Source organism: Aureimonas flava (assembly GCF_003583935.1).
Classification (GTDB): domain Bacteria; phylum Pseudomonadota; class Alphaproteobacteria; order Rhizobiales; family Rhizobiaceae; genus Aureimonas; species Aureimonas flava.
The window spans coordinates 110583-223863 of record NZ_QYRN01000004.1 but is presented as its reverse complement, the minus strand read 5'-3'; the positions used below and the strand labels follow the sequence as shown (position 1 = coordinate 223863).

Genomic DNA, 113281 nt, shown 5'->3' with positions numbered 1-113281 from the left:
CAAATAGTTTGACCGACCGCGAGCAGTGGTTAGGCTCGATCCCGCAATGAACAGTGCGGTAGAAATCAGTGGATCTGAAAGTGCTGCCGAGCACCGGATAAGAAATTCCGCCCGCCGGATCCAGCGCTTAACGGCACGATCGCAGACGTTCGCCCGCGCAGCGACGCGAGCGACGGCGGATAGATGCGGCAAGTCTCTGCCAACACTTATCTCCAGATCCCGACACAGAGGTGAATGCTGATGGCCAGCAAGAACGCGACGAAGCAGACCGAGGTCACCTGGGGCGACGATCGCACCAACGCCAACGACTTCGACATGCACAACGCGACCACTCAGGACGCCAACAATTTGGAGCTTGCGCTCCTTCATCTCCAAGGCTCGGACCAGGCGAGCGACATCGTCGACGCTGTGAGCGGCACCGACGTCCACTTCGACCATAGCAGCGTGTGGGCGGACGAGGCGCTGGCGGACGGGTCCGGCGTGGTCTGGAACCCCGATGTCGGCTTGCAGCTCTCGGACGGCGACATCATCAGCCCCGCCGCCGCGCTGGGTTCGGAGTTCGCGCACGTGGCCTTGCCCGGCGGCCTCGACCAGAACGCGACAGACGACGCCTACTGGAGCAACTCGGCCGAAGCCATCGCCCATACGGCGGCCAACGAGTTCGGAGCGGATCTGGGGGAGCCATACCGTGACGGCTACGACGACGGCACGCCGATCGTCGTGGAAGGGGTGACATACTCGACGAACGGCGATCTCGGCGCCGACATCCCGTAGCTCTCTCGGGGCGGTCGTTCCGGTAATCACGAATGCCTGCCGTATAAGGCGACGACCCGGCTTCACGCGGCTCGCGCGGAACCGGGTCGTCAGGTTTTGGACGCGTGAAACCCGCCGTCCGTACGTCCCGAACCCGTCGGCGACCGGGTGCAGATCAGGGGCCTGTATGACGACGAATACGCGTTGGATGATCTGGGCGGCCTTCATGACCGCGTGCCTTCTCGTGATCTGGTATCTCTGACGGCCGGACCTGACGCTTTCCCAGGCGGCGACGGCCGGAGGCCCGCCCGAAGCCCGAAGCGCATTCGAGATGCAAGCCGCGCGCCCCGTCCCGTGGTCCGCCGTTCGCCCCAGGATGCGTCGAGCCGGACGATGCAGCCGGCGTCCGGCATCCTCGCCCGCCTAGGCCTATCGCGTGGCGTGCCGCACGAGGACTGGCAGGGTCGAAGCGCCGCGATACATGCGTCGGCCAGGAGAATCGTCGCGGCCGGGGTCGGAGTCCTCTCGTCCGGGAACGGACGGATGGCTTCGCGTTGCGGTCGGCAGGGCAGAGGGGTCGAAGATGGGGCATCGCGTTCGCGCGCGGGTGACGGGGTTTGCTATGCTGGCGGCGGCCTGCCTCGCGGGGTGCAACGGCGAGGGGAAGGACGGCGCCGCGCAGGGCTCCGCGTCGGCCGAACAGACGGAGGTCGCCAAGTCCAACGCCTACATCATCGCCGCCAACGAAAGCTCGGGACTGTTCGCCAAGGCTCTGGAGACTTACCGGAATACGGTCTCGCCGAAGCTGGCCGGCGACCGCCCCCTGGAGAACTACGCAGTGGTTCCGGTCGGGCAGGTCACCAAGATCCGCACCCGTCTGGAGGCCGCAGGCGCGATGGAGGGGTCGATCCCCGAGATCGAACCGGCGGCCCGCGACTACGCGACCGCGATCGCAGCCTTCGAGCCGGTCAACAACGGGCTGGCCAACTATGCCCAATCCAAGGGCTTCCTCACGGACGATGGCGCCAAGGCACGGGCGGAGGATGCCACCTTCGTGGCGTCGCTCGCCAAGGTCGCGGACGCGGAAGCGGTCTTCTTCGACAGGATCGCAGCACGCGACGAGCGCCTGATGCGCGAGACTTACGACAGGGCGCCGGAAGGCAGCGTGGAGCGCTACCGCGCCGGCATCGTGCTCAGCGGCAAGGCGGCGATGAAGGAGGTCGCGACCGTCTTCGGCGACCCGGCCGACGTCGCTGCGCGGGAGGCGTTCGCCGGGAATCTCGAGGAGATGGCGACCATGGTCGAGAACTGGGACCGTGCCGTGCGGGCCGAGAAGCCGGAGGGGTGCCCGGTGCTTCAGAGCCGATTCAACTCTGTGATCGCGGACGGGCGCAACGCGGTCCGAAACGCCGAGGAAGGCCAGTTCGACCCGGAATCCGGCATGGGCTCCGTCAGGCTCCAGTATGCGTTCAGCGGCCTCCAGAGCAACTTCTCCATGATGATCCTGCAACTCAACCAACCCTTCCCCTGCTGAGAGATCAGTGCCGAAGGACCGAAGTGGCGAACCCGGGGATCGCGGACGACGACGGATCGGATCGAGGCGTGACGTGACCGTTCGGCTTTCCCTTCCCACCCTTGCCGCGCTGCTGCTGGCCTTTGCCCATCCCGCAGGCGCCTCGAAGCCGCTGTCGGGAAGCTATGGCCCGCTGGCGCTCGCCGTGGGGGACGACGGGTCGGTTCACGGGGTCTTCGCCGAGCGCCGGGTCGGCAACGGCTCGGTGGACGCTCCCCAGTTCAGCTGCCTGTTCCTGCTGGAAGGCCGCCTGGAAGGTGACTCGGCGGATGTCGACACATGGGTCCCGGGCGAGGTCGATCGCATCGGCGGCGAGCTTCGCCTCGGCGCGGAGCCGACCCTGCGGCTGGAGGAAAACCACGGCGGCTGCCTGATGACGACCGGCGACATGCGGGACGCGCCCTACGACCTCCTTCTGGACGAGCCGCGCGCGGACTGGATCGGAGCGGGGCTCGTCACGGCCGAGCGGGCGATCCTCCGCCCTTCCCCTTCGGATGCGCCCGGCAGCAGGCGCCCCTATCTCGTCCGGTTCGACCCGGTCGCGGTGCTGGCGCGCCGCCCCGGCTGGATCCATGTCGAGTATCTCGAAGCCGCCGGCGGACGCGTGACCGGGTGGCTTCGGGAAGCCGACGTGACATTGAGTGCGGCTCGGCGTCGGTGACGGGTCACCGCCGGTGGATCCGGAGGCTAGCCCTCGCCCTGGCGGGCGGCGTGCCCCGTGCGGTGATCCTCGTGCCGGAGGGACGGCTGGCCCGTCGCAAGCCCCATCTCACCGAAGCGCAGCCCGATGGGGCTTGGAGCGTGACGATCTGTGGCCGCCCACAGCTGTTCGCCATGCCGGGCGGGGGATCGGACGCGCCCGGCTGGATCGTCCTGCGCGACGATCGCGGCGCCATCCGGGGCCTGTCCTCGCTCGCCATGCTGCAGCTCTACGGGACGATGGGCGGGGACACGTCTTGAACGCGGCGAAGCGTCTCGCGCCCCATGGTCTTCGAGCTCCCGCTCGATCCGGCGAGGAACCGCATCGAGCGATGGGGGGACGAGCGCATCTGGCGGCTACGGGCTTTGACGGGCCCGACGCCCAGCGACAAGGGGCTCAGCTGAAACGCACGATCCCATTCTTCTGCATCGCGACGGTCCTGGCTTGGCTGCCTCCGCCGACCGCGAGCGCGCAGGGCCTAGTGCCCGTCGAGATCGGCGGCGACGCCGAATTCGACGCTTGCCCGAGCCTCGGGCGGATCGTCGGGCTCGATCCGAACGGCGACAACTTCCTGTCGGTTCGCGAGGGACCCGCCGCGGGGCACCGGGAACGCGATCGCCTCGGTGCCAGCACCCTCGTCGCCATCTGCGACGAACGCGGTCCCTGGTTCGGCATCGTCTATCCCGCCGGGGGAACGGACACCGATTGCGGCGTGTCGTCCCCGCGCGAGACACGCATCCCCTATCGAGGTCTCTGCCGCTCGGGCTGGGTGCACGGCCGCTTCGTGCAGGTCGTCGCGGGATGAGACGGCGAGCGCCCGCCGCCCGGATCGCCCGAACCGCCTTGGCCTTCGCACTTCTGACCATCACTGTCTGGCTGAACGCCACGATCCTGATCGAAGCCTATGGCTCCGGGCCTCCCTACCACGGGCGCACGGCCAACATGGACAAGTGGACCCATCCCCTGCCCTCCCTCATCTCACTCGATGTCGTGGGAATCCTTGTGGTGCGCGCTCTTGTTTATCGTACGGCCTGCAGAGCCGACCCGTGATTGGCGTCCGAATTTGCACCTGAAGCGTGACCGTGCGGACGCCGATGGTCTCGAAGGGGGTCACAGGTGGTTCTTGAAGCGCCAGCTTTCGTCGCCGGTCTCGACGATGTCGCAGCGGTGCGTGTGGCGGTCGAGGAGCGCGGTGGTCGTCTTGGTGTCGCCGAACACCGAGGGCCATTTGTCGAAGGCGAGGTTCGTGGTCGCGATCACCGAGGTCTGCTCGTTGAGCCGGCTGACGCGGTGGAACAGGAGCTGGCCGCCGGACTGGCGGAACGGCGAATGTAAGGGCGGATCCGCCGGCGTGGCCCGCTCTTCGGCCTTGAAGCGCGGCGCCCGCGTCGCGCGAGGGCCGGCGCTCGCTGGCCGCCGTCGGCATGCCGCGCCGGCACTGTCGGGGACGGCCTCGGCCTTCCGCAATTGGGGAGTTGCGCCGATACGGGACTGGTCGCATCCTGGCGGCGGACACGAAGGCGATCCGGTTCCTTGCAGCATTTCGACCTCGATACCCTGGCGACGTTCATCGCGATCGTCGAGACCGGGAGCTTCACGAACGCGGGTGAACGCGTCGGGCGCAGCCAGGCGGCCGTGTCGACCTCCATCCTGCGGCTGGAGGAGCGGTTGGGCGTCCGGCTCCTCAACCGGACCTCGCGCACGATATCGCTGACGCCCGCCGGAGAACTGCTGTTCGCAAGGGCGATCAAGCTGATCGAGATCGAGCAGGAGACGCTCGAGGAACTCGGTGGCGTCGGAACGCAGAAGCGCGTCCGCCTGGGGATGCCCGACGACTACATCGGCCTCTTCGGAGTGTGCGTGATGGAGAAGTTCTCCTCGCGCTTCACCGACATCTCCATCGAGGTGGTCTGCGAGTTCTCCGAGGATCTCGAACCGCTGGTGGCGCGCGGCGACATCGATCTGGCCATCATCACCCGTCGCGCCGGCGACATGCAGGGCGAGCTCTTGAAGCTCGAGCGTCAGATCTGGTGCGCGTCGGCGACCTTCCAGCCCGACAAGGCGGCCGAACTTCCCCTCGCCCTGTTTCCCGAGAACTGCCGGGCGCGACCCCACATCCTGCGCGCGTTGCAGGATGCCGGGCTGCCCTGGAAGGTCGTCTGGGTGTCGTCGCACCTGCAATCGGTGCAGTCGGCGGTGATGATGGGTTTTGCGATCACGGCGCTGCCGCAGTCGGCGCTGACCTTCGAGCACCGCGTCCTGACCGAGGCCGACGGCCTGCCGCCCCTGCCGGACCTCGAGCTCGCGCTGGTCCGGGCCCCCGGCATCAACCTCGCGGGACGACGCCTGGCGTCCTTCCTTCTGTCCGAATTCACGCCTGCGGAAGCGACGCCACCGCCGCCGTGACGGCCTCCTCCATCGCCGCCACCACGGCGTCGGAATGGGCGAAGCTGAGATAGAAGCGTCCGAAGGCCTGCGGCATCGTCATCACCGACTGGCGACGCAGGGCCGTGTGCAGGGACAGGGTCCTCGCGGGGTTCGCGGCGGCGGCCGCGTCCTCGTAGGCCGCCGGCGGAGCTTGGCCGAACCAGAGCGTGAAGACCGGCCCGAAGCCCGACGTGCGGACCGCCACGCCGCGCCGCGCGAAAGCCTCGGCCAGCGTGCCCCGAACGCGCTGTCCGCGCGCTTCGAGCGCCGCATAGTCGCTCGCGCGGAGCTGCCCCAGCGAGGCGCTCACCGCAGCCGTGGCGACCGGATTACCGCTATAGGTGCCGGCCCGCACCGCGCGCCCGTCGGCCGCGGCGGCGAGGATGTCCGGCCGTCCGGCCACGGCCGCCACCGCGAAGCCGTTGCCGATCGCCTTGCCGAGTGTCGCGATGTCCGGCTCGAAGCCGAGCGCGTGGCTCGCCAGGCCGAAGCGCAGGCGGAAACCCGTCAGCACCTCGTCGGCGATGAGCAGCGCGCCGTTGCGGCGCGCCAGTTCCCCCAGCCGCGCCAGATAGCCGGGCGCCGCCTCGATGCAGCCGGCGTTGGCGAGCAGCGGCTCGACGATCACGGCGGCGATGTCGCTGCGCTCGGCGAACAGCCGCTCGGCATCGGCGAGGTCGTTGAAGCGCAGCAGCGCGACGTCGCTCCGCTCGGGGCGCGGGCCGTTTCCGATCAGCGCCTCCGGCGAGCCGGCATTGCCGAAGGCGACGGGATCGAACCAGCCGTCGAAGCCGGCCGCCATCTTGACGATCGTCCGACGCCCGGTGACGGCTCGCGCGATGCGGCACGCCATGTGCACCGCCTCGCTGCCCGAGTTGGTGAAGAGGACGCTCGACAAGGGGCCGCAGGCGGCGGCAATGGCGGCGGCCGCCTCCTCCTCGCCGTCGTGGGCGAAGGCGGGCATGGAGCCGCGCTCCACGACCTTGTGCACCGCCTCGTTCACCACCGGGTCGGCGTGGCCGAGAAGGATCGCGCCGAAGCCGAGCGCGGTGTCGATGTAGCGTCGCCCGTCCTTGCCCCAGATATGGGGACCGGACGCACGCTCCACGACGAAGGGCTGTCCATCGAGCGCAGGCAGCGCCCGTCCGGCACTCGAGATGCCGCCTACGAGATGTTGCATCGTCAGTTTCCTAGAAGGCCCGGCAGCCACTCGCTCAAGGCGGGGAACGCCGCCAGGAGCACGAGCACGACGAGGCTCGCGATCCAGAACGGCACGAGCTGGCGCGTCACGGCCCCGATCTCGACCCGCCCGACATTGCAGACCACGAAGAGATTGGTGCCGACGGGCGGCGTGTAGAGGCCGACGCCGAGGGCGACGGTGAAGAGGACGCCGATCTGGAAGGGCTGGAGGCCGGCCTGCGAGAGGACGGGTGCCAGGATCGGCGCGAGAATGATGAGCGCGGGCCCGAGGTCGAGCCAGGTGCCGACGAACAGGAGGATCAGGATCACCATCGCCACCGTGCCCACCGGCCCGGCGCCCGCCGTCTCGATCAGCCCGCTGACCGCATGCGGCAACTGTTCCACCGTGAGGATCCAGGCGAAGGGCGTGGCGATGGCGACGATCAGCATCACGGCGCCGGTTCCCGAGACGGTCTCGACCAGCGCGTGTCCGACCTCCTTCCACGTCAGCTCGCGATAGACCAGCCCGCCAGCGGCGAGCGCGTAGACCACGGAGAGCGCGGCGGCCTCCGTCGCGGTGGCGAGGCCCGACAGGATCGTGCCGATGATGAAGAAGGGCATAGCGAGGGCCGGCAGCGCATAGAGCACGTCCTGCAGGAACTGGCGGAAGGTCTTGTCTGAGGTCCGCCCGTGGTAGCCGTTGCGCTTGGCGATGATCCACGAGGTGACCAGGAAGGCCACGGCGATCACCGCGCCGGGGACGACGCCGGCCAGGAACAGGCCGCCGATCGAGGTGTTGGTGAGGACGCCGTAGAGGATGAAGATGACGCTCGGCGGCACGATGATCCCGAGCGTACCCGAAGCGGCGGTGATCGCGGCGGCGTAGGAGCGCGGGTATCCCTGGCTCTCCATCGCCGGGATCATCAGTTTCGCGACGGCGCTGGTGTCGGCGGTCGCCGAGCCGCTGATGCCGCCGTAGACGAACGCGGTGGCGACGTTGACGAAGCCGAGGCCGCCGGTGAAGCGCCCGAAGAGGTAGTCGGCCAGCGAGATCAGGCGCCGGGTCAGGCCGCCGCGATTCATCAGTTCGCCGCTGAACAGGAAGAGCGGGATCGCGGCGAGATAGATGGAATCCGCCCCGCGCAGGACCTGTTGCGACAGCCATGCTGCCGGCATCGACAGGTCGCCGAAGGCGAGCGCGGCGACCGTCGAGAAGCCCATGGCCCAGAGGATCGGCATGCCGATCCCGAGGCAGAGAAGGAATGCGGCGAAGAGGACGAACGTGGTCATCGCGCGTCTCCCGCCCGCAGGTCCTGGACGATGCGCGCGACGACGATCAGGGCGACGCCGGCGGCGAAGACGACCAGCGGCGCGATCTGGACGAGGCGCGGCAGCCGGAGCACGGCCGTCGGGGCCATGCCGCTGCGACCGGCGAAGGCGATGCCGCTTCGCAGCATCTCGACCGCCAGCCAGAGGGTCAGCGCGGAGCCGACGAGCGCCACGATCCGCCGGCCCCGACGCCCGAGGCCCTGGACGAGGACCGTGAAGGCGACGTTCTCGCGCCTCAGCTCGGCGACCACGACGCCGGCGAAGCTCGTCCACAGGAAGAGGATGCCGGACATCTCGAAGGTCCATTCCAGCCCGCGCACGCCGAGATAGCGGGCGGCGACGCCGAGCAGCGTGGCGGTGGTCATGCCGAGAAAGGCCGATACGGCGATCGAGGTCATCAACCAGCCGAACCAGCGCAGCGCGCGAGGATCGGCCGGATACGGCGGGTCGGTTTGAATGGTCATGGATCGTTTCCGAGAGCGGCACGAGCGGGCGTCCGTCCCGCAGGGACGTTCAGCCCCGCGAGGCGGACGGCGCGAGCCCTGCGATCAGTTCTTGGCGGCTTCGCGGACCTTGGCGACGAGATCCTCGCCCCATTCCCGGCCGAACTGGGAATAGACGTCGCCAACCATGTCCCGGAACGGCGCCTGGTCGACGGTATTGACCGCCACGCCGTCGGCTTCGAGCGTCTTCTGCACCTCGTCGTAGGTCTTGGTGAGCTCGCTGCGATACCAGGCCACGGTTTCCGTCACGGCCTGATCGACCGCGGCCTTGTCCTTGTCGTCGAGCGCGTCGTAGCGGTCCTTGTTCATGAACCAGTAGTTCGGCGTCCAGACGTAGTTCGCGATCGAGAGATACTTGGTGGTCTCGTACCATTTCTGGTCGAGGAAATCGCGCATCTCCGGCTCCGTGCCGTCCACGACGCCGGACTGGAGCGAGGTGTAGACCTCGCCGAACGGGATCGACTGCGGCAGCGCGCCGAGCGCCGTCATCGTGGCGAGGAGAACCGGATTGCCGGGCACGCGGATCTTCACGCCCTCGAGGTCGGCCGGCGCGTTCACCGGGCCCTTGGTCAGGGCGAACTGACGGAAACCGGAATCGAGCGCCCCGAGCATGTGATAGCCGTTGTCCGCACCGAGCGCGAACAGGTCCTTGCCGACCGGCCCGTCCAGGAAGGCGTGCACGGCGCCGAGGTCCTTGAACAGGAACGGGAGGGTCATGACGTTGAGCTTGGGGTCGATGGCGTCGGCCACGCCGCCGAGCCCGATGTCGATCGAACCGTTGCCCACGCCGTCGGCGATCGCCGCTTCGTCGCCGAGCTGTCCGTCCGGGAAGATCTGAACCTCGAGGTCGCCGCCCGAGTTGGCGCCGACCTTTTCCGCGAACATCGCGGCGGCCCTCTGGATCAGGCTGTTCGAGGAGGATTCATGGGCAAGCCGAAGCGTCTCGGCATTCGAGGTGCCGGCCGCCAGGACGGCGGACAGGACGACAAGCATGCGGGTGGCCGTGGTCTTCAACATCGCGTCGGGTCCTTGATCGCAGTTGCCACACCTTATGCAGCGCCCGCGAAAAGGCCATTGCGTAGTCACCTGCATTCCATGCAAACAATTTATGCAGTCATCGCCTTCGTGAATGGGCACGGCAGGGTGCTCCCGCGGACGCTCGTCCCGCACCGATGACGGATGCCCTACCGCCGGTTTTCGGCCGGCGTCCCGGTCTCGACCGTCGCGACCGGGCTTGCCGCTCCTCACAGCGAGCGGCGAGATAGGGACGTGGTGGCTCCCGCTCTGGCCTGCCGGTCCCGCCTGTCGTGCGACGGCTCCTGACGCGTGGGGGCCTTGCGCGGCGGTGCCCGGTTCCGCGCCGGCGTGCTCCTTGTCTCGCGCTGGCTTCCGAACTTGGCGCTCGTCTGAATCACCGGGACGTCAGCGGTGGCCAGGTCGGTGATCCGCCCCATGGGCTCCCACGCCTTGTAGCCCGCGCCTGCTCGACCTCGAACGGCCGCTGCCGCCGCGTTGCGCGGCCGCATCGATCCGCGCGGCGGTCCCGGTCTGCACCGACTGGACTCGACGACTTCGGTCGGCGCTTCGTGGTTCCGGCTGCGGCCTCCCCCTCGTCCCGCTGACGCGCCGATCCAACCGTTCGCCGCCTGCGCTACTGTTGGAGCTCGGGCGCGACCTGGCCGAAGTTGAAGCAGGCGACCAGCGCGACGCCGCCGACCATGTTCCCCAGCAGCGTCGGCAGGAAGAAGGTGAAGGCGTAGTCGCCGAACGACGCCGCGCCGCTCTGGACCAGGAACGACGCCTCCACCGAACCGGCGATGATGTGGGCGAAGCCGCCGAGGGCGACCACGTAGGTGACCACCACGATCACGAAGGGTTTGGAATCGCCCGACGCCGGCATCAGCCAGACCATCAGCGCGATCAGCCAGCCCGCGAAGACCGCCTTCAGGAACATCGCGCCAAAGGGCGATGCCATGGTGGATGCGGAGAAGGTGGCGATGGCCTGCCGGATCTCGGCATCGAAGACCGGCGTGTGGGCGAGCACCGCGGCGAACATCCAGGTCGCCGCGATGTTGGACACGAGCACGATCGACCACAGCCGCAACACCTGGAGGACGCGCCGCCGGCTCGGGTTGCGCAGGAGCGGCAGCACCGGCGTCAGGGTGTTCTCGGTGAAGAGCTGCTGCCGGCCGAGAACCACGATCAGAAATCCGACCGTGTAGCCGAGCGACGTCAGGAGATGCTTCCAGGGCGCTTCGGGCAGGGCCACCACGAGGATCGCCGGCACCACGACGGAGAAGCCGATGGAAAGGCCGGCGGCCAGCCCCGACATCATCAGGGCGAAGGCGCTGCGCTCCAGTTCGCGCTCGCCCTCGGCGCGAATGGTCTCGTGGATCAGCGCCGCGCTCGGGCGGCTCTGGTGATCCACCGCCCGCTGCTCGCCCTGCGTCAGATCGTCCATCGCGCTCGCGGGCGACAGGCGGTTCTCGTGCTCCTCGGTCATCTCGCGGGTTCGCCTGACGCGGACGGGGCCGCCGTTGGTGTGCGTTCGCGCGGGTAGATGCGCGTCGAGCCGCCGAAGTCGATGATCCGCGTCAGGCTATCGCGTCGCGGCCTCGACCGGATTTGCTTGGGTACACAAGAAGTCTTGAAGGTTGAATGGCTTGGAAGGATCGCCCGTGCCGCTAGCTGAGTGCCTTGTAGCGGTTCCAAACTGGAGCCGTCCTTGATCGAGCGGCCGATGAAGCTTCGACACCTGGGCGCGGGCCTCCTGGTTCTCGCCGCCATCGGCGGTGGCGCTTTCGCGGCGCTGGCCTGGAAGAGCGAGATCGCGCCGATCGACGCCGCGCAGCTGCCGGCCTTCGATCCCGAACTCGTGCGACAGGGCGAGGATCTCGCAGCCGTCGGCAACTGCGTCGTGTGCCACACGGCGCCGGGCGGCCGGCCCTTCGCCGGCGGTCGACCCCTGGAGACCCCGTTCGGCACGATCTACGCCACCAACATCACGCCCGACCGCGAAACCGGGATCGGACGCTGGAGCGAGCCGGCGTTCCAGCGCTCCATGCGCGAAGGCGTCGACCGCGAGGGCCGCCATCTCTATCCCGCCTTTCCCTACGATCACTTCACGCGGGTGACGGACGAGGACAACCGTGCGCTCTACGCCTATCTGATGACGCGCGAGCCGGTGGCCGCGCGGGCGCCGGAGAACGAACTCCCGTTCCCGCTGAACGTGCGGGCGATCCTGGCGGGCTGGAAGCTCCTGTTCCTGCGGGAAGGCCCGTTCCAGCCCGATCCCGCCAGGGATGCCGAGTGGAACCGAGGCGCCTATCTCGCCGAGGGGCTCGGGCATTGCGGCGCCTGCCACACGCCGCGCAACGTCCTCGGTGCGGCGAAGACCGGCTCGGCGCATTTCGGCGGCGGCGAATCCGACGGCTGGACCGCCTACGCCCTCAACGCCGATTCGCCCGCGCCGATCCCCTGGGACGTCGACAGCCTGACGCGCTATCTCCACACCGGCTGGGAGGCCAGCCACGGGGTCGCGCGCGGACCCATGGCGCCCGTCAACGCCAATCTCGGCACCCTGCCCGAATCCGAGTCGCGCGCCATCGCCACCTATGTCGCCTCGCTCATGGGCGAGCCGTCGGCCGAGAAACGCCGGCGCGCGGAGGCGCTGCTCGCGGAAGAGGGCACGCATGCGCCCGGCGCGGTGGTGGCCTCCGGCGGAAGCCAGACGGCGCCCGTGAGCCACGATCCGGCCGACCGGGGCGCGGCGATCTACGCCGCCGCATGCTCCACCTGCCACGACGCCGGCCGGCCCCTGCCCTACGGCGGTCTGCGCCTCGACCGTTCGACCGCGATCCACGGCCCCACCCCGGCCAATCCGATCAACGTCGTGCTGAACGGCATCCCGGCGCCCGAGGGCGGGCGAGGGCCGATCATGCCCGGCTATGCCGGCGCGTTCGACGACGGGCAGATCGCCGACCTCCTCGCCTACATGCGCCGCACCTTCAGCGACCAGCCGCCCTGGGACGACCCGTCGGACCTGATCGCCGAGGCGCGGGCGCGCGGCGCCGAGAACGGCCAGCAATCGCTGGACAGCGGCTCCGACGCGCCGGCCAACCCTTCCAAGCAGGAGACCTCATGGTAAGCCTGATCGTCAACGGCACGCCGCACGAGGTCGACGCCGAGCCCGACACGCCGCTCCTCTACGTGCTGCGGGACGAACTCGGGCTTCACGGCGCGAAATACGGGTGCGGTCTCGGCCAGTGCGGCGCCTGCACCGTGATGGTCGGGGACGAGGCGGTCTTGTCCTGCGTCACGCCGCTGCTGGTGATGGACGGCAAGGCCGTGACCACGGTCGAGGGCCTCGGAACGATCGAGGCTCCCGGCCCGATGCAGGAGGCCTTCATCGCCGAGCAGGCCGCCCAGTGCGGCTACTGCATCCCCGGGATGATGATGCGGGCGCAGGCGCTGCTGCAGCGCGATCCGGGCGTCTCGGACGAGACCATCCGCGCGCACATGGAGCCCAACCTCTGCCGCTGCGGCACGCATATGCGCATCCTCGCGGCGATCCGCCGGGCGGCCGACAGCATGCGCACGGCCGGCGCCGGCGCCACGGGTTCGAGGACAGGGTGATGAAGCGGCACGATCCCCACGCGCTGACCCGACGCAGCGTCCTTCTCGGCTCCGGCTCGCTGGTCCTCGCCTTCTCGATGCGCGACGCCTGGGCGCAAGGGGCCACCTCGCCCGGCAGCGAGACGCAGAACTTCCAGGCCGTGGAGGAGGCCGCGCCGGAGCTGCCGGGCAGCCTCAAGACCAATCCGAACCTCGAATCCTGGATCCGCATCGACGCCGCCGGCCGCGCCACGGTGTTCACCGGCAAGGCGGAACTCGGCCAGGGCATCCGAACCGCGCTCGTCCAGATCGCCGCCGAGGAGCTGGAGATGCCCTTCGACGGCATCGCGCTGGTCGGGCCGGACACGAGCGAGAGCCCGAACGAGGGCTTCACCGCGGGCAGCCACTCGATCCAGGACAGCGGCACGGCGATCCGGCACGTCGCGGCGCAGATCCGGGAGATCCTGATCGCCGAGGCCGGACGCCGCTGGAACCTCGCGGCGGCGGACCTGCGCGCCGAGGCGGGCGCCGTCGCGGCGGCCGACGGTCGCCGCGTGCCCTATGGGGAGCTTGTCTCGGGCGAACTGATCCGGGGCCGGGCGCGGCCGGGCGCTGCGCTGAAGCCGGCCGCCGCGTTCCGCGAGATGGGTCGCCCGCGGCAGCGCATCGACATTCCCGGCAAGGTCACCGGCGCCCCCGCCTACGTGCAGGACATGCGGCCGGACGGCATGGTGCATGGCCGCGTCCTTCGGCCGCCGAGCCCTCGCGCGCGCCTCGTCGCGCTCGAGGCTGCCGCGGTGGAGGCCATGCCGGGCGTCCTGTCGGTGGTGCGCGACGGCTCCTTCGTCGGCGTGCTCGCCGAGAAGGAGTGGCAGGCCATCAAGGCGCTGTGGACCCTGTCGATGCTTGCCCGCTGGGAGGAGCGCGAAGACCTCCCCGACGCCGGCGCGCTGGCCGAACACATCCTGTCGCGGCCGGTACAGGACGGTCAGGTCGCCCAGGAAGGCCAGCTCGGCACGGCGGGTCTCTCGGTGGTGGAGGCGCAGTTCACGCGGCCCTACCAGCTCCATGCCTCGATCGGCCCGTCCTGCGCCGTCGCGGTGCTGGAGGGCGGCGTGACCACCGTTTGGACGCATACGCAAGGGGTCTATCCCGATCAGGAGGCCATCGCCGAGATGCTGGGCGTCGACACCGGCGCCGTTCGCTGCATCCATGTCGAGGGGTCGGGCTGCTACGGCCACAACGGCGCCGACGACGCGGCGGCCGATGCCGCGCGTCTGGCGCAGGCCGCGCCCGGCCGTCCCGTGCGCCTGCAATGGATGCGGGAGCAGGAACACGCCTGGGAGCCCTTCTCGCCGGGCATGGTGACCCGCATCCGCGCTGGCACGGACGCGTCGGGAAGCGTGGTGGACTGGCGTCACGAGGTCTGGAGCAACTCGCACAGCACCCGCCCGGGGGGCGCCAACTCGCTGCTCGCCGCCCAGTATCTCGCCCAACCCTTCGCGCCGGCGAGCCCGAAACTGCGCATCACGCCCGAGGGAAACGGCGACCGCAACGCCAATCCGCTCTACGCCTTCCCCAACCGCGACGTGGTCTGGCACTTCGTGGAGGAGATGCCGCTGCGCGTTTCCGCCCTGCGCGGTCTCGGCGCCTACATGAACGTGTTCTCGATCGAGAACATGATGGACGATCTGGCGGAACGCGCCGGTGCCGACCCCGTGGAATACCGGCTGCGCCACCTTCGCGACGAGCGCGCCCGTGCGGTGGTCGAGCGCGCGGCGGCCATGTTCGGCTGGCAGGCCGGGGAGCGTCCGCCGGCCCACCACGGCCGCGGCTTCGCCTTCGCGCGCTACAAGAACCTCGCCGCCTACTGCGCGGTCGCCATGGAGGTGATGGTGGAACCCGACACCGGCCGGGTCCGCATGCTCCGCGCCAGCGCGGCGGTGGACGCCGGCGAAGTCGTCAACCCGGACGGGATCGCCAACCAGGTGCAGGGCGGCATCGTCCAGTCCGCGAGCTGGACGCTCTACGAGGCCGCCACCTTCGATCGGACCCGCGTCACCTCGGTGGACTGGTCGACCTATCCGATCCTGCGCTTCGGCGCGCTGCCGGCGACGATCGACGTCGAGATCCTGCCGCGCCCGGACGAGCCGTTCCTGGGCGCGGGCGAATGCAGCCAGGGACCGGGCGGCGCCGCCCTCGCCAACGCCGTGACGCACGCGATCGGCCGGCGCATCCACGATCTTCCGCTAACGCGGGAGCGGATCCGGGAGGCGATGCGCGCCTGAGCCTCGCGGCTCACCGGGGCAGGCGGATCGCGGCCTCGAAGCCCGGCCCGCCGTTGCGCAGCAGCACGTCGCCGCCATGCTGGCGCGCGATCGCGCGGGCGATGGACAGGCCGAGCCCGACGCCACCCGTCTCGGAATTGCGCGACGCCTCCAGGCGCACGAAGGGTGCGAACACGTCCTCGACGCGTTCCGGCGGGATGCCCGGCCCCCGGTCGCGCACCAGGATCTCCACGCCGTCGCCGGCCAGCGCCAGCGAGACGCGCGCCTCCCGGCCGTATCGCACCGCGTTCTCGATCAGGTTGCGCAGGGCGCGGCGCAGGCTGTCGGGCCGGCATCGGCAGGTGACCCGGCTCCCCGCCTCGAAGCGCACGTCGTTTCCCACCTCCGCGAGGTCGTCGCACAGGCTTTCCACCAGCGCCTCTAGGTCGACGGTGGAGGTCGGCTCGGCCTCGCTCTCCTGCCGAGCCAGCGCCAGGATCGCTTCCGTCATGGTGCGCATTTCGTCGATGGTGGCGAACATGCGCGCCTGGAGTTCCTCGTCCTCCACGAACTCGGCGCGCAGGCGCAGGGTTGTCAGCGGCGTGCGCAGGTCGTGGCCGATCGCGCCCAGCATCCGCGTCCTGTCCTGGACGAAGCGGTGGAGGCGCTCCTGCATCCGGTTGAAGGCCGCCGCCGTGTGGCGGATGTCGTCCGGCCCCGTCTCGGGCAGCGGCTGCACCGCTTCGCCGCGCCCCAGCGTCTCGGCCGCCTCGGTCAGCCGGGCGAGCGGTTCGGCGATGCGCCGGATCACCGCCATCGCCACGAGGGCCACGAGCGCGGCCGTTAGGACGAAGGTGAGCGGGACAGGCGTCGACAGGATCGATCCCGAGAAGTGGTTGTAGTAGGCGGCGTTGAAGCTCGTGCCGTCGCCGAGTGGGACCACGAAGCCGGATCCGAGCTCGTCCCCGAAGGAGACGGCGCGCGCCCCGTCCGGCAGGTCGGCCGGCCAGTCGGCGGGCGGCGATCGATCGTCGGCGATCGTGACGCCGGCCAACGCGCGGGCCGCCTCGCCCGGAGGAAGCGCCGGATCGTCGCCGGCGGCGGCCCCGGAGGCGTCCAGAAGCCGGGGCAGCGGTGCGGCGAACTGCTGGTGCATGTCCCCGAGCCAAGCGGACGGATCGGGCCCGGCGTCCGGCGCGATCCAGAAGCGGCTGTACTCCGTGGCGCTGGCGCGCGCGACGCGCGGGCGCGCCTCGGCCGGCAGCGAGGTCGCGAGCCTGGCCAGCGACTGGACGCGGCTGACGAACTCCGCCTGCCCGCTGGTTTCCAGCACCTGCTTGCGCTCCTGCCAGACGAACAGGAACAGCACCACTTGCGACAGGAGCAGCGCGCCGATCAGCGCGGCCACGAGCTGACCCGCCAGCGTCTTGTGCCACAGGCGCGTCATGCCGGCAGCACCTCGGCCGCGAGACGGTAGCCGCCGCCCCAATGCGTCTGGATGAGCGACGGGTTCCTCGGGTCGGCTTCGACCTTCTTGCGCAAGCGGCTGACCTGGTTGTCGATCGAGCGGTCGAAGGCGTCTCCCTCGCGCCCCGTGGTCAGGTCGAGGAGCTGGTCGCGGGTGAGCACGAGGCCGGGATGTTCCACGAAGACCTTGAGAAGACGGAACTCGGCCGTGGACAGCGAGACCGTCACGCCGTCCGGCCCCTGGAGCTCTCGGCGCCCGAGATCGAGGAGCCAGTCGGCGAAACGCACGCGCCGGTTCGCGGGCAGCTCGCGGTGCGGCGGCACGGCGTTGACCCGCCGCAGCACGGCCTTGATGCGCGCGAGCAGCTCGCGGGCCGAGAACGGCTTGGTCAGGTAGTCGTCCGCGCCGAGCTCCAGGCCGACGATGCGGTCGGTCTCGTCGGCGACGGCGGTCAGGAAGATGATCGGCACGCTGTTCGAGGCGCGCAGTTCGCGGCAGATCGTCAGGCCGTCCTCGTCGGGCATCATGATGTCGAGGACGATCAGGTCGGGACGCTCGGTCTGGAGCAGTCGGCGCAGCGCCCGTCCGCCCTCGGCCACGCTGACGCGATAGCCCTGCTGCACGAGATACTTGCGCACGAGGTCCCGGATCTCGCGATGGTCGTCGACCACGACGATGTGCGGAGCGGCGGACATGTGGGTTCCCGATCGTTCGCGAATGACGTGTCCCGGCGATACACCGGTTGTGCCGGGCGATGGCGGAAAGTTTGTATCCGAATGTGCCGGGAGGGCCCAGGAGCGCCGTCCCGATACAATTTGCGACAAACCGCCAAGGCGGCGACACACCTTCCCGCGCCGCGCGGCGATATGACGGAACGCAAGATGGCGGGGCTCACCCTCGCGCGCTCAGATAGGTTTCCATGTCGCCCACGATCCACCCCCTCGTCCGCCGCGCCACCGGGCTCGTTGTCGCCCTGGCCGCCGTCGCCGCCCTCTCGGCCTGCACCGAGCCCGAGGCCGCCGCCCCCGCGCGCGCCGCGGCCGCGCCGGCGGAGGTCGGGTTCGTGACGCTGCATCCGCAGAAGGTGACGCTCCACAGCGACATGGCGGGCCGCGTGGTCGCCTTCCGCACGGCCGAGATCCGGCCGCAGGTCGGAGGCATCGTGGTGGAGCGCGTGTTCGAGCCGGGCAGCGCGGTGAAGGCGGGCGACATCCTGTTCCGCCTCGACCCCAAGCCCTTCCAGGCGCAGCTCGCCTCCGCACAGGCGACCCTGGCCAAGGCGCAGGCCGCGCTGCCCAGCGTCCAGGCCAAGGCCGAGCGATATGCCAACCTCTCGGCCAGCACCGTGGTCAGCCAGCAGGACCGGGAGGACGCCCAGTCGCTGTACCTCCAGACCAAGGCCGACATCGCCGTGGCGCAGGCCGCCGTGGAGACCGCGCAGATCGAGCTCGGCTATTCGGAGATCCGCGCCCCGATCGACGGCATCATCGGCACCACGAACGTGGATGCCGGCACGCTGCTCACCGCCGGCCAGTCGGACGCGCTCGCCACCATCCGCCAGCTCGACCCGGTCTATGTCGATCTCACCGAGTCCTCCGGCAACCTCATCCGCCACCGCGCCGCGCTGGAGACCGGTGCCTTCCACTCCGCCTTCGGCGACAAGTCGTCCCCGCCGCAGATCCGCCTGAGCCTGCCCGACGGCACGCCTTATCCCGAGACGGGCAAGCTGGAGGCGCGCGAACGGTTCGTCTCCGAGACGACCAGCAGCTTCACCGTCCGGGCGCAGTTTGCGAACCCCGACGCGATGCTTCTGCCGGGCCAGTACGTGCGCGCCTCGCTCGACGTCGGCATCGACGACAAGGGTTTCCTGGTGCCCCAGCGCGCCGTGTCGCGCAACAACAAGGGCCAGCCCACCGCGAGCTTCCTGACGGCCGACGACAAGGTCGAGACGCGGGTGCTGCAGATCTCCACCGACATCGGCGCGAACTGGGTCGTCACCAGCGGCGTCGCCGACGGCGACCGCCTCGTCGTGGACGGCCTCCAGAAGTTGCAGCCGGGCAAGACGGTTTCGCCGGTCGAGGTGACGCTGGACGCCGACGGCGTGGCGCATCCTGTCGACGGCGCTCCGACGGCGAACGACGGCCGGGTGGCGCAGGGCGCCGCCGCCGGCGCGAAGTCGGAGGACTGAGCCATGGCGCAGTTCTTCATCCGCCGCCCCGTCTTCGCCTGGGTCGTCGCGATCGTCATCATGCTCGGCGGTCTGCTCGGCCTGTCGCAGCTCTCCATCTCGCGCTATCCCGACATCGCCCCGCCCAACGTGCGCATCTCGGCGACCTATCCCGGCGCCAGCGCGCAGACGCTCGAGAACTCGGTGACGAAGATCATCGAGCAGAACATGACCGGCCTCGACGGCCTCCTCTACATGTCGTCGAGCTCGACCTCCGCCGGGTCCGCCTCGATCACGCTGACCTTCCAGAACGGCACCGATGCCGACATCGCCCAGGTGCAGACGCAGAACAAGCTGGCGCAGGTCACCTCCCAGCTCCCGGAGGCCGTGCAGCGCCAGGGACTGACCGTGTCGAAGTCCTCCTCGGGCATCCTGATGGTGGCGGCGCTCACCTCGTCGAACCCGTCCTATTCCTCGATCGACCTCGCCGACCTCGTCTCCACCAACCTGGAGGACGCGATCCGTCGCGTTCCCGGCGTCGGAGACCTCAACCTCTTCGGCTCGGGCTATGCCATGCGGATCTGGCTCGACCCGGCGAAGCTGGCGCAGTTCCAGCTCACGCCGGGCGACGTGACCTCGGCCGTCACCGCCCAGAACAGTCAGGTCTCCGTGGGCCAGCTCGGCGCCGCGCCCGCCGCCGCCGGCGCCCAGATGAACTTCACCATCACCTCGCAGAGCCAGCTTCAGACGCCCGACCAGTTCCGCTCGATCATCCTCAAGAACGCCACGGACGGCTCGCTGGTGACGATCGGCGACGTGGCGCGCGTCGAGATCGGCGCTGAAAGCTACGCGACCAGCGCCCGCTACAACGGCCAGCCGGCCGCCGGCTTCGGCGTGAACCTCTCCGCCGGCGCCAATGCCATCGACACGGCGGAAGGCGTCCACGCCGCGTTGGACCGGCTCAAGGGCTCGCTTCCGAGCGACGTCGAGGTCGTGTATCCCAACGACACCACGCCCTTCGTGAAGCTGTCGATCGAGAAGGTCGTCCACACGCTGATCGAGGCGGTGGTCCTCGTCTTCGTGGTCATGCTCCTGTTCCTCCAGAACTGGCGCGCCACCCTGATCCCGACGATCGCCGTGCCCGTGGTGCTGCTCGGCACGCTCGGCGTCCTCGCCGTGGCCGGCTATTCGATCAACACGCTGACGATGTTCGCGATGGTGCTCGCGATCGGCCTCCTTGTGGACGACGCGATCGTGGTGGTCGAGAATGTCGAGCGCGTCATGGAGGAGGACGGGCTGGGACCGCGCGAGGCGACCGAGAAGTCGATGCGCGAGATCACCGGGGCGCTGGTCGGCATCGCGCTGGTGCTGTCGGCCGTGTTCCTTCCCATGGCCTTCTTCGGCGGCTCGGTCGGCATCATCTACCAGCAGTTCTCGATCACCATCGTGACCGCGATGCTGCTGTCGGTGGTGGTCGCCCTGGTGCTGACGCCGGCGCTCTGCGCGACGCTGCTGAAGGCGAACCACGGCGCGCCCAAGAACCGGTTCTTCCGCGGCTTCAATCGCGGCTTCGACGCCGTGACGCGCGGCTACGAGCGCGTGACGGGGGGGATCGTGACCCGCCCCTTGCGCGTGCTTCTCGTGTTCGGCCTCATCTGCGGCGGCACGGCCCTCCTGTTCGCGCGGCTCCCGTCGTCCTTCCTGCCGGCGGAGGACCAGGGCGTCCTGATGACGCAGATCGAACTGCCGGTGGGCGCCACGCAGGCCAGGACGCTCGAGGTCCTCCGCCAGGTCGAACAGTTCTACCTCACGAAGGAGAAGGCCGACGTCGACGCGGTGTTCGCAACGCAAGGCTTCTCCTTCGGCGGCTCGGGCCAGAACCTCGCCATGGCCTTCGTCAAGCTGAAGCCCTTCGACGAGCGCACCGGCACGGGCCAGGATGCCGCCTCGATCGCCGGTCGGGCGATGCAGGCCTTCGCCGGCATCCGGGACGCGCGCGTCGTGGCGCTCTCGCCGCCGGCCCTTCCGGGCATGGGCCAGTCGGGCGGTTTCGAGATGTATCTCCAGGACGCCGGCGGCCAGGGTGCCGACGCGCTCGCCGACGCCGGCGAACGCCTCCTCCAGGCCGCTGGCTCCGACCCGATGCTCACCGGCGTGCGCCGCAACGGCACCTCGACGCAGCCGCAGCTCGACGTTCGCGTCGACCACCAGATGGCCGGCGCGCTCGGCATCGACGTCTCCGGCGTCAACGACGTCCTGTCCAAAGCCTGGGCGGGCGACTACGTCAACGACTTCGACAACAACGGCCGGATCAAGCCCGTCTACGTGCAGGCCGACGCGCCCTTCCGCATGGTGCCGAGCGACCTGGACCGCTGGTACGCGCGCAACGACAAGGGCGAGATGGTGCCCTTCTCCGCCTTCACGCAGGTCGGCTGGGACCAGGGTCCGGCGCGGCTGGAACGCTTCAACGGCCTCAGCGCCATCAACATCCAGGGTTCGGCCGGCAGCGGCACGTCGTCGGGCGAGGCCATGGCCCGCATGGAGCAGCTCGTGGCCGACCTCGGCCCCAGCTGGACGGCGGACTGGAGCGGGCTGTCGTACCAGGAGCGGCTGTCGGGATCGCAGGCGCCCCTCCTATACGCCTTGTCGGTGCTGGTCGTGTTCCTGTGCCTCGCCGCGCTCTACGAAAGCTGGACCGTGCCCTTCTCGGTGATCCTCGCGGTGCCGATCGGCGTGTTCGGCGCGCTGGTCGCGGCGACCGCGAGCGGGCTGTCCAACGACATCTACTTCAAGGTCGGCCTTCTCACCACGATCGGCCTCGCCGCTAAGAACGCGATCCTGATCGTGGAGTTCGCGCGCGACCTGCATGCGGCCGGGCGGCCGCTGATCGAGGCGACGCTGCTGGCGGCGCGCCAGCGCCTGCGCCCGATCCTGATGACGTCCTTCGCCTTCATCCTCGGCGTGCTGCCGCTGGCGGTCTCGACCGGTGCCGGCGCAGGGGCCCAGAGGGCGATCGGCATCGGGGTCATGGGCGGGATGATCGCGGCCACTGCGCTCGGCATCTTCTTCGTGCCTCTGTTCTTCGCGACGGTCATGCGCCTCGGCGCACGCCTCGCGCGTGGCCGGGCCGCCCCGCCCGCCCCGGTTGCCGAGCCGGCGGAATGATGCTTGGATTCGGGCCTGGGAGGACGTGATGACCCGATGCCTGACCGCCAAGGACTTCCCGCCCGAGCTCCTGGAGCTCTACGACGGCTACGCCCACGGGCGCGTGACCAAGCGCGAGTTCCTGGAACGGGCCGCGCGCTTCGCCGTCGGGGGCATGACCGCCGCCGCGCTGCTGGCGGCCATGAGCCCGAACTACGCGCTGGCCACCCAGGTCGAGTTCACCGACCCCGACATCGTGCCGGAATACGTCGCCTACCCCTCGCCCGAGGGGCACGGCGAGGTTCGCGCCTATCTGGTGCGGCCGGCGGGGGCCACCGGCAAGGTGCCGGGCGTCGTGGTGGTGCACGAGAACCGCGGCCTCAACCCCTATATCGAGGACGTCGCTCGGCGTGTCGCCAAGGCCGGCTTCGTGGCGCTCGCGCCGGACGGGCTGACCTCCGTCGGCCTCTATCCCGGCAACGACGAGAAGGGGCGCGAGCTTCAAGCGACGGTCGATCCCGAGAAGCTGATGAACGATTTCCTGGCGGCGGTGGACTTCCTCGCCGCCCACGAGGCGACCACGGGGCGCGTCGGCATCACCGGCTTCTGCTACGGCGGCGGCGTCGCCAACGCGGCGGCGGTGGCGCGGCCGGACCTTGGCGCGGCGGTGCCCTTCTACGGCCGCCAGCCTCGGGCGGAGGACGTGCCGCGCATCCAGGCGCCGCTCCTGATCCACTACGCCGAGCTCGACACCCGCATCAACGAGGGCTGGCCGGCCTACGAGGCGGCGCTGAAGGCGAACGGCAAGACGTACGAAGCCCACGTCTACCCCGGCGTGAACCACGGGTTTCACAACGATTCGACCCCGCGCTACGACGAGGCCGCCGCCGAACTCGCATGGGGCCGCACGATCGACTGGTTCCGCACGCACCTCGCCTGACCGCCGAGCCGGCCCCTCCCAACAGGCCTGCGGGCATCAGTCCGCGCGCGGGCCGGCTGGGTAGCCGAGCTGCCGCGAAAGCTGGATCGCGGCGTCGACGATCGAGGCGCAGCATTCCGAGAGGCGGGACGCGGGCATGCGCGCGGCGGGCGCGGCGATGTTGATCGCGGCCAGAACCGACCGGTCGATGCCGAAGACGGGCGCCGTCACGGAAACCAAGTCGTCGCTGATCTCGCCCTGGCTCACGGCGTAGCCGTTCTCGCGGATCCGTCGGAGGTGGTTCGCCAGTTCGGCCGGGTCGACGAGCGTCTTGACGGTGAAGCGTTCCAGGTGATGCGCCAGATAGTGCTCGCGCTCCGCCTCCGGCAGGAAGGCCAGGAAGATCTTGCTGGAGCCGGCATGCAGGGGGCGGCGACGGCCGATGATGGCATGGACGCGCACGTCGCGCTCGGGCTCCCATCGGGCGACGCAGATCGTCTCGAACCCCTCTCGTACGCGGAGCTGGATGGTCTCCTCGACCTGCTGGCCGACCGAGCGCATGATGGGCTCGGCCGCGCGGATGAGGTCGATCTGGGAGCGCGCGGCGTTCCCGAGCACCAGCGCCATGTAGCCGAGACGATAGGTCTTGCCTTCCCGGCCGCGCTCGAGCATGCCGCGCGCCTCCAGCGTCTTTAGCATGCGGAAGATGCGCTGCCGGCTGCCGCCAAGGACCCTGGCGATGTCGGACGCGCCGAGGTCGGGCTGCGAGGCCACGACGGCCAGGATGTCGAGCGCGAAATCCACGGCCTCGATCCGATAACCCGCCGCGTCGCCGCCCGCTCCCTGCACCGTCATGAAACCCCGATCTCGCTTCGCGCCCGCTGCGCGATCCGCTCCAGCACCGCGCCGATGTCGGCGCGGATCGTCTCGAAACGCGGTCCCTTCTCGAACGCCGCCTCATCCAAGTAAAGGGCCCGGTTCACCTCGATCTGGATGCTGTGCCGGTTTCGGGAGGGGTCGCCATAGGCGGCGATCAACTCGGCGCCCTTGTAGGGGTCGTTGACCGTCGCGCTGTAGCCCCGCTCGCGGAACAGCTCGGCGATCCAGCGGGTCAATGCCGGGTCGGCACTCGTTCCGTCCCGGTCGCTGACGACGAAGTCCGCCCGCGGGCGACCGGCGTCGTCGTTCATCGCGTTGCCGACCGACTTCATGGAATGGCAGTCGATGTGCCAGACGAAACCGAAGCGGTCGTGGAGCACGTCGAGGCTCCGGCGCAGCGCCGCATGGTACGGATCGTAGTAGACGCGGATCCAACGCTCGACGTCGGCGGCCGGAAGCAACCGGTCGTAGACCGGGATGCCCGGCAGGGCATAGCGGCGCAGGAGGCCGAAGCCCTTCCCGCTCTTGCGGCCGGGCTTGGCGGGAAAGCTCATCTGCCCCTCGAGGAGGTCCGGATCGACATCGTCGCGCGCCCGGTTGAGATCGATGAAGGTGCGCGGGAAGAACGCCCGCAGCAGGGCAGCGCCGTGGTCGGGCGCCGCGTTGAACAGCTCGTCCACATATGCGTCCCACGCCGTCAGAAGCGCCTCCCGCGGCGCGGCGTGGCGCCAGTCCGCCGGATGCCGGTTTCCGCTGTGCGGCGAGTCGAGAAGGACGGGAACCGGGTCGGTCCTTGGAACCATGATGTCGAACGTGTCGGGCAAGCCTGCGATCCTCAATTGTAACGAACAGTGTTACGTCGTCACACTGATGTTGACACACGGGTTTTCGGCGCGCAATCTGCTGCCGATCGAGCAAGCACGTTTGTTGTGCAGTGCGATCGTGCGAGGTGATATGCAGAACGCAGCCATCCAGCAGAACCGATCCGAGCCGGACACGCGGGAGCCCGCGTTGCGTGCGCTTCAGGCGGGCGTGGACGCGGCGGGGATGATGCGCTTTCTGGAGGGCATCGCGGGCCACGTGAAGCTCGCCGGCACGCCGAGCGAGCGTGAGAGCCTCGCCAAGGTCGAGGCGGCGATGCGCGCCGTCGGCTACCGCACCGAGGTGCTGGCGCACGACGCCTTCATCAGCCTGCCGGGTGCGGCGCGGCTTCAGGTCGATGGCCTTTCCTATCCGGCGATCACCCATTCCATGGCGAGGGCGACGGCGGCGGAGGGCGTTTCGGGCGGCTTGGTGGACCTGCGCGATGGCGGCGAAGCGGCCTTCGCCTCGGCCGATCTGCGTGGGCGCATCGTTCTCGTGGACGGGATCGCGAGCCCGGCCGTCGCGCGGCGGGCCTCGCGCGCCGGTGTCGGCGCGGTGATCCATGTCAGCCCGCACGAGCATCTGCACGAGATGTGCATCTCCACCGTCTGGGGCAACCCGTCGACCGGGACCATCGCCGACCTGCCCGCCTGCCCGGTGATCACCGTCTCGGACGCGCACGGCGCGGAGCTGCGCGAGCGGCTGCGCGAGGCGGGATCGCTGCAGGCCACGGTGCATGCCGAGGTCGATACCGGCTGGCGCAAGACGCCCATTCTGGTTGCCGACCTACCGTCGATGCGCGGCGAGGCGGACGAGCCCTTCGTCCTCTTCTCGGGACACCACGACACCTGGCACCACGGCGTCATGGACAACGGATCGGCCAACGCTGCCATGGTCGAGGTGGCGCGCCTGTGCGCCAGCCGGCGCGAGGCGTGGAAGCGAGGCCTGCGCATCTGCTTCTGGTCGGGCCATTCGCAGGGCCGCTATTCCGGCTCCGCCTGGTATGCCGACGAGCACTTCGCCGAACTCGACCGGCGCTGCGTGGCCCATGTCAACATCGACAGCCCCGGCGGCGTCGGCGCCGACATCCTGGCGAACACGGGCGTCGTAACGGAGCTGCGCCCGCTGGCCTCGGCGGCGATCCGGGCCGAGACCGGCGAAACGCTCGCCGGAAAGCGCAAGGCCCGCTCGGCCGACGATTCCTTCCCCGGCCTCGGCATCCCCTCCATGTTCGGCTCGCTCAGCGGCCGGGCGGTGACCGGGCTGAAGATGCGCAACGCCCTCGGCTGGTGGTGGCACACGCCCGAAGACCTGATCGACAAGATCGACCCGGCCCACCTCGCCCGCGACACGCGCGTCCTGCTGGAGGCGGTCTGGCGCCTCGTGAGCGAGGACCGCCTCCCGATCGACCAGGCGGCCAAGGTGGACGAGCTCGTGGCGGAACTCGGCCCTCTCGTCGACGCATTGGCCGACGATACCTGCGCCAAGCCGCTCCTGGAGGCCGCCCGCAAGCTGGCCGCGACGATCCGGCATCTCGATGACGGCGTGTCGGCCGGCCCGCGCAACGAGGCGGTGGTGCGGGTGTCGCGCGCGCTCATGCCCCTCGACTACACGCGGGGCGACCGCTTCGTCCACGACGATGCCCTGCCCCTTCCGGCCTGGCCCGTCCTGGAGCCGATCCGCCGGCTGGCCGCGCTGGATGCCGCAGATCCCGGCCGCCTGCCGGCGCGGGTGGACGCCGTGCGCGCCCGCAACCGCATCCTGCATCACCTGTCGCTCGCGCAAGCGGCGGTGGACCGCGCGCTGGCGCCCCGGCCCTGAACCCGACCGCTCCTCTCGACATCGGAGATCGAACGTGAAACGCCTCCTTCCAGCGATCACCGCCCTCCTTGTGGCCTACGCGGCCCCGTTTGCGCTCGCGCAGAATCTGACGGTCGGGATGAAGGGTGCGGTGGACAGCGCCGACCCGCACCTCCTCTACACGCCCAACCGCAACATCGCGCTCCAGATCTACGAGCCGCTGATCTACCAGGATCGCTTCCTGAAGCCTCAGCCCTGGCTCGCGACGTCCTGGACGGCGGTGGACGACCGGACCTGGGAGATCAAGCTGCGCGAGGGCGTCGTCTTCTCGGACGGCACCCCCTTCACGGCCGACGACGTCGTCTTCTCGCTGAAGCGCGGCCTGTCCATCGAGGGGGTGCGCACCTACCGCGCCTATCTCAAGGACATAGACACGGTGGAGGCGGTGGATCCGCTCACCGTGCGCATCGTTACCCGGCAGCCCTCGGCGGTCCTGCCCTGGAACCTGACGACCATCGGCATGGTGTCCGCCAAGGCGGCGGACGGCGCTTCGGCGGAGGATTTCGACGGCGGCCGCGCCGCAATCGGCACCGGGCCCTACAAGTGGGTCCGGTGGACGCCCGGCCAGGACGTCGTCCTGGAGCGCAACGAGACCTACTGGAACGGCGAGGAGCCGTGGGAGAAGGTCCGCGTCCGCTTCATCGCCAACGACAGCGCCCGCGTGGCCGCGCTCCTGGCGGGCGACGTCGACCTGATCGACGAGGTCCCGGGCAATCTCGCGGCGCGGGTGAAGGAGGGCGAGAACACCGCGCTGGTGGAGGATACGTCGGTCTTCGAGGTCTATCTGACCATGGACCGCTTCCGCGACGCTTCGCCCTACGTGAAGGGTGCGGACGGCGCCGCGCTCGCGAAGAACCCGTTCAAGGACGCCAAGGTCCGCGAGGCGCTGACCCTTGCGATCAACCGCAAGGGCATCGCCGAACGGATCATGCAGGGCGCGGCGACGCCCACCGGCCAGATCGCGCCCGAAGGGTTCGCGGGCTACGACGAGACGCTGCCGCCGGCCGCCTACGATCCGCGCCGCGCCAAGGCGCTTCTGGCCGAGGCCGGCTACCCCGACGGCTTTCAGCTCACGATCCACTGTTTCAACGACCGGTTCTCGGGCGATGCGCAGAGCTGCCAGGCGATCGCGCAGATGTTCTCCGCGATCGGCGTGCGCACCCAGGTCGAGACCCTGCCCGCCAGCGTCTTCTACAAGCGCGCCAACAGCGGCGGGCCGAACGGCGAACCCGAATTCTCCATGATCATGTCCCTCTACGGGACGCCCACCGGCAACCCGGTGAACAGCCTCGTCAACCTGATCCAGACGGCGGACAAGGAGCGGGGGCTCGGCGTCAGCAACCGCGGCCGGTACAGCAACCCCGAGGTCGATGCGCTGATCGCGAAGGCGCAGGCCAGCTTCGACGGCGCCCGGAGCGAGGAGCTGGCCCGGCAGGCCGCCGCCGCCGCCCTTTCCGACCAGGCGATCATTCCCCTGTTCTTCCTGAAGTCGAGCTGGGGCGTGCGCAAGGACCTGACGCTCGAGCCGCGAGGCGACGGCTTCATCATGATGCGCAACGTGCGCCCGAAGTCCTGACGGGCCGACGACCGGCGGCGCGAACCGCCAATTCATCGACACAGATCCAGGAGCGTATGGCATGTCCGCACCGACCCTCGACCGCCGCCACCTTTTGAAGCTGACGATAGGTGGCATGGCCACCCTGTCGCTCGCCGGCCTGCCCGGCCGCGCCTTCGCGCAGACCGACGCGATCCGCATCGCGCTGGCCGCTCCTCCGACCACGGTCGATCCGCATCTGCAGAGCAACGCGCCCAACAACGCGCTGGCCACGCACATCTTCGATTCCGTCGTGGTGAACGACCCCCGGTCCCAGTCCGTGCCCGGCCTCGCCTCGTCCTGGACGGTGCTGGACGACACGCGTTGGGAATTCCAGCTTCGCGAAGGCGTCGTGTTCTCGGACGGAACGCCGTTCACGGCGGAGGACGTGATCGCCTCGCTCGACCGCGCGACGACGATCGAGAGCACCTCCTCGTTCCGGACCTACACGCGCTCGATCAAGTCCGCGACGGCCGGCGAGGGCAACAAGTTGCTGATCGAGACCAACGCGCCCGATCCGCTCCTGCCCAATTCGCTCAGCCGCATCCGCATCGTCAGCGCGCAGCACAAGGACGCGCCGAGCGCCGACTTCAACAGCGGCAAGGCGGCGATCGGCACCGGCCCCTTCGTTCTGGCCGAATACGTGCCGGGCAACCGCGTCGTGCTCATGCGCAACGACCGCTACTGGGGCGACAAGTTCCCCTGGGCGCGCGTCGAGATGCAGATCGTCTCGGACGAGGCCGCACGCCTCGCCGCGCTGCTCTCGGGCGACTTCGACCTGATCGAGGAGATGCCCTACCAGGGCATCCGCAACGTCGAGGCGTCGGACCGCTTCCACGTGATCCGCGGCACGTCGAGCCGGGTCGTGTATCTCGCCATGGACCAGGCGCGCGACGTGTCGCCCTTCGTCCTCTCGAAGAGCGGCGCCCCGCTCGACCGGAACCCGCTGAAGGACGCCAAGGTGCGCAAGGCGCTGTCGCTGGCGATCAACCGCAAGGCGATCGCGGAGCGCGTGATGGAGGGCAATGCCGAGCCCGCCTCGCAGTTCCTGCCGAAGGGCGAGCCCGGCACCTCGCCCGAGATCGACGTCGACCCGTACGATCCCGAGGCCGCCAAGGCGCTTCTGGCCGAGGCGGGCTACCCGGACGGTTTCCGCCTGACGATCCACGGACCGAACGACCGCTACGTGAACGACGCCAAGATCGTGCAGGCGGTGGCGCAGATGTTCACGCGCATCGGTGTCGCGACGGCCGTGGACGTGATGCCGTGGTCGGTCTACTCGGCCAAGAACAGCCGGGCCGAGTTCAGCCTGTCCTTGTCGTCATGGGGCGTCAACACGGGCGAGACCTCGAACCCGATGACGGCGATCGTGGCGACGCCCGACAAGGAGAAGGGCCTGGGGGCCAGCAACTCCGGCCGCTATTCCAACCCCAAGGTCGACGAGATGCTGGCCGAGGCCAAGAGCATCATCGACGACGCGCGGCGCAACGCGCTCCTGTCCGAGATCTCGACGGTCGTGTTCGGCGAGCACGCGATCCTGCCGCTGCACTACGAGGCCGTGGTGGTGGGCGCCAAGAAGACGATCGACTACACGACCCGCGCCGACCAGTACACGCTCGCCATGGGCATCCGGCAGTCATGAGCGCCGCACCCACCGCAGCCCCCGGCGACCGGGGCCGCGCGACCTACGACCTCGGGCGGACGGCGATCTTCTCCTGCCGCTCGGACCCGCGCTTCTCCTACTGCCTCTACGTGCCGCCGTCGCTCGCGGAGGGCGAGACGGCGGACCTCATGGTCGCGGTCCACGGGACGGGCCGCACGTCGTTCCTCGACTTCCGCGACGGGCTCTCCGGGTTCGGGCGCTGGAACCGTTGCGCGATCCTGTGCCCGCTGTTTCCGGTCGGCGTGCTCGGCGACGGCGCCCGCAGCGGCTACAAGTACATGGCGGAGGGCGACATCCGCTACGATCGGATCGTGCTCGACATGGTCGCCGAGGTGGCGGAGAAGTACGGCCAGGACTGGAGCCGCTTCGCCATGTTCGGCTTCTCCGGCGGCGGTCACTTCACCCACCGCTTCGCCATCCTCCACCCGGACCGGCTCTGGGCCGCCTCCGTCGGCGCGCCGGGTTCGGTGACGCTGCTGGATCCGTCCCGCGACTGGTGGGTCGGCATCCGCGATCTGCCGGACCGGTTCGGCATCGCCTTCGATGCGGACGCCCTCGCCCGGGTCCCCGTGCAGATGGTCGTCGGCGACGCCGACCTGGAGACGTGGGAGATCACCCACCGGGAAGGGTCGCCCCACTGGATGGAGGGCGCCAACGAGGCCGGCCGCACGCGGCCCGAGCGCCTCGCCGCGCTCAAGGCCTCGTTCGAGACGGCGGGCGTCGCCGTCCGCTTCGACCTCGTGCCCGGCGTGTCGCACGACAGGATGAAGGTGCTGGACCGGGTCGAGGACTTCCTCGGCGCGGCCCTCGCACGGCACAGACGGGAACGGACCACGGCATGCGCATGAAGAACGGCATGGTCGTGACGGCTCAGCCGGAAGCGGCGGAGGCGGGCGCGGACGTCCTGGCGCGGGGCGGCAACGCGGTGGACGCGGCGATCGTCTGCGCGCTCGTGCAAGGCGTGGTCGATCCGCAGATGTCGAGCCTCGGCGGTTTCGGCCACATGCAGGTCTTCATGCCGAAGCGCGGCATCCACGAGGTCCTGGAATTCTACGGGCGCGCGTCGCTGTCGCTGACGCCCGACGTGTGGACGCACCTTCTGGACGGCCAGTCGCGCGACGGCTTCGCCTTCCTCCTGTCCGACGGCCGCAACGAGATCGGCTATCAGGCGGTGTGCACGCCGGCGGCCGTGCGCGGCTATGCGGACGCGCTCGCGCGCTACGGCTCGCTCACCTGGGAGGACGCGCTCGCGCCGGCGATCGAGCAGTCGCGCGCCGGCTTCATGGTGCGCCCGCACGTCCACTGGTACTGGTCGCTCGACCAAAGCGCGTCCGGCCAGGTCAACGTGGCCGACAGGCTGCGCTTCAGCGAGACGGGTCGCCGCGTCTACTTCAACCCGGACGGCTCGCTCAAGCGCCCCGGCCAGATCGTCGTGAACCCGGACCTCACCCGCACGCTGGAGCGCCTGGCGGCCGGCGGGCCGGAGCTCTTCTACACCGGGGAGATCGCCGAGGAGATCGTGGCGGACATGGCTGCGGCCGGCGGCTTCATCGGCCGGGACGACCTCGCCCGCTACGAGACGCAGGTGACCGAGCCGCTCTGGGGCTCCTACCGCGGCCATCGCATCGCCACCTCGCAGCCGCCCTCGAGCGGCATCGCGATGCTGGAGCTGCTCCACATCCTGGAGAACTTCCCCATCGGCGCGATGACGCACGGCGGGGCCGAGCACGTGCGCGTGCTCGCCGAAGCGATGAAGCGGATGACGGTCGACAAGGACACGTTCATGGGCGACCCCGCCTATGTGGACGTTCCGGTCGAGCGCCTCCTGTCGAAGGACTATGCCGCCTCGCTGGCCGCCGAGATCCGTGCCGGCCGTCGTGCCGAGGTCAAGCGTCTCGACAAGTCGTCGCGCGACACGACCCATGTCTCGGTGGTGGACCGCGACGGCAACGCCGTGGCGCTCACGCATTCGCTCGGAAGCCCCTCCGGCGCCATCACCGATGGGCTCGGCTTCATGTACAACGGCCTGATGAGCCGTTTCGACCCCCGGCCCGGCCGGGCCGCCTCGATCGCGCCGGGCAAGCGGCGCGCGAGTTCCGCCGCGCCCACCATCGTGTTCCGGGGCGACGATCCGTTCGTCGTCATGGGCGCGCCGGGCGGAAGCTACATCGCGCCGGCGATGGCGCAGGGCATCATGAACGTGATCGACCACGGGATGTCGATGCTGGAGGCGGTCAGCGCGCCGCGCATCGTGGCCGTCTCGGACGCGATCGACGTGTCGAACCGCATCCGGCGCTCCGTCACCGCCGAGCTCGAACGCGACGGCTACGACGTGAAGCGCGCGTGGCAGAGCTACGCCTTCGCCGCGCTTCACGGCATCCAGGTCGACGACGGCCTCTGTCGCGGTGGGGCGGACCCCCAGCGCGACGGCATGGCCCTCGCGGTCTGACGCGCCGGCCGCAGGGCGCCCGATCCGCGCGCCCTGGCCACTTCGGAACCATCGGCAGGGTAGGAAACCATGTTCATATGGCTCGGCAAACGCCTCGTGCAGGCGGCCTTCGTGATGCTGGCGATGACGGTGATCGTGTTCATCGGCGTCAACGTGATCGGCAACCCGGTCGACATCCTGATCGCGCCCGACGCCGACCAGGCCGAGCGCCTGCGCGCCATCCAGCAGCTCGGCCTCGACCAGCCGCTCTGGGTCCAGTACTTCGAGTTCGTGCGGAACGCCCTGCGCGGTGATCTCGGCGACAGCTACGTCTTCAACCAGCCTGCGCTCCAGGTCATCCTGCAGCGCCTCCCCGCGACGCTGGAGCTGGCGATCAGCGCGATGGTGCTCTCGGTCGTGATCGGGATCCCGCTCGGCCTCTACGTGGGGCTGCGTCCGAAATCCTGGACCGCCAAGGGCCTGATGGCCGGCAGCATCCTGGGCTTCTCGCTTCCGACCTTCTGGATCGGCCTGATGCTGATCATGGTGTTCTCCGTGCAGCTCGGCTGGCTGCCTTCCAGCGGCCGGGGCGAGACGGCCTCGCTGCTCGGCGTCCAATGGTCGTTCCTGACCTGGGACGGGCTGCGCCACCTGCTTCTGCCGGCGATCAATCTGTCCTTGTTCAAGGTGGCGCTGGTCATGCGGCTCACCCGCGCCGGCGTCCAGGAAGTGCTCCCGCAGGACTACGTGCGCTACGCCCGCGCCCGCGGCCTGTCCGAGCGCCGCGTCGTCGGCGTCCACGTCCTGAAGAACATCCTGATCCCGGTGGTGACGGTGATCGGCCTCGAGTTCGGCTCGGTGATCGCGTTCTCGGTGGTCACGGAAAGCATCTTCGCCTGGCCCGGCATGGGGAAGCTCATCATCGACTCCATCAACGTCCTCGATCGGCCCGTGATGGTCGCGTACCTGATGATGATCGTGCTGGTCTTCGTGGTCATCAACATGGTGGTCGACATCATCTACACGCTGCTCGATCCGCGCGTGCGCCTCAGCACGAAAGGAAACATCTGATGTCCGTCTCCTACGAACCCGAGATCGGGCCGGTGATGGAAACGGCGGACGACAAGTCCTGGCGCCGCTTCCTGCGCGACTTCGCGTCGGACAAGCTGGCGGTCAGCGCGCTGGTGGTGCTGGTGCTGATCGTGCTGGCGGCGCTTCTCGCTCCGCTGATCGCCCCGCAGAACCCCTACGACCTGATGCAGCTCGACATCATGGACGGCCTGATGCCGCCGGGCTCGCCGTCCATGGCGGGCGGTTACGACTACCTCCTGGGGACGGACGACCAGGGGCGCGACATGCTCTCGGCCATCCTCTACGGCCTGCGCATCTCGCTCCTCGTCGGTGTCCTGTCGGCCATCGTGGCCGCCTTGTTCGGCGCCAGCCTCGGCCTGTTCGCCGCCTACAAGGGCGGACGGACCGAGAGCGTCATCATGCGCCTGGTGGACCTGCAGCTTTCGTTTCCCTCGATCCTGATCGCTTTGATGATCCTCGCCTTCCTCGGCAAGGGCGTCATGAACGTCGTGCTGGCGCTCATCATCGTGGAATGGGCGACCTATGCGCGGGCGGCGCGCGGCACCGCCCTCGTGGAGAGCCGGCGCGAATACATCGAGGCCGCCGGGTGCCTCGGCGTGCCGCTGCACCGGATCATCTTCCGCCACCTCCTGCCCAACTGCCTCCCGCCGCTGATCGTCATCGCCACGGTACAGATCGCGCGCGCCATCGCCCTGGAAGCCACCCTGTCGTTCCTCGGCCTCGGCGTGCCGGTGACCGAGCCGAGCCTCGGTCTGCTGATCTCCAACGGCTACCAGTACATGCTGTCCGGCCAGTACTGGATGAGCGTCTATCCGGGCGTCGCCCTGGTCCTCACCATCGTCGTCATCAACCTCGTCGGCGACCATCTCCGAGACATCTTCAACCCGCGAGGACGCGCCTGATGAGCGACATCGCCCTGTCGTCGGCCGAGGCGGCGCCCGTCGCCGCGCAACGCCCCCTGCTCTCCGTGCGCAACCTCAGGACGTCGTTCCTGCGTCGCGGCGTCTGGCTGCCGGTGGTGCACGACGTGTCCTTCGACATCGCCCGCAAGGAGACGCTCGCGGTGGTCGGGGAATCCGGCTCCGGCAAGAGCGTCTCGGCCATGTCGGTGATGCGGCTGCTGCCCCCGTCCACCAGCCGCATCGAGGGTCGGATCGATTTCGAGGGCCGCGACCTCCTGTCCTTGCCGGCGGAGGAGATGCGGGCCATCCGCGGCAACAAGATCGCGATGATCTTCCAGGAGACGAGCCTGAACCCGGTCTACACGATCGGCTTCCACATGATCGAGACGCTCCGCCAGCACCGGAAGCTGTCGCATGCCGAGGCGCGCAAGGCGGCGATCGAACTCCTGGAGAAGGTCCGCATCCCCTCCGCCGAGCGGCGTCTGGACGAGTACGCCCACCAGTTCTCGGGCGGCATGCGCCAGCGCGTCATGATCGCCATCGCCCTCGCCTGCCGGCCCAAGCTGCTGATCGCCGACGAGCCGACCACCGCACTCGACGTCACCATCCAGGCGCAGATCCTGGAACTCATCCGGACGCTGCAGGAGGAAGAGGGCATGTCCGTCCTCTTCATCACCCACGACATGGGCGTGGTGGCGGAGATCGCGGACCGCACGGTGGTCATGTACCAGGGACACGCCGTGGAATCGGGCAGCACGGCGCAGATCTTCAAGGCCGCGGGCCACGTCTACTCCCGCGCGCTCCTCGCGGCGGTGCCCCGCCTCGGCGAGATGGATTCCCACGCCCGCCCGCTGCGCTTTCCCGTGGTGGACAAGACGACGGGCCTTTCCGAACCGGTGCGGGAGGCGGCCGATACGGTCGAGGCGGCCCGGAAGCCCATCCTCGACGTGCGCAACCTCGTCACCCGCTTCCCGATCCACGCCGGCACCTTCGGCGGCCTCACGGGCCGTGTCCACGCGGTGGAGAACGTCTCGTTCTCGCTGCAGGAAGGAGAGACGCTGTCGCTGGTCGGCGAATCCGGTTGCGGCAAGTCCACCACCGGGCGTTCCATCATGCGCCTCGTGCGCCCCACGAGCGGTTCGGTGACGGTGGACGGCGTCGACGTGCTCGCGCTCGGCGACCGGCAGTTGCGCGACCTGCGCCGGCGCATGCAGATGATCTTCCAGGATCCCGTATCCAGCCTCAACGCGCGCATGACGATCGGCGACGCCATCGCCGAGCCGTTCCTGGTGCACAAGCTCGGAAGCCGCCGGCAGGCGCGCGACAAGGCGGCGGACCTTCTGGAGAAGGTCGGCCTCCGGCCCGACATGGCCTCGCGATATCCGCACGAGTTCTCCGGCGGCCAGCGCCAGCGCATCTCCATCGCCCGCGCGCTGATGCTCGATCCGAAGTTCATCATCGCCGACGAAAGCGTCTCCGCGCTCGACGTGTCGGTGAAGGCGCAGATCGTCAATCTCCTCCTGGACCTCCAGGAGTCGCTGAAGCTCGCCTATCTCTTCATCAGCCACGACATGGCAGTGGTGGAACGGGTGAGCCACCGCGTCGCGGTGATGTATCTCGGCGAGATCGTGGAGATCGGCCCTCGCGCGGCGGTCTTCGGCAACCCGCAGCATCCCTATACGCGCAAGCTCCTGGCCGCCGTGCCGGTCGCCGATCCCGCACGCCGACACCTCGAGCGCCGGGTCTCCAACGACGAGATCCTGAGCCCCGTGCGTCCCGTCGACTTCGTTCCGCCGACCCGCACCTATCGCGAAGTCTCCCCCGGCCACCTCGTCCACGAAGCCTGACCGCCCGGCCCGGCGGTCCCTTCGCCGACGGTGGCGATGCCCCCCGGCGCCGCGTCACGGAGTGGGCGCGGCACCGAGCGTCGGACGCCGGTGCCGCCCTTCCCCAGGCTGCGCTACCGCGAGACCTCGGCCGGTAGCGGCTCGCCGAAGGCGTCGCGGTAGATCGCGTCGAGCGTTCCGTCCGCGAGACGCGCCGCCACCCACTCGTCCACCTTCGCGAGGAGACGGTCCTCGCCCTTGCGCACGCCGATGCCGGTCACGTTCGTCTTGAGCACCACGGCTGATACCATGTCGAGGTTGGGATTGCGCTGGCGCACGGTCGCCAGGAGGGCCGGCGCCGTCACGTAAGCGTCGGCCTGGCCGCTGAGAACCGCGGTGATCGAGGTCGCGTCGTCCTCGAAGCGGACGATGTTCGTGCCCGCGACGGCGTTCTTGGTGATCTCGGCGTCGTTCGTCGAGCCGCGGGTGACCGCGACGCGCTTTCCGACGAGGTCGACGAGCGAGGCGACGCCGGCTTCCTTCGGCGCGCCCACCACGATCTGGATGCCGCTATAGGGGCGCGAGAAGTCGATGACCTGCCTGCGCTCGTCGGTGATCGAGAGCGTCGAGATCACGACGTCCGCCTGGCCGGTGATCAGGTAGGGGATGCGGTTGGCGGGCGCGGTCGGCACGATGGCCAGCTTGACCCCGAGGTCGGAGGCGAGCCGCTTGGCCACCTCCACTTCCGATCCGGCATAACCGCCCTGCGCGTCGAGCGAGGAATACGGAGGCGCGGCCGGATCGATCGCGACGCGGATCGCGCCGCCCTTCTGGATCGTGTCCCATGCATCGGCCATCGCATTCGGCACCATCGCGAACGTCGCCAGCGCCAGCGCCGCCGCAGCCGCGACACGACGTCCATATCTTCCCTTGAACATGGTTCCCCCCGAATTGTGATGAATGCCGGTCCGGAAGTGATGGGTAGGCCCGACCGTGAAGCGTTCGGCCTAGGCGCCCACGCCGGGCGTTCCGGCGGCGTCGCGCAGAGGGCCGACCTCCGGACGGGAGAACGCTATCCTTACACGTCATACCTGTCAAATACTCTGGTATGATTTTAGAGGCGCCTCGAGCGAATCTTCCGCTTTCCAACCTCCCATCCAACTTGATGGGTGGAGGTCGTCACCGTAGGTTGGACGTGACCTGCGCAACTTCGGGCGCCGACCACGGGATCACGCATCATGGAACGACGTGCCGCGACGCCGCGCCGAAACGGGGAAAGCCTCAGCGAAGGGGTCTACGGTTCCATCCGCGCCCGGATCGACGCGGGCGAGTTCCCTCAGGGCTCGCTGTTGCCGAGGGAGGACGAGCTGGCGTTGGCGTTCGGCGTATCGCGAACCGTGCTGCGGGAGGCGTTGACGCGTTTGCGGCACGACGGCCTGATCGCGTCCAAGCGCGGGACCGGAAACCGGGTTCTGGAGGAGCGAAGGCCGACGATTTTCCAGGCGGCCCCGGCCCATTCCATCGCCGATCTCGAAGCGTGCTACAAGTTCCGATATGGTGTCGAACCCGAGATCGCAGCGCTCGCCGCCGAGCGGGCGGACCGTGAAGCCACCGGGCGCATCGAGGCGAGCGCGCGCCGGCTCGAAGCGGTGGTGGCGTCCGGTCATCTTGGTCCCGAGCACGACCTCGCCTTTCACGCAGCCGTCGCCGAGGCTACGCGCAACAGCTACTATATCCAGACGATCGCCGCGATCGCCAAGCCGGTGGAGGTCGGCCTGAAGGTCGCTGCGGCCCTGTCCCCGATCGAGCCCGTCCGGCGGCTCACCCCCACGATCACGGAGCATCGCGCCATCCTCTCGGCGATCGAGGCGGGAGATCCGAACGCCGCGCGCCTGGCTATGCAGGCGCATATCCGCGCCTCGCGCGAGCGCGTGTTCGTCGGGGCCGCGCCGGCAGGCTGAGATCGTCAGCCGCTTCACTCCATCGAAACCGCCAGCCGTCGCACCCTGACCTCCCTTGCGCTGACTAAACAGGTATGATCTAAAGTTTCAAATCATACCTGATAGGATGCAAGTAGCAGGCGATGACCACATTCATTACGGGCGCCACCGGTCGGGTCGGCGGGTTTCTGGCACGATCGCTGATCGAGCGAGGCGAGAAGGTCGCAACGCTGGCGCTGCCGAACGACCCGAACACCGCAGACGCCGAGGCGGCGGGAATCCGCTGCCACGTCGGCAATCTCGCCTCGCGCGAGGACGTCGAACGGGCGATGGCGGGCGCCACGTCGGTCTATCACATGGCTGCGCTGATCTCCTTCCAGCCGCAGGCGCGCGAACGCCTTTGGGACGCCAACGTCGCCGGAACCCGCCATGTGGTGGAAACGGCCGCCGCGCTGGCCGCCACGGCTCCGGTGCGCCTCGTCTTCGCGTCGAGCGATCAGGTCTACCCCACCCGCTTCGCCCGCTACCGGCCCACCGACGAGTGCCATCCGCGCGAGCCCTACACGTTCTACGGACTGACCAAGGTTCTCGGCGAGGATATGGTCCGCTTCTTCGGCAAGACCGTGTCCGGCCTCGACACGAGCATCGCCGTGTTCTCCCATACGGAGGCGGCGGCCGAGCTCATCGATCCGAACGGCGAGTATTCGGGGCCTGCCTTCTACGTGAACGCGCGGGTGCGCAGCCTGAAGGCCTCCGCGACACATCATGCCGGCGCCAACTCCACGTCCGAGTTGCAGTCCGTCCTCGACATCCTCGAGCCGCTTATGGCGGACGACGAGCCCCTGCTCCTCGCCTACGATCAGAACGGCCTGCCCCATACGCAGGAACTGGTCGACGTCCGCGACATCGTCGCCGGACTCATCCTGATCCACGACCGGCCCGAGGCGATCGGCCAGACGTTCAACCTCGCGCCTGACCATCCGGTCAGCCTGGCCGAGTTCATCCCCCATCTCGCGAAGGCCACCGGCCGCCGCGTGGTGGAGGCCCGGCTTCCGGTGGAGCTCGGACGCACCCACGGCAGCAACGCCAAGGCCCGCTCGCTGCTCGGCTTCCGCCCGCGCCACTCGATGTTCGACATGGTGGACGAAGCGGTGTCCGCCCGATGAGCGCGCCGCGTCCCGACCTTCCCGCCGCCTTCACCGGCCGCACGCGCCTGAGCTTCCTGATCGGCACGCCGATCGCGCAGGTGCTCGCCCCCGGCCGCATGTCGGCGCTGATGGCGAGCCGGGGTCACGACGGCATTCTGGTTCCGCTCGAGGTGCGTCCCGACGATCTCGCCGACACGGTCTCGGCCCTCCGCCGCTCTCCGAGCGTCGACGCCATCCTGGCGACCCTGCCCCACAAGCGGACGCTGAGCGCCTTCTGCGAGCGTCTTTCGGATCCGTCGCGCATGCTCGGCGCGGTGAACGCCACGCGGCGCGCTGCCGATGGGGTCTGGGAAGGGGACAATTTCGACGGCGAAGGCATGTCGCGGGCCATCGAGACCGCCGGGGCCCGGATCGAGGGCGCCACGATCCACATGGTGGGCGCGGGCGCTGCGGGCACCGCGATCGCCGTGTCGCTCCTCGCGCGCGGCGCGCGGCGCCTGACGTTCAACGACGTCCAGCCGGAGGCCGAGCTTGCGCTCGCGTCGCTCCTTGAGCCGCTGTTTCCCGGCCGCTCGGTCGCCATGCCGGTGGAAGCGGCAGCGGACGCCGCGATCGTCGTCAACGCCAGCCATTGCGGCCTCAAGGCGAGCGATCCCCTGCCCGTTCCCGCCGCATGCCTCGCGGCCGGACAGACCGTCGCGGACGTCATCACGGATCCGTTGGAAACGCCGCTGCTGCGCAACGCATCGGCCAAGGGGTGCCGCACGGTCGACGGCGGCGCGATGCTGGCGGGCCAGCTCGACCTTCTGCTGGCCTTCATCCGCGGTTCGCCCCTCACGGGCGCCGGCGACGGTCCGGGAGCGGCGGCATGAGCGGGCGCTACGACGCCGAAGCCCTGACCGCGGTCGTGGCGGACCTCTTCGAGCGGCTCGGCCTGGAGGCGGAGAAGGCCGAACGCACGGCACGGACGCTGGTGGAGGCCGACGCCATCGGCCATGCCACGCACGGCCTCGCGATCGCGCCCTGGTACGCGGAGGAACTGCGCAGCGGCAACATGCGCCCGTCGGGTGCGCCGGAGACGATTTCCGACACCGGTTCGTGCCTGGCCTGGAACGGCCGACGCCTGCCCGGCGCCTGGCTCATCCATCGCGCCCTCGACATCGGCATGGAGCGCGTCGCCACCAACGGCGGCATCTTCGCGGCGACGATCGGCGATGGGCATCACACGGGCGCCCTCGCCACCTACCAGGTACGCGCGGCCGAGCGGGGGCTGTTCGCCATCATCGCCTGCTCCGGCCCCGCGTCCCAGGGAGTCGCGCCGTTCGGCGGACGCGACGGCGTCTTCACGCCCAACCCGCTTTCGGCCGGCATTCCAACCAACGCGGACCCGATCCTGCTCGACCTCAGCGCCTCGATCAGCACCATCAAGCGGTCCACGCAGATGGCCGAGCGCGGCGAGGTCTACGAGCACGACTGGGTTCTCGATGCCGAGGGCAACCCGTCGCGCGATCCGCGCGACCTTCTGGAGCGCGGCGGCACGCTGATGCCAGTGGGTGGTCTCGACCACGGCCACAAGGGCTACGGCATGGCGCTTCTCGTCGAGGCCATGACGCAGGGCCTGTCCGGGGTCGGGCGGCGGCAGGTGATGACGGGCATCTCGATGAACACGTTCGTCCTGCTCCTGGACCCGGCGTCCTTCGGCGGATCGGAGGCGTTCCGCGACGAGATGAGCTGGCTGGCCGACGCCTGCCGGGCCAGCCGCCCCCGACCGAACGTCGATCGCGTGCGTCTGCCGGGAGATCGCGCCCTCGCGCTGAGGGCGGCGGCGCTGGCCGAGGGCGTGCCGCTGTCGAGCGCCATCGTCTCGGCGCTCGGGCCCTGCCTTGCGCGATCGGGCCTGGCGATGCCCGACCCGATCGCATGACGGATCATCCGTTCAGGATCGACGGGGGCAGATCGACGCCGTGATACTTGCGGTAGATATCGTTCAGCTTCCCGTTCGCGACGTTGGCCCGGACCCAGCCGTCGACATAGTCGATCAGCTCGGTGTTCTCCTTGCGAAGGCCGACGCCCACCGGAAACTCGGCCAGGGTGAATTTCTGCTCGATGCCGCGCTCGGGATTCCGCTCGGCCACCTTGCGGATCACGGCCGGCTCCTGGACCACCACGTCGACCTGCCCGCTCGCGAAGGCGGTCATGTTGGTGCTCTCGTCGTCGAAGCGGACGATCTCGATCGTAGGATCGCCGAGCTTGGTCAGCGCGCCGTCGCCCGTGGTGCCTCGCGTCACGCCGACGCGCTGGCCCGACAGGTCGCTCGCCTGCCGCAGCTCCATCGTGCGCGGCGCCGCGACGTACTGCACGGCGCTGGCATACGGCACCGAGAAGGCGACCACCTTGCGTCGCTCGGGCGTGATCGAGAAGGTCGAGATGACGACGTCGGCCTTGTCCGTGAGAAGGATCGGCACGCGGTTCGGCCCCGACACCTCCACGATCTCGAGCGCGACGCCGAGATCCTTCGCGAGAAGCAGGGCCGTGTCGTAGTCGGAGCCCGAGGGCTGCAACGCATCGTCCTTGTATCCCCACGGCGGCCGGCCGAATTCCAGCGCGACGCGCAGCCGTCCGGACCGCTGAACGGCGAGCGTGCCTTCCGCGGATGCGCGCGCGCCGAGCCCGAAAAGAGCCGGCGCCGCCAAGCCCGCGAGCAGCAGTGTCCTGCGATTCATTCCATCCTCCCTGTGTTGCTCTACCCCCGGTCGAGCCGCCGCGCCTTGCGGTCAGCCTTCGACCAGAAGCTCAATGCGCGCCGTGAGCGCAGCGCCTGGCGCGAGCGGAACCATCCCGCCCTCCTCCGCGCCCGGCCGTCGCGACGGCTCGTTCAGCGCGCCCGCGAGATGGCTCACCGGCTCGACGCACAGGACGGAGCCGCCCGGCGGCGCATGGATCACCAGATGCGCCATCCCGGCCGCGCGCAGACGCACGGTCAGGCGATCCATCTCCACGGCAGCCGTCCCCCAGTCCGACAGATAGGCCGTAGCCCCGAGCTCGCGCCGCGGCTCGCCTGTGCCGCGCGGCAGGTAGTCCGGCTCGATCGGCCAGGCGATGCGCGCATCGGTCCGGCAGCGCGCGGTACCCGGAAAGTAGGGATGCCATCCGAGACCGGCCGGCATGGGCACGGCGTCGTGGTTGACGAGGCTCATGGACAGCACGAGGCGGTCGTGCCCGAGCGCGAAGTGCTGACGGGCCGAGAAGCGCCAGGGCCACTCATCACACGACTCCCACTCAAACGCGATCTCCGTCTCCCGATCGTCTAGGGCCGTCAACCGCCATTCCGCACGGCTGCCCATTCCGTGCAGCGCGTTCGGCAGGGCGTCGGCGTGGGGGTGCAGGCGCGCGCTCCGGCCGGCGAACGTGAAGCGCGCATCGCGCACCCGGTTGTGGAAGGGGATCAGCGGATAGGCGCCGGCCCTCGGCCAGTTCTCCGGCTCGAAGGTCCCCCGGCCCATCGGCACCAGGATGTCGCCGTGGCGCTCGTGCGCGAGCGACGCGACACGCCCGCCCCAGGCGGGGCGCAGCACCAGCCGCATCGAGCCGTTCGCGAGCGCGATGTCGCCCGGGCTCATCGGCGATACCGCTCGATCACCGCCGGTGACGGATCGAGCCCAAGACCCGGTCCTTCGGGGACATGCACGGTGCCGCCGCGCGGCAACGGCATCTCCTCGTAGAGATAGGCGTCGGGCCAGACGTAGAGATGCTCGAACAACGGCTCGGTTTCGAGCGCGCCGCAGATCTGCAGGGTCGCCAGGTAGCCCGGCCCGATATAGGGCGAGTGCGGCATGATCTGGACGCCGTCCCGGCCGGCCGCGAGTGCCATGATCTTGGCGACCTCCGTGAAGCCGCCGACCTTGGTGACGCTCGGCTGCGGATATCGCACGCTGCCCGACGCGACGAGATCGCGGAACTGCCAGGCGGTGCACAGGTTCTCGCCGCAGGACAGCGCGATCGGCGAGCCCAGTCGTGTCAACTGGTCGAAATCCTCCGGCGGAAAGGTCGGCTCCTCCAGCCACATGGTGCCGATCTCCCCCAGCCAGGCGGCCATCGCGCGCGCCTCGTCTTCGGGCCAGGAGCAGTTGACGTCCACCATCAGCGCCGCGCCGCCAAGCTCGCGCGCGCAGGCCTCGATCTCCGGCCGGGTGATCTCGTGCAGCTTCACGTAGCCGTAGCCTTCGGAAACCGCGCGGCGCGTGAAGCGCGCGGCCGTCTCCGCCTCGCCGTAGCGCACCAGCGAGGCGTAGGCTGGCAAGTTTTGCCGCCGACGCCCGCCGAGAAGCTCGGCGATCGACCGGTCCTCCGCCTTGCCCTTGAGGTCCCAAAGCGCGATGTCGACCCCCGAGATCGCGAAGAGGGTGATACCGTAGCGCCCGAACAGGACGAGCCTTCGCTGCAGCAGCTCGGTGATCTCGGAAGGCTCGGCGAACGCGCGACCCACCACGAGCGGGAACACCGTCTCGTTCAGCATGGCCGCCACCGCGTCGGCGCAGAAATAGGCGAAGGCCTCGCCCCATCCGACGAGGCCCGTATCCGTCTCCAGGCGGACCAGCACCATGTCGAAGTGGTTCCAGGTGCTTGGCGTCATGCCCTCGCCGCGGCCGCCGTCCGAGAACGGGATCCGCAGCCTGACCGCGTCGGCCGAAACGATTCTCATGGGTGTCTCCATCGAAGGCGGCTCCAGCACGAGCCGCAAGGCCCTCCCCGCGAGGGCGCACGGCTCCGCCGGGCCCGTGGCGAACGGGCCGCGGGCTGGAACGGTGTTTCGCGTTGGTCGAAGGAATGCGGGCGGCTCGCGGTGCTTTCACCGAGCCGCCCTGCGGGTCACTTCCCGGTCGCCGCGGCGACGACCTGTTCGGGCATGGGCACGCCATGCACCTCGACGTACATCTTCTGAAGCTCGCCGTTCTCCATGTTCTGGCGAACCCATTCGTCCACCCAGGACTTGAGGTCGGCTTCGCCCTTGCGCATCCCGATGCCGTGCATGCCGCCGCCCAGCACGACCTTGGGCTCGATCTTGATCGACGGGTTGCGTTTCATGATCGTGGTGTTCACGCTGGTCGCCTGGGCGATGTAGTTCAGCTGCCCGGACAGGACCGCGGTGATCGCGGTGGACTCGTCCTCGAACCGGACGATCTCCAGCCCCGGAATGTCAGCCGCCGTCACCAGCGTGTCCTGCAGCGCACCGCGCGCGACGCCGACCCGCTTGCCGTTCAGCCCTTCCGCCGAGGTCACGCCGTCGCCGACGGGGCCCGAGATGGCGATCTCAGTGCCGCCGTAGGGCAACGAGAAGTCGATCGTCTTCTTGCGCTCGTCGGTGATGGTCATCGCCGCGAACACGAGGTCGACGCGGCCGGTGACGAGAAGCGGAATGCGGTTGGCGCCGTTGGTCTCTGTGACCTCGAGCTTGAGATCGTGGTCCTTTGCGAACTTGTCCGCCACCATCCACTCGTAGCCTGCGTAGTGGAGGTTCTCGTCCTTGTAGGACCAGGGCGGGACGTTCGGGTCGAGCGCGATCCGAAGCGTGCCGGTGCTCTTGATCCGGTCGAGCGTCTGGGCGTGCGCCGCGACGGATCCGAGCGTCGCCATCGCAAGCGCGCAGGCCACGAGAAGCCGTTTGAATGCCATGTGAATCCTCCCATTTCAGCTGGTCTTGTCTGCGGGTCGCAGGTGGTCCGCGCTCAGTATTCGTGGGCCACGAAGTCGGCGAGTTCGGGGGTGTTCGGCCGTACCAGGATCTCCGGCCCGCCGATCTCGTGCACACGGCCGTCGCGCATGTAGACGACGGTGTTCGCGACGTTGCGGGCGAACTGCATCTCGTGGGTGACGAGGACCATGGTCATGCCGTCGGCGGCAAGTTGCTCCATCACGCGCAGCACCTCGCCGGTCAGCTTCGGATCGAGCGCCGAGGTGACCTCGTCGAACAGCATGAGCTTGGGCTGCATCGCCAGGCTGCGCGCGATGGCGACGCGTTGCTGCTGACCGCCGGAAAGCTGCTCCGGGTAGCTCCCGCGCTTCTCGCCGAGCCCGACCTTGTCGAGCATCGCCCCGGCGACGTCGGTGGCCTCGCCGCCACGCTGGCCCTTCACCAGGCGAAGGGCGAGCGTGACGTTCTGCTCCACCGTCAGGTGCGGAAACAGGTTGTAGCTCTGGAACACGATGCCGACGTCCCGCCGCAGGGCGCGTTTGTCGAAGCGCGGCTCGTGGAGCTTGTGGCCGCAGACCCAGAGCTCCCCGCCTTGCACCTGCTCCAGCCCGTCCATGCAGCGCAGCGCCGTGGACTTGCCCGAACCGGACTGGCCGATGATCGCCGCCACCGAACCCGGAGCGACGGAGAAGGTGACGCCCTTGAGAACCTCGACCGCGCCGAAGGACTTGCGGACCTCGATCAAGTCAACGATGGGCGACATTGAGCTTCCTTTCGAGACGGCGGGACTGGAGCGAGAGCGGGTAGCAGACCGCGAAGTAAAGCAGCCCGGCGAGGCCGAAGTAGAGAAACGGCTGGAAGGTCGCGTTGTTGATGACCTTCGCGTTGTAGGAAAGCTCCGCATAGCCGACGACCAGCGACGACACCGACGTGTTCTTGATGATGATGACCATGAAGCCGACCGTGGGCGGCGTGGCGATGCGCAGCGCCTGGGGCAGCACGACCCGTGTCATCCGCTGCCAGCGCGTCAGGCCGAGGCACTCGGCCGCTTCCCACTGGGGCTTGGCGACGGAGATCAGGCAGCCGTACCAGATTTCGCCGAGATAGGAGCTGGCGAACACGGTCATCGCGATGGTCGCGGCGACCAGCGGCGGCACCGCCGGGTAGCCGAGCAGGATCGGGCCGAAATAGGCGAGCCCCATCAGGACCAGGAGCGGGATGCCCTGGACGACCTGCGTGTAGAGACGGGCGGCGAGCTCGACGGACTTGAACGGGGCGATGCGCCCCAGCGCCACGACGAAGCCGACCAGCCCGCCGAAGGCGAAGGTCAGGAGGCTGAGGACGATGGTGCCCCACAGGCCGTAGAGCAGCGACAGGAGAAATGTGGTGTTCATCGATATCCCCGCCTAGAGCGCCGTGCCGAGCTTGCGGCGGCGGGGGAAGATCACCTGCCCGAGCGCCCAGAAGCCCACGCGCAGCACGAGCGTAAGGCCGAGGTAGATCGCGCCGAGCACGATGAAGACCTCGAAGTTCCGATAGGTCGCCGACTGCACCTGGTTCGAGGTGCCGAAGAGTTCCTCCACGCCCACTGCCGACAGCACCGAGGATCCCAGCATCAGGAGGATGAAGAGTGAGGACAGCGACGGATAGACCCGCTCCATCGCCGGCCGCAGCACCACGTGGAGAAAGGTCTGGGTGCGGCTCAGCCCCAGGCAGTCCGCCGCTTCTAGCTGGCCCGTTCTGATGCTCTCGATGCCCGCACGCATCACTTCGGTCGTGTAGGACCCGATGTTGACCACGAGCGCGATGACCGCGCCGACCATGATCGGCATACGCACGCCCACGCTGGCGAGGCCGAAGATCAGGAAATAGGCCTGGATCAGCAACGGCGTGTTGCGGATGATCTCGACATAGGCACCGACCAGCATCTGGAGCCATTTCGGCCCGCTGGTGCGCGCCACGGCGCAGGCCGTGCCCATCACGAAGCCGACCACGGTCGCCCAGAACGACAGGACGAGCGTGATCCACGCTCCATGCAGGAGCAGGGGCGCATAGTCGAGGACGCTGGCGAAATCGAACTGGTAGGTCATGCGCCCTTCCCCGCCCGACAGGTGCGGCCGCGCTGGCGCGCTCCGAAGCCGTCCATGCTCTCCTCCCACGACGCTGCTTTGGCTTGTTGCCTCGGGTCATAATTGATCGAACACATCGCCGCAACCAGTCTGACTAATTTTTTGGATGTTGACAACAACTCGGCTGTGACGGATCGATCTGCGGATGGCGCAGAGCAACGGAGGAGCCGTGTCGACGACCAATCGGCGAACCGAAATCGTGGCCGCCCTACGCGACGAGATCGCGCGCGGGCTGTACCCAGTCGGTTCCAAGATGCCGACCGAGCTCGGGCTGTCGGACCGCTTCGGCGTCAGCCGCTCCGTGGTGCGCGAGGCCATCGCGACCTTGCGCGCCGCCGGCATGCTGCGTTCGCGTCGTGGATCGGGCATCTACGTGGAGCGGGCAGAGGGACACGTCGACCCGTTCGTGGTCAGCGAGCACGCGCGGATTTCGACGCTGATCGAGATCCTCGAGTTCCGACTGGCCGTCGAGGTCGAGGCAGCCGCGCTTGCGGCTGCGAGGTCGACGCCTTCACAGGACGAGGCGATCTTCGAGCGCAACCAGGACATCGAGCGCGCCCTGGCGGAAGGCCGCGCCACCAACGACGCCGATTTCGCGTTCCATTTGGCCATCGCGGACGCCTCGGGAAACTCGCGATTCCGCAACTTTCTGGACGCTATGGGCCGCAACGGCATCCCCAGGCTGGCGATGCGCGGTGCGGCTTCGGAGATCGCGGCCAGCCTCGACCACATCGTACCCGAGCACGAACGGATCGCGGTCGCCATCGCCCGGAGCGACCGCGAGGCGGCCCGCGATGCCATGCGGGCGCATCTCGAAGGCACCCTGCGCCGCTATCGCAACGTGATGCATTCTCGGCCTCCGGACTGACCTCGCCGGCAAATTAGTCCGGCTAATCATCGCGGGACGACGAAGAACGTCTCGTCAGCCGAGGTGGCCGTCGGTGCGAACTGGCAATCCGAGCGGATTGCCGTCCCGTAGCGTTTCCGGAACCAGCGCGGCCGGCAGATCCTGGTAGCATACGGGCCGCAGGAAACGGGCGACGGCCAGGCTTCCCACCGAGGTGGTGCGCGCGTCGGACGTCGCCGGGTACGGCCCGCCATGCACCATCGCGTGGCCGACCTCGACCCCGGTGCCGAAGCCGTTGACGAGGATACGTCCGGCCTTCACCTCGAGTTCGGGCAGAAGCGTCCGAGCCGCTTCGACGTCGCCCTCGCCGAGGTGGAGCGCGATGGTGAGCTGCCCCTCCAGCGCGGCGACGACGCGCGAAAGCTCGGCCGCATCACGACATCTCACCACGAGCGACGAAGCACCGAACACCTCCTCTTGAAGCTCTCGATGGGCCAGGAAATCGGACGCGCTCGTCGCGAACAGCGCCGCACGTCCTTGCAGCCGCTCGCCGGCCCGGCCTTCGCCGAGGGTCTCGACGCGGTCGTGGACTGCCAGCTTCGCGACCCCCTCGCAGTAGCTCGCGTGGATGCCGGGCGTCAGCATGGTGGCGGCCGGCGCCGCCGTCAGGGCGTCCGTCGCGGCCGCGAGGAAGGCGTCCAGCCCCTCCCCCTCCACCGCGAGGACAAGCCCGGGATTGGTGCAGAACTGTCCGGCCCCCATGGTCAGCGATGCGACGAACGAGCGGCCGATCTCCGCGCCGCGTTCGGCGAGCGCCGCCGGGAAGAGGATTACCGGGTTGATCGAACTCATCTCGGCATAGACCGGGATCGGCTCCGGTCGTTGCGCCGCTATCCGCATCAACGCCGTGCCGCCGGCGCGCGATCCGGTGAAGCCGACCGCCTTGATTCGAGGATCGGCGACCAGCGCCTCGCCGACGCTCCGCCTCGAGGCGAACAGCAGCGAGAAGGTGCCGCGCGGCAGACCGCATTCCCGAACCGCCGTCGCGACGGCGCGGCCGACGAGCTCGGAGGTGCCGGGATGGGCGGAATGCGCCTTCACCACCACCGGGCTTCCAGCGGCGAGCGCCGAGGCCGTGTCGCCGCCCGCCACCGAGAAGGCGAGCGGAAAATTCGACGCACCGAAAACCGCCACCGGCCCGACGGAGATGTTGCGCAACCGCAGCTCGACCCTCGACAGCGGCTTCCGCTCCGGCATGGCGGGGTCGATGCGCAGATCGAGGAACGAGCCCTCTCGCACCACGTCCGCGAAGAGACGGAGCTGCCCGACGGTGCGGTTGCGCTCGCCTTCGACGCGGGCGCGCGGCAGACCGCTCTCGAGCACGCAGCGGGCGACCAGTTCGTCGCCAAGTTCGAGAATGTTCCGCGCGATCGCCTCCAGGAAGGCCGCACGCTCGGCGGGGCGGGTCTCGCGATAGCGGGGGAAAGCCTCGGCCGCCAGCCTGCAGGCTTCATCGAGATCGGCGAGGGTCGCGCCACCGAAACCGGGCTCCTGCGGCTCGCCGCTTGCCGCGTCGAGGCCGCGGATCTCGCCGTCGGTGCCGCGGCGCTCCGCGCCGCCGATCAGAAGACGGCCGTTCAAGGTCATGTTGCGATCTCCCTGCTACGCTCGAAGTCTGGCGGATCGCCCCTCAGGCGACCGGCGGCGCGGTCAGCGCGGCCCAGTCGATCCGGCGGAACTCGAGGATCTCGACGTCTCCCCACACCGCCTCGCGCCGGTAGGGCTCGCTCGCGAGATAGGCATCGAGCGCGGCGCGGTCGGGGAACTCGCACAGGATCACCGACCCCGCCATCCGTCCTTCCGCATCCAGAAGGGCACCGCCGTCGATGATGCTGCCGTCGGCCTTGCCGCGTCGAATGCCTTCCATGTGCTCTTGTCGGGCGGCCAGCCGCCTGTCGAGCGTTCCGGGTTCCGCTCGGTCGCGGGCGATCAGGGCGAACTGCATATCGGTGTTTCCTGGTTTCGATAGGTTTCGGCGCGGCGCGGCTTGTTCGGCACGGGCGGACCGGTCAGGGCGAGCGGAGGTGGTAGCCGCGCGCGGCATAGTCGAAACCCGGCCACTCGTTGATGGCGGCGCCCTTGTCCGCGGGCGAGGCGTAGTAGGCCCGAATCTCGCTGATCCGCCCGGAGGCCTCGTCGAAGACGTACCATTCGTCGCCGCGCAGCGCGGTGCCCGACTTGGTCTTCCAGTGGGTCCACTCGATCACCGCCTCCGGGCTCGTCGACGAGCAGAGCACCTTCTCGATGGTCCATCGCGAGCCGAGCGTCTCGACGCACCAGATCCACCCTCGGGCGATCGCCTCGGCGCCGCGCCAGGGCACGTCCGGCAGGCCGGGCGGGAAGTAATGGACGGCATCGGGGGTGAAGCTGTCGACCAAGGCCCCGAAATCGGCCGCGTTGCAGGCCGCGAAGTAGCGACGGATGGTGTGCTCCATGGCCTCCGGCGTCAGCGCGCTCATGCGGCGGCTCCCGCCTCGGCGCGGATCCGGGGCGCGTCCTCCGGCCGGGCACCCGCCGCCTTCCAGGCCGCGAAATCTGCGCGGGTGGCCTCGGTCGGCGGATACACGCCATAGAGCGCCTCGCCGGCACCGACCCGGTAGGACAGGTATTTCTCCAGCTCGTCGCGCCGCTCGCACAGGTCCGCCATCTCGGCGGCGAGGTGGCGGGGGATCACCGTCACGCCGTCACCGTCGCCCACCACGATGTCGCCCGGGTAGACAGCGACCTCGGCACAGGCGACGGGCACCTGCAGGTCCGCCACATGGTGATAGGACAGGCGCGTCGAGGCCGTCACTTGGCGGCCATAGGCGGGGAAGTCGAGTTCCCGCAGTTCCTGCCCGTCGCGGAAGGATCCGTCGGTTACGATGGCGGCGGCGCCGCGCATCTTCATGCGGGTCGGCAGCATCGCGCCCGCCGATGCGGCGCGGGGGTCGTTGCGACTGTCGATCATCAGCACCTGACCCTTCCCGATGTTCTCGACCGCCTCCCACTGGAGGTTGTTCGGGTTGGGAAAAGGCGTCAGCGTCGCGATCGTGTCGATGTCCTCGCGCGCCGGGATCATCCGCAGCGTGAACGCCTCGCCGGCGAACCGCACGGCGTTCGGGTTCATCGGCTGGAGGCCGACGAGGAAGCATTGCCGCAGCCCCTTCTTGAAGAGCTCCGTGGTGAGCGATCCGCTCGACACGTTCCTGAGGCGCTCGATGACCGAGAGCGGAACGTCCACCTCGTGCTGCACCTGATACGTCATGATGGCCACCTGTTGCTTGCGCGACGACGCGGGTTGCATGGAGTGACGGTTTGATATCCACGATATGAGTTCGCGAACAGGCGGAACTGGGAGACGGAAGCCGCGATGTCTCACCATATGGACGGCAGACGGCAATCACCCTCCACGGAGTGGGGTCAGCCAGCGGTGCGCGACGGGGTGGCGGGCGCTGCGCTGATCGAGAAGGCCTGCCGCGTTCTCGACATCGCGGGCTCGGCCAGCGGTCCCGTCACGGTCGCGCGGCTTCTGGCGGAAACGGGTTGGCCTCGCGCCACGCTGCACCGGATCGTCGCCGCCCTCGCCTCCCAGGGATTCCTGCGCCACGACCCGATCGGAGCCGGCTACCGGCTGGGCTTCCGGTTCATGGAACTCGCGCAGAACACCTGGGCCGAACAGGACCTCGTCGCGATCGCCAGCATGGAGCTGCGCCGGCTTCGCGACATGACCGGGGAGACCGCCTACCTGGCCGTGCCTGCCGGCGGCGCGATGGTCGGGCTCGGCAAGTTCGAGGGCGCCCACGGCGTACGGTCGGCGGCCCGGCTCGGTATCCGCAAGCCGATGCACTGCACCAGCCAAGGCAAGGCGATTCTGGCCTTTCTGCCGGAGGCGGCGCTGCGCGAGCAGCTCGGCCGGTCCGAGCTCGAAGCGTTCACGCCACGGACGATCACCGATCCCGAACGTCTCCGGGCCCAGCTCGCTATCGTCCGCCAGCGCGGATACGCGGTGGAGGACGAGGAGATCGTCGCCGGCAACCGCTGCGTCGGCGCGCCCGTTCTCGACGCGGCCGGCCGCGCCGTGGCGGCGATCAGCGTCGCGGGTCCCGTCTGGAGGCTGACCGCCGAACGGGCCGAACGCCTCGGCCCGGAGATCGTCGCCGTGGCCCGGTCCATCGGCGCGCAGCTCGCCATGCGCGGCGGAGGACGCAGCCCGGAACCGGGCGCCCCCTTCGCCCATCCGGGCTGCGAGCACGCCGCCTTCCACGGTGCCGACCCGCATTGGGACGGCGACCGGGGCGTCCTCACCTGGGTGGACCGCCTCGGGCCCACTCTGTTCGAGACGCGGGCCAGGGGAACCGCTGCCCACGCCTTGCCTCGCGAGGAGCCGATCCACGCCTGCTGTTCGCTGGACGGCACAACGCGGCTCTGGCAGGCGGGGTCGGAAATCGACTTTTGCGATCGCGCCTTCGGTCCGGCGGAGGCGCGGTCGCCGCCACCGCTCGCCGCCGCGCGGCACCCCTCGGGCTCTCTCTGGACCGCCTCGGAGCACGACTCGGGCTGCGCAGTCGGCGCGACGACGGCGGGCGACGGGCCGTCGTGGATCGTTTCCGGACGGATCACCGCACTCGCCTGGTCTCCGGACGGTCTGTGCGCCTACGCGGCGGATGCGGCGCGCGGCGTGATCTACCGCCTCGATCCGTCGAGCCGTTCGCCGAAGGTTTTTAGCCGCCTTCCCAGCGTTTCCGGTGAGCCCCGCGGCATCGCCGTCGACACCACGGGGCGGCTCTGGGCGGCGCTCTACGAAGGCTGGAGCGTGGTCCGCTTCTCGAACGACGGCGACATCGAGCGGAGCGTCGCCCTGCCCGTGCCTCGGCCCACGGGCCTTGCCTTCGGCACAGGAGGCCGCGAGATCTTCGTGACCACCGCCCGCGTCGGCCTGTCGCGCGACGTGCTCGACAACGCTCCCTTGTCCGGGCGCGTTCTGCAGCTACCCCTGGAGACGGCGCCGAATCCTTAGGGATCGGAGGTGACGCCGCGAAACACCCGCGCGATCGCCAACGGGTGTCTGCCGGTCACAGGCCGCCGGCGCGCGCCGGGGGCGGCCGGGTCAGCCCATCTTGACGAGGAGCGTGCGCATCGCGGCGGCGGAACGCGGCTCGGCGCTGAGGAAGGCCTGCAGCTTGGCGTTGCGATCCAGGCGCAAGGTCAGGATGTCGCGGATCGAATCGTCCTCGCCCGCCCTGTCACCGAGGCCGAGCGCCGCTTCGAGGCGCACGATCTCGGCGACGCTGGCATGGCCGAGGCGCTCCAGGTCGTTCCGGGTCTTGGGGTCGATCAGCACGTGGTCCACGGGCCATCCATCGCGCCCGCCCGTCAGGTCCTCGCCGACGACCTGGCCTTCGACGACAACCCGAACGCCCATCTCGCGCAAGATGGCGAGGTCGGCGCGGATGCGGTCTAGATCGAGCCGTCCGAAGCCCTTGGCGACCTGCAGTTCCAGGCGCGCGGGCGCGAGGCCCGTCTCGCGCAGCGCGAGCGCGACCGATCCCGGCAGGTCTCCGCTGAGAAGCTGGACCGAGGAGACCGGCACCGAAAGGGTGACCAGCGGCCAGCTCGCGGCCGCCTTGCAGGCGGCACGCAGCGCCCAGTCGCCGAGCGGCACCACGAGGCCGCTGCTTTCGGCCATCGGCATGAAGGCGGGGGCCGTCAGGCGCCCGCGCTCCGGGTGGTTCCACTCGACCTGCGCTTCCACCGCTTCCAGGACGCGATCCTCGGCGGTGAAGCGGGGTCGGAAGAAGAGCTCGAACTGCTCGGCCTTGATGCCGAACTGCATCTCGTGGGCGAGGTGTCGGCTGGCCTCGGCCTCCTCGGACGACGCGGCGTCGGAGAAGAAGCTGTGCGTCCCGCGATGGCTGCCCTTGGAGCGATAGAGCGCGACGTCGGCGTGGCGCAGGAGTTCGTCGGCGTCGACCGAGTCGGCGGGCGCCTGGGCGATGCCGATCGACAGGCCGACCGTGAGGCTCGTCTTCTCGTGGCGGATGGGGTCGCGGACCGTGGTGATCAGACGCCCGGCGAGATCGGCGGCCTCCTCGCGCGAGAGACCGGGCGCCACGACCACGAACTCGTCGCCGCCCACGCGCGCGCCGAGTTGATCGGCCGCAAGCGCCAGGCGCAGGCGCGCGGCTATCTCGCGCAGCACATGGTCGCCGACATGGTGGCCGAACGTGTCGTTGATCGGCTTGAAATGGTCGAGGTCGAGGTAGAGCACCGACAAGGTGCCTTCGGGCTCGCCCAGCGCCTCGTGCATGAATCGGGAAAGACCGAGCCTATTGGGCAGGCCCGTGAGCCGGTCCTGCTCCACCTCGCGCTGCGCCTTGGTCAGGTTCTCTGCGAGCAGCACGTCGGCGGTGATGTCGGTGGCGATCTTCACCACCTTGAACGGGTGTCCGTTCAGGTCGAGGATCGGATTGTAGCTCGCCTGGATCCAGACCTCGCGCCCGTCCTTGGCGGTGCGGCGGAACTTGGACGACAGGAACGCGCCGCCGCGCAGCCCTTGCCAGAACTGACGGTACTGGTCGCTTTCCGCCAAGCTCGGTTCCACGAACATGCGGTGGTGGCGACCGACGATCTCGTCGCGCCGGTAGCCCATGGTCTCGAGGAAGTTGGCGTTGGCGTCGAGCACCGTGCCGTCCATGTCGAAGGTGACGACGCACTGCGACTTGTGGATTGCCGCGATCTGCCCCTCGTGGTCGCTCTGGCGCAGCTTCTCGGCCGTCACGTCGACGGCGGTCTTCACGATCTTGAAGACACGCCCGTTCATGTCGAAGATCGGGTTGTAGCTCGCCTGCAGCCAGACCTCGTGCCCGTCGCGGCAGATGCGCTTGAATTCGCCGCCCTGGTGCTCGCCCGCCGCCAGCGCGCTCCAGAAGGATTGGTACGTCTCGTCCGTGCGATCGGCGTCGGGAATGAACATCCTGTGATGCTGCCCGCGCACCTCCGACAGGCGGTAGCCGGTGAGCTTCAGGAAGTTGTCGTTGGCGTCGAGGATCGTGCCGTCGAGCGCGAAGGAGACCACGGCCTGCGACTTGTGCATGGCCGCGATCTGACCCTGATGGTCGGCCTGGCGCAGCTTCTCGCGCGTGATGGCGGTGGCGTATTCCACCACCTTGAACGGCCGCCCGTCCTGGTCGAGCACCGGATTGTAGGTCGCCTGGAGCCAGAGCTCCGAGCCGTCCTTGGCCCGGCGCTTGAACTCGCCGCCGCGATGGCGCCCCTCCGCCAGATCGCTCCAGAAGATCTCGTAGTCGAGGGAGTGGGCGTAGGATGGATCCACCAGCAGCCGGTGGTGGCGCCCTTCGATCTCGTCCAGCCGATAGCCGGTAACCTGAAGGAAGTTCTCGTTCGCGTCCGAGATCGTGCCGTCCATGGCGAAGGTGACGACGCATTGCGACTTGTGGATCGCGGCGATCTGGCCCTCGTGGTCGGCCTGGCGCAACGTCTCGGCGGTCACGTCGGTCGCATACTTGACCACCTTGAACGGGTGGCCGTTGGTGTCGAGGATCGGGTTGTAGGTAGCGCGCAACCAGACCGGGCGCCCGTCCTTGCCGAGACGCCGGTATTCGCCCGAGCCGTGGTGCCCGGCGCCGAGCCGCCGCCAGAACTCGGCATAGTCCGCGCTCGCGGCCTCCCCCGGCTCCACGAACATGCGGTGATGGCGCCCCGCGATCTCGCCCAGCTCGTAGCCGGTGGCGCGGAGGAACAGCGCGTTGGCGTCGAGGATGGTGCCGTCGAGCGCGAAGTGAATCACCGCCTGCGAGGTGTTGATCGCCGCGATCTGGCCGCCTTCGTCGGCCGAGCGATGCCGCCTTTTGGTGACGTCGCGCAGGAAGACGACGATCTCCCGCAGCGTGCCGTCCGGGTCGCGGATGGGAACGTAGCTCGCCTCGGCCCAGAAGGGCGTCCCGTCGCGGCGCAGACGCCTCACCTCGCCGGTATAGGGCAGCCCTTCGGCGATCACGCGCGAGACGACCTCGTCGCCCTTGTCCTCGTCGGGCAGGAGAATCGTCCGGCTGCGACCGGCGAGGTCCCAGGCCCGATAGTCGAACATCTCCAGGAAAAGCGCGTTGGTGCGCAGGATCGTGCCGTCGGGCGCGAGCGCGACGCGTGCGACGAGCCGGTCCAGCGCCTCGATGTCGCTCGACATTGGCTGGTCCTCGGTGATCTGCTGGAGCACGAACGTATCCTCTGCCGTGAAGGCCGTGGGGGATGCGGTCGAGTTCGCGTGCCCTCGCCCGAAGCGAAGGTGTCCGTTCGATCGACCTGCCACGCCGGCATCCTAACGGCGACTGGTTATCGCACCGTAAGCGGGGCGCCCAAGATTTGTGCGCCCTGTCAGCTTCGAGCTCAGCCTCGTGCCGTCCACGAGGCAGAGCGAGCAAGCCGCAGGCAGCCGATCGAGGCCGTTGGGCGCACGTGCGGCCGGGTCGGACGCCGGCGTCCGGCGCCGGCGCCGCGACGATCCGCCGCGCACGCAAACCGCCGACGCTCGGCGAAGGAGCACGGGGCGTCGTCCGGCCGCTGCACCACCTGTGGCGCCGAAGCTGCGGATACCAATCGTAACATTTCGTCACGCGGGTGACGCCCTTCGGCCGCAGCGGGCCGGTACTCCTCGAACCCGACAACGAGGGTCGAGGGAACATGGAACAGGACAAGACGGGCGCGACGCCATCGAAGGGCGAGGTCGCCTTCCGCTTCATCGCATGCACGAGCGTCGCGCTCGCCCTGTACTACACGCCGGACCTCAGGTGGTCCTCCACCACCTCCGCGCCGCAGCAGGCCGCGCAGATCGACGCCGCGTCGACCGAGACGGCGTCCGATACGTCGGTTCGGTCCTGCAGCGGGGGCGACGAGGCTCTTCTCCTCGCCGATGTGGCGATCGGAGGAACTGAACGGTGACGGTGGTCCGAAGCTTTATGCGCCGCCTGCTGGTGCAGGCCCTCGTCTCGTCCACGGTGATGGTCGGCATCCAGGGCGTGCTGCACTTCGCGCCGGGCCTGCTGCCGTTCGGCAGCGAGACGGCAGAGCGCAGGCAGGCGGCAGCGCCGGCGTCCGAACCCATCCAGGTCGCATCCGCCGCGCCGGTCGAGGCGACCGAGAGCCCGTCCCGGTTCGTCGAGGACCGGACCGGCGCCGAGGTGAAGGCCGGGCGTTTCGACATCTGGCGCCTTCGCGAGGCGGCGGCGGCGCCGGCTGCACCGGCGTCGACCGCCGCGCCCGGCGTCGCCGAAGCGGGTCCGGGCGACGTGATGCTCTTCGACCGCTGCCGGCCCGACTGCGAGTCCCGCGACCCGCTTCTGGCGTTCAACCGGCAAGGCAGCGTGCGGGCCGCCATGCTGCCGCAGGCGGCGGCCGAGCCCGTCGCCGATTCCGACCCGGCCCCCCCGGCCGCCGACACCGCGCCGGCCGCGATGCCCGACGAAAGCCGGAACGTCGTCGTCTCGGCCGCACGCAACGGGATGTCTTGGGCGCGACGGATGGCGGAGACGGCGGAGGGTGCGCTCAGCTGGTAGCCGGTCAGACGGAGGCGACGGGCAACCCGACCTCCTGCCGGAGCCCACCGGACGCCCGGTTCCGCAGCCGGATGCAGCCGCCCTGGCGCTCCACGATCTCCCGGGCGATCGCCAGGCCGAGACCGGCGCCACCCGTGGTCTTCTGCCGCGCCGGATCGACGCTGAAGAACGGTTCGAACACGCGGTCCATCAGATGCGCCGGGATGCCGGGCCCGTCGTCCTCGATCACCACCCGTGCCGTATCCCCCGTCGCCTCCCACGCGACATGCGCTGCCCCGCCATGGCGGACGGCATTCTCGATCAGGTTTCGAAGGGCGCGCTTGAGCGCCAGCGGCTGCGCCCGGACGACGCATTCCTGCGACGCCGAGACGGAAACCGGCAGGCCGAGCTCGTGCAGTTCGGCGACGATGGTGCCGATCAGCTCGCCGAGCGGCACGGGCTCGAACGATGCCGGGTCCGTCTCCTCGCGCACCAGGCGGATGGCGCTGTCGGCGATGGCGTCGATCTCGGCGAGATCGCGCAGCCAGACCGCCCGGTCGCCGTCCGGCAGGAACTCGGCGCGCAGCCGCAGCCGCGTCAGCGGCGTGCGGATGTCGTGACCGGCGGCCGCGATGAATCGCATCCGTCCCTCGAAGGCGGCGGCAAGGCGGGCGGACAGGGCGTTGAACGAACGGGCGATCGCCCGTTCCTCCGGCGTGCCGGTTTCGGCGATGGGATCGAGGCCGCCGTCCGCGCGCACGCTGGAGATGATCGTCTCCATCAGCCGGACGGGGCGCAGCACGCGCGCCGCCACCGCCACCGCGATCGCGGCGGCTCCCGCGACGACGAGCGAGACATAGGCGACGAGCGGCCGGATCGGCGACGGCGGATGGCTCGGAAGCCGCATCTCGACCCATGCGTCGTTCGCCACCGGAAAGGCGATCCGGCGCGTCCGCTCGCCGGTCTCCACGACGAGGACCGGCAGCGAGGACCCGAGCGCGCGAAGCGCCTCGGCGATCTCACGAGTGCGCTCCGCGTCGACCGTGGCCGAAGCGGGCGGCCGGACGACCGTGAAGCCCGCCTTGCGCGCCCGTTCGACGGAGCCGCCGAGCAGGCGCGAGACGACCACCACCTTCTCGGCCTCGCTGCCCGACAGCGCCCCGTCGTCCGGCCGTTCGATCACCAGGAACGTGACACCGGCCGCGAGAACCACGACCAGCAGGATGGCGGATACGAGGAGCGCGATCAGCCGGGTGCGCAGCGTCGTCACGGTCCGCGCGGTTCCGGCACGACGCGGGCGGTGAGCTGATAACCGCCGTTGCGCACGGTCTTGAACAGCCGGAACACACCGTTGTCGCCAAACTTGCGCCGGAGCCGGCTCATCGCGACGTCGACCGTCCGGTCCAGCGGGTCGCTCGACACGCGGCCGTAGAGGTGCTCGGACAGCGTGTCGCGCGACAGGAGACGGCCCGGGCGGTCCAGGAAGATGCACAGGAGGTCGAACTCGGTGCCGGTCAGCGCGATCTCGCGACCCTCGGCGTCGGTCACCGAGCGCGAGGTGGTATCGGCGACGTATCCCTCGAAGCGGTAGCAGAGCTCCCGCGCCGGCGCCTCCGCCGCCCCGTTCCGCGCGGCGCCCGGCCCCTGGCGCCGCAGCACCGCTCGGATGCGGGCCACTAGCTCGCGCGGGTTGAACGGCTTGCCGAGATAGTCGTCGGCGCCGATCTCCAGCCCGATGATCCGGTCCACGTCCTCCTTCAACGCTGTCAGCAGGATCACGGGAAGCGAAGGCTGCTCGTCGTTCAGCCGCCGGCAGACGTCGAGCCCGGACTCGTCGGGCAGCATCACGTCCAGCACCACGAGATCCACCGGACGGGTCGCGACGGCCGCCACGCACTCGCGGGCACTGGCGGCCAAAGCGACCTCGAACCCCTGGGTCTCGAGATAGCGCCCCAGAAGCTCGCGGATGTCCGCGTCGTCGTCCACCACCAGAATCCGCATGCCGCCTTCCGCAACTCCACCGATCCCGGCCGCGCCGGCGGGCGGCACCCCGAACCCCGCTTCCTGCACGCGAGACGTTCATTCATCACGACCAAGACGATATATCGCATCCATGTCGGTACCGGAATGTCGCGCGGGGGCGAAGGGGCCCCGGCGCGGGGCCGGAACCGCAACGGTTGGAGCCGCGCATGGCCGCGCGTCTCCGACATCCAGCGCCCGGAGTGTCCCGACGCATGAGAAACGATCCGCGCAGCCACGGGCTCTGGGAACGCAGCGCCCCACCGCCGCCGCCCACCACGCCGCTCCGGGACGATGCGGAAGCGGACGTCGCCGTGGTCGGTGGCGGCTTCACGGGCTGCTCGGCCGCGCTCCACCTCGCTGAGGGCGGTGCCAGGGTCGTCCTTCTGGAAGCGGCGGAGATCGGCTTCGGCGGTTCGGGCCGCAATGTCGGCCTGGTGAACGCCGGCATGTGGGTGATGCCGGACGATCTGCCGGCCGCGCTCGGAGAGGTCTACGGCCCGCGCCTCCTGGAGCTCCTGGGCGACGCGCCGCGCACCGTGTTCGAGCTCGTGGAGCGGCACGGGATCGACTGCGAGGCGGAGCGGGCCGGCACGCTGCATTGCGCGGTCGGCCGCGCCGGCCTCGCCGAGATCACGGAGCGGGCGCGCCAGTGGCGGGCGCGCGGCGCGCCGGTCCACCTGCTCGATGCCGCGGAGACCGCCCGCAAGGTCGGGACAGGCGCCTATTCGGGCGCGCTCCTGGACGAGCGGGCGGGCACGATCCAGCCGCTCGCCTATGCGCGCGGACTGGCGGGCGCGGCCATCGCGGCGGGTGCCCGCCTCCACACGGGAAGCGCCGTGCTCGAAGCGGTGGACGACGGCGCCTGCTGGGACCTGCGCACCGCCGGCGGCACCCTGCGCGCATCGGCCGTGATCGTCGCGACCGACGCCTATACCGGCGCCCTCTGGCCCGAGGTCCGGCGCGAGCAGGTCCACCTGCCCTATTTCAACATGGCCACCGCGCCGCTCGGCGACAACCTGCGGCGTTCGATCCTGCCCGAGCGCCAGGGCGCCTGGGACACGCGCGAGGTTCTCAGCTCCTTCCGCTTCGACCGCGCGGGCCGGCTCGTGGTCGGCTCGGTCGGCGCGCTTCGGGGCACGGGCGGCCCGGTGCACCGCGACTGGGGGCGCCGGGCGCTCGCCCGCCTCTTCCCACAGCTCGGCAAGGTGGCGTTCGAGCACGAATGGTACGGCATGATCGGCATGACCGAGAACAGCCTGCCCCGCTTCCACCGGCTTGCCCGCAACGTCGTGTCGTTCAGCGGCTACAACGGCCGCGGCATCGCGCCCGGCACGGTGTTCGGCCGATGCCTGGCGCAGCTCGTGCTGGGCGAGATCGCGGAGGCCGACCTGCCCCTGCCCGTCACCGAGCCGGCGGATGCGCCGCGGCGTGCGCTGCGCGAGGCCTGGTACGACGTCGGCTCGCAGGTCGCCCATCTCGCCGGCGCCCGTTTCTGATGCGCCCCCGTCGCCTCGCCCCGCCTGTGGGCGGCGAGGCCCTGCGCGCGCCGTCGCCTTGCGCATGAGTTCATGATATGTTCTGACGGCGTCGGACCGCGCGGATGGACCAGAACGGCGAAGGGCGGAGGCAGGCGATGACCGCTCCCTGGGAAGCGGATCGGGACGACGGGGCCGATCAAGGCGGCCCCACGACCACGCGTCCGCGCAAGATCATTCATGTCGACATGGACGCCTTCTACGCCTCGGTGGAGCAGCGGGACGACCCGGCGCTGCGTGGCCTGCCGGTGGCCGTGGGCGGCTCGGCGCAGCGCGGCGTCGTGGCGGCGGCGAGCTACGAGGCGCGTGCCTTCGGCGTGCGTTCGGCCATGCCGTCCGTCACCGCGCGGCGCCGCTGCCCCGACCTCGTGTTCGTGAAGCCCCGCTTCGAGGTCTACAAGGCGATCTCGGCCGAGATCCGCGCGATCTTCGCCGAGCACACCGACGCGATCGAGCCGCTGTCGCTGGACGAGGCCTATCTCGACGTCACCCAGAACAAGCAGGGCATCGCCTCGGCCACCGCGATCGCCGAGGCCATCCGTCGACGCATCCGCGAGACGACGGGCCTGACGGCGTCGGCGGGCGTCTCCTACAACAAGTTCCTGGCCAAGCTCGCCTCCGACCACCGCAAGCCGGACGGGCTGTTCGTGGTCACGCCCGCGATGGGCGCCGCCTTCGTGGAAACCCTTCCCGTGGGCCGCTTCCATGGCGTCGGACCGGCCACCGTCGCCCGGATGGAGCGGCTCGGCATCCGCACCGGGGCGGATCTGCGGGCGCAGTCGCTCGCCTTCCTCCAACAGCATTTCGGCAAGATCGGACCCTACTACCACGGCATCTCGCGCGGCATCGACGAGCGTCCCGTGCGCGCCAACCGCATCCGCAAGTCGGTGGGCGCGGAGAACACGTTCTCGGCCGACCTTCACACGCCGGACGAGATGCGCGACGCGCTCGGCGCCATCATCGACAAGGTCTGGCGCCACTGCGAGGCGACGGGCACGCGCGGGCGAACCGTCACGCTCAAGGTGAAATACGCCGACTTCCGACAGATCACCCGCGCCCTGTCCTCGCCCCTGCCGGTGGGCAGCCGCGCCGATGTCGAGCGCGCCGCCTTCCGCCTCGTGGCCGAGCTCCCCGCCGATCCGCGCGGCGTGCGGCTCCTCGGCGTCACCCTGTCCGCCCTGGGGGGCGAGACCGCTGCGCCGGCCGACGCGGCGCAGTTCGCGCTGCCCCTCTGATGCGGACCGCCCCCGCGCGGCCCCGCAGCCTCAGGCGAACTCCAGGATCACGAAGTCGGCCGGCAGGCTCTCGCCAACGCTGGCATGCACGGCGGCGACCGTCGCGGCCTTGGCGGCGCGAAGGTTGTTCTCCATCTTCATCGCCTCGATGGTGCCCACCACCTGCCCAGCCTCCACCCGGTCGCCGGCGGCGACGTGGAGCTGCGTCAGCAGCCCCGGCATCGGGCAGATCAGGAAGCGCGACAGGTCCGGCGGCTCCTTGCGCAGCATGTGCCGCTGGAGTTCGTCGACGCGCGGCAGCGATACGCGGACGTCGTGCGTCGCGCCCCGCGCCGTGAGCCGGGCGCCCGTCAGGGTCGGCGCGACGCGCAGCCACAGCTCCTCCTCGCCCACCACGGATCGCGCCATCGCATCGCCGAACGGCCAGTCGAGCGCGGCCGCAACCGGCGCGGCCCCGTCCACCGAAACCGTGCGCGCGCCGCTCCCGCCCGAGACGGCGACGACGAAGCGCCGGTCGCCGAGTTCGGCGACGCGACGCGGCGCCGGGCGGATCGGCGCGCCGAGCTGCCCGTCGATCGCCGCGTCCCGCTCCGCCCGCATCGTGGCGACCAGCACGGCGGCGACCGCAAGGTGGCCCGCGAGCCGCTCGTCCGGCGAGACGCCCGCGAAGCCCTCCGGATACTCCTCGGCGATGAAGCCGGTGGTGAGCGCGCCCGCCCGGAACCGGTCGTGCTGCATGATCGCCGACAGGAAGTCGACGTTGTGGCCGAGCCCGCGCAGCTCGAAGCGGTCCAGCGCCCGCACCTGGCGGTCGATCGCGGCCTCGCGCGTCGGCCCGTGGGTCACGAGCTTGGCGATCATCGGGTCGTAGAACATCGAGACCTCGCTGCCCTCCGCGACCCCGTCGTCCACGCGCACCCCGTCGCCGACCGGCGGCGGGCCGTAGCGCGTCAGCCGCCCGGTGGAGGGCAGGAAGCCGCGATAGGGGTCCTCGGCATAGATGCGGGTCTCGACCGACCATCCGTCGAGCCGCACCTCGTCCTGGGCGAACCGCAGCCGCTCTCCGGCCGCGACGCGGATCATCTCCTCCACGAGATCGAGACCCGTGACCATCTCCGTCACCGGATGCTCCACCTGAAGACGCGTGTTCATCTCCAGGAAGTAAAAGCTTTTTCCCGTCGGGTCGGCACCCGACACGATGAGCTCCACCGTGCCGGCCGAGTGGTAGCCGACGGCCTTGGCGAGCGCCACGGCCTGCTCGCCCATGGCGCGGCGCATCTCCGGCGTGACGAAGGGCGACGGCGCCTCCTCCACCACCTTCTGGTGCCGGCGCTGGATCGAGCACTCGCGCTCGCCGAGATAGAGCACCGTCCCGTGCCGGTCGCCGAGCACCTGGATCTCGATATGGCGCGGGCTTTCCACGAACTTCTCGATGAAGACGCGGTCGTCGCCGAAGCTCGCGAGGCCCTCGCGCTTCACCGCGTCGAACCCTTCCCGGACGTCGGCCTCGCTCCAGGCGAGGCGCATGCCCTTGCCGCCGCCGCCGGCCGAGGCCTTCATCATCACCGGGAAGCCGATCTCGGCGGCGATCCGCACGGCCTCCGCCGTGTCCGCGATCTCGCCCAGGAAGCCGGGCACCACGTTGACGCCCGCCGTCTTGGCCAGCTTCTTGGACTGGATCTTGTCGCCCATGGCGGCGATCGCGCCGGGCGGCGGGCCCACGAAGGCGATGCCGGCCTCCTCGCAGGCGCGCGCGAAGCTCTCGCGCTCCGACAGGAAGCCATATCCGGGGTGGATGCAGTCGGCGCCCGTCGCGCGGGCCGCCTCGAGGATGAGGTCGGGCCGCAGGTAGCTCTCGGCGGCCGGCGCGGGCCCGAGGCGCACCGCCTCGTCCGCCATCAGGACATGCGGTGCCCGCGCGTCGGCGTCGGAGTACACAGCCACCGTGGCGATGCCCATGCGCTGCGCCGTGCGCATCACGCGGCAGGCGATCTCGCCACGGTTGGCGACCAGGATCTTACGGAACACGGGGGACACCTTCATTCTGCGGCGCTTCTGTCGGCGGGGCGGTCTCCCGCCTCTTCGGCGGGCGGCATGTTGTGGCCGAGCAGGCGCAGCACCTCGGCCGCCGCCTCCACGAGGTTCGTGCCGGGGCCGAAGATCGCCTGCACGCCGGCGCGGCGCAGCGCGTCGTAGTCCTGCGCCGGGATGACGCCGCCCGCCACGACCTTGATGTCGGCCCGCCCCCTCGCGGAGAGCGCGGCCATGAGCTCGGGGATCAGCGTGCGGTGGCCGGCGGCGAGCGAGGAGGCGCCGACGATGTCGACGTCCCGCTCCGCCGCCAGCGCCGCAGCCTCGTCCGGCGTCTGGAACAGGGGGCCCGCCACGATCTCGAAGCCGAGGTCGCCGAACATGGAGGACACGAGGTTGGCGCCCCGGTCGTGGCCGTCCTGCCCCATCTTGGCGACCAGCATGCGGGGGCGCCGACCCAGCCGCCGTCCGGTCGTCGCCACGGCCTCGAGAAGGCGCGTCCAGCGCGGATCGTCGCCGTAGGCCCCGCCGTAGACGCCACGCACGGGCGTCGGGCTCGTGTCGAACCGGCCGAACACGTCCTCCATCGCCCCCGATATCTCGCCGAGCGTGGCGCGGGCGCGGGCGCAGTCCACCGCGAGCGCCAGGAGGTTTGCGTCGCCCGCCGCGCCCTCTCGCAGCGCGTCCAGCGCGGCGGCGACGGCCTGCGGATCGCGCGCCGCCCTGACCTCCTCGATCCGCCGGATCTGCGCCTCGCGCACCGCGTGGTTGTCGACGTCCAGGATCTCGATCGGCGCCTCGGCGTCCAGCCGGTAGCGGTTGACCCCGACGATCACGTCCTCGCCGCGGTCGACGCGCGCAGCCTTGGCGGCCGCCGCCTCCTCGATCATCGCCTTCGGCCAGCCGGCCGCCACGGCCCGGGCCATCCCGCCCTCGGCGCGGATGCGCTCGATCAGCGTCCAGGCCCCGTCCACCAGCGCCTTGGTCAGGCTCTCCACGTAGTAGGACCCGCCCAGCGGATCGACCACGCGCGTCATGCCGGTCTCCTCCTGCAGCACGAGCTGCGTGTTGCGGGCGATGCGGGCGGAGACGTCGGTCGGCAGCGCGATCGCCTCGTCCAGCGCGTTGGTGTGGAGCGACTGCGTGCCGCCCAGCATCGCCGCCATCGCCTCGATCGTGGTGCGCATGACGTTGTTGGTGGGGTCCTGCTCGGTGAGCGAGACGCCGCTGGTCTGGCAATGGGTGCGCAGCATCTTGGAGCGTTCGTCGCGGGCGCCGAGTTCGGTCATCGCCCGGTGCCAGAGGACACGCGCCGCCCTGAGCTTCGCCACCTCCATGAAGAAGTTCATGCCGATCGCGAAGAAGAAGCTCAAACGCCCTGCGAACGCATCGATATCGAGCCCCGAGGCGACGCCGTAGCGCACGTATTCCATGCCGTCCGCGATGGTGAAGGCGAGCTCTTGGAGCTGCGTCGCTCCCGCCTCCTGCATGTGGTAGCCCGAGATCGAGATGGAGTTGAATCGCGGCATCTCGCGGCTGGTGAAGGCAAAGATGTCGGAGACGATCCGCATGGAGGGCTCGGGCGGGTAGATGTAGGTGTTGCGGACCATGAACTCCTTGAGGATGTCGTTCTGGATGGTCCCCTCGAGCCGGGCGCGCGGCACGCCCTGCTCCTCGCCCGCCACGATGAAGAAGGCGAGCACGGGGATCACCGCCCCGTTCATGGTCATCGAGACGGACATCTCCGCGAGCGGGATGCCGTCGAACAGGACCTTCATGTCCTCCACCGTGTCGATGGCAACGCCCGCCTTGCCGACATCGCCGACGACGCGCGGATGGTCCGAATCGTAGCCGCGATGGGTGGCGAGGTCGAAGGCCACCGACAGGCCCCTCTGCCCCGCGGCGAGGTTGCGCCGGTAGAAGGCGTTGGACGCCTCGGCGGTGGAGAAGCCCGCATACTGCCGGACCGTCCACGGCCGCCCGGCATACATCGTGGCCCGCACGCCCCGCGTGAAGGGCGCGAAGCCCGGCAGGCCGGGGTCCCAGCCCGCCGTGTCCTCGGCGGTGTAGAGCGGCTTGACGACGATGCCCTCGGGCGTCCGCCAGTCGAGCGAGCGGCCCTTCGCCTCGCGCGCCGCCGCCGCCGCCCACTCCTCGCGCGTCGGGCGTTCAGTGTCCGCCATCGGGCGCCTCCATCAACTCGATCAGGACGCCGCCCATCTCGCGCGGGTGCAGGAACACGATGCGCGTTCCGTGCGCCCCGATGCGCGGCGCGCCGAGCACCCTTGCCCCGGCGGCGGCCTGCGCATCGAGGGCGGCGTCGAGATCGGCCACCTCGAAGCACAGGTGGTGCTGCGCGCCGCCCGGGTTGCGCGCCAGGAAGGCGGCCACCGGCGAGGCGTCGTCCAGCGGCTCGATCAGCTCGATCTGCGTGTTGGGCGCGTCCACGAAGCACACGGTGACGCCCTGGTCGGGCATCGCCAGGGGCTCGCCCACGGCCGCTTCGCCGAAGAGCCGCGCGTAGCGCGCCCGGTCTCGTGCGATCGACGGCGTCGCCACGCCGACATGGTTCAAACGTCCGAACATGGCGGGACCTCCCATCCCTCCCGTCTCAGAGCGGGATGTTGTCGTGTTTCTTCCAGGGGTTCTGGAGCTGCTTGCCGCGCAGCTTGCGCAGGCCGAGCGCGACGCGCCGGCGCGTGGAATGCGGCATGATGACCTCGTCCACGAACCCCTTGGAGGCGGCCACGAACGGGTTGGCGAAGCGGCGCTCATATTCGGCGGTGCGCTCGGCGATCTCTTCGGCGCTGCGCCCCCGGAAGATGATCTCCACCGCGCCCTTGGCGCCCATCACGGCGATCTCGGCGGTGGGCCAGGCGTAGTTCAGGTCGCCGCGCAGGTGCTTCGACGCCATCACGTCGTAGGCACCCCCATAGGCCTTGCGGGTGATCACGGTGATCTTGGGAACGGTCGCCTCGGCATAGGCGAAGAGCAGCTTGGCCCCGTGCTTGATGATGCCGTTGTGCTCCTGCCCGACGCCCGGCAGGAAGCCCGGCACGTCCACGAAGGTCACGATCGGGATCTCGAACGCGTCGCAGAACCGCACGAAGCGCGCGGCCTTCTTCGAGGCGTTGATGTCGAGGCAGCCGGCCAGCACCGTGGGCTGGTTGGCGACGAGCCCCACCGTGCGCCCCTCGATCCGTCCGAGGCCGACGATGATGTTGGCGGCGTGCGTCGGCTGGATCTCGAAGAACTCCCCCTCGTCCACCACCTTCGCGACCAGCTCGTGCATGTCGTAGGGCTGGTTGGCCGAGGGCGGAATCAGCGTGTCGAGCCCCGGCTCCAGCCGGTCGAACGGGTCCGGGCTCGGCCGAACTGGCACGCCCGCCCGGTTGGAGGCCGGCAGGAACCCGACGAAGTCGCGCGCGGCGAGTAGCGCCTCGATGTCGTTCTCGAACGCCCGGTCGGCCACGGCGGAGCGCGTCGTGTGGGTCACCGCGCCGCCGAGTTCCTCCTGGGTCACCACCTCGTTGGTCACCGTGCGCACGACGTCGGGACCGGTCACGAACATGTAGCTCGAGTCCTTCACCATGAAGATGAAGTCGGTCATCGCGGGCGAATACACCGCTCCGCCGGCGCAGGGACCCATCACCAGGCTGAGCTGCGGCACCACGCCCGACGCCAGGACGTTGCGCTGGAACACCTCGGCATAGCCGCCGAGCGAGGCGACGCCCTCCTGAATGCGGGCCCCGCCCGAATCGTTGAGCCCCACCACCGGAGCGCCGACCTTCAGCGCCATGTCCATGATCTTGCAGATCTTGGCTGCGTGGCGCTCCGACAGCGAACCGCCGAACACGGTGAAGTCCTGCGAAAACACGAAGACGAGCCGGCCGTTGATCGTGCCCGAGCCGGTCACCACCCCGTCGCCCGGCACGGTCTCGTCCGCCATGCCGAAGTCGGTGCAGTTGTGCTCGACGAACATGTCGAGTTCCTCGAAGGACCCCTCGTCCAGGAGCACTTCAAGCCGCTCGCGCGCCGTCAGCTTGCCCTTGGCGTGCTGGGCGGCGACGCGCCGCTCGCCCCCGCCCTGGCGCGCGGCCGCGCGGCGGCGCTCGAGTTCCTGAATCGTGGACGACATGCCTGGCCTCCCTGTCCCGGCGCAGGATGGAGAAGGCCCCGCCCCACCGCAACCGCGTTGTTGCGCTCGGCGCGCGCCGGGTCGGCGCCGGGCCGCCGGCCGCGCGACCAAGCGTCACGCCGGGTGCCCGATGCCGGTCGCCTCCGTTCGCCGTCCCGCCCCCGCCCCCGCCCCGCGATCCGGGGCCTTCGACCCGGCCAGCGCCGCACGCCAACGGGCCGCGCTCCCTTCACAGCTTGGTGCGCCGCGCCCGCCCCCGGTAGCCGGTCGGCCAGTTTGGATTAGTTTCAAACTGGAAGGCAGGCGGTTTTCCGCCACGGCCGGGCGAGCGCGTCGGGATACCGGCCTTCGCTCGCCCGGTCCGACATGCCCCGGTGCGCCGGGCGGCGCCCGGAGAGGCCGGCCGCGTCCCTGCCGCGCACCCACCGGAAAGGCGAGCGATCCATGTCGAGATTCCCCCACATAGAAATCAATCGGCGCGAACTGATGTCGGGCGCGACGGCCGCCGCCGCGCTGGGCGGGCTCCCGGCGTCGGCGCTGGCGCAGGAGGCCGGAGCCGGCGCGGCGGCGGCCGACGCGCCCGTCAGCGCCGCCGTCTCCTTCACTGTGAACGGCGAGCGACGGGCGATGGACCTCGACCTGCGCACGACGCTGCTGGACGCCCTGCGCGAGCACCTCGCGCTCACCGGCACCAAGAAGGGCTGCGACCACGGCCAGTGCGGGGCCTGCACCGTGATGGTCAACGGCCGGCGCATCAATTCCTGCCTGTCGCTCGCCGTGCTGCACGAGGGCGACGACGTGACCACGATCGAGGGCCTCGGCACGCCGGACGCCCTCCATCCGATGCAGGCGGCCTTCGTGCGGCACGACGGGTACCAGTGCGGCTACTGCACGCCGGGGCAGATCTGCTCGGCCGTGGCCGTGCTCGAGGAGGTGAAGGCCGGCATTCCGAGCCACGTCACCGCCGATCTTACCGGCCCGATGGAAGCCACCGGCGCCGAGCTGCGCGAGCGCATGAGCGGCAACATCTGCCGCTGCGGCGCCTATTCCAACATCGCCGACGCCATGGCCGAAGTGGCGGGGAGGCCGGCATGAGGTCCTTCACCTTCGAGCGCGCCGAGACGCCGGCCGCGGCCGCGAGGGCGGCTGCCGCTCGGCCCGACGCCAAGTTCATCGCCGGCGGCACCAACCTCCTCGACCTGATGAAGCTCGAGATCGAGACGCCGCGCCATCTGATCGACGTGAACCGGCTCGGCCTCGACCGGATCGAGCCGACCGAGAACGGCGGGCTTCGCGTCGGCGCTCTGGTGCGCAACACCGACATGGCCGCCGACGAGAGGGTCCGCCGCGACTACGGCGTGCTAACCCGCGCGGTCATGGCCGGCGCCTCCGGCCAGCTCCGCAACAAGGCGACCACGGCGGGCAACCTTCTCCAGCGCACGCGCTGCCCCTATTTCTACGACACCAACATGGCCTGCAACAAACGCCGGCCGGGGTCCGGCTGCGCGGCGCTGGAGGGCTATTCGCGCCAGCTCGGCGTGGTCGGCGTCGGCGACGCCTGCATCGCCACCAACCCGTCCGACATGAACGTCGCGCTGCGCGTGCTCGACGCCGCCGTCGAGACCGTGAGGCCCGACGGCGAAACGCGCGCGATCCCCATCGCCGACTTCCATCGCCTGCCCGGCGACACGCCGGAGGTGGAGACCGCGCTGGAGCCGGGCGAGCTCGTCACCGCCGTCACCCTCCCCGCGCCCGTCGGCGGCCGGCACATCTACCGCAAGGTCCGCGACCGCGCGTCCTATGCCTTCGCGCTGGTGTCGGTCGCGGCCGTGGTGCAGCCGGACGGCACGGGCCGCGTCGCGCTGGGCGGCGTCGCGCCAAAGCCGTGGCGGCTGGAGGAGGCCGACGCGCGCCTCGCCGAGGGAGCCGGCCCGGTCGCCGAGCGCCTCTTCGCCGACGCGCGGACCACCGAGCACAATGCCTTCAAGATCCCGCTGGCCGAGCGCGCCCTCGGCGCCGTGCTGGCGGAAGCGAGGAGCTGATCCGATGAAGTTCGACACCCCCGCGGACACCAATCCGATCGACCGGCTGCGCGTCGTCGGCCAGCCGCACGAGCGTATCGACGGGCGTATGAAGGTCACCGGCACCGCGCCCTACGCCTACGAGCACCACGACGTGGCGCAGAACGTCGCCTACGGCTTCGTGGTCGGCGCGGCGATCGCCAAAGGCCGCGTCACGCGCATCGACAGCGCGGCCGCGCGCCGCGCGCCGGGCGTCCTCGCCATCGTCACCCACGAGAACGCGGGCGAGCTCGGCAAGGGCGACAAGAACACCGCGAGGCTGCTCGGCGGGCCCGAGGTCCAGCACTACCACCAGGCGCTCGCCGTGGTCGTGGCCGAGAGCTTCGAGGAGGCGCGCGCGGCCGCGCGGCTTCTCGACATCGCCTACGAGAGCGCCGGAGGCGCCTTCGACCTCGCCGCCGCCAAGGACGGCGCGCCCGACGCGCCGGCCAGCGGAGGCACGCCGACGCAGACCGGCGCGGGCGATTTCGAGGCGGCCTTCGCGGCCGCGCCCGTCCAGATCGACCAGTCCTACACCACGCCCGACCAGAGCCACGCGATGATGGAGCCGCACGCGTCGCTGGCCGAATGGGACGGCGACCGGCTGACCGTCTGGACCTCCAACCAGATGATCCACTGGGGCGCGACGGATCTCGCCCGGACGCTGAACGTGGCGCCGGACACGGTGCGCATCGTCTCGCCCTTCATCGGCGGCGGCTTCGGCGGCAAGCTGTTCCTGCGGGCCGACGCGCTCCTGGCCGCGCTCGGCGCCCGTGCCGCCGACCGGCCGGTCAAGGTCGCGCTGTCCAGGCCGCTGATAGCCAACAACACCACCCATCGGCCGGCCACGATCCAGCGCATCCGCATCGGCACGCAGAGCGACGGGCGCATCACCGCGATCGCCCACGAGAGCTGGTCGGGAGACCTGGAGGGTGGCCAGCCAGAGGCCGCCACGCAGCAGACGCGCCTCCTCTACGCCGGCGCCAACCGTATGACCTCGCTGAAGCTCGCCGTGCTCGACCTGCCCGAGGGCAACGCCATGCGCGCGCCGGGCGAGGCGCCGGGCCTGATGGCGCTCGAGATCGCGATCGACGAGGCCGCCGAGCGGCTCGGCATGGATCCGGTCGAGTTCCGCATCCTGAACGACACGCAGGTCGACCCGGAGGATCCGTCACGACCCTTCTCGCAGCGCCGGCTGGCCGAGTGCTTCCGCCGGGGCGCGGAACGGTTCGGCTGGAGCGCCCGCGACGCGCGGCCCGCCCAGCAGCGCGACGGCCGCTGGATGGTCGGCCTCGGCGTGGCGAGCGCCTTCCGCAACAACATGAACATGGATTCGGGCGCCCGCGTCCGGCTCGGCGCCGACGGGGTCGTGACCGTCGAGACCGACATGACCGACATCGGCACTGGCAGCTACACGATCATCGCCCAGACGGCGGCCGAGATGATGGGCCTGCCGCTCGACCGGGTGCAGGTGACGCTCGGCGACTCGCGCTTTCCCGTCTCGGCGGGCTCGGGCGGCCAGTGGGGCGCCAACTCCTCCACCGCCGGCGTCTACGCGGCCTGCGCCAAGCTGCGCGAGGCAGTGGCGCGCAAGCTCGGCTTCGACCCGGAGGCGGCCGAGTTCGCGGACGGCGCGGTGCGGGCGGGCGGGCGCGAGGCGCCGCTGGCCGAGGCCGCGCGCGACGGCGAGATCGTCGCCGAGGACACGATCGAGTTCGCCGAAAAGCTTTCGGAGGAGCAGCAGCAGTCGACGTTCGGCGCCCATTTCGTGGAGGTCGGCGTCGACATGGCGACCGCCGAGGTTCGCGTGCGGCGCATGCTGGCCGTCTGCGCCGCCGGACGCATCCTCAACCCGCTCACGGCGCGCAGCCAGGTGATCGGCGCCATGACCATGGGCGTCGGCGGCGCGCTGATGGAGGAGCTCGCGGTGGACAAACGGCACGGCTTCTTCGTCAACCACGACCTCGCCGGCTACGAGGTGCCGGTTCATGCCGACATCCCGCACCAGGAGGTGATCTTTCTGGACGAGACCGACCCGACGAGTTCGCCCATGAAGGCCAAGGGTGTCGGCGAGCTCGGCCTGTGCGGCGTGGCGGCGGCGATCGCCAACGCGGTCCACAACGCCACCGGCGTGCGCGTGCGCGACTATCCGGTCACGCTGGACAAGCTGATCGGCCGCCTGCCCGACGTCGCCTGAGAGCGCCCGCGCCGCCGGGCTCCGGCTCAGCGCCCCGGCGTGCCGCCGCCGGGGCCGGGGCCGGCGAGCGCCTTGCGTCGCGCGGCCGACTTGCGCGTCGCCCGCTCGATCCGCGCTTCGCGGTCGCGCTCCGCCTGGAGCCGGGCGGCCTTCAGCCGCTCGGTCTTCTCCCGCAGGGTCTCGTCCGTCCCCGGCCGCTTCTCGTCGCCGCTCATGCCCGTCCCGCTCCCTGCCGATCGATCCCGCGCCCCGCCCTCACGACGGCTCGCCGCGATCGGAGGCCAACGAGCCCTCGAGGCGGTACACGAGGCCGGTGGCGGCGAACTCGATCGTCGCCTGCCCCGAGAAATAGCCCGGCACGACCCGTTCGGTGAGCCGGGATCCGAAGCCGCGCCTCTCCGGCTCGCGGACCGGCGGACCGTCGCGCTCGGTCCAGGTGAACGAGAAGCGCCCGGCCTCGTCCACGGCCCAGCGCAGCGCGACCGAGCCGTCCGCCGCGGTCAGCGCGCCGTACTTGGTCGCGTTGGTCGCCAGCTCGTGGATCGCCAGCGCGAGCCCCAGCGCGTGGCGCGCCTCGAGGTCGACCTTCGGCCCCTCGGCGGTGAACCGGTGCGGGCCGTCGGCATGCGGCTCCACGGACGCCGCGACGATGGTCCCGACGTCGGAGGCGGACCAGTCCGTCGCCGTCAGCGTATCCTGCGCACGCGCCAGGGCCTGGATCCGGGCCGCGGCCATGGCGGCCGCCTCCCTCGGGTCGGTCGCGTTGCGCAGGCTCTGCGAGACCACAGCCTGGACCATCGCCAGCGTGTTCTTCATCCGATGCGACAGCTCGCGCTGAAGCACCCGCTGCTGCCGCTGCTGGAGCTGGCTTTCCTCCAGGTGCGCCTTCTGCTGCGCCAGGAGCGCCACGTTGGTCGCCCGTTCGGCTTCCAGCCGGTCCACCACTCGGTGCATCGCCTGGATCAGCGCGATGTCCACTCCGACGACGAAGGCGTAGAAGGCGAGCGCGATGACCACCGGCGTGCTGACCGAGAAGGTCTCGGACGGGGGGATGAACCAGTACCAGGCGGCCAGCCCGCTCGCGAGCGCGCAGGCAAGGCCCGGCGCGAGGCCGGCGAAGAACGCCGTCAGGATCACCGCCGGAAAGAAGGTCAGGTAGGGAAAGCCCGCCGGCAGCGCGTGGTCGAACGCGAAGCGGATGCCGAGCGCCGCCGCGAAGGCGACCGTGCCCAGCCCCCAGCTCGCGGCGGGCGAGCTGCGCACCCGCTTTGCCGTCTCGAACATCATGGTCCGCCGTGTCTCCCCGCGCCGCCGAACCGGCCCTCTACCGTTTGCGTGCGCCCCGCGCCAGACCGTCTTGCGTGGCGGACCACGCAGCGTCGCGCCGGTTCCGGCGCCCTGCCGTCAGACGCTCTCGTCGATCAGCCGCGGGTCCACCGAGCGGATGTCCTGGAAGGCGAGACCGACGAGCGTCTCCATCGCCCGTCGCGCGCCCTCCGCATCGCCGGCCCCGATGGCGTCGAGCACCTTGGCGTGCTCGGGCACCGGGTCGCGCGGCATGCGCCCGTCGCGTGCCTTGAACAGCGTGGTCCAGCGCACGGCGGCGGCGATGCCGCTCGCCAGCGTTCCCAGCGCCTCGTTGCGCGTCGCCCGCAGGATGGTCTCGTGGAACACGCGGTCGGCGTTGCGCCCCTCCTCGACGCCGAGCCCGTGCCGTCCCATGAGCTCCAGCGCCGTGCGCATCTCGGCCAGCTCCGCCTTCGTGTGGCGCGCCGCCGCGAGCGCCGCCGCGGCGGGCTCGACGATCTGGCGCAGCTCGAACAGCTCGCGCACGAAGGCCGGCGACGGCGGTCCGTTCTCGAAGATCCAGCGCAGGATGTCCGGATCGAGGAAGTTCCAGCTGCTGCGGGCATTGACGCGGGTCCCGGCCTTCGGCCGACTGCTCACCAGCCCCTTGGCGGCCAGGATGCGCACCGCCTCGCGATAGGCCGTCCGCGAAACGCTCAGCCGCTCGCTGAAATCCACCTCGTTGGCCAGAAGATCGCCCGGCGCATAGGCCCCCGTGAGGATCGCCGTGCCGATCTCCTGCGCGATGGACCCGTGCAACCGCTGCGAACGCCCGCGCCGGATGCCCATGTCCACAGAGTTGATCTCGCTCGACGACAACCGAATTCAGCTCCCTGGCGGAGCCGAATCTTCGCTCCTCGTCAATCCATAGCATACATATCGGAGTGGGTGACGGCGGGCGGCGTCTCGGCGACACGGCGAGGAACAGAACTTCGCTTCCCCGGGCCCCGTGTCCGCCTCTGGGGGGGGAAAGCGGTTGCCATCCCCGGCCTGTAGGGTCAAAGAAACAAGGCCGGAGGAGCGTTCCCGGCCGCGACCAGGGATTGAAATGACGTCAGCCGCACAGGACCATGCCATCGGCACCGCTCCGAGCGAGGCACCGACCGCCGCTCCTCGCGGGCGTGCCATCCTGATCGTCGGCATGCACCGCAGCGGCACGTCGGCACTGGCGGGCCTGATGAACCATCTCGGCATCGACGTGCCGGGCGACCTGATCCCGCCGGCCTTCGACAACCCGAAGGGCTTCTTCGAGAATCGCCGCTTCGTCCAGTTCGACGACCGGCTTCTGGGTGAGATCGGCTTCGCCTACGACGACGCGGTGCGCATCCCCGACGACACCTTTCGCACAGCCGTTGTCGGTGATGCGGTGGATCGCCTCCGCCGCCTGGCTTTGCACGAGCTCGGCGACGCGCCGCAGGTGCTTGTCAAGGATCCGAGGATCTGCCGTCTCCTGCCCGTGTGGATCCCCGCTCTGGAGGGCGCCGGCCGCACCGTCGCCACGCTCCACCCGTTGCGCGATCCGTTCGAGGTCGCGCAGTCGCTGCACAAGCGCAACGAGTTCCCGCTGGAACAGGGGCTTCTTCTCTGGCTGTCGCACGTGCTGGCGGCCGAGCGCGATTCGCGCGGGCGTCCCCGCTCGTTCCTGATGTTCGACGCCGTGATGGGCGACTGGCGTGCCGTCGCCACGCGCATCGCCGCCGATCTCGACCTGAGCTGGCCGCGCACGTTCGAGGACGCGGCGCCCGCCGTCGAGGACTTCCTGTCCAGCGACCTGCGGCACCATGCGGCGCAGCCGCGTCCGGCGGCTGCGCCCGGCACGCTGGAAGCCCTGGTGGATGAGACCTGGAACGCCCTCGCCGCGTTGATCGACCGCGCGGACGACCCCGACGCCATGGCGCGGCTCGATGCGGTGTCGGCGGCGCTCGCCGGCGCTGAGAACGTCTTTCGGGGTTATGTCCACGGCGCCAATCGCCTGCTGGAGCAGCGCTACGACCGGATCGATGCCCTGGAGCAGCACGCCGCCCACATGGACCATGTGGTGCGCACCCAGGCAGCCGAGGCCGAGGCCGAGCTTGCGAGCGAGCGCAACCAGACCGAGCGCTGGCGCCACGAATCCGAGCGCTGGGAGGTCCAATCCGGCAATCTCACGAGCGAGCGGGACGCGTTGAGGGGGCTCAGCGACGAGCTGCGCGACGACCGGGATCGGCTCCATCACAGTCTGCAGCAGGTGCTGGGATCGTTCAGTTGGCGCGCCGGTGCGCCGTTGCGGCGGTTGGCGGAGCGCATGTCCCCTGCGACGCGCAAGCGTCTTCGCGCCGGCCTGCGGCCTGCCGCGCGCCTTGCGCGGGGCATGGTCCGTCCCCGCAGCGTGGCGCTGCCCCCCGTCGCCCAGCGCGTGATCGTCTCCGAAGGCCGCGAAACCGAAGACGTCGTCCAGCGCCATTCGGAGCAGGAGATGCGCCAGGCCGAGACGATCCTGCGCAGCCCCTTCTTCGACCCGGCCTTCTATGCCGGCGAGACGGGGCTGCGCCTCTCGGGCATCGACGCGGCGCTACACTACGTGATCGACGGCGAAGCGGCGCGCCATCGCCCCTCGCCTCGCTTCGATCCCGTCTTCTACGCCCGGCGCTACCCGGACCTGGCGGACGCGGTGCCCAATCTCCTGGTGCATTTCGTGCTGCACGGCGCGGCGGAGGGCCGGGCCGGCACCTCGGCGGCCCAGGCGATGACCTATCCCGAAGCTCGGTTCGATCCCGCGCGGCGCACCGTCCTGGTGATCGCCCACGAGGCCTCCCGCACCGGCGCGCCGATCCTCGCCTGGAACATCGCCGAGCGCTTCCACCGGACCCACAACGTCGTCACGCTAATTATGGCCGGCGGCGAGTTCGAGACCACCTTCGCCGAGGCCGCCGACGTGGCGCTCGGCCCCGTTGGCCGCCCCGCCTGCTTCGATCCTCTGGAGGCGGAGGCGGTGATCCACGAGATCACCCGCCGCTACCGCATCGACTTCGCCATCGCCAACAGCGTCGAGACCCGCGACTATGCGGTGGCGCTCGAGCGCGCGGGCGTGCCGACGATCGCGCTGGTGCACGAGTTCTCCACCTACTACCGGCCGCCCGGCCTTCTGCACGCCCTGTACGAGACGGCCTCGCGCCTCGTGTTTCCCGCGCGTGTCGTGCACGAGGTGTCGCGGCTGGAATACGAGGCGGTGCGCAAGCGCGTCTGCGACATCGTTCCGCAAGGGCCTTCGCTCGTTCCCGTCGTCTCGGGCGTTCGCACCAAAGGGGCGGTGAACGACCCGAAGCTCCCGAGCATCCTGCGCCCGCCTGGCTTCGAGGACGCGTTCCTGGTGCTCGGCATGGGCACGGTGCAGCATCGCAAGGGCGTCGACCTCTTCGTCGCCGCGGCGCTGGCCGCCCGCCGCTGCGCGCCGGAACGCAAGTTCCGCTTCCTCTGGATCGGCCATGGCTACAAGCCGAGCGAAGACCTGCACTTCTCCGTTTATGTACACGCGCAGATCGAGCTTTCCGGCCTCGACGACTGCCTCGACATCATCGACAACGTCGCCGATCTCGAGCCCGTCTACGAGCGGATGGACGCCCTTCTCCTGCCCTCGCGCCTCGATCCGCTGCCCAACGTGTCGATCGACGCGGCGCTGCGCGGCGTGCCCGTCGTGTGCTTCGACGGCGCGACGGGCATGTCCGACATCCTGGCCGAGGGCGAGGCCGCGCGCGATCTGGTCGCGCCCCATCTCGACGCCCACATGGCCGGCGCCGAGCTCGCCCGGCTCGCCACCGACCGCGCCCATTACGATGCCGTCGCGGCCGACCTGTCGGCGATCGCCCGGCGCACCTTCGACATGGACGTCTATGTCGGACGCCTCGCCGCGCTCGGCGAGGAGGTGATCGCCGCCGCGACGCAGGCCGGGGTCGACCGCGACGCCATCGCCGCCGAGCCCGATCTCTTCGAGCCGGACTTCTACGTCGGCGAGGTGCTGCCCGGGCTCGACCGCAAGGCCGCGCTGGGCCATTACGTCGCCGCCTCCGCCAGGCGGGGCCGCGGCCGGATGCCGGAGGCCTACGCCTATCCCCGCCGGCCCGTGCCGGGATTCAATCCCCTGCGCTTCGAGGCGGAGCACCCCGGTCTCGCGCGCGACCCTTTGGCCGAATACGCCGCGCTCGGCCGCCCGGCAGGCCCATGGCGCCATCCGGTGATCCGGGCCGACGCCCCCACGCCCGCCGCGCCGCCGGCCGCGATGCGCGTCGCGCTGCACGGTCACTTCCACTATCCCGAGCTGCTGCCGGAGTTCCTCGGGCGCCTGTCGGCCAACGCGCTCGCCTGCGACCTCTTCCTCACCACCGACACGGCCGAGGCGCTCACGGCGCTGCGTGGCGCGAGCCGCGGCTATGCGAAGGGGCGCGTCGAGCTCCTGCAGGTGCCCAACCGGGGCCGCGACATCGCGCCCTTCCTCACCGCGCTCGGCCCCGGCACCCTGCGCGGCTACGACCTCGTCGGCCATCTTCACGGCAAGCGCAGCCTGCACACGGTGGGCGTCGATCCCACCTATGGCGAGCGGTGGCGCACGTTCCTTTGGGAGCATCTCCTGGGCGACGCCTTTCCGATGGCCGATCGCATCGCCGCCGCCTTCGATGCCGATCCCGCGCTCGGCCTCGTGTTCCCCGAGGATCCCAATCTCGTCGGCTGGGACGGCGGACGCGAGGTGGCGTCGGGCCTCGCCGCGCGCATGGGGGTCGCGTCGCCCCTGCCCCATGCGTTCGACTTTCCCAACGGCACCATGTTCTGGGCGCGCCCGGCGGCGCTCGAGCCGCTCTTCGCCCTTGGTCTGGCGACGGAGGACTATCCGCCCGAGCCGCTGCCCAAGGACGGCACGCTGCTCCACGCGCTGGAGCGTCTCCTGCCCTTCTCCGCCGAGGCCGCCGGCTACACGGTCGCGACGACGCTCGTGCCCGGCTCCGTGCGCTGAGGCTCGGCCGTCGATGGGAATCTTAACGATGATCGGCATCTTCGGCGCCAACGGCTTCATCGGCCGCCATCTCGTCGCGCGCCTCGCCGCGGGGCCGGAGCGGGTGCGTGCCGTCTCGCGCCATTTCGACCCCGTCTTCGCGGCCACCCTGCCGCCGGAGGTCGAGGTGGTGCAGGCCGACCTTGCCGACGACATCGCGATGGCGTCCGCGCTGGCGGACCTGCGCGTGGTGGTGCAGCTCGTGTCCACCTCCTCGCCCGGCCTCCAGAACCGCTATGCGGTCAGCGACATCCGCGACAACGTCCTGCCGCAGGTGTCCTTCCTGGAGGCGTGCGTCGCCGCCAAGGTCGAGCGCTACGTCTTCCTCTCCTCCGGGGGCACGGTCTACGGCCAGCCGCAGACCCTGCCGATCCCCGAGACGCACCCGGCCCGGCCGCTGTCCTCGCACGGCATGACCAAGCTGGTGGTGGAGCAGTATGTCGACATGTACGGCCGGCTGCACGGGCTGCCCTACGTGGTCCTGCGCGTCGCCAACCCGTTCGGGCCGGGCCAGACCTTCCGCAAGGGCCAGGGCCTGATCCCAGCGCTTCTCCAGCGCCATGCGCAGGGGCTCCCCGTGCGCATCATCAACGGCGGCGAGGCGATCCGCGACTTCCTCTACATCGACGATCTCACCGATGCCGTCGCCGCCAGCATCGCCTCGCCCGCCGCCGCCATGCGCACGATCAACGTCGGCTCGGGCGAAGGGCGCCGGATCATGGACGTGATCGAGGCGGTGGAGGCGGTCCTCGGTCAGCGCTTCGCGCGCGAGGACGGAGGCCGGCGCGATTCGGACGTGGACGCCAACGTCCTCGACATCACCCTCGCGCGCGACCTCCTCGGCTGGTCGCCCCGCACTTCCTTCCTGGAAGGTCTGCGGCGCACGCTGCGGGGGTAAGGCGTCCCGATCAGCCTGAATCCAGCCTCGCCGATTCCGCGACAGGCTGCCGACGGCTCCCGGCCACCGCAAAAGTTGCGGTAGCGATGCTGCGACGCACCTGTTGGATTCAGGGCACGCAACCCGCTTCGAACGATGAAGGCAGCCTTTAAGCGTTTGTTTTCTCAATCAATTTTTCCATTGTTCAGAGAAGATGAGGTTTCGGTGGTGCGTAGGGAAAAATCTCTCTTTACTTTGCAATGACTTAGCCCCTGTTGCCATCGCGCATCACCCTTTTCGGCGGCCACCGATTGGTTGATTATCCACCTTGCCTGTCCAATTCTGGCCGTGCATAGCTTGCCCCAGCATTCCCGCCGCTTTGGGCGTGGCGGGGGGGCGACTACAGGGAGGGTGCGCGGTGTGCACGCCCGCGCCCTGCCTTTCACTGGGGACTCCTAGGAGAACACATGGCTACTTTCGTTTTTAACGGCTCGGAAAACGTCACCGTTTCCGATTTCGACGTCACCGAGGACACCGTCGTCGTAGAGGGCTTCGACCTCGACGAAGTGGCTTCGTTCACCAAGAGCGGCAGCACCGTCACTCTGTCGCTTGCTTCCGGCACGGTTCTGACGCTCTCGGGCTCGAATGTCAGCCAGATCACGGACGGTAACTTCGCCGTCAATAATTCCAACATCGATTTCGTCGTCGGCACCGACGCTGACAACGCTCTGAGCGGCAACTTGGGCTTCGGTGGCCTCGGCGAAGACACGCTCACCGCCACGACCGACTTCGCCATGCTTTCGGGCAACCAGAACAACGACACCATCCTTGGCGGTGGTCGCGAGAACCTGATGCTCTACGGCGGCCAGGGCGACGACGTCGTCAGCGGCTTCAGCACCGACTCCACCGTTTACGGCGGCATCGGCGCTGACACGATCACCGCGACCACCACTGCCGATGGCGTGACGGTTTACGGCGGCAACGGTACCGACGACACCCTGGACGGTGCCGACAGCATCACCGGCAGCGACGGCGCCGATCTGCTCATCGGTAACGCTGGAGCGGACACGATCCTCGGCGGCGCCGGCAATGACACCATCTACGGTGGCATGGACAACGACTCGATCGTCGGCGGCGACGGCGACAATCTGCTGTTCGGCAACATGGGCAGCGACACCATCATCGGTGGCACCGGTGCGGACACCATTTACGGTGGCCAGGACGCGGACTCGATCGACGGCGGTGCTGGCGACAATCTGCTGTTCGGCAACATCGGCAACGACACGATCGTCGGTGGCGCAGGTGATGACACCATCTACGGTGGCCAGGACGCGGACTCGATCGACGGCGGTGCTGGCGACAATCTGCTGTTCGGCAACATCGGCAACGACACGATCGTCGGTGGCGCAGGTGATGACACCATCTACGGTGGCCAGGACGACGATTTGATCAACGGCGGCGATGGTGCCAACCTGCTCTTCGGCAACCTCGGCAACGACACGATCGTCGGTGGCGCGGGCGCTGACACCATCTACGGTGGCCAGGGCAATGACAGCATCTCGGCGGGCAACGCTGCGGCTGACATCATCTACACGGGCGAAGGCAACGACACCGTTGTCGCCGCTACCTACACCTCCGGTGACACGGTGACCGGAAGTGTGATGGACTTCGCTCAGGGTTCGGACAAGATCGATCTCGCGGCGACGTTTACCTCGCTCAGCACCGTCATCACCGATGCTGGCACCGACATCGACACCATCAACGATCTCGCTACCCTCGCGAATGCGCAGGACGGCACGGTCGTGGCTTACCGCATCACGTCGGGTGATCTGGCCGGCAGCACCGTGGTGTTCGCCGACACCGATACGACGGCGGGTGCCGATCAGGTCATCATCCTGAACGGCTACACCGGCACGCTGACCGTCTCCGATCTCGTCTGATCGAAACGGATTGACTGGAAAGGGCGGCTTCGGCCGCCCTTTTCATTTCTGCGAACGGGAAGCGCGACGTGTCCGATCGGGTACTTTTCATCACGCTGGATTCGTGCCGCTACGACACGTTCGTCGCGGCTGAGGCGTCGAACATCAAAGCCGTTGCGCCGTTCCATAAGGCCCGATCGCCAAGCTATTTCACCTACGGGTCGCATTCCGCCATGTTCGTGGGTTTCACCCCGGGCATCCCTGGCGCGGCTGAGCCGCTTCTGGACCCGAAGTTCGGCAAGCTCTTCAAGCTCACCGGTCCTGGCTTCGCCGGCAAGGGGACGGAAGGCTACACGCTGCAGGGCGACGATATCATGGAAGGCTTTCGTCGGCTCGGCTACCGAACCATCGGAGCCGCAGCGATGGGCTGGTTCGATCCAGCCACGGAAACCGGTCGCCATCTCATCAAGAACTTCGACCGGTTCGCTTTCCCCGGTCCCTATCATCTTCGCGAGCAACTCGCGTTTATCGATAGCGAGCTATCGTCAGCGGAGCATGAGGGCCTGCCGACCTTCACCTTCCTCAACGTCGGCGAAACACATGTGCCGTACTGGCATGAAGGCGCCTCTTGGCGTGCCGATGACAACCCCTGTCTCCCGTTCCAGACTGTGGATCGTTCGGCCGACTGCCGCGCGCGTCAGCGCGCATGCTTGGAGTACGTGGATCGGATGATCGCCCCGCTGCTTCACCGTCATTTGCGCGGGACCATTCTGATCTGCGGCGATCACGGCGACTGTTGGGGAGAGGATGGGCTCTGGGAGCATGGAATCGCGCATCCGATGACAACCACGGTTCCCCTTCTCATACGCCACCAGGGGAAGCCGGTCGCGCGCCGCAAGTCGTCCGTCCCGGAGGGGCTCCTTCGCCGGCTGCTTGGAGGATTTCGCCGCGGTGAGCACGCCTGACATCCCAGTTTGGTTCGCGAGTCGGGGCATCATCTGCAACGCCGCGCCGATGATCGCCGATGCCCTCCTCTACGAACCGGTTGTGCGGATCTTCGGCGCGGCGAACCTGCGTGGCACCGAAATCGGCGCGTTCAGCTACCTCGCGCCGAAATGCGCGATCAACCACGCCGTCATTGGTCGATACTGTTCGATCGGCGATAATGTGTCCGTCGGACCGACGAAGCATCCGGGCGATTGGCTGACCACGAGCCCCATCCCCTACAAGGACGTGTTCGACACCGGCCGTGCGCCGCGCGAAACGCATGACGAACTGACGCCCGTCCGGATCGGCAACGATGTTTGGATCGGAGCGGGGGTGACCGTGATGGGTGGCGTCACCATCGGCGACGGAGCGATCGTCGGTGCTGGGAGCGTCGTCACCCGCGATGTTCCGCCATACGCCATCGTCGGCGGCGTACCGGCGCGCACCATCCGCACCCGCTTTTCCGAAGAGGTGGTCGATACCCTCCTAGAGTTCGCGTGGTGGCGCTTTGATCTCGTGAACTGCGATGTCTCGGTTTCGTGGCGCGATCCGCTCCGCGCGATCGGAGAAATTGTGGAGGCTTTCGATCGACAAACGGTCCGCCAGATCGACTCTCCACGGCGCCGCATCTCGCGTCGTGGCGCTGCCGGGTTCGCTTTCGACATTCCACGCCCCGCCTCGCATGCGGATTCCGTGTAGCCTCTTACTCCCGATCCATTCCCCTCGCAGTCTGCCGCCCCTACTCTCGTTCCATCGCCGGCCCATTCTCGAACAGGCGCGAATGATCACCGGGATCGTTCGGAAGGGCTGGCGGGCGGTGTCCGCGACACGCCCCCTGCCGGAGGGGGCGCTGGCCCGGACGGTTCTGGCAAGTCCGGTTCTGCCTCCAATACGAGAGGCGCTCGGAAAGCCGCAGACCCGAGACAGCCCCGACCGCGCGCCCGTCAGAGGGGATGCGCCGCAAGGGCCGAGGCGCGCGGCAACCGGAGAAGCTCCATGGCGGGGCCTCGCACCCCCTGCCGAACCGAAAGCACCGCGCGGGTCGCCGGAGGCGGACCACTTTGTTTTCTACCAACGGAGGTTCGCCTCCGGCGGCCCGTCGCCCGTTCGCAACCGAAGGGCGTCCACGAAGACCTTGGGCAGCCCGGTCGCACACGCGATGCGGGTGTTTTCGCGTGGCCGCGTTGCAACCGGCGCGCGGGCAGGCGTGGAAAAACCCGTCGTTTCTCTGTATGGTCCGGCCACGGCGCCTCGCCGCGGTCGGAATTGCCCTCATGATGCCGTGTTTGGCTGATGGGAGCGGTCCACGCGTGCGGGCGTTCGTCGTGCCGCTTCCGTCCGTCCGCAAAGGCGATCCATGCAGACCAAAGTCAATCTCGCGCCCGAGTTGCGCGATGCGATCCGCGCGGGCGCCAAGCCCATGGCCTTCGCCGCGCTGTTCTCCTTCGGATCGAACCTGCTCTTCCTGGCGATGCCGCTGTACATGACGCAGGTCTACAGCCGCGTCATCACCTCGCATTCCGAGGCCACGCTCCTCTACCTGTCGATCGCCGTGGTCATGGCCTTCATGGTGATGATCGCGCTGGAGGAACTGCGCGGCCGTATCCTCATCCGCATCGGCACGATGCTCGACCGCAAGATGGCGCCGCGCCTGCTCGACGCCGTGGTCAACGCCGGCCTGCGCGCCGGTCGCCCGGCCCGAGCCTCCGCGCTGCGCGACCTCGACACCTTCCGCCAGGGCCTCGCCGGCAACGTCACCAACACCATCCTCGACGCGCCCTGGGCGCCGATCTTCCTGATCGTCATCACCGCGATCGACTGGCGCCTGGGCCTCGCCGCGACGGTCGGCGCGCTGATGCTGTTCGCGCTGGCGCTGCTCAACGAATACGTGACCAAGCCGGCGCTCAAGGAGGCCAACGTCGCCGGGCAGCGGTCCTACGCCGCGACCGATTCGGGCCTGCGCAACGCCGAGGTCATCTACGCCATGGGCATGCTGCCCGGCCTGACCAACCGCTGGAACCGCGACCGGCTCGCCATGCTCGGCTCGCAGGAGGAGGCGTCCGAGCGCGGCGGCTCGGTCCAGGCGGCGATCCGCTTCCTGAACAACTTCCTCCAGATGTCGATGCTGGCCGGCGGCGCGCTCCTGGTGATCGAGGGCATGGCCGGCCCCGGCATCATGTTCGCCGCCGTGATGCTCGTGTCCAAGGCCCTGGCCCCGGTGCAGCGCGCCGTCGCCTCCTGGAGCACGATCGTCGCCACCCGCCAGAGCTTCGAGCGCCTCAACGCGCTCCTGATCGAGTTTCCGGCCGCCGAGCGCGGCATGGAGCTGCCGCGCCCCTCCGGCAAGCTGGCGGTGGAGGGCTGCTTCTACGCCTTCCCCGGCACCAACAAGGCGCTGCTCAAGAACCTCAACTTCGCGCTGGAGCCCGGCGACTGCCTCGGCCTGATCGGCCCGAGCGGCGCCGGCAAGAGCTCGCTCGCCCGCCTTCTGATCGGCGTCCAGCGCCCGACCTCGGGCTCGGTGCGCCTCGACGGCGCCGAGATGCACTCCTGGGGCCGCGACCATATCGGACAGCACATCGGCTACCTTCCGCAGGACGTCGAGCTGTTCTCGGGCACCGTGCGCGAGAACGTCGCCCGCTTCGCGCCCCAGCCCGACGACGCGGCCGTGCTGGCCGCGGCCAAGATGGCCGGCTGCCACGACCTCATCCTGCGCCTGCCCGACGGCTACGACACCGAGCTCGGCGAGGGCGGCGCCATGCTGTCGGTCGGCCAGCGCCAGCGCGTCGCGCTCGCCCGCGCGGTCTATGGGAACCCGAGCTTCGTGGTCCTGGACGAGCCCAACGCCTCGCTGGATTCGGACGGCGAACAGGCGCTGCTCGCCGCCATCGTCGCCCTGCGCCGCATCGGCTCGACGGTGGTGGTCATCTCGCACCGCATGTCGGCGTTGAACTATTCCAACAAGATCCTGCTCCTGCGCGACGGCATGGTGGAACGCTTCGGCCCGCGCGACGAGGTTCTGGCCCGCGTCGTGGCCCCCGCCCCGGCCGCGCAGAAGCCCGCTCAGCCGCAGGCCCAGCCGCAGCAGGCCTTGGCCGGCGCGCCCGAGCCCAAGGCCATTCCGGCCTCGTCCTGATCCTGAAGAGAAGAGAGTGACAACATGTCGGTGATCGCCTTCAGGAAGAAGCCCGAGGACCAGCAGCCCGCCCTGCCCGGCGCGCCGACGCCCGGCCCGAAATCGGGCGGCGAGGACGGCGGCTTCGACTTCGGCCTGCGCCGGCCGATCATCATCGGCTCGGCGATCGTCGGCGTGTTCATCGTCGGCATCGGCACCTGGGCGGCCTTCGCCCCGCTCAGCGGCGCTGTGCTGGCCGGCGGCGTGGTCAAGGTCGAGGACAGCCGCAAGGTCGTGAAGAACCGCGACGGCGGCATCGTGCGCTCGGTCCAGGTGCGCGACGGCCAGCACGTTCAGGCCGGGGACATCCTCCTGCGCATGGACGACGTGCAGGCGCGCTCGGCCTACGAGGTCTACGACAACCAGCTCATGAACCTTCTGGCCCGCCGCGCCCGCTTCACGGCGGAAAGCAAGGGCGAGGATCAGATCACCTTCCCGCCCGAGCTCCTGGAGCGCCGCGACGATCCGGCGGTGGCCCAGCTCATCGCCGACCAGACCACCCTCTTCCAGACCCGCAAGCTGGGCCTGGAGACGCAGGTCGAGATCCTGCAGCAGCGCCGCCAGCAGCTCGACACCCGCATCAGCGGCTACGAGGTCCAGATCGCCTCGATCGACCGCCAGCAGGAGCTGATCGAGGAGGAGAAGAAGGGCGTCGCCGCCCTGCTCGCCAAGGGCCTCGCGCCCAAGACCCAGGTCCTGGCGCTGGAGCGCGCCTCGGTGGACCTCGGCGGCAAGACCGGCTCGCTGCGCTCGCAGATCGCCGAGGCGCGCGAGACGCAGGGCGAAGCCCAGATGCAGATGAACCGCCTGAAGCAGGACCGTCTGACCGAAGCCAACGAGGGGCTGAGCACCGTCCAGTCCGACATGGCCAACATCGTGCCCCGGCTCCAGTCCGCCCGCGCCACGCTGGACCTGACCGAGGTCCGCGCGCCGGTCACCGGCACCGTCCTCGGACTGACCCAGTTCACCGACGGCGGCGTGCTGAGCCCCGGCGAGCGCATCCTCGACATCGTGCCCGAGGACACGCAGCTCATCATCGAGGCGATGATCCAGCCGCAGGACATCGCCAAGGTCGAGCCGGACATGACCGCGATGGTCAAGCTCACGGCCTACAACCAGAGCACCACGCCCTCGGTGTCCGGCCGGATCCTGCGCGTGTCGCCCGACCGCCTGACCACGGAGAACGGCACCGCCTACTTCAAGGCCGACGTCGAGGTTCAGCCGAACGCCCTCGCCCATCTGTCGCACGACATCCGCCTGTATCCGGGCATGCCGGCGGAGGTCATCATCCCGACGGGCGATCGCACCGCGCTGGACTACATGCTGACGCCGATCACCCGGTCCATGGACCGCGCCTTCCGCGAGGAGTAAGGCAGCCCCGGCGGCGCGGCCCGACCGCGCCGCCGCCCGTCGTCCCGACCGTCGCCGCGCGAAGGGATACGTTCCCGTTCCCGTTGCGCGTCGATCATGATCCAGAACAAGACGATCCTCTTCATCCACCAGAACTTCCCGGGCCAGTTCCTCCATCTGTGCCGGGCCCTGGCGGAGCACAACCGCCTGTTCTTCATCACCAAGCCCACCCACAACCGGCTGCCTGGGGTACGGCTGGTGGAATACAAGCCGCACCGGGCGCCGAGCCCGAAGATCCACAACTACCTGCGCACCACCGAGGACGGCATCCTGCACGGCCAGGGCGTCGCGCGGCTGCTGATCCAGATGCAGAAGGAGAACGTGCGGCCCGACATCATCGTCGGCCACAGCGGCTGGGGCGAGACGCAGTTCGTCAAGGACATCTTCCCCGACGTTCCCCTGCTCAGCTACATCGAGTTCTACTACAGCGCGACGGGCGCGGATGTCGGTTTCGATCCCGAGTTCCCGAGCCAGCCCGAACTCAAGTTCCAGCTCCGCTGTCGCAACCAGATGATCCTGTCCTGCCTCGAATCGACCGATCTCGGCCTGTCGCCGACGCGCTGGCAGCACAGCCGCATCCCGTCGGTCTTCCAGCCCAAGGTGAAGGTGATCCACGACGGGGTCGATACCGACCAGATCGGGCCGGCCGCCTCGCCGTCGGTGACGCTGGAAGGGCGGACCTACGACAAGTCCGCCCCCGTGGTGACCTACGTGGCGCGCAACATCGAGCCCTATCGCGGCTCGCACATCTTCATGCGCGCGGTCGGCCGGATCCTCGAGAAGAAGCCGGACGCGCGCATCGTGATCGTGGGCGGGGACGGCGTGTCCTACGGCGCCCGCCTGCCGGAGGGCGAGACCTACAAGGCGCGCTTCCTGCGGGAGAACCCGGTGGACGAGACCCGCGTCCACTTCGTGGGCCGGGTGGAGTACGACGTCTTCAAGGCGCTTCTCCAGGTCTCGGACGCGCACGTCTATTTGACCTATCCGTTCGTCCTGTCGTGGTCGATGCTCGAATCGATGGCGAGCGAGTGCCTGTTGATCGGCTCGCGCACGGCCCCGGTCGAGGAGGTCGTGCGGCACGGCGAGAACGGGCTGCTGGTCGACTTCTTCGACCCCCGGGAGATCGCCGACACGGTGGTGGACGCCCTGCGGAGCCCCGAGACCTATCGCGAGATGCGCCGCGAGGCGCGCCGCACCATCGTACGGGACTACGACCTGAAGCGCGTCTGCCTGCCGGCGCAGCTTTCCCTGATGAAGCGCATGCTCGGCTGATCTTCGGTCAGCCGGCCATGCTGGCGAGCGGCGGCGGCGGTGTTTCCCCCAGGCCGAGCCGGTTGCGGATCGCGCCGCTGGAGGAGACGAGGCCTTCGATCGTGTAGTTCCCGAGCGTCGACAGGAACGCGCCGAGCGCGCTGCGCAGCGCCGCGTTGAGCGCGCAACTGTCGATCAGCGGGCAATCCACCGCGCCGGTCTCGAAGCATTCGGCCATGGCGAAGCTTTCCTCGGTGGTCTCGACCACCGCCCGCAGGGTGATCGTGGATGCCGGGCGCGCGAGCCGGATGCCGCCGTTGCGCCCACGCACTGTCTCCACGAACCCGGCCTCCACCAGCGGCTGCAGGATCTTGAAGAGGAAGAGTTCCGACACGTTGTAGGCGGCCGCGACGTCGCCCACGCGGCTCAACCGTCCGGTGTTGACGGCGCAGTACATCAGAAGCCGGATGGCGTAGTTCGTCTGGCGGGTGAGCCGCATCGTTTCCTCCCTCGGTCGGGCTGCCGAGCAGATGGTGCTTTCTTAGAACAATTCCAAGCGCATGGGAAATGTGGCGCCGGAGCGCCGTTCGATCCGCAAAACCGGGCTTATCCACGCCGGCGCGCCGGAGCCGCGTTGGCGAAAGCTTTTCGAGTTGCTAAGAAATTCGCCATGCATGAGGGTTGTGCGAAACATTCGCTCCGTCCGCCGCCCTAGGCCGCTCGAATCGAAGAGGCTCCATGGAATACTTCCTTCAGCAATTGATCAACGGCGTGACGCTCGGATCGATCTACGGATTGATCGCGATCGGCTATACGATGGTCTACGGCATCATCGGCATGATCAATTTCGCCCACGGCGAAGTCTTCATGATCGGCTCCTTCATCGCCCTGACCACGTTCCTGCTGCTGGTCGCCGCCGGAATGACGTTCCTCCCGATCGTGCTCCTGCTGATGATCGTGGTGGCGATGCTCTTCACCGCCCTCTGGGGCTGGTCGATAGAGCGGATCGCCTACCGGCCGCTGCGCGGCTCGTTCCGCCTCGCCCCGCTGATCACCGCCATCGGCATGTCGATCTTCCTGCAGAACTTCGTCCAGGTGTCGCAGGGCGCCCGCGTGAAGCCGCTGCCGCCGCAGATCCAGGGGGCGGTCAACGTCATGCCGGGCGTGCAGATCTCCTTCATGCAGATCACCATCATCGTAGTGACGCTGGTGCTGATGACGGTCTTCTCGCTCCTCATCGCCCGCACCCCGCTCGGCCGCCAGCAGCGCGCCTGCGAGCAGGACTCCAAGATGGCGGCGCTGCTCGGCGTCAACGTCGACCGGACCATCTCGCTGACCTTCGTGATGGGCGCCTCGCTCGCAGCCGTGGCCGGCACGATGTACCTGCTCTACTACGGCGTGATCGACTTCTACATCGGCTTCCTCGCCGGCGTTAAGGCGTTCACGGCCGCCGTCCTCGGCGGCATCGGCTCGCTGCCCGGCGCCATGCTCGGCGGGCTGGCCATCGGCCTGATCGAGACCTTCTGGTCCGGCTATTTCTCGGTCGAGTACAAGGACGTCGCGGCCTTCTCGATCCTGGCGATCGTCCTGATCTTCATGCCCTCCGGCCTGCTCGGCCGGCCCGAAGTGGAGAAGGTCTGACCATGGCCGCCATCCAGACGCCTGCCAGCACGCCCGAGGGCGCGCAGATCGAGGACGAGGCGCGCCGGGACGCGATGCGCGGCGAGCCGCCCTTCGCCAACCCGCCCGCCTCGGGCCCGAGCCTTGCCGTGGCGCTCCGCGAGGCGGCGATCACCGCGGCGATCGTCGGCGCGCTGACGCTGTTCTTCCTCCTGGTCCGCACCGACATCGCGCCGGGCGGCCTCGTCTTCTCGATCCGCTGGGATCTCTGGCTCATCGCCGTCGCGATCGCCTTCGGCGTGCGCCTCGTGCTCAGCCTCCTCCTGTTCCAGCGGCGGGAAAAGGGCGCGGCCAAGGGCGGCAAGACCGTGGCCGCCAAGGGAGCCGGCCTCGGCCGGTTCCTCGGCGTCGGCCTCCTGGCGGTCGCGCTGGTCCTGCCCTTCCTGATCCAGGCCGTGGCACCGGGGAGCGACCGGTACCTGATCGACCTCTCCATCCTGATCCTGACCTATGTCATGCTTGGATGGGGCCTCAACATCGTGGTCGGCCTCGCCGGGCTCCTGGATCTCGGCTACGTCGCCTTCTACGCGGTCGGCGCCTATTCCTTCGCGCTGCTGGCGATCAACTTCGAGCTCGGGTTCTGGGTCTGCCTGCCGATGGCGGGCCTCTTCGCCGCGCTCTGGGGCATCGTGCTGGGCTTCCCGGTGCTGCGCCTGCGGGGCGACTATCTGGCCATCGTGACCCTGGCCTTCGGCGAGATCATCCGCGTCGTGCTGCTCAACTGGTACCAGGTGACCGGGGGGCCGAACGGGCTCCTGGGCATCCCGCGCCCCACCCTCTTCGGGCTCGACTTCGGACGCGGCGAAGGGTCGTTCTCCGACTATTTCGGCATCCCCTACGACGGCATCCACCGCTTCATCTTCCTGTACTACATCATCCTCGCGCTCGCGCTCCTGACCAACTTCGTCACGCTGCGCATGCGCCGCATGCCGGTCGGCCGGGCCTGGGAGGCGCTGCGCGAGGACGAGATCGCCTGCCGGGCGCTCGGCATCAACACCACCAACGTGAAGCTGACGGCCTTCGCCACGGGCGCCATGTTCGGCGGCTTCGCCGGATCGTTCTTCGCGACGCGCCAGGGCTTCATCTCGCCGGAAAGCTTCACCTTCCTCGAATCGGCGATCATCCTGGCCATCGTGGTGCTGGGCGGCCTCGGCTCGCAGATCGGCGTCGTGATCGCCTCGGTGGTGATGATCGGCGGCATCGAGCTCCTGCGCAATCTCGGCTTCCTCCAGGCCGTGTTCGGCGCGGGCTTCGATCCGACGCAGTACCGCATGCTGATCTTCGGCGTCGCCATGGTGGCCATCATGGTCTGGAAGCCGCGCGGGCTCGTGTCCTCCCGCCAGCCGTCCGCCGTCTACAAGGAACGCAAGGCGATCGGGGCCGACATGGTCGCCCAGGGCGAGGGGCACTGACGATGGCCGAGATGATCCACGACGCGGGCCGCTGGGCGCGCGACCCGGTGCTCACGGTCGAGCACCTGACCATGCGCTTCGGCGGCCTGGTCGCCATCAACGACCTGTCCTTCTCCGTCGGGCGCGGTGACATCACGGCCCTGATCGGCCCCAACGGGGCCGGCAAGACCACCGTGTTCAACTGCGTCACCGGCTTCTACAAGCCGACGGAAGGGCGCATCGCGCTCCGCCGCGGCACCGGAATCGGGCAGGACGCGGTGACGCAGCTCACGCGCACCGGCGCCCAGAGCCTCAAGGTCTCGGGCGGCGAGGTCTTCCTGCTCGAGCGGATGAGCGACTTCCGCATCACCGAGGTGGCGGGCGTGGCGCGCACGTTTCAGAACATCCGCCTGTTCGGCGGAATGACCGTGTTCGAGAACCTGCTCGTCGCCCAGCACAACAAGCTGATGGCGGCCTCCGGCTTCACGATCGGCGGCCTTCTCGGCCTGCCGGGCTACCGCCGCGCCAAGGAAGCGGCGCAGGACCGCGCGGTGGACTGGCTGAAACGCACGGCGCTCCTCCACCGCGCCGACGATCCGGCGGCCGATCTCTCCTACGGCGACCAGCGCCGCCTGGAGATCGCCCGCGCCATGTGCACCGACCCGGTGCTCCTGTGCCTCGACGAGCCGGCGGCGGGCCTCAACCCGCGCGAATCGGCCGAGCTCAACATGCTGCTGCGCTCGCTGCGCGACGATTTCGGCGTCTCGATCCTCCTGATCGAGCACGACATGGGCGTCGTCATGGAGATCTCCGACCACGTCGTGGTGCTCGACTACGGGCAGAAGATCTCGGACGGCACCGCCTCGGACGTGCGCAACGACCCGCGTGTCATCGCCGCCTATCTCGGCGTCGACGACGAGGAGGTGGAAGCCGTGGAAGCCAGCCTCGACCAGGGCGACATCGACGGTGCGGTCGCGACCGCCGGACTGCCGGGAGGAACGGGCGCATGAGCGCGACGATGACGCAGACCCCCTCCGCGGCCGCCGCGACGGCCGCCCCGCTCCTGTCGATCCGCGGCGTCGAGACCTTCTACGGCAAGATCCAGGCCCTGAAGGGGGTGGACCTCGACGTCGGCGAGGGCGAGATCGTCACGCTGATCGGCGCCAACGGCGCCGGCAAGTCGACGCTGATGATGACGATCTGCGGAAACCCGCGCGCCCGCTCGGGACAGATCCTCTATCGCGGCGAGGACATCTCGCAGCTCCCCACCCACACGATCATGACGCGACGCATCGCCCAGTCGCCCGAGGGACGGCGCATCTTCGGGCGCATGACCGTGATGGAGAACCTGCAGATGGGCACGGTGCTCGTCGGGCAGGAGCATTTCGAGGACGACCTGCGGCGCGTGTTCGACCTCTTCCCGCGCCTCCGGGAGCGCGCGGGCCAGCGAGGCGGCACGCTGTCGGGCGGCGAGCAGCAGATGCTGGCGATCGCGCGCGCGCTGATGAGCCGGCCGAGGCTCCTCCTCCTCGACGAGCCCTCGCTCGGCCTCGCGCCGCTGATCGTGAAGCAGATCTTCGAGGCGGTGCGCGAGCTCAACCGCAACGAGGGACTGACCGTGTTCCTGGTCGAGCAGAACGCCTTCCACGCGCTTCGCCTCGCCCATCGCGGCTACGTCATGGTCAACGGGCGCATCACCATGAGCGGCACGGGACGCGAGCTTCTCTCGCGCGAGGAAGTGCGCAGCGCCTATCTCGAAGGGGGGCATCACTGATGGAAAAGGAAATGGCCCTCCTCTGGGAGGTGACGTTCTTCGAGTTCCTCGTCGTCAGCGTGGTGATCGGCGGCGCGCTGGCCTATGCGATCGGACGGTCCACGGCGCGGTCCTGGAGCGGCTGGGGCCTGATGGTCTTCTACTGCCTGCTGCTGACGGCGGCGATCCGCTTCCTGCATTTCAGCCTGTTCCACGGCACGTTCTTCCTGCCGGCGGCGACGCTTCCCACCGCGCTGCACTACGCCGTGATCGATTTCGCGGTGATTCTCGCCTTCGCGGTTCTCGGCCGCTCGCGAACGCGCGCGGGGCAGATGTCGCGGCAATATCGCTTCGAAAGGGCGTAAAACTTCGGCATCCCGCCGGAGGCTCAAAAAATTAGGCATAAACACGACAGGTTGTGAGAATTCCTATTCCGCTTCGCCGAGCCATGGTCTTTACTCGGCCCGGGAACGAAACGCGCGAACCCTCCGAGCCGCGCAAGACGGTTCGGGAATCAACAGGGAAAACAGACAGATGATGAAAGCGCTTCTGGCCGGTGTGGCCCTCAACGTCGTGCTGGGCGGCGCCGCCTTCGCCGACATCACGATCGGCGTCGCGGGCCCGATGACGGGCCAGTACGCAACCTTCGGCGAGCAGCTCCGCAACGGTGCCGAGCAGGCGGTGAAGGACATCAACGCCGCCGGCGGTGTCAACGGCGAGATGCTGAAGCTCTCCGTGGGCGACGACGCCTGCGACCCGAAGCAGGCCGTGGCGGTGGCCAACCAGTTCGCCTCGCAGGGCGTGCCCTTCGTGGCCGGCCACTTCTGCTCGGGCTCCTCGATCCCCGCCAGCCAGGTCTATTCGGAAGAGGGCATCGTCGAGATCTCGCCCGCTTCCACCAACCCGGACTACACCGACAAGCGCCCCTCGGACGGCATCTACCGCGTCTGCGGCCGTGACGACCAGCAGGGCGAGGTCGCCGGCGCCTACATCGCCGAGAACTTCAAGGACCAGAACGTCGCCGTGCTCGACGACAAGTCGGCCTACGGCAAGGGCCTCGCCGAGCAGACCGTCAAGGCCATGGAGGCCAATGGCAAGAAGCCGGCGATGACCGAGTCCTACTCGGCCGGCGAAAAGGACTACACCGCCCTCGTCTCCAAGCTGAAGCAGGCCGACGTCCAGCTCGTCTACATCGGCGGCTACCACACCGAGGCCGGCCTGATCGCCCGCCAGATGAAGGAACAGGGCGTCACCGCCAAGATCATGTCGGGCGATGCCATCGTGACCGACGAGTACTGGGCCATCACCGGCGACGCCGGCGAAGGCACGCTGATGACCTTCTCGCCCGACCCGCGCAAGAACCCGACCGCCGCCCCGGTGGTGAAGGAGATCGAGGCCGCGGGCAAGAGCGCGGAGGGCTATACCCTCTACACCTACGCCGCGATCCAGGCCTGGGTCGAAGCCGCCAAGAAGGCCGGTTCGACCGAGTACGAGGACGTGGTCAAGGCGCTCGACTCCGAGACCTTCCCCACCGTGATCGGCGACCTCAAGTTCGACGACAAGGGTGACGTGACCCTGCCGGGCTACGTGATCTACGAGTGGAAGAACGGCAAGTACGACTACATCCAGACGGCCGCCGCGCAGTAAGCGCGACCACCGTTTGGCACGAGGCGGCCCGGCATGGCGACATGCCGGGCCGCATCCGTCTGTGGGGCCGGGCGAGGCGGGCGCAGGTCGCCGCCCCGCGCGGCACCGGGCGATGGCTCAAGGGTCGAGTTGGAGCGATGCGATGGCGGTGCCCGCGCCGCGTCGGCGGACGCCGCATCGCCACCCGATCCGGGCACCGTCCCGAACGCGGCGCGAAGTCGCCACGACGACGCAGGCCGGCGGTCCGACAAGCCGGACGGCCGGGCATGCGAAGGGTGCCGGCCCCGCCACGCCCACGGGTTGCGTGACCGAGCCCGGCGCCGGCGAACGGGCGGCGGGGCGGCAGGATCGGGCGGAGCGCCGCGAGAGGGCCGGCCGTCGCCGGAGCGCGCTCCCGCGTCAGCCGCGCGCGGCGGCCGTCAGCGCGGGATAGAGCGACTGGTAGCGATGGTGGGCCTCGGCGAAGGATTCCACCAGCGTCTCGTCGGGCTCGTAGCGGGCGGCAATCGGCGGGTCGGTCATCACCGCGTCCGGGTCGGCGCCCGTCGCGGTGCAGATGCCGAGGCGGGCCGCGCCGAACGCGGCGCCGAAATCGCCTGCGGCCGGCAGGGCGACGGGCGTCTCCAGGACGCTGGCCATGATGCGGAGCCAGAGTTCGGACCGCGAGCCGGCGCCGACCGCGATCAACTGCCGCACCCAGGAAGCGTGCGGGGCGGCATCCAGGCAGTCGCGGATCGAGAAGGCGACGCCCTCCAGCACCGCGCGCACCATGTCGGCCCGGCTCGTGTCGGCCTGGAGGCCGATGAAGGCGCCGCGCACGGCTGCGTCGTTGTGGGGCGTGCGCTCGCCCGACAGGTAGGGAAGGAACAGGAGCCTGCCCGGTGCGCGCAGGTCCGTGCCTGCGGCCGCCACCAGCTCGCCCGGCCTCTCGACCAGCACGCCCGACAGCCATTCCAGCGAACCCGCCGCCGAGAGCGTGACGCCCATCTGGTGCCACAGGCCCGGCAGCGCGTGGCAGAACGTGTGGAGCGCGGTGTCGGGCACCGGGTCGTATCCGGCGCTGGCGGTGAACAGGACGCCCGAGGTGCCGAGCGACAGGAAGCCGGTGCCGGGCCGGGTCACGCCGACGCCGCAGGCCGAAGCCGCGTTGTCGCCGCCGCCCCCGGCCACCACCACGCCGTCCGGCAGGCCCCAACGGCGAGCGAGCGCGTCGCGCAGCGTGCCGCTCGCCTCGCTGCCCTCGACGAGGCGAGGCATCTCGGCCTCCGACAGGCGGGTGCGGCGAAGCATCGTGCTCGACCAGCGGCGCTCGCCCGTGCGCAGCCAGGCGGTGCCCGCCGCGTCCGACATGTCGGACGCCGCCTCGCCGGTAAGCCAGAGGCGCAGGTAGTCCTTGGGCAGGAGGACGCGGCGCACGCGCTCGAAGACGCGCGGCTCGTTGCGCGAAACCCAGAGCAGCTTGGGCGCGGTGAAACCCGGAAAGACGATATTGCCGGTGATCGACCGCGCTTCCTCGTCATCCAGCTCCTCGGCCTCCTCGTGCGAACGGGTGTCGTTCCAGAGGATGCAGGGGCGGAGCACCTCGTCGGCCTCGTCCAGCAGCGTCGCGCCGTGCATCTGCCCCGACAGGCCAATGCCGCGCACCGAGGCAAGGGCCTGCGGATGCTCGGCCGCGAGCTGGGACAGGACGGTCTCGCAGGCGGCGATCCAGGCGGCCGGGTCCTGCTCCGACCAGCCGAAGGCGGGGCGCGTGACCTGCAGCGGTGCGCTGGCCGTGGCGACGGGCGTCTGGTCCTCGTCGACGATCAGGGCCTTGAGCGACGACGTGCCCAGATCCAGCCCGAGATAGTGGCCCATGCGCTTCCAGTCCTCCTGCGGGGCGAGAAACCGCTCGACGTCGATTCCTCCCGTTTCTCCCACAGGTAACGTCGGATGGCCGTCGTCATCAACCGGCAAGACGGCGGAGCCGTCGCGAGGGGCCCGATCCGCGCTTCTGATCGGCGCCGGGACGCGCTAGAAGCGGCGCCAGTCGAGCTCAGCCCCGGACCGTCCATGCCCCGTATCGTCTATGTCAACGGCGCCTACCATCCCGAGGCCGAGGCGAAGGTCTCGGTGTTCGACCGCGGCTTCCTGTTCGCCGACGCGGTCTACGAGGTGACCGCGGTGATCGGCGGCCGGCTGCTGGACTTCCCCGGCCACTGCGCGCGGCTGCGCCGCTCGCTCGCCGAACTCGACCTCCCCTCGCCCGCGACGGACGACGAGATCCTGGCGATCCACCGCGAGCTCGTCGCGCGCAACGCGCTGGACCTCGGCCACGTCTACCTCACGGTGACGCGCGGCGAGGCGGACCGCGACTTCGCCTATCCCAAGGCCGGCACGGCACCCTCGCTGGTGATGTTCACCCAGGCGCGCGCCTCGATCGAGACGCCGGAAGCCGAGCGCGGCCTTCGCATCGCCTCCGTTCCCGATCTTCGCTGGGGCCGGCGCGACATCAAGACGGTGCAGCTCCTCTATCCGTCCATGGCCAAGATGCAGGCCAAGCGGCAGGGCAAGGACGACGCCTGGTTCGTGGAGAACGGCGAGGTGACGGAGGGCACCAGCAACAACGCCTACATCGTCACGCGGGAGGGGACGATCCGCACCCGCGCGCTGGGCCACGATATCCTGCACGGCATCACGCGCGCGGCGCTGATGCGGGTCGCGGGCGAGCTGGACCTTCGCGTCGAGGAGAAGCCGTTCACTGTGGCCGAGGCACAAGGCGCGCGCGAGGCCTTCATCACCTCGGCCGGCGCCTTCGTGACGCCCGTGGTGGAGATCGACGGCGCGGCGATCGGCGACGGGCGCCCCGGACCGATCGCCCGCCGGCTGCGCGCCGCCTATCTCGAGACCGCGATCGCCCGGGCGATCTGATCCGCGCGCCCTCGACGGCGACCGAGCCGTTGCTTAAGAGCTTGCAGCATCGATCTGGCGTCCGCACGCGAGGGGAACCGCATGAGCACCCGTGACATCGTCTTCATCGCCCTGTTCGCCGCCCTGATGGCGGTCCTGGGCACCTTTCCCGCGCTCCAGGTGCCGGTGATCGGCGTGCCGATCACCGCGCAGTCGATGGGCGTGATGCTGGCGGGCGGCATCCTCGGCGCGCGGCGCGGAACGCTGGCGATCCTCCTGTTCATGGCGATCGTGCTGGCCGGGCTGCCGCTTCTTTCGGGCGGTCGCGGCGGCATCGCGGTGCTGGCGGGGCCGACGGTCGGCTTCTTCCTCGGCTGGCTCCCGGCGGCCTTCGTCACCGGGCTCCTGGTGGAGCGCTTCATGCCGCGGCTCCATTTCGTCTCCGCCTTCGCGGCGGCGGTGGCCGGCGGCATCGTGGTGCTCTACGCCTGCGGCATCCCGGGCATCTCGCTGGTGACGGGCGCACCGCTCCTGACCGCCGCGTCGGGCTCCCTCGCCTTCATCCCCGGCGATCTCCTGAAGGCGGGCCTCGCCGCCGCGATCATCGTGACCGTGTCCAAGGCCTACCCGCTGATCGAGACGCGCAGCGCCCGCCGCGCGGGATGATCGAACTCGACGGCGTCGATCTCGATCGCGGCGACCGGCGCGTCCTGTCGGACCTTCGTCTGACCCTCGGCGAGCGCCGGATCGGCGTCGTCGGGGCGAACGGATCCGGCAAGTCGAGCTTCGCCCGCCTCCTGAACGGCCTCCTGAAGCCGACGCGGGGGACGGTGCGCGTGTTCGGGACGGACACCGCGGCCGACCCCAAGGCCGCACGGCGGCATGTCGGCTTCCTGTTCCAGAACCCGGACCACCAGATCGTCTATCCGGGGGTCGCGGAGGATCTGGCGTTCGGGCTGAAGAACCGCGACCTGCCCAAATCCGAGATCGGCCCGCGCGTCGAGGCGGCGCTCGCGCGCTTCGGCCTCGCCGGCTTCGGGGAGCGGCTGGCGCACGAGCTGTCGGGCGGCGAGCGGCAGCTCGTGGCGCTCGCCGGCATCATGGTGCTGGAGCCGCGCCTCCTGGTTCTGGACGAGCCGACCACCCTTCTCGACCTGCGCAACACGCGCCGCGTCATGGCCGCGGTGGAGGCGGCGGACCGGCCGGTGGTGATGGCGACGCACGACCTCGCGCTCCTGGACGGGTTCGACCGCGTGCTGGTGTTCGATCGGGGGCGCGTTGCCTGCGATGCGCCGCCGATCGAGGCGCTGGCGGCCTATCGGCGGATCGCCGAAGCATGATCGCGGACCTCTACCGGCCCGGCCCCTCCCCGCTGCATCGCCTTCCGGCGGCCGCGAAGCTGGCGGCTCTGGCGGCGATCGGAACCGCCCTGTTCGCCGTGCCGAGCCTCGCGCTGTCGCTCGGCGCCCTGGCTCTCGCCTCCATCCTCTTCGCGGTGGCGCGTCTCGGATGGCGTTTCGCGGGGCGGTCCATGAAGGCCGTGCTGCCGGTCGTGCTGCTCGTGGGCGCGTTCCAGGTCTGGTTCGCGGGCTGGCACGAAGGGGCGCTGTTCGCCGCGCGGTTGGCCGCGCTCCTCCTCCTCGCAGGCCTCGTGACGGCGACGACCCGCCCATCCGACATGGCCGACACGATCGCCCGCGCAGCCGTGCCCCTGCGCCCGCTCGGCGTCGATCCGAGGCGGATCGGCCTCGCCTTCGGCCTCGCCATCCGTTTCGTGCCCGTGCTGGCGGCCGTGGCGTCCGACATCCGCGAGGCGCAGGCCGCGCGCGGGCTCCACCGTTCGGTCCTCGCGCTCGCCGTGCCCCTGGTGCTGCGAACGCTCAAGACGGCCGACGAAGTGGCCGAGGCGATCGAGGCGCGAAGCTGACGCGCCGCAGCGAAATCGCCGCCCCGCGCTTGACCCGATCCACCGTAGGACCGACCTTGATCCCATGAATTCGATTCGATCCCTCTGCGTCTATTGCGGCTCTTCGAGCGGCCGCGATCCCATCTACCGCGAGTCCGCCGAGGCGCTCGGCACCGCCATGGGCCGAGCCGGCATGCATCTCGTCTACGGCGGCGGCACGCGCGGCATCATGGGCGCCGTATCCGACGCCGTGATCGCAGCGGGCGGGCGCGTGACCGGCATCATCCCGCGCTTCCTGATCGACATGGAGGCGACGGAGTCGGAGCTGAAGCGCCTGGACGAACTCGTGGTCACCCAGGACATGCACGAGCGCAAGCACCTGATGTTCGAGCGCGCGGACGCGTTCGTGGCGCTGCCGGGCGGCATCGGCACGCTGGAGGAACTGGTGGAGATCATGACGTGGAGCCAGCTCGGCCGCCACGCCAAGCCGATCGCCATCGCCAACATCAACGGGTTCTGGGACCCGTTCTCCGCCCTGCTCGACCACATGCGCGAGGCCGGTTTCATCCACACCGCGCATATGGTGCGGCCGATCGTGGTGGATCGGATCGAGGACCTCCTGCCGGCCCTGGAGGCCGCCGCCCCGGCGCGCGTCAGCGAGGGCGTCGCCGCCGTGATCGAGAAGCTCTGACGAGGGGTCAGCGCGCGGGGTCGGCCGCCGGGACCGCCCGGACGGCGGCCCGCCGGTCCTTGACGATCGACCAGCTGTACAGCGCGAGCGCCACCCAGATGAAGCCGAAGGCGACGGCCTGCCACGGGCCGAAGGGCTCGCCGAACAGGAAGATCGAGGTCAGCGCGATCAGCGTCGGCGCGATGTACTGGAGAAGGCCGACCGTGGTGTAGCGCAGGAGGCGCGCCGCCATGGAGAACAGGATCATCGGCACGGCGGTGACGAGCCCGGTGCCGATCAGGAGCGCGGTCTCCGGCGCCGCGAGGCCGAACCGGCCGCCCCCATCGCGCACCAGCCATACGGCGAGCGCCAGGGCGGGCACGAACAGGATCGACACCTCCACGAAGAAGCCCTCCGTCGCACCGATCCGCACCGTCTTGCGCAGGAGGCCGTAGGACGCGAAGGACAGCGCGAGAGCGAGCGACACCCAGGGCAGACCGCCGCTCTCAACGGTGAGGATCAGCACGCCCGCTGCGGCGATGCCGACCGCGACCGCCTGGATGCGGTTCAGCCGCTCGCGCAGGAAGACGGCGGCCATCAGCACGTTGATGAGCGGGTTGATGTAGTAGCCGAGCGCCGCGTCGAGGCCGTGTCCGGTCGCGATGGCCCAGACGTAGACGCCCCAGTTCACCGAGATCAGCGCGGCGGTGAGCACCAGCGTGCCGAGCACGCGCGGCGTGAGCGACGGGCGCAGCGTGCCGAAGCCGCCCGTCGCCGCCACGATGCCGAGCGTCAGCACCCAGGACCACAGGATGCGCTGCGCCATCACCTCCATGGAGGGAACGTGCGCCAGCGCCTTCATGTAGATCGGCAGGACGAGGCCCCAGATCGAATAGGCGGCGATGCCGTAGGCATAGCCGCTGGCCGGCTCGGCTTGGGTCGGTGGCATGGCGGCTCGCTCGGGCGCAGGGTCCGAGGTGCTTCTAGCAAGCCGCGATCGTCATGGCACCTTGGTTTCTCTGATGCCTGCCATTCGTTTCCGTGATGCGAGCGTCGCATCGCCCCTTCAGGGCCGCCGGCCCTCGTCCGGCCCCTCGCCCGGCATCTCGCGGTCCGGGTGCTGGAAGGACACGAGGTCGGCCAGGAAGGCGTTGTCGGCCTCGTCCTCCTGCATCGTGCGCACAGGCAGGCCGGGCACCGCGTCGACATAGGGCAGCTTGCTCTCGATGCCGAACTGGATCTCGGGCGCGAGCGGCGCGGGATCGTCGAAGGCGCCGATGGCCAGGGCCACGCCGTCGGGCGCCTCGTAGGTCAGCGGCGTCCCGCAATCGGGGCAGAAGCCGCGCAGGACATGGTTGGACGAGCGAAACCGCCTGGGCTCGCGCCGGGTCCAGACCAGCTCGGCCGTGCCGAGGTTGACCAGCGGCGCGTAGAGCGAGCCGAACGCCTTCTGGCACATGCGGCAATGGCAGACCGAGGCGCGGCCGAGCGCGCCGTGGACGCGAAACCGGACGGCGCCGCACTGGCAGCCGCCGGTATGGGCGGGACGGTGGTTCAAGGTCATGACCCGACGCTCCTCTCTGGCGAGACGCTCCCCTCGTTATGGAGCGCGAAGCGGTCGGTGGCCAGGATCAGGCGGTCGAGGATGCCCGGCTCGGAAAAGGCATGGCCGGCATCCTCCACGATCTGAAGCTCGGAGCCGGACCAGGCCCGGTGCAGGTCCCAGGCGGTGACGGGGGGCGTCACCACGTCGTAGCGCCCCTGCACGATGATGCCGGGGATGCCGGCGAGGCGACCCGCGTCGCGCACGAGCTGCCCCTCCTCCAGCCACAGGTCGTGGACGAAGAAGTGGTTCTCGATCCGCGCGAAGGCGATGGCATGATCGCTGGCGCCGAAGCCGCCCGCCATGTCGTGGAGCGCGCGCATGGACACGGTGCGCGCCTCCCAGTCGGTCCACGCGCGGGCGGCGCGGGCTCGCACGTTGCGGTCGGGATCGAGGAGCAGCGGGCGATAGGCCGCGATCGGATCTCCCCTCGCCGCCTCGGACAAGGGCTCGAGGAAGCGCTCCCATTCGTCGGGGAACAGCCGGCTCGCGCCGTCGCGATAGTACCAGTCGAACTCGGCGCGGCGCCCTGTGAAGACGCCGCGCAGGATCATGTCGGTGACGCGCGCCGGATGCGCCTGCGCATAGGCCAGCGCCAGGGTGGAGCCCCAGGATCCGCCGAACAGCATCGCGCGCTCGAAGCCCACCATGCGCCGCAGCCGTTCGACGTCGGCGACGAGATGATGGGTGGTGTTGGCCTCGAGGCTTCCCAGCGGCGAGGACCGGCCGCAGCCGCGCTGGTCGAACAGGAGGACGTTGTAGCGATCAGGATCGAACAGGCGGCGATGGGACGGGTTGCAGCCGCTGCCGGGCCCACCGTGCAGGAAGATCACCGGCTTGCCGTCCGGGTTGCCGCACAGCTCGAAGTAGAGGACGTGCCCGTCGCCCACGTCGAACTGGCCCGTCCGATAGGGCTGGATCGTCGGGTAGAGCTGGCGACGCGCCTCGCTCAACGTCGGATCTCCCACGTGGTCATGCGCTCGCCCGTCGCGGGGTCCTTGCCGTCCTTCAGCATGATGCCCTCGGCGGCCAAAGCGTCGCGCAGCGCGTCGGCGGCGGCGAAGTCCCGCGCCTTCAGGAGTTCGAGGCGGCGGGCGATGCGCTCGGCCACATCCGCGCCGACCGCCTGCTCGCGCACCGGATCGATCCCGAGGAGGCGGAGCGAGGCGAGCGCCTCCGCCGGGCGACCCTCGTCGAACAGGGCGTGGACGCGCGCGACGGCGGCCGCGAGCGCGAGGTCGTCGCACACCGCCTCCAGGAACACCGGATCGGGCTCGGCCGACGCAGGCTCGCCGGCCGCCCGCGCCTGCCGCTCCCACTTGTCGAGCTCGCGCACCGCCTCGTCCAGCCTGGTGGCGGTGAAGTCGATCGGCTCGCGATAGTGCGTCTTCAGCATCAGGAGGCGCACGGCCTCGCCCGGCCACCGGCGACCGCCGACGCGATCGGTGTCCAGCACGTCGGCGATGGTGACGAAGTTGCCTTCCGACTTCGACATCTTCCGGCCGTCCACCTGGACGAAGCCGTTGTGCATCCACACCTCTGCCATGCGCTCGGTGCCGTGGGCGCAGCAGGACTGGGCGATCTCGTTCTCGTGGTGCGGGAAGATCAGGTCGAGCCCGCCGCCATGGATGTCGAAGGTCTGCCCGAGATAGGCCGCGCTCATCACGGAGCACTCGATGTGCCAGCCCGGCCGGCCCCGGCCCCAGGGGCTGTCCCAGCCGGGCTCGTGCTCGCCCGACAGCTTCCACAGCACGAAATCGGCCGGGTTGCGCTTGTGCGCCTCGACGGCGACGCGCGCGCCGGCCTGCTGGTCCTCCAGCCGGCGATGCGACAGCGCGCCGTAGGCCGGCATGGAGCCGACGTCGAAGAGCACCTCGCCGCCCGCGACGTAGGCGTGGCCCTTGGCGATCAGCGTCCCGATCATCGAGATCATGTCGGGCAGGCCGTCGGCGCGCGGCGCGACGAAGGCGGTGGCGCGCGGCTCCACCGTCGGCGGCAGGCAGCCGAGGGCGGCGACGTCCTGGTGGAACCGGGCGGCGGTCTTTTCGGTGACGCGGGCGATCGCCTCGTTGAGCGGCAACTCGGGGAAGTCGCGCGCGGCCCGCGCGTTGATCTTGTCGTCCACGTCCGTGATGTTGCGCGCGTAGACCACGCGCCCGGCGCCGAAGAGATGGCGCAGGAGGCGGAACAGGACGTCGAACACGATCACCGGCCGTGCGTTGCCGATATGGGCGAAGTCGTAGACGGTCGGACCGCACACGTACATGCGCACGCGCCGGTCCGCCTCCGCCACGTCGGCGCCGCGCCAGTCGAGCGGGCGAAACGCATCCTTGCGGCGGGTCAGCGTGTTGGTCAGGAACAGGCGGGGCGCGTCGTCGGTCATGTCGGTCCTCGGTCCGCCCTCGTCGCGGCGGCGCAGCAGAGCTACAGGCAAAACCGACGCCGTTCAAACCGCCTCGCCGTCCGGCGCCCGTTCAGCCTCGGTTAAGTATTGGCGGGAGCGGCGACAAATCTCTCGCAGTGCGGCATGATGCAATCACGCCACATGTCACCCCGGCAACCTTTCGTTAAGTATAGATACGTCGAGTTTTCGGAATCACGCCGCTAAGAAGACGCAATCGGACGCTCTTCTTCCGCCCATCACATCACCACAGGCATGCGGCAATGACCCAGCAACAATACAACTTCCGTACCCGCGTCGAGCGTGAACGCGACGCGAAGCTCGTCAGCAACTATCGCGAGATCGGCATCGCCGCCGTGCTGGCGGCCAAGGCGGCCCGGCGCAAGGACGAGAGCGGCAAGGCGACGGCGCAGCGCAGCGTGGCCAACGCCAACGCGCGCGACTGAGGACGGCTGGCGCCGCATCATCCGCAGAACCCGGTGAGTGCCCGCCCCTTCGGCGGGCTCTCGCGTTTCGGGCGCCGCTCAGTGGGCCGCGACGAAGGCCGCCAGGACGTCGCGCGCGGCCAGGAGGTCGCGCCGGTCGATCATCTCGCAGACCGTGTGGATGTAACGCGTGCCGACAACGATGCCGATCGCCCGCGCGCCGGCCGCAGCCTGCTGGAGCGCGGCGCCGTCCATGCCGCCGCCGGCGAGGATCGTGCGCTGGAACGGGATCTCGTTCGCTCGGGCCAGCGCCTCGAACTCGCGCACCAGCGCGCCGTCCGCGATGAACGAGCTGTCCTTGAGGTGGAGGCCGAACCCGGCGCCGAGCTCCGTCGTCCTGTCGCGTTCGGGAACGCCCGGCGTGTCGCAGGCCAATGTCGTGTCGATGCCGATGCCGATATGGGGCCGCTGCTCGAAGGCCACCGTGCGCGCGCCGCGCAGGCCGACCTCCTCCTGCACCGTGAAGGCGACCACCAGCTTGCACGTGTGGGACCGGCCGTCCGCCACGAGCTTGCGCACCAGCTCGAGGCCGAGCCAGCAGGCGATGCGGTTGTCCATCGCCTTGGAGACGATGCGATCGCCCATCTCCACCAGCGGCTCGTCCATCACCACGAAGTCGCCGACGCGCACCTTCTCCTTCGCGGCCGCGCCGAGCCCGATGTCGATGAAGAAGTCGGTCGGCTCGGGCACCTTCTTGCGATCCTCGGGAGCCGAGATGTGGATCGGCTTGCCCTCGGCCATCATGATCCCGCGATAGTCGCCCTCGTCCGTGCAGACCAGGACCCGGCGCGAGAACAGGTTGCGCGGGTCGAAGCCGCCGACCGGCGAGACGTGGATGAAGCCCTTGTCGGAGACGTGGCTGACCAGGAAGCCGATCTCGTCCATGTGGCACGCGATCACGACGCGCTCGGCGTCCGCGTCGGCCCCCTCGCGGGTGCAGACCAGCGAGCCCATCACGTCGGTCTCGACCGTGTCGAACAGCTCGGCCGCCTCGGCGGCGATCAGCTCGCGCACCCGGTGTTCGTGCCCCGGAACGCCGGGTGTCTCGCACAGCCGCTTCAGAAGATCGATGTTCATGGGGTCCGTCCGTCGGGTGGGTCTCGAAACAGGGAAAGCTGCGCATCGGCGTTCGGCGCGGCGCCTTCCGACACGCGTTCCTGAACCTCCGGCCCCATGTTGGCAACCGCGTTGACGCGCCCGGACACGGGCACCGCCTCCCATGCGTCGGCGAGACCGGCATGGAGGAGATCGGCGATTCCCGCCGGCGACTGGCCGTCGACGTCCAGCCACCGCTCGACGTCCGCCGGCGCCACGACCACGGGCGCGCGGGCATGGATGGCCGAGAGGCGCGGGCCCGCGGCGGCCGTGAGGATCGTCACCGTGTCGATCTCACTCCCGTCCGAGGCGAGAAAGGTCTCGTGCAGCCCGGCGAACCCGGCGACCGCGCCGTCGGCGGGGCGGACCCAGAAGGGCTCGGGGGCCCCGCCGCCGGCCCGGCGCCATTCGTAGAAGCCGGTCGCCGGAACGAGGCAGCGCCGGTGTCGCATCGCGCCTCGAAAGGACTGTCGCTCGGCCGCCGTTTCGGCGCGTGCGTTGAACAGGAGCGGAAGGTGCGCCGGGTCCTTGGCCCAGCCCGGAATGAGCCCCCATTGCGCCAGCCGCGCCTCGCGCCGCAGCGCGCCGCGCCGAGGGAACAGGGCGACATGCAGAACCGGCTGCGTCGGCGCGACGTTGTAGCGCGGCGGAAACGGGTCCAGCGTGTCGAGGTCGAAGGCGGCGGCGACCGCCTCGGGTGTCGCCGTCAGGGCAAAGCGTCCGCACATGCGTGCAAGGATGGCGACGACGGCCTGTCCCCGCAAGGCTTGTCGCGGCGGACGGACGCGCTCTATCCCTCGCCCATGGACACGCGCCGCCCCCTTCTCGCCGTATCCGTCTGCCTGCTTCGGGCGGGCGAGGTGTGCCTCGTGCGCCGGGGCCGCGCGCCCTGGGCGGACGCCTGGAGCCTGCCCGGCGGGCGCGTCGAGTTCGGCGAGCGGCTGGAGGACGCGGCGCGGCGGGAGATGCGCGAGGAGACGGGCGTCCGGCTCGAGGCGATCCAGTTCCTGAGGCTGCACGAAGCGATCGATCCCGCCCACGACGCGCATGCCGTGATCGCCGTGTTCCGCACGCTGGCGGAGTGGACCGGGCCGGAGGTCGAGGCGGCGGACGACGCGCGGGACGCACGCTTCTTCCCTGTCCGCGACGTGCGCGCGATGGAGCGCGAGGGGCGCACGACCCCCGGCCTCGCGGCGATCGTGGAGGAGGCCGCCGCGCGCTAACCTTAACATGCGCAAGGCGGATCGGCCCCGCCCGCGCGTCTTGCATTCACCCCATTCGGGCTGCAAACGTGCCGCATGGCCGCTGCGGACAATTTTCTTCGAATTCTGGGGGTCGCGGGCATCGCCCTGGCGCTCGGCGGGGTCGCGTCCGCGCAGCCCAGGAAGGCGGAACCGGAACCGAAGCCTGCGGCGGAGGAGCCGGCGGCCCGGCCGTCCAACGCGCCCTACATGAAGCCGCTGTCGCGGCTCGCCACCGTGCTCGGCTCGCTGCATTTCCTGCGCGGCCTGTGCGGCGACCCGAACGCCGACGTGTGGCGCGAGAAGATGAACGCCATCCTCGATGCGCAGGCGCCGGGCGAGGCGGACCGCCGGACGCTGGTGGCGCATTTCAACCAGGGGTATCGGGCGTTCGAGTCCACCTATCGCAAGTGTACCCCTGCTGCGACGGTGGCGGTGGAAAGATACGCCAAGGAGGGCGCCGACCTTTCGCGAGAGATCAGCGCAAGGTACGGGAGTTAACGATTTGTATAGAGGGTGGTTTGCGAGCGCGACCCGCCTTCCCCGCCCAGAGGCCTCCGGCTGCCTCGGACAGTGGAAGAAGGAGTATCCGGCATGATCGATCTGCACGGTTCCGACCTCGACGAGATGATCGTCGCCGAAAAGAAGCAAGTCGCCAGCGAGTATCACAACGAAGCCTGGGCGGACGGCATCTCGGACGGGATCGAGGCCGAGATCCTGGCGGAAACCGCGATGGCGACCGCCGTGACCGAGCTGGTGCGCCGTCACGGCGAGGCCGAGGTGCTGGAGCTGCTCGACACCCTGCGCCGCCGCGTCGAGTACGGCGAGTTCCGCGCCGTCCGCTCGCTGCAGTGAGGCCAGCCATGGCGGGGATCGCCCGTCCGAACGGCGATAAGGCCGAATTCCGCCGCCTGCTTCTCGCGGCCTCCGTCCTCGCCTGGTGCGGCATGGCCGCCGCGCCCGCCTTCGCCCTGTCGCAGATCACCGGCGAAGACGGCAGCGCCCCGCCGGTGCGCGAGGGCATCGTCGCCGTGCCCCTGCCGCCGGTTCCCGGCCAGCCGGCACCCGCCGACGCGGCGCAGCCGCCGGAGCCCGCCGACTCGGGAACAGGTGCGCCCGGCGTCCCCGCCCCGGCGACACCCGACGACGCGACCGACGCGGGCGAGAACGGCGCGCAGGAGCCGTCCAACGCCGATCTTCCGCCGATCGAGATCGTCTACGGCGACGAGGGCCTGCCGCAGCCGGTGCGCGACCTGCGCGCCAAGCTGATGGAGGTCGCGCGCACGGGCGACATCGAGAAGCTCCGCCCCTACTTCCAGACCGGCGCCGATCCCACGGTGGTCTCCGCCACGATGCCGGAGCAGGATCCGGTGGTGACGCTGAAGGAGGCGTCGGGCGATGGCGACGGCGTCGAGCTGATGGCGATCCTCCTGGAAACGCTGGAAGCCGGCCATGTGCGGCTCGATCCCGGCGGCGAGAACGAGATCTACGTCTGGCCCTACTTCACCCAGGTCGACCTCGGCGCGCTGACCAAGCCGCAGCTCGTGCAGCTGTTCGAGCTGGTGACGGCGGGCGACTACCAGCGCATGGTGGCCAACGGGTCCTACGACTTCTATCGCGTCGGCATCTCGCCGGAAGGCCGCTTCGAGTTCTTCGTGGACGGCGACTGAGCGGGCGAAACCCACCCTTCTCGGGGCCTTGTCTTCGCCCCGGCGATCGGCACATAGGGCAGGAGACCGCGTTCGGCGGTGGACCAGCTTCGGATCGACGCCCCATGCCCCATGCCCGCCTCCAGGACCGCGCGACGCTCCACCTGACGGGCGCCGAGGCGGAACCCTTCCTCCAGAATCTCGTGACGGCCGATCTCGCGGCGCTCGGCACGGGCGAGGCGCGCCCGGCGGCCCTCCTGACGCCGCAGGGCAAGATCCTCTTCGACTTCCTGGTCAGCCGGATCGCGGACGGGCTTCGGCTCGACGTGGCCGCCGGCGCGCGCGGCGACCTCGCCAAGCGCCTCACCCTCTACAAGCTGCGCGCCAAGGTCGACGTCGCGCCCGCCGACGAATTGGTGGCGGCCGCCTGGGAACAGACGTCGGCGCCGGAAGGGGCGCTGGCGGACCGTCGCTTCCCGGACGGCGTGTTCCGGCTCTACGGAGCGCAGGACGCGATGGACGACGGCGACCCCGCCGCTTTCGAAGCGCTGCGGCTGTCGCTCGGCGTCGCGGAGGCCGAGCGGGACTTTCCCGGCTCCGACGTCTTCCCGCACGACGTTCTTCTCGACCAGAACGGCGGCGTGTCGTTCCGGAAGGGCTGCTTCGTCGGCCAGGAGGTCGTCTCGCGCATGCAGCACCGGGGCACGACGCGGCGGCGCGTGATGGTGCTGCGCGCCGAAGGGCACCTGACGCCGGGCGCCAACCTCGACGCCGGCGGCCGGGCGATCGGTACAGTGCTGTCGGCCGCCGGCAGCCTCGGCATCGGGCTGGTGCGCATCGACCGCCTGGCCGACGCGCTGGCCGCCGGCGAGCCGCTTTCCGCCGACGGCGTGCGGCTGGAGGCGGAGGTTCCGTCCTGGGCCGGCTATGCGCTGCCGGAGGCGGGAGCGGGCGCCGAGGCATGAGCGCGTCGCCCTCGCCGGCGGTTCGTCCCGCCAAGCCACCACGCGTTTGGCAGCGCATGCTGTCCGGCCGGCGGCTCGACCTTCTCGACCCTTCCCCGCTCGACGTCGAGATCGAGGATATCGCGCACGGGCTCGCGCGCGTCGCGCGCTGGAACGGCCAGACCGTCGGCGACCATGCCTTCTCGGTCGCGCAGCACTCGCTGATCGTGGAAGAGATCGTGGGCGCGCGCGAGGCCGACCCGCGCTGGCGCCTCGCGGCGCTGCTGCACGACGCGCCCGAATACGTGATCGGCGACATGATCTCGCCCTTCAAGAGCGTTCTCGGCGGCGACTACAAGGGCGTGGAGGCGCGGCTGCAGGCGGCGGTGCACCGGCGCTTCGGCCTGCCGGCGGAGCTTCCCCCCGGCGTGAAGCGGGCGATCAAGGCGGCGGACCGCGTGTCGGCCCATTTCGAGGCGAGGCTCCTCGCCGGGTTCGCCCCCGCCGAGGCGCAGGCCCTGTTCGGGCGGCCGAGCGGCACCCTGCCTCCGCCCGAGCGGTTCACCCCCCTGCCGGCGTCCGAGGTCGGGCGCCGCTATCTCGAGCGCTTCCGCTTCCTCGACGCGCTGGCCGGCGGAACCAAGGCCAAGTCCCCATGAGCTATCTCGTCGTCTCCTCGCTCGCCGATCTCCACGCCACGGTGGCCTCCCACGGCGCTGCCGACGTGGTGACGCTCATCAACGCCGACACGGTGGTGGAGCGCCCCTCCTCCATCGCGCCCGAACGGCACCTGTTCCTCGGCATGAACGACATCGCGGCACCCGCCGAAGGGCTGACGCATCCGGCCGCGCACCATCTCGACCGGCTTTTGGAGTTCGGCCGCCTGTGGAACCGGGAGAAGCCCCTGGCGGTGCACTGCTGGGCCGGCATCAGCCGCTCCACCGCCGCCGCCTACATCCTGGCGATCGCGATCAACCCCGAACTCGACGAGGCGGCCCTGGCGCGGGAGCTGCGGCGCCGCGCCCCTTCCGCAACGCCCAACCCCCTGCTGGTCGCCCTCGCCGACGACAAGCTCGGGCGCGGCGGGCGCATGGTGCGCGCGATCGCCGATATCGGCCGGGGCGCGGACGCCTTTTCCGGCACGCCCTTCATCCTGCCGCTGACCCTCGAGCGATGATGCCGAGCGTGCCGCGGCGGGCATCCGGCTCCCGCAGCGCGCGAGGCTCCCAGACGTGCCGGGCGAGGAAGAAGCCGGTCATCCGGAACCCCTCGGCCACCTCGGCCGCGCCCACCGCCTCGCCGCCCACAAGAAAGGACGGCAGCGGCAAGAGCTTGTCGCGCCAGGGCTCGCCCGCCTCGCGGCTGACGGCGCGGCCGGATCGGGGCGACACGTAGACGAGGTCGTCGCGCCCGCCCGTCGCCGCGCAGCTCTCGAGATCCAGACCGAACCCGAGCTCCTCCAGAAGCGCGATCTCGAAACGCAGGATCAGCACGCCGGCGGCCACGGGATCGTCCAGGTGCTCCACGATCAGCGCCAACGTGTCGAACAGGCGCGGATGGGCGTCGCGCTCGGGCAGCAGGCGCAGGTGGGCGGCGAGCAGCTGGATACCGTAGAGGCCGACGGCGCTCTCCATCAGCCGGGCGGCGCGCAGCGTCACGGGCTCCACGCTCATGAAGCCGAGATGCTCGTCGAGCCTCGCCCGCCAGGTGGCGTCCACCGTGTTGCCGGGCTGGAGCACGGGCTGGAGGCGGCGCGAGCGGCCGCCGCGCACGAGGCCGAGATGGCGCCCCCGGCCCCGCGTCATCACCTCGGCGACGACGCTGGTCTCCCCCTGCCGGCGCACGCCGAGGACGATGCCTTCTTCACGCCATTCCATGGAGGGGAAGTGGACCCGTTGCGGTTTCGACTAGTCTCCATATAGGCGCGCGGGCCGTCACCCGCAGCCCGTCAGCTGTGGAAGTCGAGACCCATCTCGCGATAGCGTTCCGGGTCGTCGCCCCAGTTCTCGCGCACCTTCACGAACAGGAAGAGGTGCACCTTCTGCTCGGCCGCCTCGGCGATCTCCTTGCGGGCGGCGGAGCCGATCGCCTTCACGGTCTCGCCCTTGTGGCCGAGCACGATGGCCTTCTGGGAATCGCGCTCGACATAAATCGTCTGCTCGATGCGCACCGAACCGTCCGGCCGCTGCTCCCACAGCTCGGTCTCGACGGTGGAGGCGTAGGGCAGCTCCTGGTGAAGGCGCAGATAGAGCTTCTCGCGTGTGATCTCGGCGGCGAGCTGGCGCAGCGGCAGATCGGAGATCTGGTCCTCCGGGTAGTACCAGGGCCCTTCCGGCAGGCGAGCCGCGAGGAAGTCCATCAGGTCGTCGCAGCCCGAACCGGTGAGCGCCGAGATCATGAAGACGCGCTCGAACTCGGCCTTGGCGGTGATCTCCTGCGTCAGGCCGAGGAGACGGTCGCGCTTGATGCGGTCCACCTTGTTGAGAAGCAGGACCTTCGGCTGCTTCACCTCGGCCAGCCGGTCGAGGATCGCCTGCACCTCCTCGTTGAGGCCACGGTCGGCGTCGACGATCGGCAGCACGATGTCGGCATCCTTGGCGCCGCCCCAGGCGGTGCGCACCATCGCCCGGTCGAGCCGGCGCTTCGGGTTGAAGACGCCGGGCGTGTCCACGAACACGATCTGCGCGCGCGCGCGCGTGGCGATGCCGCGCACCAGGGCGCGCGTGGTCTGCACCTTGTGGGTGACGATCGAGACCTTGGTGCCGACGAGCTGGTTGACGAGCGTCGACTTGCCCGCGTTGGGCGCGCCGAGCAGCGCGATGAAGCCGGACCGCGTGGCCCCCTCGGGCTCGGGCGTCGGCGTCGCGGGCTCGGTCGTCGTGTCGCTGTCGGTCAAGGCGTGTCTCGCTGGTCTGGGCGCACGTCCGGCGCGCCGTGGAAAGGGGGTCGCCCGCCGCGCGGCGGGGACGGTATCATGCCGTCTCGGGCTCCCACACGCCCTCGCGCAGGAGAATGACCTCGGCGGCGCGCTGTTCCGCCACGCGCTTGGACGGCCCCCGCCCTTCGGCGGGCGCGACGTCGGGAATCGTGGCGCGCACGGTGAAGACGGGCTCGTGGTCGGGCCCCGAGCGGTCGAGGAGCTCGTAGGCGGGCGGCGCGCCGGCGCGCCGGTGCGCCCATTCCTGGAGTTCGGTCTTGGGGTCGCGGCGCGCCACCTGCGGAC

General features: G+C 69.8%; 102 protein-coding genes and 1 pseudogene (1 of these 103 running past the window's edge). 60 read left to right on the top strand and 43 right to left on the bottom strand.

What is annotated here, in order from left to right; all coding sequences use genetic code 11:
- The first annotated feature begins 240 nt into the window (after positions 1-240).
- The 5 genes from D3218_RS08735 to D3218_RS08715 all read left to right on the top strand — a co-directional run bounded on the left by D3218_RS08735 (position 241) and on the right by D3218_RS08715 (position 3831).
- Positions 241-774 carry a hypothetical protein gene (locus tag D3218_RS08735; RefSeq protein WP_136625073.1) on the top strand — a complete coding sequence of 178 codons (534 nt, stop codon included), beginning with the start codon at positions 241-243 and terminating at the stop codon, positions 772-774.
- 562 nt (positions 775-1336) lie between these two features.
- Positions 1337-2287, top strand: coding sequence for a DUF3829 domain-containing protein (locus D3218_RS08730; protein ID WP_168990464.1), 951 nt, complete (start codon positions 1337-1339; stop codon positions 2285-2287).
- A 73-nt stretch (positions 2288-2360) separates the two neighbouring features.
- Positions 2361-2987, top strand: a complete 627-nt coding sequence (locus D3218_RS20075; RefSeq protein WP_119539608.1) for a hypothetical protein — start codon at positions 2361-2363, stop codon at positions 2985-2987.
- A gap of 50 nt (positions 2988-3037) precedes the next feature.
- Entirely contained in the window at positions 3038-3286 is a 249-nt protein-coding gene (locus D3218_RS08720; protein ID WP_136625072.1) for a hypothetical protein, read from the top strand.
- Positions 3283-3831 carry a hypothetical protein gene (locus D3218_RS08715; RefSeq protein WP_245414979.1) on the top strand — a complete coding sequence of 183 codons (549 nt, stop codon included), beginning with the start codon at positions 3283-3285 and terminating at the stop codon, positions 3829-3831. The genes D3218_RS08720 and D3218_RS08715 overlap by 4 nt, the downstream gene beginning before the upstream one ends.
- Before the next feature lie 305 nt (positions 3832-4136).
- Here the strand turns inward: D3218_RS08715 and D3218_RS08705 are convergent.
- Positions 4137-4352: pseudogene (locus tag D3218_RS08705) on the bottom strand (ATP-binding protein); the annotation flags it as partial.
- 207 nt (positions 4353-4559) lie between these two features.
- Here D3218_RS08705 and D3218_RS08700 point away from each other — a divergent pair.
- Complete coding sequence (locus tag D3218_RS08700; RefSeq protein ID WP_119539605.1) at positions 4560-5432, top strand: LysR family transcriptional regulator; 873 nt, start codon at positions 4560-4562, stop codon at positions 5430-5432.
- Here D3218_RS08700 and D3218_RS08695 read toward each other — a convergent pair.
- From D3218_RS08695 to D3218_RS08675, 5 genes are all read right to left on the bottom strand, one after another.
- On the bottom strand, positions 5398-6633 hold the full coding sequence (locus D3218_RS08695; protein ID WP_119539604.1) for an aspartate aminotransferase family protein: 1236 nt from the start codon (positions 6631-6633) through the stop codon (positions 5398-5400). The two genes, D3218_RS08700 and D3218_RS08695, sit on opposite strands and share 35 nt — an antisense overlap.
- Before the next feature lie 2 nt (positions 6634-6635).
- Entirely contained in the window at positions 6636-7922 is a 1287-nt protein-coding gene (locus tag D3218_RS08690) for a TRAP transporter large permease (protein WP_119539603.1), read from the bottom strand.
- On the bottom strand, positions 7919-8425 hold the full coding sequence (locus D3218_RS08685) for a TRAP transporter small permease (RefSeq protein ID WP_119539602.1): 507 nt from the start codon (positions 8423-8425) through the stop codon (positions 7919-7921). Before D3218_RS08685 ends, D3218_RS08690 begins: the two co-directional genes overlap by 4 nt.
- An 84-nt stretch (positions 8426-8509) precedes the next feature.
- Positions 8510-9481 (bottom strand): TRAP transporter substrate-binding protein, encoded by a 972-nt coding sequence (locus D3218_RS08680; protein WP_119539601.1) that lies wholly within the window; start codon positions 9479-9481, stop codon positions 8510-8512.
- Positions 9482-10115: 634 nt separating this feature from the next.
- Positions 10116-10967, bottom strand: a complete 852-nt coding sequence (locus D3218_RS08675; RefSeq protein ID WP_119539600.1) for a formate/nitrite transporter family protein — start codon at positions 10965-10967, stop codon at positions 10116-10118.
- A gap of 237 nt (positions 10968-11204) precedes the next feature.
- On the opposite strand from D3218_RS08675, the gene D3218_RS08670 reads away from it, so the two are divergent.
- Genes D3218_RS08670 through D3218_RS08660 form a run of 3 tightly spaced genes read left to right on the top strand, consistent with a single transcriptional unit; the run spans position 11205 to position 15366 of the window.
- Complete coding sequence (locus tag D3218_RS08670; protein ID WP_119539892.1) at positions 11205-12611, top strand: cytochrome c; 1407 nt, start codon at positions 11205-11207, stop codon at positions 12609-12611.
- Complete coding sequence (locus tag D3218_RS08665) at positions 12605-13099, top strand: (2Fe-2S)-binding protein (RefSeq protein ID WP_119539599.1); 495 nt, start codon at positions 12605-12607, stop codon at positions 13097-13099. Before D3218_RS08670 ends, D3218_RS08665 begins: the two co-directional genes overlap by 7 nt.
- Positions 13099-15366, top strand: coding sequence for a xanthine dehydrogenase family protein molybdopterin-binding subunit (locus tag D3218_RS08660; RefSeq protein ID WP_119539598.1), 2268 nt, complete (start codon positions 13099-13101; stop codon positions 15364-15366). Before D3218_RS08665 ends, D3218_RS08660 begins: the two co-directional genes overlap by 1 nt.
- A 10-nt stretch (positions 15367-15376) precedes the next feature.
- On the opposite strand, the gene D3218_RS08655 is transcribed toward D3218_RS08660, so the two are convergent.
- A complete protein-coding gene (locus D3218_RS08655; protein ID WP_119539597.1) occupies positions 15377-16792 on the bottom strand; it encodes a HAMP domain-containing sensor histidine kinase in 1416 nt (471 codons plus the stop codon).
- Positions 16789-17508, bottom strand: a complete 720-nt coding sequence (locus tag D3218_RS08650; protein WP_119539596.1) for a response regulator — start codon at positions 17506-17508, stop codon at positions 16789-16791. The genes D3218_RS08655 and D3218_RS08650 overlap by 4 nt, the downstream gene beginning before the upstream one ends.
- Before the next feature lie 224 nt (positions 17509-17732).
- Here D3218_RS08650 and D3218_RS08645 point away from each other — a divergent pair, with 224 nt between their 5' ends.
- The 3 genes from D3218_RS08645 to yghX are packed head-to-tail and all read left to right on the top strand — an operon-like array spanning position 17733 to position 23064.
- Entirely contained in the window at positions 17733-19001 is a 1269-nt protein-coding gene (locus D3218_RS08645; protein WP_119539595.1) for an efflux RND transporter periplasmic adaptor subunit, read from the top strand.
- A gap of 3 nt (positions 19002-19004) precedes the next feature.
- Positions 19005-22145 (top strand): efflux RND transporter permease subunit, encoded by a 3141-nt coding sequence (locus tag D3218_RS08640; protein WP_119539594.1) that lies wholly within the window; start codon positions 19005-19007, stop codon positions 22143-22145.
- A 28-nt stretch (positions 22146-22173) separates the two neighbouring features.
- Positions 22174-23064: a YghX family hydrolase gene (gene yghX, locus D3218_RS08635; protein WP_119539593.1), complete on the top strand. Its 891-nt coding sequence runs from the start codon at positions 22174-22176 to the stop codon at positions 23062-23064.
- 36 nt (positions 23065-23100) lie between these two features.
- Here yghX and D3218_RS08630 read toward each other — a convergent pair whose 3' ends face one another.
- Positions 23101-23898 carry an IclR family transcriptional regulator gene (locus D3218_RS08630; RefSeq protein ID WP_119539592.1) on the bottom strand — a complete coding sequence of 266 codons (798 nt, stop codon included), beginning with the start codon at positions 23896-23898 and terminating at the stop codon, positions 23101-23103.
- Entirely contained in the window at positions 23895-24746 is an 852-nt protein-coding gene (locus tag D3218_RS08625) for an N-formylglutamate amidohydrolase (RefSeq protein ID WP_210209659.1), read from the bottom strand. The genes D3218_RS08630 and D3218_RS08625 overlap by 4 nt, the downstream gene beginning before the upstream one ends.
- A gap of 130 nt (positions 24747-24876) precedes the next feature.
- Here D3218_RS08625 and D3218_RS08620 point away from each other — a divergent pair, with 130 nt between their 5' ends.
- The 8 genes from D3218_RS08620 to D3218_RS08585 all read left to right on the top strand — a co-directional run bounded on the left by D3218_RS08620 (position 24877) and on the right by D3218_RS08585 (position 36172).
- On the top strand, positions 24877-26607 hold the full coding sequence (locus tag D3218_RS08620) for a M28 family peptidase (protein WP_168990463.1): 1731 nt from the start codon (positions 24877-24879) through the stop codon (positions 26605-26607).
- 34 nt (positions 26608-26641) lie between these two features.
- The gene (locus tag D3218_RS08615) at positions 26642-28222 is read left to right on the top strand and encodes an ABC transporter substrate-binding protein (protein WP_168990462.1); all 1581 of its coding nucleotides are present in this window, start codon (positions 26642-26644) and stop codon (positions 28220-28222) included.
- A gap of 61 nt (positions 28223-28283) precedes the next feature.
- Positions 28284-29882 (top strand): ABC transporter substrate-binding protein, encoded by a 1599-nt coding sequence (locus D3218_RS08610; protein ID WP_119539589.1) that lies wholly within the window; start codon positions 28284-28286, stop codon positions 29880-29882.
- Entirely contained in the window at positions 29879-30751 is an 873-nt protein-coding gene (locus D3218_RS08605; protein WP_119539588.1) for an alpha/beta hydrolase family protein, read from the top strand. Before D3218_RS08610 ends, D3218_RS08605 begins: the two co-directional genes overlap by 4 nt.
- The gene (gene ggt / locus D3218_RS08600; protein ID WP_119539890.1) at positions 30748-32352 is read left to right on the top strand and encodes a gamma-glutamyltransferase; all 1605 of its coding nucleotides are present in this window, start codon (positions 30748-30750) and stop codon (positions 32350-32352) included. The genes D3218_RS08605 and ggt overlap by 4 nt, the downstream gene beginning before the upstream one ends.
- 69 nt (positions 32353-32421) lie before the next feature.
- The gene (locus tag D3218_RS08595) at positions 32422-33402 is read left to right on the top strand and encodes an ABC transporter permease (protein ID WP_119539587.1); all 981 of its coding nucleotides are present in this window, start codon (positions 32422-32424) and stop codon (positions 33400-33402) included.
- Positions 33403-33437: 35 nt separating this feature from the next.
- Complete coding sequence (locus D3218_RS08590; protein WP_210209662.1) at positions 33438-34325, top strand: ABC transporter permease; 888 nt, start codon at positions 33438-33440, stop codon at positions 34323-34325.
- Positions 34325-36172, top strand: coding sequence for an ABC transporter ATP-binding protein (locus D3218_RS08585; protein WP_119539585.1), 1848 nt, complete (start codon positions 34325-34327; stop codon positions 36170-36172). Before D3218_RS08590 ends, D3218_RS08585 begins: the two co-directional genes overlap by 1 nt.
- Before the next feature lie 113 nt (positions 36173-36285).
- Here D3218_RS08585 and D3218_RS08580 read toward each other — a convergent pair whose 3' ends face one another.
- The gene (locus tag D3218_RS08580; RefSeq protein WP_119539584.1) at positions 36286-37089 is read right to left on the bottom strand and encodes a transporter substrate-binding domain-containing protein; all 804 of its coding nucleotides are present in this window, start codon (positions 37087-37089) and stop codon (positions 36286-36288) included.
- 300 nt (positions 37090-37389) lie between these two features.
- Here D3218_RS08580 and D3218_RS08575 point away from each other — a divergent pair, with 300 nt between their 5' ends.
- The 4 genes from D3218_RS08575 to D3218_RS08560 all read left to right on the top strand — a co-directional run bounded on the left by D3218_RS08575 (position 37390) and on the right by D3218_RS08560 (position 41163).
- Positions 37390-38112: a FadR/GntR family transcriptional regulator gene (locus D3218_RS08575; protein ID WP_119539583.1), complete on the top strand. Its 723-nt coding sequence runs from the start codon at positions 37390-37392 to the stop codon at positions 38110-38112.
- A gap of 122 nt (positions 38113-38234) precedes the next feature.
- Positions 38235-39257 carry an NAD-dependent epimerase/dehydratase family protein gene (locus D3218_RS08570; protein ID WP_119539582.1) on the top strand — a complete coding sequence of 341 codons (1023 nt, stop codon included), beginning with the start codon at positions 38235-38237 and terminating at the stop codon, positions 39255-39257.
- Positions 39254-40111, top strand: coding sequence for a shikimate dehydrogenase family protein (locus tag D3218_RS08565; RefSeq protein ID WP_119539581.1), 858 nt, complete (start codon positions 39254-39256; stop codon positions 40109-40111). The genes D3218_RS08570 and D3218_RS08565 overlap by 4 nt, the downstream gene beginning before the upstream one ends.
- The gene (locus D3218_RS08560; protein ID WP_119539580.1) at positions 40108-41163 is read left to right on the top strand and encodes an Ldh family oxidoreductase; all 1056 of its coding nucleotides are present in this window, start codon (positions 40108-40110) and stop codon (positions 41161-41163) included. The genes D3218_RS08565 and D3218_RS08560 overlap by 4 nt, the downstream gene beginning before the upstream one ends.
- A gap of 4 nt (positions 41164-41167) precedes the next feature.
- Here the strand turns inward: D3218_RS08560 and D3218_RS08555 are convergent, their stop codons facing one another.
- The 7 genes from D3218_RS08555 to D3218_RS08525 all read right to left on the bottom strand — a co-directional run bounded on the left by D3218_RS08555 (position 41168) and on the right by D3218_RS08525 (position 47021).
- Entirely contained in the window at positions 41168-41962 is a 795-nt protein-coding gene (locus D3218_RS08555; protein ID WP_119539579.1) for a transporter substrate-binding domain-containing protein, read from the bottom strand.
- Positions 41963-42013: 51 nt separating this feature from the next.
- On the bottom strand, positions 42014-42859 hold the full coding sequence (locus D3218_RS08550; protein WP_119539578.1) for an aldose epimerase family protein: 846 nt from the start codon (positions 42857-42859) through the stop codon (positions 42014-42016).
- Positions 42856-43941 (bottom strand): mandelate racemase/muconate lactonizing enzyme family protein, encoded by a 1086-nt coding sequence (locus D3218_RS08545; protein ID WP_168990461.1) that lies wholly within the window; start codon positions 43939-43941, stop codon positions 42856-42858. Before D3218_RS08545 ends, D3218_RS08550 begins: the two co-directional genes overlap by 4 nt.
- 167 nt (positions 43942-44108) lie before the next feature.
- Positions 44109-44912 carry a transporter substrate-binding domain-containing protein gene (locus D3218_RS08540; RefSeq protein ID WP_119539576.1) on the bottom strand — a complete coding sequence of 268 codons (804 nt, stop codon included), beginning with the start codon at positions 44910-44912 and terminating at the stop codon, positions 44109-44111.
- A gap of 53 nt (positions 44913-44965) precedes the next feature.
- Positions 44966-45694 (bottom strand): amino acid ABC transporter ATP-binding protein, encoded by a 729-nt coding sequence (locus tag D3218_RS08535; protein WP_119539575.1) that lies wholly within the window; start codon positions 45692-45694, stop codon positions 44966-44968.
- Positions 45678-46325, bottom strand: coding sequence for an amino acid ABC transporter permease (locus tag D3218_RS08530; RefSeq protein ID WP_119539574.1), 648 nt, complete (start codon positions 46323-46325; stop codon positions 45678-45680). The genes D3218_RS08535 and D3218_RS08530 overlap by 17 nt, the downstream gene beginning before the upstream one ends.
- 12 nt (positions 46326-46337) lie before the next feature.
- Positions 46338-47021 (bottom strand): amino acid ABC transporter permease, encoded by a 684-nt coding sequence (locus D3218_RS08525; RefSeq protein WP_119539573.1) that lies wholly within the window; start codon positions 47019-47021, stop codon positions 46338-46340.
- Between the two features lie 208 nt (positions 47022-47229).
- Here D3218_RS08525 and D3218_RS08520 point away from each other — a divergent pair, with 208 nt between their 5' ends.
- Positions 47230-47928 carry a FadR/GntR family transcriptional regulator gene (locus D3218_RS08520; RefSeq protein ID WP_168990460.1) on the top strand — a complete coding sequence of 233 codons (699 nt, stop codon included), beginning with the start codon at positions 47230-47232 and terminating at the stop codon, positions 47926-47928.
- Between the two features lie 54 nt (positions 47929-47982).
- Here the strand turns inward: D3218_RS08520 and D3218_RS08515 are convergent, their stop codons facing one another.
- From D3218_RS08515 to D3218_RS08500, 4 genes are all read right to left on the bottom strand, one after another.
- Positions 47983-49554, bottom strand: coding sequence for an aldehyde dehydrogenase (NADP(+)) (locus D3218_RS08515; protein WP_119539571.1), 1572 nt, complete (start codon positions 49552-49554; stop codon positions 47983-47985).
- 43 nt (positions 49555-49597) lie between these two features.
- A complete protein-coding gene (locus tag D3218_RS08510) occupies positions 49598-49912 on the bottom strand; it encodes a YciI family protein (protein ID WP_119539570.1) in 315 nt (104 codons plus the stop codon).
- 64 nt (positions 49913-49976) lie between these two features.
- Positions 49977-50426 (bottom strand): nuclear transport factor 2 family protein, encoded by a 450-nt coding sequence (locus D3218_RS08505; RefSeq protein ID WP_119539569.1) that lies wholly within the window; start codon positions 50424-50426, stop codon positions 49977-49979.
- Positions 50423-51214, bottom strand: coding sequence for an RraA family protein (locus tag D3218_RS08500; RefSeq protein WP_119539889.1), 792 nt, complete (start codon positions 51212-51214; stop codon positions 50423-50425). The genes D3218_RS08505 and D3218_RS08500 overlap by 4 nt, the downstream gene beginning before the upstream one ends.
- Positions 51215-51319: 105 nt before the next feature.
- On the opposite strand from D3218_RS08500, the gene D3218_RS08495 reads away from it, so the two are divergent.
- Positions 51320-52966, top strand: coding sequence for an IclR family transcriptional regulator domain-containing protein (locus tag D3218_RS08495; RefSeq protein ID WP_119539568.1), 1647 nt, complete (start codon positions 51320-51322; stop codon positions 52964-52966).
- 90 nt (positions 52967-53056) lie between these two features.
- Here the strand turns inward: D3218_RS08495 and D3218_RS08490 are convergent, their stop codons facing one another.
- The gene (locus D3218_RS08490; protein ID WP_119539567.1) at positions 53057-56182 is read right to left on the bottom strand and encodes a sensor domain-containing protein; all 3126 of its coding nucleotides are present in this window, start codon (positions 56180-56182) and stop codon (positions 53057-53059) included.
- Between the two features lie 464 nt (positions 56183-56646).
- Between D3218_RS08490 and D3218_RS08485 the strand changes: the two genes are divergently transcribed.
- The gene (locus D3218_RS08485) at positions 56647-56904 is read left to right on the top strand and encodes a hypothetical protein (RefSeq protein WP_119539566.1); all 258 of its coding nucleotides are present in this window, start codon (positions 56647-56649) and stop codon (positions 56902-56904) included.
- The gene (locus tag D3218_RS08480) at positions 56901-57518 is read left to right on the top strand and encodes a hypothetical protein (protein WP_136625070.1); all 618 of its coding nucleotides are present in this window, start codon (positions 56901-56903) and stop codon (positions 57516-57518) included. The genes D3218_RS08485 and D3218_RS08480 overlap by 4 nt, the downstream gene beginning before the upstream one ends.
- 4 nt (positions 57519-57522) lie before the next feature.
- Here the strand turns inward: D3218_RS08480 and D3218_RS08475 are convergent, their stop codons facing one another.
- Together D3218_RS08475 and D3218_RS08470 are read right to left on the bottom strand one after the other, a co-directional pair.
- The gene (locus D3218_RS08475; RefSeq protein ID WP_119539564.1) at positions 57523-58767 is read right to left on the bottom strand and encodes a sensor histidine kinase; all 1245 of its coding nucleotides are present in this window, start codon (positions 58765-58767) and stop codon (positions 57523-57525) included.
- Positions 58764-59498 (bottom strand): response regulator transcription factor, encoded by a 735-nt coding sequence (locus tag D3218_RS08470; RefSeq protein WP_119539563.1) that lies wholly within the window; start codon positions 59496-59498, stop codon positions 58764-58766. The genes D3218_RS08475 and D3218_RS08470 overlap by 4 nt, the downstream gene beginning before the upstream one ends.
- A 233-nt stretch (positions 59499-59731) precedes the next feature.
- Between D3218_RS08470 and D3218_RS08465 the strand changes: the two genes are divergently transcribed.
- Both D3218_RS08465 and dinB read left to right on the top strand, forming a co-directional pair.
- Positions 59732-61015, top strand: a complete 1284-nt coding sequence (locus D3218_RS08465) for an NAD(P)/FAD-dependent oxidoreductase (protein WP_119539562.1) — start codon at positions 59732-59734, stop codon at positions 61013-61015.
- A gap of 137 nt (positions 61016-61152) precedes the next feature.
- Complete coding sequence (gene dinB, locus D3218_RS08460; protein ID WP_119539888.1) at positions 61153-62289, top strand: DNA polymerase IV; 1137 nt, start codon at positions 61153-61155, stop codon at positions 62287-62289.
- A gap of 30 nt (positions 62290-62319) precedes the next feature.
- Here dinB and D3218_RS08455 read toward each other — a convergent pair whose 3' ends face one another.
- The 4 genes from D3218_RS08455 to D3218_RS08440 are packed head-to-tail and all read right to left on the bottom strand — an operon-like array spanning position 62320 to position 68458.
- Positions 62320-64317 (bottom strand): acetyl-CoA carboxylase biotin carboxylase subunit, encoded by a 1998-nt coding sequence (locus D3218_RS08455; RefSeq protein ID WP_119539887.1) that lies wholly within the window; start codon positions 64315-64317, stop codon positions 62320-62322.
- An 11-nt stretch (positions 64318-64328) separates the two neighbouring features.
- Positions 64329-66503, bottom strand: coding sequence for a methylmalonyl-CoA mutase (gene scpA, locus D3218_RS08450; RefSeq protein WP_119539561.1), 2175 nt, complete (start codon positions 66501-66503; stop codon positions 64329-64331).
- Positions 66490-66906, bottom strand: coding sequence for a methylmalonyl-CoA epimerase (gene mce / locus D3218_RS08445; protein ID WP_119539560.1), 417 nt, complete (start codon positions 66904-66906; stop codon positions 66490-66492). The genes scpA and mce overlap by 14 nt, the downstream gene beginning before the upstream one ends.
- Positions 66907-66931: 25 nt before the next feature.
- Positions 66932-68458, bottom strand: coding sequence for an acyl-CoA carboxylase subunit beta (locus D3218_RS08440; protein WP_119539559.1), 1527 nt, complete (start codon positions 68456-68458; stop codon positions 66932-66934).
- Between the two features lie 444 nt (positions 68459-68902).
- Between D3218_RS08440 and paoA the strand changes: the two genes are divergently transcribed.
- The 3 genes from paoA to paoC are packed head-to-tail and all read left to right on the top strand — an operon-like array spanning position 68903 to position 72715.
- Positions 68903-69553, top strand: a complete 651-nt coding sequence (gene paoA / locus D3218_RS08435; RefSeq protein ID WP_119539558.1) for an aldehyde dehydrogenase iron-sulfur subunit PaoA — start codon at positions 68903-68905, stop codon at positions 69551-69553.
- Positions 69550-70500 (top strand): FAD binding domain-containing protein, encoded by a 951-nt coding sequence (locus D3218_RS08430; RefSeq protein ID WP_119539557.1) that lies wholly within the window; start codon positions 69550-69552, stop codon positions 70498-70500. Before paoA ends, D3218_RS08430 begins: the two co-directional genes overlap by 4 nt.
- 4 nt (positions 70501-70504) lie before the next feature.
- The gene (gene paoC / locus D3218_RS08425; protein ID WP_119539556.1) at positions 70505-72715 is read left to right on the top strand and encodes an aldehyde oxidoreductase molybdenum-binding subunit PaoC; all 2211 of its coding nucleotides are present in this window, start codon (positions 70505-70507) and stop codon (positions 72713-72715) included.
- A gap of 26 nt (positions 72716-72741) precedes the next feature.
- Here the strand turns inward: paoC and D3218_RS08420 are convergent, their stop codons facing one another.
- The 3 genes from D3218_RS08420 to D3218_RS08410 form a co-directional block, all read right to left on the bottom strand.
- Positions 72742-72930: a hypothetical protein gene (locus tag D3218_RS08420; RefSeq protein ID WP_119539555.1), complete on the bottom strand. Its 189-nt coding sequence runs from the start codon at positions 72928-72930 to the stop codon at positions 72742-72744.
- A 40-nt stretch (positions 72931-72970) separates the two neighbouring features.
- On the bottom strand, positions 72971-74002 hold the full coding sequence (locus D3218_RS08415; protein ID WP_119539554.1) for a sensor histidine kinase: 1032 nt from the start codon (positions 74000-74002) through the stop codon (positions 72971-72973).
- Between the two features lie 117 nt (positions 74003-74119).
- The gene (locus D3218_RS08410) at positions 74120-74881 is read right to left on the bottom strand and encodes a FadR/GntR family transcriptional regulator (RefSeq protein ID WP_245414978.1); all 762 of its coding nucleotides are present in this window, start codon (positions 74879-74881) and stop codon (positions 74120-74122) included.
- 229 nt (positions 74882-75110) lie between these two features.
- On the opposite strand from D3218_RS08410, the gene D3218_RS08405 reads away from it, so the two are divergent.
- The 8 genes from D3218_RS08405 to D3218_RS08370 all read left to right on the top strand — a co-directional run bounded on the left by D3218_RS08405 (position 75111) and on the right by D3218_RS08370 (position 88725).
- On the top strand, positions 75111-79046 hold the full coding sequence (locus D3218_RS08405; protein WP_119539553.1) for a rhamnan synthesis F family protein: 3936 nt from the start codon (positions 75111-75113) through the stop codon (positions 79044-79046).
- Positions 79047-79074: 28 nt separating this feature from the next.
- Positions 79075-79983, top strand: a complete 909-nt coding sequence (locus D3218_RS08400) for an NAD-dependent epimerase/dehydratase family protein (RefSeq protein ID WP_168990459.1) — start codon at positions 79075-79077, stop codon at positions 79981-79983.
- Positions 79984-80429: 446 nt separating this feature from the next.
- Positions 80430-81902, top strand: a complete 1473-nt coding sequence (locus D3218_RS08395) for a calcium-binding protein (RefSeq protein ID WP_119539551.1) — start codon at positions 80430-80432, stop codon at positions 81900-81902.
- Between the two features lie 68 nt (positions 81903-81970).
- Positions 81971-82846 (top strand): alkaline phosphatase family protein, encoded by an 876-nt coding sequence (locus D3218_RS08390; RefSeq protein WP_119539550.1) that lies wholly within the window; start codon positions 81971-81973, stop codon positions 82844-82846.
- The gene (locus D3218_RS20255) at positions 82833-83567 is read left to right on the top strand and encodes a CatB-related O-acetyltransferase (protein WP_136625069.1); all 735 of its coding nucleotides are present in this window, start codon (positions 82833-82835) and stop codon (positions 83565-83567) included. Before D3218_RS08390 ends, D3218_RS20255 begins: the two co-directional genes overlap by 14 nt.
- Positions 83568-84225: 658 nt before the next feature.
- On the top strand, positions 84226-86004 hold the full coding sequence (locus D3218_RS08380; protein ID WP_245414977.1) for a type I secretion system permease/ATPase: 1779 nt from the start codon (positions 84226-84228) through the stop codon (positions 86002-86004).
- A gap of 24 nt (positions 86005-86028) precedes the next feature.
- On the top strand, positions 86029-87414 hold the full coding sequence (locus D3218_RS08375) for an HlyD family type I secretion periplasmic adaptor subunit (protein WP_119539548.1): 1386 nt from the start codon (positions 86029-86031) through the stop codon (positions 87412-87414).
- A gap of 96 nt (positions 87415-87510) precedes the next feature.
- On the top strand, positions 87511-88725 hold the full coding sequence (locus D3218_RS08370; RefSeq protein ID WP_119539547.1) for a glycosyltransferase family 4 protein: 1215 nt from the start codon (positions 87511-87513) through the stop codon (positions 88723-88725).
- Positions 88726-88732: 7 nt separating this feature from the next.
- Here the strand turns inward: D3218_RS08370 and rirA are convergent, their stop codons facing one another.
- The gene (gene rirA / locus D3218_RS08365; RefSeq protein ID WP_119539546.1) at positions 88733-89203 is read right to left on the bottom strand and encodes an iron-responsive transcriptional regulator RirA; all 471 of its coding nucleotides are present in this window, start codon (positions 89201-89203) and stop codon (positions 88733-88735) included.
- Between the two features lie 239 nt (positions 89204-89442).
- On the opposite strand from rirA, the gene D3218_RS08360 reads away from it, so the two are divergent.
- The 6 genes from D3218_RS08360 (at position 89443) to D3218_RS08335 (ending at position 95175) form a co-directional block, all read left to right on the top strand.
- Positions 89443-90345: an ABC transporter permease subunit gene (locus tag D3218_RS08360; protein ID WP_119539545.1), complete on the top strand. Its 903-nt coding sequence runs from the start codon at positions 89443-89445 to the stop codon at positions 90343-90345.
- 2 nt (positions 90346-90347) lie between these two features.
- The gene (gene livM, locus D3218_RS08355; protein WP_119539544.1) at positions 90348-91796 is read left to right on the top strand and encodes a high-affinity branched-chain amino acid ABC transporter permease LivM; all 1449 of its coding nucleotides are present in this window, start codon (positions 90348-90350) and stop codon (positions 91794-91796) included.
- Positions 91797-91798: 2 nt separating this feature from the next.
- A complete protein-coding gene (locus D3218_RS08350; RefSeq protein WP_425359297.1) occupies positions 91799-92785 on the top strand; it encodes an ABC transporter ATP-binding protein in 987 nt (328 codons plus the stop codon).
- Positions 92782-93549 carry an ABC transporter ATP-binding protein gene (locus D3218_RS08345; protein ID WP_119539543.1) on the top strand — a complete coding sequence of 256 codons (768 nt, stop codon included), beginning with the start codon at positions 92782-92784 and terminating at the stop codon, positions 93547-93549. Before D3218_RS08350 ends, D3218_RS08345 begins: the two co-directional genes overlap by 4 nt.
- A gap of 11 nt (positions 93550-93560) precedes the next feature.
- Positions 93561-93893, top strand: a complete 333-nt coding sequence (locus D3218_RS08340; protein ID WP_245414976.1) for a DUF6867 family protein — start codon at positions 93561-93563, stop codon at positions 93891-93893.
- A gap of 169 nt (positions 93894-94062) precedes the next feature.
- Positions 94063-95175, top strand: coding sequence for a branched-chain amino acid ABC transporter substrate-binding protein (locus D3218_RS08335; RefSeq protein WP_119539541.1), 1113 nt, complete (start codon positions 94063-94065; stop codon positions 95173-95175).
- Between the two features lie 399 nt (positions 95176-95574).
- On the opposite strand, the gene xylB is transcribed toward D3218_RS08335, so the two are convergent.
- A complete protein-coding gene (gene xylB / locus D3218_RS08330; RefSeq protein ID WP_119539540.1) occupies positions 95575-97032 on the bottom strand; it encodes a xylulokinase in 1458 nt (485 codons plus the stop codon).
- 195 nt (positions 97033-97227) lie between these two features.
- Between xylB and D3218_RS08325 the strand changes: the two genes are divergently transcribed.
- The 5 genes from D3218_RS08325 to D3218_RS08305 all read left to right on the top strand — a co-directional run bounded on the left by D3218_RS08325 (position 97228) and on the right by D3218_RS08305 (position 100661).
- Positions 97228-98085, top strand: coding sequence for a D-amino-acid transaminase (locus D3218_RS08325; RefSeq protein ID WP_119539539.1), 858 nt, complete (start codon positions 97228-97230; stop codon positions 98083-98085).
- An 81-nt stretch (positions 98086-98166) separates the two neighbouring features.
- Positions 98167-98730, top strand: coding sequence for a biotin transporter BioY (locus D3218_RS08320; RefSeq protein WP_119539538.1), 564 nt, complete (start codon positions 98167-98169; stop codon positions 98728-98730).
- Positions 98727-99404, top strand: coding sequence for an energy-coupling factor ABC transporter ATP-binding protein (locus tag D3218_RS08315; protein WP_119539537.1), 678 nt, complete (start codon positions 98727-98729; stop codon positions 99402-99404). Before D3218_RS08320 ends, D3218_RS08315 begins: the two co-directional genes overlap by 4 nt.
- Positions 99401-99991: an energy-coupling factor transporter transmembrane component T family protein gene (locus D3218_RS08310; RefSeq protein WP_119539536.1), complete on the top strand. Its 591-nt coding sequence runs from the start codon at positions 99401-99403 to the stop codon at positions 99989-99991. The genes D3218_RS08315 and D3218_RS08310 overlap by 4 nt, the downstream gene beginning before the upstream one ends.
- 64 nt (positions 99992-100055) lie before the next feature.
- On the top strand, positions 100056-100661 hold the full coding sequence (locus tag D3218_RS08305; protein WP_119539535.1) for an LOG family protein: 606 nt from the start codon (positions 100056-100058) through the stop codon (positions 100659-100661).
- Positions 100662-100668: 7 nt separating this feature from the next.
- Here D3218_RS08305 and rarD read toward each other — a convergent pair whose 3' ends face one another.
- From rarD to cysS, 4 genes are all read right to left on the bottom strand, one after another.
- Positions 100669-101589 (bottom strand): EamA family transporter RarD, encoded by a 921-nt coding sequence (gene rarD / locus D3218_RS08300; RefSeq protein ID WP_119539534.1) that lies wholly within the window; start codon positions 101587-101589, stop codon positions 100669-100671.
- A gap of 117 nt (positions 101590-101706) precedes the next feature.
- On the bottom strand, positions 101707-102204 hold the full coding sequence (locus tag D3218_RS08295) for a GFA family protein (protein WP_119539533.1): 498 nt from the start codon (positions 102202-102204) through the stop codon (positions 101707-101709).
- A complete protein-coding gene (gene pip / locus D3218_RS08290) occupies positions 102201-103196 on the bottom strand; it encodes a prolyl aminopeptidase (protein ID WP_210209658.1) in 996 nt (331 codons plus the stop codon). Before pip ends, D3218_RS08295 begins: the two co-directional genes overlap by 4 nt.
- Positions 103193-104626 (bottom strand): cysteine--tRNA ligase, encoded by a 1434-nt coding sequence (cysS, locus tag D3218_RS19945; protein ID WP_119539531.1) that lies wholly within the window; start codon positions 104624-104626, stop codon positions 103193-103195. Before cysS ends, pip begins: the two co-directional genes overlap by 4 nt.
- A gap of 281 nt (positions 104627-104907) precedes the next feature.
- Here cysS and D3218_RS08280 point away from each other — a divergent pair, with 281 nt between their 5' ends.
- Entirely contained in the window at positions 104908-105090 is a 183-nt protein-coding gene (locus D3218_RS08280) for a hypothetical protein (RefSeq protein ID WP_119539530.1), read from the top strand.
- Between the two features lie 78 nt (positions 105091-105168).
- On the opposite strand, the gene D3218_RS08275 is transcribed toward D3218_RS08280, so the two are convergent.
- Both D3218_RS08275 and D3218_RS08270 read right to left on the bottom strand, forming a co-directional pair.
- Positions 105169-106206, bottom strand: a complete 1038-nt coding sequence (locus tag D3218_RS08275; RefSeq protein WP_119539529.1) for a M42 family metallopeptidase — start codon at positions 106204-106206, stop codon at positions 105169-105171.
- Positions 106203-106952, bottom strand: coding sequence for an SOS response-associated peptidase (locus D3218_RS08270; protein WP_119539883.1), 750 nt, complete (start codon positions 106950-106952; stop codon positions 106203-106205). The genes D3218_RS08275 and D3218_RS08270 overlap by 4 nt, the downstream gene beginning before the upstream one ends.
- Before the next feature lie 75 nt (positions 106953-107027).
- On the opposite strand from D3218_RS08270, the gene D3218_RS08265 reads away from it, so the two are divergent.
- From D3218_RS08265 to D3218_RS08235, 7 genes are all read left to right on the top strand, one after another.
- A complete protein-coding gene (locus tag D3218_RS08265; RefSeq protein ID WP_168990458.1) occupies positions 107028-107447 on the top strand; it encodes an NUDIX hydrolase in 420 nt (139 codons plus the stop codon).
- Positions 107448-107522: 75 nt separating this feature from the next.
- Positions 107523-107966 (top strand): TIGR02301 family protein, encoded by a 444-nt coding sequence (locus tag D3218_RS08260; RefSeq protein WP_119539528.1) that lies wholly within the window; start codon positions 107523-107525, stop codon positions 107964-107966.
- A gap of 93 nt (positions 107967-108059) precedes the next feature.
- The gene (locus tag D3218_RS08255; protein WP_119539527.1) at positions 108060-108320 is read left to right on the top strand and encodes a hypothetical protein; all 261 of its coding nucleotides are present in this window, start codon (positions 108060-108062) and stop codon (positions 108318-108320) included.
- A gap of 8 nt (positions 108321-108328) precedes the next feature.
- Positions 108329-109135: a hypothetical protein gene (locus D3218_RS08250; protein ID WP_119539526.1), complete on the top strand. Its 807-nt coding sequence runs from the start codon at positions 108329-108331 to the stop codon at positions 109133-109135.
- A 104-nt stretch (positions 109136-109239) separates the two neighbouring features.
- Entirely contained in the window at positions 109240-110079 is an 840-nt protein-coding gene (gene ygfZ / locus D3218_RS08245; RefSeq protein WP_119539525.1) for a CAF17-like 4Fe-4S cluster assembly/insertion protein YgfZ, read from the top strand.
- On the top strand, positions 110076-110717 hold the full coding sequence (locus D3218_RS08240) for an HD domain-containing protein (protein ID WP_119539524.1): 642 nt from the start codon (positions 110076-110078) through the stop codon (positions 110715-110717). Before ygfZ ends, D3218_RS08240 begins: the two co-directional genes overlap by 4 nt.
- Positions 110714-111235: a tyrosine phosphatase family protein gene (locus D3218_RS08235; RefSeq protein ID WP_119539523.1), complete on the top strand. Its 522-nt coding sequence runs from the start codon at positions 110714-110716 to the stop codon at positions 111233-111235. Before D3218_RS08240 ends, D3218_RS08235 begins: the two co-directional genes overlap by 4 nt.
- On the opposite strand, the gene recO is transcribed toward D3218_RS08235, so the two are convergent.
- The 3 genes from recO to rnc all read right to left on the bottom strand — a co-directional run.
- Complete coding sequence (recO, locus tag D3218_RS08230) at positions 111207-111935, bottom strand: DNA repair protein RecO (RefSeq protein WP_119539522.1); 729 nt, start codon at positions 111933-111935, stop codon at positions 111207-111209. The two genes, D3218_RS08235 and recO, sit on opposite strands and share 29 nt — an antisense overlap.
- A 71-nt stretch (positions 111936-112006) precedes the next feature.
- Entirely contained in the window at positions 112007-112954 is a 948-nt protein-coding gene (gene era, locus D3218_RS08225; protein ID WP_119539521.1) for a GTPase Era, read from the bottom strand.
- 76 nt (positions 112955-113030) lie between these two features.
- Positions 113031-113281, bottom strand: partial view of a ribonuclease III gene (gene rnc / locus D3218_RS08220; protein ID WP_119539520.1) — the 3' portion only. 463 nt of this gene lie beyond the right edge of the window; 251 of the gene's 714 nt are visible here — the last part of the coding sequence; the start codon falls outside the window, past its right edge; its stop codon occupies positions 113031-113033.

What these genes read in the sequence shown, in the direction of transcription:
- D3218_RS08735 (WP_136625073.1), top strand. Translation starts at nt 241, where the DNA reads ATGGCCAGCAAGAACGCGACGAAGCAGACCGAGGTCACCTGGGGCGAC.
- D3218_RS08730 (WP_168990464.1), top strand. Translation starts at nt 1,337, where the DNA reads ATGGGGCATCGCGTTCGCGCGCGGGTGACGGGGTTTGCTATGCTGGCG.
- D3218_RS08695 (WP_119539604.1), bottom strand. Translation starts at nt 6,633, where the DNA reads ATGCAACATCTCGTAGGCGGCATCTCGAGTGCCGGACGGGCGCTGCCT.
- D3218_RS08690 (WP_119539603.1), bottom strand. Translation starts at nt 7,922, where the DNA reads ATGACCACGTTCGTCCTCTTCGCCGCATTCCTTCTCTGCCTCGGGATC.
- D3218_RS08685 (WP_119539602.1), bottom strand. Translation starts at nt 8,425, where the DNA reads ATGACCATTCAAACCGACCCGCCGTATCCGGCCGATCCTCGCGCGCTG.
- D3218_RS08680 (WP_119539601.1), bottom strand. Translation starts at nt 9,481, where the DNA reads ATGTTGAAGACCACGGCCACCCGCATGCTTGTCGTCCTGTCCGCCGTC.
- D3218_RS08675 (WP_119539600.1), bottom strand. Translation starts at nt 10,967, where the DNA reads ATGACCGAGGAGCACGAGAACCGCCTGTCGCCCGCGAGCGCGATGGAC.
- D3218_RS08670 (WP_119539892.1), top strand. Translation starts at nt 11,205, where the DNA reads ATGAAGCTTCGACACCTGGGCGCGGGCCTCCTGGTTCTCGCCGCCATC.
- D3218_RS08665 (WP_119539599.1), top strand. Translation starts at nt 12,605, where the DNA reads ATGGTAAGCCTGATCGTCAACGGCACGCCGCACGAGGTCGACGCCGAG.
- D3218_RS08660 (WP_119539598.1), top strand. Translation starts at nt 13,099, where the DNA reads ATGAAGCGGCACGATCCCCACGCGCTGACCCGACGCAGCGTCCTTCTC.
- D3218_RS08655 (WP_119539597.1), bottom strand. Translation starts at nt 16,792, where the DNA reads ATGACGCGCCTGTGGCACAAGACGCTGGCGGGTCAGCTCGTGGCCGCG.
- D3218_RS08650 (WP_119539596.1), bottom strand. Translation starts at nt 17,508, where the DNA reads ATGTCCGCCGCTCCGCACATCGTCGTGGTCGACGACCATCGCGAGATC.
- D3218_RS08645 (WP_119539595.1), top strand. Translation starts at nt 17,733, where the DNA reads ATGTCGCCCACGATCCACCCCCTCGTCCGCCGCGCCACCGGGCTCGTT.
- D3218_RS08640 (WP_119539594.1), top strand. Translation starts at nt 19,005, where the DNA reads ATGGCGCAGTTCTTCATCCGCCGCCCCGTCTTCGCCTGGGTCGTCGCG.
- yghX (WP_119539593.1), top strand. Translation starts at nt 22,174, where the DNA reads ATGACCCGATGCCTGACCGCCAAGGACTTCCCGCCCGAGCTCCTGGAG.
- D3218_RS08630 (WP_119539592.1), bottom strand. Translation starts at nt 23,898, where the DNA reads ATGACGGTGCAGGGAGCGGGCGGCGACGCGGCGGGTTATCGGATCGAG.
- D3218_RS08620 (WP_168990463.1), top strand. Translation starts at nt 24,877, where the DNA reads ATGCAGAACGCAGCCATCCAGCAGAACCGATCCGAGCCGGACACGCGG.
- D3218_RS08610 (WP_119539589.1), top strand. Translation starts at nt 28,284, where the DNA reads ATGTCCGCACCGACCCTCGACCGCCGCCACCTTTTGAAGCTGACGATA.
- D3218_RS08605 (WP_119539588.1), top strand. Translation starts at nt 29,879, where the DNA reads ATGAGCGCCGCACCCACCGCAGCCCCCGGCGACCGGGGCCGCGCGACC.
- ggt (WP_119539890.1), top strand. Translation starts at nt 30,748, where the DNA reads ATGAAGAACGGCATGGTCGTGACGGCTCAGCCGGAAGCGGCGGAGGCG.
- D3218_RS08595 (WP_119539587.1), top strand. Translation starts at nt 32,422, where the DNA reads ATGTTCATATGGCTCGGCAAACGCCTCGTGCAGGCGGCCTTCGTGATG.
- D3218_RS08590 (WP_210209662.1), top strand. Translation starts at nt 33,438, where the DNA reads ATGGAAACGGCGGACGACAAGTCCTGGCGCCGCTTCCTGCGCGACTTC.
- D3218_RS08585 (WP_119539585.1), top strand. Translation starts at nt 34,325, where the DNA reads ATGAGCGACATCGCCCTGTCGTCGGCCGAGGCGGCGCCCGTCGCCGCG.
- D3218_RS08580 (WP_119539584.1), bottom strand. Translation starts at nt 37,089, where the DNA reads ATGTTCAAGGGAAGATATGGACGTCGTGTCGCGGCTGCGGCGGCGCTG.
- D3218_RS08575 (WP_119539583.1), top strand. Translation starts at nt 37,390, where the DNA reads ATGGAACGACGTGCCGCGACGCCGCGCCGAAACGGGGAAAGCCTCAGC.
- D3218_RS08570 (WP_119539582.1), top strand. Translation starts at nt 38,235, where the DNA reads ATGACCACATTCATTACGGGCGCCACCGGTCGGGTCGGCGGGTTTCTG.
- D3218_RS08565 (WP_119539581.1), top strand. Translation starts at nt 39,254, where the DNA reads ATGAGCGCGCCGCGTCCCGACCTTCCCGCCGCCTTCACCGGCCGCACG.
- D3218_RS08560 (WP_119539580.1), top strand. Translation starts at nt 40,108, where the DNA reads ATGAGCGGGCGCTACGACGCCGAAGCCCTGACCGCGGTCGTGGCGGAC.
- D3218_RS08555 (WP_119539579.1), bottom strand. Translation starts at nt 41,962, where the DNA reads ATGAATCGCAGGACACTGCTGCTCGCGGGCTTGGCGGCGCCGGCTCTT.
- D3218_RS08550 (WP_119539578.1), bottom strand. Translation starts at nt 42,859, where the DNA reads ATGAGCCCGGGCGACATCGCGCTCGCGAACGGCTCGATGCGGCTGGTG.
- D3218_RS08545 (WP_168990461.1), bottom strand. Translation starts at nt 43,941, where the DNA reads ATGAGAATCGTTTCGGCCGACGCGGTCAGGCTGCGGATCCCGTTCTCG.
- D3218_RS08540 (WP_119539576.1), bottom strand. Translation starts at nt 44,912, where the DNA reads ATGGCATTCAAACGGCTTCTCGTGGCCTGCGCGCTTGCGATGGCGACG.
- D3218_RS08535 (WP_119539575.1), bottom strand. Translation starts at nt 45,694, where the DNA reads ATGTCGCCCATCGTTGACTTGATCGAGGTCCGCAAGTCCTTCGGCGCG.
- D3218_RS08530 (WP_119539574.1), bottom strand. Translation starts at nt 46,325, where the DNA reads ATGAACACCACATTTCTCCTGTCGCTGCTCTACGGCCTGTGGGGCACC.
- D3218_RS08525 (WP_119539573.1), bottom strand. Translation starts at nt 47,021, where the DNA reads ATGACCTACCAGTTCGATTTCGCCAGCGTCCTCGACTATGCGCCCCTG.
- D3218_RS08515 (WP_119539571.1), bottom strand. Translation starts at nt 49,554, where the DNA reads ATGACCTTGAACGGCCGTCTTCTGATCGGCGGCGCGGAGCGCCGCGGC.
- D3218_RS08510 (WP_119539570.1), bottom strand. Translation starts at nt 49,912, where the DNA reads ATGCAGTTCGCCCTGATCGCCCGCGACCGAGCGGAACCCGGAACGCTC.
- D3218_RS08505 (WP_119539569.1), bottom strand. Translation starts at nt 50,426, where the DNA reads ATGAGCGCGCTGACGCCGGAGGCCATGGAGCACACCATCCGTCGCTAC.
- D3218_RS08500 (WP_119539889.1), bottom strand. Translation starts at nt 51,214, where the DNA reads ATGACGTATCAGGTGCAGCACGAGGTGGACGTTCCGCTCTCGGTCATC.
- D3218_RS08495 (WP_119539568.1), top strand. Translation starts at nt 51,320, where the DNA reads ATGTCTCACCATATGGACGGCAGACGGCAATCACCCTCCACGGAGTGG.
- D3218_RS08485 (WP_119539566.1), top strand. Translation starts at nt 56,647, where the DNA reads ATGGAACAGGACAAGACGGGCGCGACGCCATCGAAGGGCGAGGTCGCC.
- D3218_RS08470 (WP_119539563.1), bottom strand. Translation starts at nt 59,498, where the DNA reads ATGCGGATTCTGGTGGTGGACGACGACGCGGACATCCGCGAGCTTCTG.
- D3218_RS08465 (WP_119539562.1), top strand. Translation starts at nt 59,732, where the DNA reads ATGAGAAACGATCCGCGCAGCCACGGGCTCTGGGAACGCAGCGCCCCA.
- dinB (WP_119539888.1), top strand. Translation starts at nt 61,153, where the DNA reads ATGACCGCTCCCTGGGAAGCGGATCGGGACGACGGGGCCGATCAAGGC.
- scpA (WP_119539561.1), bottom strand. Translation starts at nt 66,503, where the DNA reads ATGGCGGACACTGAACGCCCGACGCGCGAGGAGTGGGCGGCGGCGGCG.
- mce (WP_119539560.1), bottom strand. Translation starts at nt 66,906, where the DNA reads ATGTTCGGACGTTTGAACCATGTCGGCGTGGCGACGCCGTCGATCGCA.
- D3218_RS08440 (WP_119539559.1), bottom strand. Translation starts at nt 68,458, where the DNA reads ATGTCGTCCACGATTCAGGAACTCGAGCGCCGCCGCGCGGCCGCGCGC.
- paoA (WP_119539558.1), top strand. Translation starts at nt 68,903, where the DNA reads ATGTCGAGATTCCCCCACATAGAAATCAATCGGCGCGAACTGATGTCG.
- D3218_RS08430 (WP_119539557.1), top strand. Translation starts at nt 69,550, where the DNA reads ATGAGGTCCTTCACCTTCGAGCGCGCCGAGACGCCGGCCGCGGCCGCG.
- paoC (WP_119539556.1), top strand. Translation starts at nt 70,505, where the DNA reads ATGAAGTTCGACACCCCCGCGGACACCAATCCGATCGACCGGCTGCGC.
- D3218_RS08420 (WP_119539555.1), bottom strand. Translation starts at nt 72,930, where the DNA reads ATGAGCGGCGACGAGAAGCGGCCGGGGACGGACGAGACCCTGCGGGAG.
- D3218_RS08415 (WP_119539554.1), bottom strand. Translation starts at nt 74,002, where the DNA reads ATGATGTTCGAGACGGCAAAGCGGGTGCGCAGCTCGCCCGCCGCGAGC.
- D3218_RS08405 (WP_119539553.1), top strand. Translation starts at nt 75,111, where the DNA reads ATGACGTCAGCCGCACAGGACCATGCCATCGGCACCGCTCCGAGCGAG.
- D3218_RS08400 (WP_168990459.1), top strand. Translation starts at nt 79,075, where the DNA reads ATGATCGGCATCTTCGGCGCCAACGGCTTCATCGGCCGCCATCTCGTC.
- D3218_RS08395 (WP_119539551.1), top strand. Translation starts at nt 80,430, where the DNA reads ATGGCTACTTTCGTTTTTAACGGCTCGGAAAACGTCACCGTTTCCGAT.
- D3218_RS08380 (WP_245414977.1), top strand. Translation starts at nt 84,226, where the DNA reads ATGCAGACCAAAGTCAATCTCGCGCCCGAGTTGCGCGATGCGATCCGC.
- D3218_RS08375 (WP_119539548.1), top strand. Translation starts at nt 86,029, where the DNA reads ATGTCGGTGATCGCCTTCAGGAAGAAGCCCGAGGACCAGCAGCCCGCC.
- D3218_RS08370 (WP_119539547.1), top strand. Translation starts at nt 87,511, where the DNA reads ATGATCCAGAACAAGACGATCCTCTTCATCCACCAGAACTTCCCGGGC.
- rirA (WP_119539546.1), bottom strand. Translation starts at nt 89,203, where the DNA reads ATGCGGCTCACCCGCCAGACGAACTACGCCATCCGGCTTCTGATGTAC.
- D3218_RS08360 (WP_119539545.1), top strand. Translation starts at nt 89,443, where the DNA reads ATGGAATACTTCCTTCAGCAATTGATCAACGGCGTGACGCTCGGATCG.
- livM (WP_119539544.1), top strand. Translation starts at nt 90,348, where the DNA reads ATGGCCGCCATCCAGACGCCTGCCAGCACGCCCGAGGGCGCGCAGATC.
- D3218_RS08350 (WP_425359297.1), top strand. Translation starts at nt 91,799, where the DNA reads ATGGCCGAGATGATCCACGACGCGGGCCGCTGGGCGCGCGACCCGGTG.
- D3218_RS08345 (WP_119539543.1), top strand. Translation starts at nt 92,782, where the DNA reads ATGAGCGCGACGATGACGCAGACCCCCTCCGCGGCCGCCGCGACGGCC.
- D3218_RS08340 (WP_245414976.1), top strand. Translation starts at nt 93,561, where the DNA reads ATGGCCCTCCTCTGGGAGGTGACGTTCTTCGAGTTCCTCGTCGTCAGC.
- D3218_RS08335 (WP_119539541.1), top strand. Translation starts at nt 94,063, where the DNA reads ATGATGAAAGCGCTTCTGGCCGGTGTGGCCCTCAACGTCGTGCTGGGC.
- xylB (WP_119539540.1), bottom strand. Translation starts at nt 97,032, where the DNA reads ATGGGCCACTATCTCGGGCTGGATCTGGGCACGTCGTCGCTCAAGGCC.
- D3218_RS08325 (WP_119539539.1), top strand. Translation starts at nt 97,228, where the DNA reads ATGCCCCGTATCGTCTATGTCAACGGCGCCTACCATCCCGAGGCCGAG.
- D3218_RS08320 (WP_119539538.1), top strand. Translation starts at nt 98,167, where the DNA reads ATGAGCACCCGTGACATCGTCTTCATCGCCCTGTTCGCCGCCCTGATG.
- D3218_RS08315 (WP_119539537.1), top strand. Translation starts at nt 98,727, where the DNA reads ATGATCGAACTCGACGGCGTCGATCTCGATCGCGGCGACCGGCGCGTC.
- D3218_RS08310 (WP_119539536.1), top strand. Translation starts at nt 99,401, where the DNA reads ATGATCGCGGACCTCTACCGGCCCGGCCCCTCCCCGCTGCATCGCCTT.
- D3218_RS08305 (WP_119539535.1), top strand. Translation starts at nt 100,056, where the DNA reads ATGAATTCGATTCGATCCCTCTGCGTCTATTGCGGCTCTTCGAGCGGC.
- rarD (WP_119539534.1), bottom strand. Translation starts at nt 101,589, where the DNA reads ATGCCACCGACCCAAGCCGAGCCGGCCAGCGGCTATGCCTACGGCATC.
- D3218_RS08295 (WP_119539533.1), bottom strand. Translation starts at nt 102,204, where the DNA reads ATGACCTTGAACCACCGTCCCGCCCATACCGGCGGCTGCCAGTGCGGC.
- cysS (WP_119539531.1), bottom strand. Translation starts at nt 104,626, where the DNA reads ATGACCGACGACGCGCCCCGCCTGTTCCTGACCAACACGCTGACCCGC.
- D3218_RS08280 (WP_119539530.1), top strand. Translation starts at nt 104,908, where the DNA reads ATGACCCAGCAACAATACAACTTCCGTACCCGCGTCGAGCGTGAACGC.
- D3218_RS08275 (WP_119539529.1), bottom strand. Translation starts at nt 106,206, where the DNA reads ATGAACATCGATCTTCTGAAGCGGCTGTGCGAGACACCCGGCGTTCCG.
- D3218_RS08270 (WP_119539883.1), bottom strand. Translation starts at nt 106,952, where the DNA reads ATGTGCGGACGCTTTGCCCTGACGGCGACACCCGAGGCGGTCGCCGCC.
- D3218_RS08265 (WP_168990458.1), top strand. Translation starts at nt 107,028, where the DNA reads ATGGACACGCGCCGCCCCCTTCTCGCCGTATCCGTCTGCCTGCTTCGG.
- D3218_RS08260 (WP_119539528.1), top strand. Translation starts at nt 107,523, where the DNA reads ATGGCCGCTGCGGACAATTTTCTTCGAATTCTGGGGGTCGCGGGCATC.
- D3218_RS08255 (WP_119539527.1), top strand. Translation starts at nt 108,060, where the DNA reads ATGATCGATCTGCACGGTTCCGACCTCGACGAGATGATCGTCGCCGAA.
- D3218_RS08250 (WP_119539526.1), top strand. Translation starts at nt 108,329, where the DNA reads ATGGCGGGGATCGCCCGTCCGAACGGCGATAAGGCCGAATTCCGCCGC.
- ygfZ (WP_119539525.1), top strand. Translation starts at nt 109,240, where the DNA reads ATGCCCCATGCCCGCCTCCAGGACCGCGCGACGCTCCACCTGACGGGC.
- D3218_RS08240 (WP_119539524.1), top strand. Translation starts at nt 110,076, where the DNA reads ATGAGCGCGTCGCCCTCGCCGGCGGTTCGTCCCGCCAAGCCACCACGC.
- D3218_RS08235 (WP_119539523.1), top strand. Translation starts at nt 110,714, where the DNA reads ATGAGCTATCTCGTCGTCTCCTCGCTCGCCGATCTCCACGCCACGGTG.
- recO (WP_119539522.1), bottom strand. Translation starts at nt 111,935, where the DNA reads ATGGAATGGCGTGAAGAAGGCATCGTCCTCGGCGTGCGCCGGCAGGGG.